The following is a 109,438-nucleotide window of genomic DNA, read 5'->3' as shown; positions in this document are numbered from 1 at the left end:
AATGTATCCGAGCAGCGAACTCTTTCCTGATCCATGCAAACCGCAGATGACGGCAAAAGGTGGGAATGTAACTTTCTGATTCGGGAATGCAGATTCGTCGGAAAATTCGATATCGATCACTTGGTCGACGGGCTGAAATGTCTGCATGGACTTCCAGAGGCGCGCCGCCGAATGAGGAATAGCGGTCAACTTTATACACCATCTTCCCTGTGCTCGGGCTGGATTTTTCCTAGGTGATCGAGGTGTGCGGATTCTAGCCGTTTTCTCTCGTTGGGCATCGTAGTTTCAGGCAAGCGGCTGACTGCTGTGTGCGCGGCACGGGCGTGGCAGGGCTGGAGTGGAGCGGGGCCAGAACGCAGGTCCGGTCGCGCCGTACCGCGCGCGATGAGCGGAGCGGGCCGCCTAACTCTCAACCAGCCTCGGCCTGAAGTCTTGTCCGTGCTGCGAGTCGGCATTGGCCGACGCCACCGTTCAGCGCTGACGGCAACCCTGACGGCAACGACGGCACACAAAGGCCGTTGATCACGACTGTCAGCGATCAGCCGGGAGAAAGGCGGAGCCGTCGCGCAACGGCCTGCCCGATCCTACGGATCAGAAGGTTGCAGGTTCGAATCCTGCCGAGTGCACACAGGTCAAAGACCCCGGATCAATCCGGGGTCTTTGTTGTTTCGAGGGCGTACAGCAACGGTTGATGTCAGAGGCTGATGTCAGCCTGCGTCGCCGCCGTCCATCGCTGCGGACAGCTTGCCGAGCGCGGCGCGCACCTCCTCTTCGCTCGCCTCCGCGTACACCTCCATCGGCATGGCGATCTGCGAGTGCCGCAGTATGCGCTGTGCCACCTTCGGGTGGACCTTGAGGGTGACGAGCAGCGAGTTGCACGTGTGCCGGGTGTTCCGGAGTGGGATCACGCGGAGGCCGGCGCGCGGGCGCGCAGGGGCGAACATGCGGGTGAGGTTCCCGGCTCGATGGGCGTCCCGTACTTCGTCGTGAAGACCAGGCCGCGGGTGTCCTGCCGTTGGTCAGCCACTCGCGCACATCCCGGACGGTCAGCTTGTCGAGGCGCTTCGTGCCCAGGTGTGGGTCGATGCAGAGCCGGACGGATCCCTCGTACGAGACGTAGGAGAGGGGGGCCAGATTCGGCTTCACGGACTCAAGCCAGTAGTTGAGGAACGCCGCGACCGTGCGATGCCGAGTCCGCACCGTGCCCTTGCCGGCCTCGCCGTGAAGCTTGATCCACTTCTCGTGGGTCTCCTCGCGGGTCTTGCCGTACACGTACTTGCCCTTGCGGTCGCAATCAGCGCGGCCGCGCGTTCCACGCGTTCTGGCCGGCTCGCACACAACTGGACCAAGGCAAGCTCGACCAGACATGCCACACCGCCACACAAGCTCTGGTGCCCGCATCGGTAGTGGCTTCAGAGCGTGTGTCAGGTCACCTCAAGGAGTTCTACGACCAGTTGGCCCCACACGTACAGGAGACCGACGAGGGACCCACTGCTCACGATCTCGCGGCGGTCGGTCATGCCGCGGATCTCGCTGAGGGGTATCCACTCGATGCGGCCGGACTCGTTTTTCTCCGTAGGCGCCCCGACGTACGTTGCGCCGTCCGCGCGGAAGACATGGTGCTGCGAGTCGGTGATGCCGTTGGCCGGCTCGGCGTAGATCAGGGGCTTGTTGGGACCAGGCCGCCAGCCGGTCTCTTCCAGCACTTCACGGGCCGCAGCTTCCTCGGGAGACTCGCCCTCCTCGACCAGGCCCATGGGCAACTCCCAGGCCCAGGAGTCCGTGATGAAGCGATGCCGCCACATCATCAGCACCTCTTGCCGGTCGTTGACCACAGCGGCCACGGCCAGGTGCCGCAGGCGAACGACGTGGTACTCCCACCTCCGCCCGTCGGGCTGCTGGACGTCCACCAAGCACAGGTTCAAGTTCGGCTGTTTTCGCGTCACAATGACGAGATATGCAGCTGAGGACTTGCACTCCGGGGAGGGGGTAAGCGCCACGGCCACAGGCACGATTGATCGTTCCGTCGTCCTGCGGTAGCAATGCCGGATGATACGTGGCGACAAGGTCGGACTGCGGGCCCGGCACGAGGCTGATATTCCAGTGCTCCATGCGGTGCTTTACAACGACGTGGCAACCCGGTCACACCAGGATCCTCGGCCCTGGCATCCGATACCGCCGGGGTCTGCCTACTCTCCCTATGTGGTCGCCGAACCGTCGGACGAGGCAGCACCCTTTTCGGTGGTGGAACTCGATTCGCAGGAACTCGTCGGCGCCGCCTCGCTGTGGGGCATCGACGCGCACAACAGGTCGGCGCATCTGGGGATCTCCGTGCTCCCTGACTTCCGCGGCCGTGGGTTCAGCTCGGACATCGTCCGTGTGCTGTGCGAGTACGGGTTCGTGGTACGCGGACTGCAGCGACTTCAGGTGGAGACCATGGCGGACAACGCGCCGATGATCGCGGCAGCGAAGCGGGCCGGGTTCACGATCGAGGGCACGTTGCGGCGCTCGGCCTGGGTATATGGAGCATTCGTCGACCAGGTGATCCTCGGCCTCCTCGCTCATGAGTGGACGCCCTAAGAGTGAAGAGGTTGGGGGCGGCTGTTGGTGTGCTGTCAGAGTTGCTGAGGACGCTGGGCCTGAAGATCATTCACGGCGGCGTAGTCATGGGAGTTTGACGGCAGCTCTGACGGCAACGAGGGTCGGCGGCTAGTGCTTGCGGAGTTCCTCCCGGTAGGCGTTCGCCAGGGTCGTCGCGCGGGTGAACCAGTCCGTCAGGACTGCGATCTCGGCGGGTGAGTAGTCGGCGAAGAGCGCGTTCAGGCGGTCGTAGTGCGGTGCGTAGAGCTCGTAGACCCGGGCGACCGCCGACGGTACGGCGGCCACGCGCACGCGGCGGCGGTCCTCGGGGTCGGCGCGGCGGGTGACGTAGCCGGCCCGTTCCAGGCGGTTGAGGATGCCGGTGACCGCGCCCGTGGTGACGTGGACGCGGGTGGCGAGGTCGCCGGCGGTGAGGAGGTTCTCGCCGGCCTGGATGACGTAGGCGAAGCAGGTCAGGTCGGAGACGTTCAGGCCCAGGCGCTGGGCCATCTCCTGTTGGCCGATCATGCTCGCCGCGATGAGGTCGTCCATCGCCGAGAGGGCTTGGGCGGGGGTCGCGGCGGGGCGAGGAGGGGGTGGCGTGGTGGTCATCGCGGGGGCCCGGGCCCTTTCGTGGTGGGTTCTTGCTGGGTCCTTGTTATCCGCTTTCGGTTTGTCTTACCTTGTAAGAAGTTTAGGTTCGCGACTTCTTAGATCGTGAGGTAAATGGGGTCGGGGCAGCAGCACGAGGGACATCAGTACGACGAAGGGCACACCGTCGCCGGCTGGACGGGTGTCGGGATCGCGGCCGTCGGGACCGGCGTGGCGGGGGTCGGGGTGTGTGCCGTGGCCCCCGTGCTGATCGCCGGTGGGCTCGCTGTCGTGGGCGTGAGCGCGCTGGTCACCTGGGGGCTGCATCTCACCGGGTGGGGCAAGCCGCCGGGGGCGCGGCCCCGGGCGGAGTGGGGGATGCGGGTGCGGGACCCGGGCGCTCGGGGCGGTCATCCGGGGTGTGTCGGGTGCCGGCTCGCCGGGCGCGCGCCCAAGGGCGAGAGGCCGGGCGAGGGCGCGTTGTCAGTGCCGGGGCCTACCGTTGCTGGTGATGGCACAGGCATGGAAGTGCGCGGGGCTGTGGTGGTCGGCGCAGGGGCCCGTCCTGATGTGGGACGGGGGGCGTCGTAGCCCGCTGTCCTGGGGGAAACAGGTGGCCTTCGGGGTCGCGGAGGGGGGTGTACGGCAGTGTGTCGGGGCCCGTGGGCATGCGTGTCCCCGGGGAGTGGTCGTGTCGGGGCGGAGCACGGGCGGCCGGTGCGAGGAGTGCGGGCGGCTGGACCGGGCGCACTCCGTCGCGGCGGACCGGGTCGCCGACGATCCGCGGCCGTACCGGGTGTACCTGGCCTGGTTCGGTCCAGGGCTCGTCAAGGTCGGGATCACGGGCGTGGAGCGGGGGTCGGTGCGGCTGCTGGAGCAGGGGGCGGTCTGCTTCACATGGCTCGGCGCCGGACCGTTGATGGCCGCCCGGCGCACCGAGGAGCTGCTGCGGGCGGCGCTGCGGGTGCCGGACCGGATTCCGTACGCGCAGAAGCGGGCGGTGCGTGCCGCGCTGCCCGACACGGAGGAGGAACGGGCGGGTGAGATACGGGAGGTGTATGAGCAGGCAATGGAACTGGTCGGCTGGCCAGAGTCGTTGGAACCTGCGCCGTGCCAACCCGTGGATCATGTGCGGGCGTTCGGGCTCGCCGGGGCGCCGGCCGCTCTCGGCGAAGTGAGCGAGCTCGTCGCCGGGGGCTCGGTGAGCGGGGAACTGGTGGCGGCCGCCGGGCCCGATCTGCACCTGGCCGCCCCGGGCGGGGTGGTCGTTCTGGACACGCGGTTGTTGCGGGGGTGGGAGCTGGTTCCGGTGGGCAGCGGTGAAGTCACCTTTCCCGTACGCCACTTCGACATCGGCACGGGACACCTTCAGGACGGACTGTTCTGAGGGCGAGCGGAGTGCGGGCGCGCGGAAGTGCGGGCGCGCGGGTTGCGGAAGACCGCGGGGCCGGAGGGCATACCGTCCCGGTGGTGTGAGGGCCGGGTCGGGGTGGGGCGTGGGGTTCCCAGGTGTTGCCTGAGAGGTCCCTGTGCGTTTCTCAGCGAAATCACAGATAAGTGAAAGAGTGCTCTCAGGGGACCCCGACAAGGTGTCCACCATGACCACGACCTCGCCCCAGGGGCGCACCGAACTGCTGAGGCCGGACGGGAGCCCCGTCCGAGTGCTTGTGGTGGACGACGAGATGTCGATCACCGAGCTGCTGTCCATGGCCCTGCGCTATGAGGGATGGCAGATCCGGAGCGCCGGTGACGGCACGGGCGCGCTTCAGACCGCCCGTGAGTTCCGGCCCGACGCCGTCGTCCTGGACATGATGCTGCCGGACATGGACGGGCTGACGGTCCTGGGGCGGCTGCGGCGTGACCTGCCGGACGTTCCGGTGCTGTTCCTCACGGCCAAGGACGCCGTCGAGGACCGTATCGCCGGGCTCACCGCCGGCGGCGACGACTACGTCACCAAGCCGTTCAGCCTGGAAGAGGTCGTGGCCCGGCTGCGGGGGCTCATCCGCCGTTCCGGCGCGGCCGACCGGCGCTCCGAGTCCGTGCTCGTCGTCGGGGACCTCACCCTCGACGAGGACAGCCACGAGGTCTCGCGAGGCGGGGACAACATCCATCTGACCGCCACCGAGTTCGAACTGCTGCGCTACCTGATGCGTAACCCGCGGCGCGTGCTCAGCAAGGCGCAGATACTCGACCGCGTGTGGTCGTACGACTTCGGCGGCCAGGCCAACGTCGTCGAGCTGTACATCTCCTACCTGCGGCGCAAGATAGACGCGGGGCGGGACCCGATGATCCACACCCGGCGTGGCGCCGGATACCTGATCAAGCCCGCTGTGTCATGAGCGGGCGACGACGGCCGCGTGCGCAGAAGAGACGAGCGGGAAAACCGCGCACCCTGCGGACGCGGCTCGTCGTCGTTTCCGTGACCCTGATCGCCGTGATCTGCGCGCTGATCGGAACCGTCACCACCCTGGTGCTGCGGGATCACCTGTACGGCCAGCTCGACGGGCGACTGGGTGAGGTCGCGGCGCGTGCGGCGCCTCGCGGCGGCTTCGCAGGGCCGCCGGACCAGGCGAAGAACGACGCCGTCGTGCCCGGCCGGCAACAGGGCAAGGCGCAGCTGCCCGACCTCGCGCAGCTGGTCAAAGGCCCCCAGTCGGACAGCACCGTCGCGGCCAAGGTCGTGAACGGCGTCATCACCGAGGCCAAGCGGGGTGTGAAGTCCACGAACGACTTCTCGATGGGCAGCAAGTCGCTCACCGAGGCCCAGAAGAAGGTGCTCAACTCCGTCTCCAAGGACGAGAAGACGCACACCGTGGAGCTCCCCGGTCTGGGCGACTACCGCGTCAAGTACGCCAGCAACGACACCTCCAGCTACTACGTGGCCATCCCCACGACGGAGGTCGACAACACCGTCAACACCCTGATCCTCGTCGAGGTCAGCCTCACCGTCGCCGGCCTCATCGCGGCCTCTCTCGCGGGCACCGTGATGGTCGGTGTCGCCACCCGCCCCCTCCGCAAGGTCGCCGCCACCGCCACCCGCGTCTCCGAACTGCCCCTGCACACCGGCGAGGTCAACCTCAGCGAGCGGGTGCCCGAGACCGAGACCGACCCGCACACCGAGGTCGGGCAGGTCGGCGCCGCGCTCAACCGGATGCTGAACCACGTCCACGGCGCGCTGCACGCCCGCCAGGAGAGCGAGATGCGGGTACGGCAGTTCGTCGCGGACGCCAGTCATGAACTCCGTACGCCGCTGGCGTCCATCCGCGGATATGCCGAGCTGACCCGGCGCGGACGGGAGGAGGTCGGGCCCGACACCCGGCACGCCCTCGGGCGGATCGAGTCCGAGGCCGGCCGGATGACCTTCCTCGTCGAGGACCTCCTCCTGCTCGCCCGTCTCGACGCCGGACGGCCGCTGCAGTTCGAGCAGACCGACCTCGTCCCCCTCGTCATCGACACCGTCAGCGACGCCCGCGCCGCCGGACGCGACCACGTCTGGCGGCTCGAACTGCCCGACGAGCCCGCCCTGGTGTCCGCGGACGCGGCCCGGCTGCAGCAGGTCCTCGTCAACGTGCTCGCCAACGCCCGTACGCACACCCCGCCCGGGACGACGGTCACCGCGCGCGTGCAACGGCGCGGGCCGTGGCTGTGCGTGGACGTCCAGGACAACGGTCAGGGCATCCCCGCCGACCTGCTTCCGCATGTCTTCGAACGGTTCGCGCGCGGCGACTCCTCGCGCTCCCGGGCCTCCGGCTCGACCGGTCTCGGCCTCGCCATCGTGCAGGCCGTCGCGACCGCGCACGGCGGCGCCGTCACCGTCGACAGCGTGCCCGGACGGACCGTGTTCACCGTGCACCTGCCGGCACTCGGCCCCGCCGTGCCCCGGCCCGCCCCCGAAACGAACTGGCAACTCGACTCACAGGTCGAGCACAGTGCCACCACATGGGTGCAACAGGACGCCTGACGAGAGTCGACGACATGCGAACCGACTCTTCTCCCGGCACCCTGCCGGCGCGGGAGCACCTCCCGGCCGCCACAGCCGGTACGCCTGTCCTGGACGTAGTGATCCCCGTCTACAACGAGGAGACGGACCTCCAGCCGTGCGTCCGGAGACTGCACGACCACCTGACGCGTACGTTCCCCTACTCCTTCCGCATCACGATCGCGGACAACGCGTCGACCGACACCACTGCCCTGGTGGCGCGGCGGCTGGCGGAACGGCTCCCGGAGGTGAGGAACGTCCGGCTTGAGCAGAAGGGCCGCGGCCGAGCGCTGCGGACCGTCTGGTCGGCGTCGGAGGCCCCGATCCTCGCGTACATGGACGTGGACCTGTCCACCGACCTCAACGCGCTGCTGCCGCTGGTGGCGCCGCTGATCTCCGGCCACTCCGACCTGGCGATCGGCTCCCGGCTCGCCCGTAGTTCCCGGGTGGTGCGCGGGCCGAAGCGGGAGCTCATCAGCCGCGCCTACAACCTGATCCTGCGCGGCTCGCTCCAGGCCCGCTTCTCGGACGCGCAGTGCGGGTTCAAGGCGATCCGGCGTGACGTCGCACAAGTTCTCCTTCCCTTGGTGGAAGACACCGGCTGGTTCTTCGACACTGAGATGCTGGTGCTCGCCGAGCGTGCCGGCCTCCGTATCCACGAGGTGCCGGTCGACTGGGTCGACGACCCGAACTCCACGGTGCACATCGTGAAGACGGCGACCGACGACCTGAAAGGGGTGTGGCGCGTGGGCAAGGCCCTGGCCACCGGTTCGCTGTCCCTCGACCGGCTCACCCGCCCGTTCGGCGACGATCCGCGCGACCGCGACATCCAGGACGTCCCCAAGGGCCTGGCCCGCCAGCTCGTCGGCTTCTGTGTCGTCGGCGGCCTGTCCACCCTCTTCTACCTGCTTCTCTACAGCGGCTTCCGCCAGTTCAGCGGGTCGCAGGTCGCCAACGCGCTCGCCCTGCTGGTGTCCGCGGTCGCCAACACCGCCGCCAACCGGCGCCTGACCTTCGGGGTGCGGGGCGGCGGCGGGGCCGTCAAGCACCAGGCGCAGGGCCTGGTCGTCTTCGGCATCGGACTCGCGCTGACCAGCGGCTCGCTCGCCGCACTGAACGCGGCGACGTCCCACCCCGCGCACTCCACCGAACTGGCGGTCCTCATCGCCGCCAACCTCGCGGCGACGGTGCTGCGCTTCCTGCTCTTCCGCGTGTGGGTCTTCTCCGACCGCCGGGACGGCGACGACCCGGCGGACCAGGCGGGCCCCGCGGACCCGGCGACCACCTCGACGACCCCGACGACCCCGACGACCCCGACCACCCCGACCACCCCGGTCGTCCCGCACGCCCCCTCGCACGCCCCCTCAGCTGCGACGTACCCGACTGCCTCGTCGTACCCGAGCGCGTCCGCGCCCGCGTCCGCGCAGGCCGGCGGCCCCTTCGTGCCGCTGCCGCAGCGCCCGGTCAACCCGCAGCCGGTGCGCCCCCACGAAACCGACCCGGGGGACGCCCGATGACCACCCACCTCGAACAGACGACCGCCTGGGATACGCCGCCGGCCACCGTGCCGGTCACCCCGCGGCACCCGGCCGTCCCGGCCCCCGAGTCGGGTGAGCCGAAGCAGCCCCTGCACCGCAGACTGTGGCGCGGCCGCCCCGAGGACCCCCGCTGGGCCCGCCCGGCCTTCCTCGGCCTGCTGGCCGCCACCCTCCTCCTCTACCTCTACAACCTGAGCGCCTCCGGCTACGCCAACTCGTTCTACTCGGCGGCAGTCCAGGCCGGCAGCCAGAGCTGGAAGGCCTTCTTCTTCGGCTCGCTGGACGCGGGCAACGCCATCACCGTCGACAAGCCCCCGGCCTCGCTGTGGCCGATGGCCCTGTCGGTCCGGATCTTCGGCCTGAACTCGTGGGCGATCCTCGCTCCCGAGGTGCTGATGGGCGTCGGCACGGTCGCCGTCGTCTACGCCTCCGTGCGCCGCCGGTTCAGCCCCGCGGCCGGTCTGATCGCCGGCGCGGTGCTCGCGCTGACCCCGGTCGCCGCGCTGATGTTCCGGTTCAACAACCCGGACGCGATGCTGGCCCTGCTGATGGCCGTGGCCTGCTACTTCGTGGCCCGCGCGCTGGAGGACGGCCGGACGAAGTGGCTGGTGTGGGCCGGTGCCGCGATCGGCTTCGCCTTCCTCGCCAAGACGCTCCAGGCCTTCCTCATCCTCCCGCCGCTCGCGATCGTCTACGCGGTCTGCGCGCCGGTGTCGGTGAAGAAGCGGTGCGGACAGCTGGCCGCGGCCACCGCCGCGCTGGTCGTCTCCGGCGGCTGGTGGGTCGCGATCGTCGAGCTGTGGCCTGCCTCCTCCCGCCCGTACATCGGCGGCTCGCAGAACAACTCCTTCCTGGAGCTGACGTTCGGCTACAACGGTCTCGGCCGTCTCAACGGCGAGGAGACCGGCAGCGTCGGCGGCGGCGGTGGCGGCGGCAACACCGGCCAGTGGGGCGAGACCGGCTGGGACCGGATGTTCAACTCCGAGATCGGCGGCCAGATCTCCTGGCTGCTGCCGGCCGCGCTGATCCTCCTGGTCGGCGGTCTGGTGGCCACCCGGAGGTTCCGCCGCACCTCGGTCACCCGCGGTCTGTTCCTGGTCTGGGGCGGCTCGCTGCTGATCACCATGGTCGTCTTCAGCTATATGGCGGGCATCTTCCACCAGTACTACACGGTGGCCCTCGCCCCCTACCTGGCGGCCGTGATCGGCATGGGCGCGGCTCTGCTGTGGGAGAAGCGGTCCGAGATCTGGGCCTCGATCACCCTCGCGGCCTCGGTCGTCGCGGCGGCTTCCTGGTCGTACGTCCTGCTCAACCGCACCCCCGACTACCTGCCCTGGCTGAAGTGGCTGGTCCTGATCGGCGGCCTGGTCGCCGCGCTCGGCCTGACCTTCGCGAACCGGATCAACCGTCGGCTCGCCCTCGCGGCGGCCTCCGTGGGCCTGGTGGCCGCGCTGGCCGGACCGACGGCGTACACCCTCAGCACGCTGCAGGAAGGCCACACCGGCTCCATCGTGACGGCGGGTCCGGCCGGCGCGAGCATGATGGGCGGTGGCGGTCCGGGCGGCGGCTGGGGCGGCTTCGGCGGCGGCATGGGCGGCGGCCAGAACCAGCAGGGCCGGCAGGGTCAGCAGGGCCGGCAGAAGGGCAACGGCAACACCCCGGGCCAGGGCCAGAACCAGGGCCAGGGCCAGGGCCAGGGCCGGCAGGGCGGTATGCCCGGCGGCCAGACCGGTGACGGCGGCGGAGGCATGCGCGGCGGTGGCGGTGTCGGCGGTCTGCTCAACGGCGCGTCGGTCACCGACGAGGCCAAGAAGCTGCTGGAGACCGACTCCGGCGCCTACACGTGGGCCGCGGCCGCGATCGGCGCCCAGAACGCCGCGAGCTACCAGCTCGCCACGGGCGACGCGGTGATGGCGATCGGCGGCTTCAACGGCACCGACCCGTCCCCGACGCTGGCGCAGTTCAAGCAGTACGTGGCCGACGGCAAGATCCACTACTTCATCGGCAGCGGCTCGGGCGGCGGCCGCATGGGCGCCAGCAGCAGCGGCACGTCCTCGCAGATCAGCTCCTGGGTCGAGGCCAACTTCAAGAAGGTGACGGTCGGTTCGGCCACCTTCTACGACCTGACGCAGAAGGCCGGCAGCTGACCCGCCGCGAGGCGGGTTGAAGGAAGGGCGGTGGCTCGATGCCACCGCCCTTCTTCAATGCCCCTTCAATGCCCCGGGATGCTCACGAGCTGGTGAGAACGACGAGCCTCTGGGTCGCCCGCGTCATCGCGACATAGCGGTCCACCGCCCCTTCGATGCCCTCGCCGAACTCCTCCGGGTCGACGAGGACGACCAGGTCGAACTCGAGCCCCTTGGACAGTTCCGGGGTCAGCGACCGGACCCGGGACGACGTCGGCCGGAAGGACGGATCGCCGATGACGCAGGCGATCCCGTCGTCGTGCGCGGCGAGCCACGCGTCGAGGACCGAATCCAGCTCCGTGACGGATCCATGGACGACGGGGACACCGCCGCTGCGCACGGACGTCGGCACGTTGGCGTCCGGCAGCGCGGCCCGGATGACCGGCTCGGCCTCCGCCATGATCTCCTCCGGCGTCCGGTAGTTGATGCTCAGGGAGGCCAGCTCGATCCGGTCGAAGCCGAGCCGCTCCAGCCGCTCCCGCCACGACTCCGTGAACCCGTGCCGGGCCTGCGCGCGGTCCCCGACGATGGTGAAGCTCCGCGACGGGCACCGCAGCAGCAGCATCTGCCACTCCGCGTCGGTGAGTTCCTGGGCCTCGTCGACGACGACGTGCGCGAACGGCCCGACGAGCAGATCCGGCTCGAGCGTGGGCAGTTCGGTCTCGTCGACCAGGCTGACCTGGGCGTCCTCGCCGCGCAACATCGACACCAGACCCTCGCCGTCGTCACCGTCGGCGCCGGAGTTGGCGGTGGCCTCGATCAGGTTGTCGACGACCTGCGTCATGCGCTCGCGCTGGGCGGCGAGGATCGCCGCGTGCCGACGCTTCTGCCGTGCCGTCTCCGGGTCGCCGAGCCGCTGCCGTGCCGCGTCCAGCAGCGGCAGGTCGGACACCGTCCAGGCCTGGGCGTTCGCGCGCTGGAGCCGCTGGACGTCGTCCCGGTCGAGCCAAGGCGCGCACATCCGCAGGTAGGCGGGCACGGTCCACAGGTCGGAGACGAGGTCGGCCGCTTCGAGCAGCGGCCACGCGCGGTTGAAGGCGGTGAGCAGCTCCCTGTTCTGCAGCAGCGACTTGCGCAGCAGAGCGGGCGGGACGTCCTCGCCGTCGTGCCCGGCTTCGTGCTTGTCCATCAGGATCGTGAGCAGCTCCTCCCGGACCTGCTCGCGTGCTTCGTTGTGCGGAGTGCCCGGTTCCGCCGCTTCGAAGGCCACGGCCCAGTCGCCGGCGGTCAGCTGGACGTCGGACCAGTGGGTCGTGACCGTCATCCCCTCGGCGGGCGGCTCCTCGTAGAACCTGACGGCCTTCTCGATCGCCTTCACCAGCTGCGCGGACGACTTCAGACGGGCTGCCTCCGGGTCGGCCTCGACCGCGGCCGTGGCTCCCTCGGCGACGAGATCCCGCAGGGTGCAGGTCTGCACGCCCTCCTCGCCGAGGCTGGGCAGGACGTCGGCGACGTACCCCAGGTAGGGCCGGCTCGGGCCGACGAACAGCACGCCGCCCCGGCGGTGTCCGAGGCGCGGGTCGGAGTACAGGAGGTAGGCGGAGCGGTGCAGGGCGACGACGGTCTTGCCGGTGCCCGGACCGCCGTCCACGACGAGCGCGCCGCGGGATCCCGCGCGGATGACGGCGTCCTGGTCGGCCTGGATGGTGCCGAGCACGTCGCGCATCCGCTCCGACCGGTTGGTGCCCAGGCTGGCGATGAAGGCGGACTGGTCGTCGAGCGCGGCGTGCCCGGCGAACCCGTCCGAGGTGAAGACCTCGTCCCAGTAGTCGCTGATCCGGCCGCGGGTCCAGCGGTACCGGCGGCGGCTCGCGAGCCCCATCGGGTTGGCGTGGGTGGCCCCGAAGAACGGCTCGGCCGCCGGGGAACGCCAGTCGACGAGCAGCCGGCGGCCCTCGCTGTCGGTGAGGCCGAGCCGTCCGACGTACAGGGGCTCGGCGCTGTCGGCGTCGACCATGTGTCCGAGGCACAGGTCCAGGCCGAAGCGGCGCAGGGCGCGCAGCCGGCCGGTCAGCCGGTGGATCTCCGTGTCCCGGTCCATCGCGTGCCGGCCCATGCCGCCGGGTGCCCGGCGCTCGGCGTCGAGGCGGTCGGACAGCTCGGCGATCGCCTCGTCGAGGCACTGCGCGATGGCCGCGAAGTGCCGCTCGTCGTCGGAGATCAGCGCCGGGTCGGCCTTGGCGGAAAGACGGTCGGGAAGGTCGAACGCGCTGGTGGTCAGGGGGTTCACTTGATCAGCTCCGATAAGAGGTCGCATACGACCATGGCACGCGGGAAGAGGGCGTCCTAACGGGCGTGACCGACCTCACGCGGTCGCGGGCGGCCGGCCCCGGCCGTCCCCGCTGTCCCGGCCGGCCGCGTCGAGCAGCAGCTTCGCGGCCACCGTCGCCCCGTCGACGCGGATCGTGGCGGCCAGGGCGCTCGCGCGTACGCGGGTCTCGGGGTCCAGGGCCGTCTCGAGCGCGGCCGACAGGGACTCGACGGTCGGCGTCGGGTCGAGGTGCGCCGCGCCGATGCCCAGCTCGGCCACCCGCTTCGCCCAGTACGGCTGGTCGGCGACCCGGGGGACCACCAGCTGGGGCGCGCCGGCCCGGGCGGCCGTCGTCGTGGTGCCCGCGCCGCCGTGGTGCACGACGGCGGCCACCCGCGGGAACAGCGCCTGCTGGTTGACCTCGCCGACGACGAAGCAGTCGTCGCCGTCGTCGACCGGGGCCAGGCCCGCCCAGCCGCGGGCGAGGAGCACGCGCCGGCCTCGCGCACGGATCGCTTCGATGGCCACCCGGGCGATGTCCGTCGGGGCGTACGCGGCCATGCTGCCGAAGCCGACGTACACCGGTGGTGCGCCGGCCTCCAGGAACGCCTCCAGCTCCGCGGGGAGCGGACGGTCGTCGGGCAGGATCCACGCCCCGGTCTGCACCACGTCGAGGTCCGTCCTGCCCTGCGACGGCCACAGCGTCGGGTCCGCCGCCAGCCACGGCCGGCGGGTGAGGACATGGTCGCGGACGTTGTCCACCGGCGGCAGGCCGATCGCCGCCCGGTGACTGTTGAGCGCCTCGCCGTACAGCGCGTTCACCCGCTGGGCGTCCTGCTCCCACAGCACCCGGTTGTCGGTCTCGTCCTGCGGGGACGGTGTGCCCGGCCGCCGCCCCGGCGGGAAGTGCCGCGACGGCAGGCCCAAGGTGTGGAAGCACGCGAGGACGTAGGGGATGCCCAGTTTCTCGGCCACGTCCCGTGCGCCGGCCGGCATCAGGCCGGTCGCCAGCAGCGCGTCGCATCCCTCGGCCGCCGCGGTGAGCGTGTCGAACCGGGCGGCGACCAGCTCGGGAGCGAGCCGGAACGCGTCCTCCCGCGTCGGCGGCTTCGGCCCGGCGACCACCGACTTCACCGTCGGGCCGAGCGGCACCAGCGGCACGCCGACCCGCGCCAGCAGCGCGGCGAACTCCTCGTCCGGAGGCGCGCACACCCGCGCCTCCGCGCCGAGCTCCCGCAACGCCACCGCCAGTCCCGCCAGCGGTTCGACGTCCCCACGCGATCCCCATGTCGTCAACAGCACGCGCATTTCGCGACCCCGTTTTCGTAGATTCCGGGTCCGTGGATTCCGGCCCAGGCCGGAGATTCTGCGGCACGACGGGGGCCTTGCCGCAAGCCCCCCGGTGCGCTATAAGTTGAGAGTGGCAAGGAGTGGGAAACCTCCTTGCCTCTGCTTTTTCCCGGAAGGGCCCTGCCATGGCCGAGACCGCCAAGGACGCCGCCCGGCACAGCGTGTGGCTGGAAGGAAAGGCGCGTCGGCGTGGGCGGGGCGGGGGGCAGCCGTCCGGGCTCGACCTGGACCGGATCATCCAGACCACCGTGCGGCTGCTGGACGCCGAGGGGCTGACCGGGTTCTCCATGCGGCGGCTGGCGGCCGACCTCAACGTGACCGCGATGTCCGTGTACTGGTACGTCGACACCAAGGACGACCTCCTCGAACTCGCCCTGGACAGCGTCTACGGCGAGCTGGAGGAACTGCCCGACCCGCAGGACGAGAACGCGGACTGGCGCGAGCAACTGCGCACGCTGGCCACGGTGTACCGCGGGCTGCTGGTCCGCCACTCCTGGCTGTCCCCGCTCGCCGGCCGCTACCTCAACCTCGGCCCGAACTCCCTGCGCTTCTCCCGCACGGTCCAGCAGGTCGTGCTGCGCACCGGCCTGCCCGCGCACGGCATCACCGGCGCGATCTCGGCCGTCTTCCAGTTCGTGTACGGCTACGGCACGATCGAGGGCCACTTCATCGCGCGCGCCGCGGACACCGGTCTGAGCCCGGACGAGTACTTCCGGCACGCCCTGAGCGCGAGCGCCGAGGCTCCGCAGACCGCGGAGATCGTCGAGCAGTTCAAGGGCCTCATGGCGGCCCGCGGCGGCGACACGGTCGAGGAGATGATGGACCGCGACTTCACCTTCGCCCTGGACCTGCTGGTCGCGGGCATCGAGGCGATGGTGAAACGCGGCTGACCAGGCCTCCGGCCCAGGGCAGGCCCTAGTCCTCCTGGACCAGTCGCGCGGGGAAGCCGCCCGTCGCCACCGGTCCCCATCGCTCGGGCGTGACCCGGATGATCGACTTGCCCTGCTTCCGCATGGCCTCGCGATACTCGTCCCAGTCGGGGTGCTCGCCGGCGATGTTGCGGTAGTACTCCACGAGCGGCTCCACGGAGTCCGGCGTGTCGACGACCTCGGCGGTGCCGTCGATCTGGACCCAGGGTCCGTTCCAGTCGTCGCTCAGCACGAGGACGCTGACCCGCTCGTCCCGCTTGGCGTTGCGGGTCTTGGCCCGCTCGGGGTAGGTGGAGACGACGATCCGCCCCGAGTCGTCGACCCCGCAGGTCAGCGGCGAGGCCTGGGCGCTGCCGTCGGCGCGCCGGGTCAGCAGGATCGCGCGGTGCCGGGGGCGGACGAAGTCCAGCAGCTCGTCCAGGGAGACCTTGGTGTTCGTCGCGATGTTCGGTGCCATGGGCCCACCCTAGGCCGCGGGGCCCTCCTTTCGGCTGACCCTGCTGTGCCTGCCTCTGCGCCGGTGGCCACTGGCGGTGGCCACTGTCGGTGACCTCCGGTCCGGCTATTGCTGCGGCAGGGCGTCTCCCTGCACCGCCTGGACGTCGAGTTCGACCTTCAGGGTGGTGCCGATGGCCGCGATGCCCGCCTGGACGACCTGGTTGTAGTCCATGGCGAAGTCCTCGCGCCGCAGGTCCGTGGTCGCCCGGAACGCCGCGCGGGTACCGCCCCACGGGTCCGAGCCCGTGCCGAGGTAGGCCAGGTCCAGGTCCACCGGACGGGACACCCCGCGCATGGTCAGCTCGCCGTGGACGGTCCAGCGGTCCGGGCCGGCCGGGGTCAGACCGGTCGAGCGGTAGGTGAGCTCGGGGTACGTCTCGACGTCCAGGAAGTCCGCCGAGCGCAGATGCGTGTCGCGCATGGCGTTGCCGGTGTCGATGGACGCTGCTCGGATCACCGCCTCCACACGGGACTTGGCGACGTCGTCCGGGGCGATCTCCACGGACGCCGTGAAGTCCGTGAACCGGCCGCGCACGCTGGAGATGCCCAGGTGCTGGGCGACCGCGGCGACGGTCGAGTGCGCCGGGTCGACGGTCCAGGGGCCGGGCGGGGGCAGTTCCGTGCCGCCCTGCCGGGCCAGGGTCACGGTGCCGACCTCCGCCCGCCCGCTCGCCGTCACGATCGCGCTGGACGCCGTGGGCGCGTACCCGACGGCCGTGACGATCACCGTGTACGCCCCCGGGGCGAGCTCGGTCGTGTCCCGTACGGCTCCTTCCGCGTCCGCCTCGGCGCGCAGCACCTGGCCGCCCGTCATGTCGGTCACCGTGACGACCGCGTGCGACACGGCCCACCCGTCCCGCGTGCGGATCTTCGCGGTCAGTCCCATCTCACTTGCTCCTCAACTGCAACCGGCCCGGTGCGTGGGGTGAACCCCCGCACCGGGCCGGAGCCTATAGCGAACCGAACTACTCGCCGGGGTGGGCGAGTTCGATGTCGTGGCCGTCGACGCCGGCGCCCGCGACGGTCAGCGCGGTGGCAACCGGCGGGTAGCCGGTCGCGATGACCGTGTAGTCGCCGCCGTCGAGGTCGGCGAAGGCGTACGCGCCGTCCGCGCCGGTGGTGGCCGTGCCGACCACGTTGCCCGCCGCGTCCACGAGCGTCACCCGCGCGTCGGCCAGCGGACCGTGCGGCGCCCGGACGACGCCCTGGAGCTGGGCGCCCGCGTCGAGGACGACCTCCGCGCGGGTCACGCCCGTCGCGCCGATCTCGACGGGCAGGGCGCGCGGCCGGAACCCGACGGCGTTCACCGCGACGGTCACGGCGCCCGGAACCAGCTCCGTGAAGGAGAACTCGCCCTGCTCGCCGGTGGCCGCGGCGGCCAGCAGATCGCCCCGCACATCGGTGACGATCACCATCGCGTCCTTGACGCCGTCTCCCGAGTCGGCGGCGCGCACGACACCGCTGAGCCCGCTGGTCCCGCTGAGCAGGATGTCGTACGCGACCGGCTCGCCGTTCACGACGACCGTCGAGGCCTGCGGCTGGAAGCCGTCCGCGGAGGCGATCAGGACGTACGAACCCGTACCCGGCGCGTCCAGCGCGTAGGCGCCGTCGGCCTGCGCGACCGACCGGCCGAGCTGACGTCCGCCGAGCGAGATCAGCGTGACGGCGGCCTGCGGCACGGGCGCGCTCTCCGCGCCGCGCACGAAGCCGTGCACCGGGATGCCGCCCGAGTAAGACTGCGCGGCGGGAGCGTCGAGGGTGGCGACGGCGGCGTGCCGCTGCCTGCCCTCGGCGCCGTCGGCCTCGGTGGTGGAGGCGGCGACGGCCCAGCTCGGGACGTTCTCCTCGGCCGTCACGGGGGCCTCGACGGCGGCCGGGGCGTCCGTGGTGGCGACCGCGGCCTGCGTGGTGTCGGCCGGGGCGTCCTCATAAGCGGCCTGCGCCAGCGCGCCCTTGGTCCTCAGCGGGACCTCCTTGATGAACAGGGTGATCAGGAAGGCCAGCAGGGCCAGCGCGGAGGCGATCAGGAAGACGTCCGCGATGCCGTGGCCGTACGCGCTCTCCATGACCGTGCGCAGCGGCGCGGGCAGCTTGTCCATGTCCGGGATGGAGTCGCTGGAGCTCGAACCGGACGCGAGGGAGGCGTACTTGGGACCGAGGCCGGCGATGCCGTCCTTGGCGTAGTCGGTGATGCGGTTGGCCATGACGGCGCCCAGCGCCGAGACGCCCATCGCACCGCCGAGGGACCGGAAGAAGGTCACGGTCGAGCTGGCCGAGCCGAGGTCGCTCGGGTCCACCTGGTTCTGCGTGGACAGCACCAGGTTCTGCATCATCATGCCGACGCCGAGACCCAGCAGCGCCATGAAGATCGCGGTCTTCCAGTAGTCCGTGTCGTAGCGGATCGTGCCCAGCAGTCCGAGGCCGGCCGTGATGAGCACACCGCCGCTGACCAGCCAGGCCTTCCACTTGCCGGTACGGGTGATGAACTGCCCGGAGACGGTGGAGGAGACGAACAGACCGCCGATCATCGGGATCGTCATGACGCCTGACATGGTCGGGGACTTGTCCCGGGCCAGCTGGAAGTACTGCGCGAAGAAGACGGTCCCGGAGAACATCGCCACGCCCACGAACATCGACGCCATCGACGACAGCGTGATGGTGCGGTTGCGGAAGAGGCGCAGCGGGATGATCGGTTCCTTGGCCTTCGACTCGACGAACACGAAGACAAGCCCGAGCAGGACCGACCCCGCGACCATCGCGTACGTCTGCCAGGACAGCCAGTCGTACTTGTCACCGGCGAAGGTGACCCAGACCAGCAGCAGGGAGACCGCGGCGGAGATGAAGAACGCGCCGGCCCAGTCGACCTTGACGTCCCGCTTCACGACCGGCAGGTGCAGGGTCTTCTGCAGCACGATCAGCGCGATGACGGCGAAGGGCACGCCGACGTAGAAGCACCAGCGCCAGCCGAGCCAGCTCGTGTCGGTGATGACACCGCCGAGCAGCGGACCGCCGACGGTGGCGACGGCGAAGGTCGCGCCGAGGTAACCGGAGTAGCGCCCGCGCTCACGCGGGGAGATCATCGCGGCCATCACGATCTGCGCGAGGGCGGAGAGCCCGCCCACGCCGACGCCCTGGACGACACGGCAGGCGATCAGCATGCCGGAGTTCTGCGAGAGCCCGGCCGCGGCCGACCCCAGCACATAGATGACGAGCGCTATCTGGACGAGCGCCTTCTTGTCGTAGAGGTCGGCGAGCTTGCCCCACAGGGGGGTGGTCGCCGTCATCGCCAGCAGGGTGGCGGTCACGACCCAGGTGTAGGCGGACTGGCCGCCGCCGAGGTCGCCGATGATCTCCGGGAGGGCGTTCGAGACGATCGTGGAGGACAGGATCGCGACGAACATGCCGAGCAGCAGCCCGGAGAGCGCCTCCATGATCTGCCGGTGCGTCATCGGAGCGTCCGCGGCGGAGCCGTGGGACCCTCCGCCGTGCTTCGCGTGAGCCCGCACACCGGCTGGTGTGGTCGTTGCCATGGGCTTCCTTCTCTTACGTTGCTTATGCGGGTGTACGGGTGGTCTGCGTCCGTTCGCCCACGGGACCGGGGGTGGAACCGGGGGCTGAAACGGATGAAACGGGAGGGGGTGCGGGGGGAGGGGGCGCGGGCGGGGGCGGCGGCCGGTGCGGGACCGTCCGGCAGTCGCCGAAGCTGGCGCGCAGCCGGGTCAGCAGTGCGATGAGCCGGCCGACCTCGGCGTCGGTCCAGTCGCCCAGCCGCTGCGCCAGCAGCTCGGTGCTCCGACGGGACAGCTCGGCGAGCATCGCGTGCCCCTCGGGGGTGAGGCGCAGGATGCGGGAGCGTTTGTCCGCCGGGTCGGGGCTGCGCTCGATCCAACCGCGGTCGGCGAGATGCGCGGCGTGCCGGCTGGTCACGGACATGTCGACGGCGAGCAGCTCGGAGAGATTGCTCATGCGCATGTCGCCGTGACGGCCCAGCAGCGCCAGTACGGCGGCCGAGCCGGCGGAGCAGTCGTGCGGCAGGATCCGCCCGAGGTCCCGCTTCACGGCCCCGACGGCACTGAGCTGACGCGCCAACTCCTCGTACTGCGCCTGCCCGGCCATCTCACACCTCCTGTTTTTGTTGCTTGGGGCAACCATAGGAGCGGTTGGTTGCTACAGGCAAATAAAACAGGCGTGAGGGCCGCAAAAAGTTGGCAAAGGCAAGTATTGCGAGGGTAAATGTGCAGGTGGGGGCGGGGATGGGGTGAGAGTGAGGGCGGGGCGGGGGCGGGACGGCGGTCGACCGAGTCACCGGGTCGCAGGGGCCTCTTCAGGTCCCGTGTGGCGACCCCCACTTGGGGCGCCCCGCCCGTTTTCGCTAGTGTCTCGGCCCATGGCTAACACCCAGGGCCCCCAGGGCAACCACGACCCCGCCGGCAGCACCCAGATGTTCCGCGCGTTCGTCGACGAGGGCGCCCCCCGGGCCGCCCAGCCGGCGCCCGCACCGACCGGCTCCCGCATCGGCCTGATCGTCGGCGTCATCGCCGCCGTCGTGATCGTCGCCGCGGTCGCCTGGCTGGCGCTGAAGTAGCGTCCGCACGGGGACGCCGGGTGGCGCCACGGCGTCACCGCGCCCCTCGACCTCTCCTCACTCCCACCGCACCGACACGTCCCGCGTCTCGATGTGCATCCCCAGCGGGACCCTCCACGCGTCGACGCAGACCGTCCAGGTCCTCTTCTCGCGCGCTCCTGCGGCGATCGGCGTCGGGAGCGGGGCCGTCGACTCGCGGGTCGCCCAGTCGATGCCGAGCGCGTCGATGACATGGGTTTCGAACGTGACCGTGCCGGAACGCACCGCTGTGCCACCGGAGTTGTGGAGTGTGAGGGTCACGTCCTCGCACCACCGCTGATCCGTGCCCGCGCGGACGGTGTCGCTCACGACGAGCATCGCCGGCCCGGCGGACGCGCTACCGGACGGGGCCGGTGAGGGCGAAGGCGAGGCCGACCCCGGCGTCGTACGCCCACCCGAGCCACCCTCGGCGGACGAGCCGCCCCAAGTGGACGAGCCGCCCCAAGTGGACGAGCCGCCCCCGGCCGGCGAGGCGTCCTGCGGTGAGCCGGGCTCCGGGACTCCGGCCGCCGAAGGGGCCTTCGCCCTCGCCCCAGCCGTGTCCTGCACTCCCGCCCCCGGATCGGGCTGCGCCGTAGGGGATTCGCTCTCCCCGTCCAGCGGCACGAGCCGCACCCCGCCCGTCGGCTTCGCCGATCCTCCCGCACCCGTGCCCGGCGGCGCTGGACCGCCTGCCGCGCCGATCGCCACGTAGTCGCCACCGTGCCCGTCGCTCCCGCACCCGGCCAGCAACCCGGCCGCCCCCACCAGCACGACGGCGAGTGCCGACGCGCCCCATACAGCGCCCCGGCGGCCACCTGCCCACGTCGGACTTCGCACCGCGCCAGTGTCTCTGACACCCCGTCAGGAAGGAAGCCCCAGGAGAAACCCGCCCAGGCGCCAGCCCGGTGGATCACGCGGTGGAGGCGGGCGTGGCACGCGCTCCCGACAGGCGCACCTCGGCCAGGGGGCGCCTTGGTCCGGGTGCGCTGTCGGGTCGGGTGCGCTGTCGGGTCGGGTGCACCGTCGGGTCGGGTGCACCGTCGGGTCGGGGGAGGACCCCCATCCCCCGGCTCACTGGGACCGCCCAGGCCCCGCAGACTTCCCGCGACCTGTTTCGCCGGGCCGGGTCCTCGAAGCTGTCGAGCGGGTCATGCGGTGGAGGCGGGCGTGGCATGCACTCCCGGCTGGGTCACCTCGGTCTGGGGGGCGCGCCTTCGTCCGGGAGGGGGGATCCCGTCCCCCGGCTCACCGGATCTGCCCAGGCGCGGGGGCCTTCCCACGACCTGTTTCGCCGGGCCGGGCCCTCGGAGCTGTCGAGCGGGGTCACGCCGCAGACGCTGGTGTGGCACCCGCTCCCCAGGAGGGGCACCTTGGTCCGGGGGCGTCTCGGTCCGGGGGGCGGGAGGGCCCCCATCCCCAGGCTCACCGGGAACGCCCGGCCCCGCGGCCTTTCCGCGACCTGATCCGCCGGGGGAACCTCAGGCCGGGCCCTCGGAGCTGTCCAGCGGGGCATGCGGTGGACGCGGGGTGTGGCACGCGCTTCCCTGGCAGGGGTCTTCAGCGGTGTTGTCGGCGGTTGCCGACTCCTCCGCTCTCGACTTCGCTGGAGCGGGGAGGGGCGCCGATCGTGTCGATGCCCTTCTCCGCCTTGCGGCTGCCCGCGCCCCCGCCTCGGCTGGGCTTGAGCGGGGGATCCGGGGATCCCCATCGCCCCGTTCACCGGTGCTGATGCGGTGCCGTCCGCTTTCCTGCGACCTGATCGGCCGGGCAGGCCCTGGGGCGTGTTTCGAAAGTCCCGTCTGCTCGGCGGCGCCTGCACGCTCCCCCCAGAGGGGGACCCTCCCGAGTTGTCGGGGATCGCACGCACCAGGCGCCGCCGGGCCTGCCCGTCGGGCAGGCGACGCTACTCGCTACTTTCGAAACACGCCCTAGTCGGAGATCAGGCCGTCGCGCAGCTGGGCCAGGGTGCGGGTGAGCAGGCGCGAGACGTGCATCTGGGAGATGCCGACCTCCTCGCCGATCTGGGACTGGGTCATGTTGGCGAAGAAGCGCAGCATGATGATGCGGCGCTCGCGCGGCGGCAGCTTGGCCAGCAGCGGCTTGAGGGACTCGCGGTACTCCACGCCCTCCAGCGCAGTGTCCTCGTAGCCGAGGCGGTCGGCCAGGGAGCCCTCGCCGCCGTCGTCCTCGGGCGCCGGGGAGTCCAGCGAGGAGGCCGTGTACGCGTTGCCGACCGCCAGGCCGTCGACGACGTCCTCCTCGGACACGCCCAGGACCGCGGCCAGTTCAGCGACCGTCGGGGAGCGGTCCAGCTTCTGGGAGAGCTCGTCGCTGGCCTTGGTGAGGGCCAGGCGCAGCTCCTGGAGGCGGCGCGGCACACGCACCGACCACGACGTGTCGCGGAAGAAGCGCTTGATCTCGCCCACGACCGTCGGCATCGCGAACGTCGGGAACTCGACGCCCCGTTCGCAGTCGAAGCGGTCGATCGCCTTGATCAGGCCGATGGTGCCGACCTGGACGATGTCCTCCATCGGCTCGTTGCGCGAGCGGAAGCGAGCCGCCGCGTAGCGCACGAGGGGGAGGTTGAGCTCGATGAGGGTGTCCCGGACGTACACGCGCTCGGGGCTGTCCTCGGCGAGCGTTGCCAGTCGCAGGAACAGGGAGCGGGACAGGGTGCGGGTGTCGATGGCCCCCGTGGCCGTGGTGAGGGCCGGGGCCTGGGGGGCCTCGGGGGCTGTGACGTCGTCGAGCACGTCGGGCTCGACAGGCACGACGGGCGCGGTCTCGCTCTTCGTGAGCGTGAGCACCTTCGAGCTGCCCTGATCTGCGGACATGCCACCCCCTTTGGGTCGCGGGACGGTCGCGGCGAACATTCCCGCTTGAGGAACGTCAGCCTTCACCTGAATACCGGCGCCGAAGCCCCGGCAAACGCGCTTCCGGCAGAATGTCACATGTCGGCAACACGCTGTAGTGACATGTCGACATGTGAGTAACGAATCGGCCCTGGAAACAGGGGGTGTGACGGTTTTTCAGCGCAGATCTGTCGGGAACAGCCCTGATGAGCGATTCGCTCCCAACGGTGACGTCTCGGTCGCGCTTGCGATCCCCGATCGAGGGACGACTGAAGCCGGGTCCCTGTTCACGCCTCGATGCGGTTCGCCGAGCGCAGCCGCTGGAAGCTACGCGCCAGTAGCCGGGAGACGTGCATCTGGGACACGCCGAGTTCCGCGCTGATCTGGGACTGGGTGAGGTTGCTGTAGTAGCGCAGCAGCAGGATGCGCTGTTCGCGCTCCGGGAGTTGGACCAGGAGGTGGCGGACGAGGTCGCGGTGCTCCACGCCGTCCAGCGCCGGGTCCTCGTAGCCGAGGCGGTCCAGCAGGCCCGGGAGGCCGTCGCCCTCCTGGGCCGCCTCCAGGGAGGTGGCGTGGTACGAGCGGCCCGCCTCGATGCAGGAGAGCACCTCGTCCTCGCCGATGCGCAGCCGTTCGGCGATCTCGGCCGTCGTCGGGGTGCGCCCGAAGGCGGTCGTCAGGTCCTCCGTCGCGCTGTTGACCTGCACCCACAACTCGTGCAGCCGGCGCGGCACGTGGACCGTGCGGACGTTGTCGCGGAAGTACCGCTTGATCTCGCCGACGACCGTCGGCATCGCGAACGTCGGGAACTGCACGCCCCGGTCCGGGTCGAAGCGGTCGATGGCGTTGATGAGCCCGATGGTGCCGACCTGGACGACGTCCTCCATCGGCTCGTTGCGGGAGCGGAAGCGGCCGGCCGCGTAGCGCACGAGCGGCAGATTCGCCTCGATGAGCGCCCCGCGCACCCGATTGTGCTCCGGCGTGCCCGGCTGGAGCTCCTTGAGCTCGGCGAAGAGGACCTGGGTCAGTGCCCGGGTGTCGGCGCCGCGGCGCCGCTCGGGCGTCGCGGCGGCCTCCGTGGCGGCCTCCGGGACGGCGACGGCTTCCAGGGTGGGTGCCGGAGCGGGTGCCGGGGGTGCCTCTTGCTGAGGCGGCGCAGTACTGGCCGACACGGTCAACGCCACCTCTTCGTCAGGTCAACATCGGTCAACTCATCCGTCAAAAGCGGTCATAGCATCACAAGACATGTGCACTGTGTGCAAGCACCCCATAACTCCGTGTTGAGGGAGAAGTTGGGGCTTTGTTGGTGATCCAGGACGCGCAAAAGCCCCCCGCCGTTCGGGCGGAGGGCTTCGTACTGCCGAGTACTGCCGGCGGAGGCGGCTCAGAACTCGTAGTCGGCGACCACCCAGGTGGCGAACTCCCGCCACAGGGCGACGCCCGCCTGATGGTCCGGGTGCTCGATGTACCGCTTCAGGGCGTCCGCGTCCTGGACCGCCGAGTTGATCGCGAAGTCATAGGCGATGGGGCGCTCGCTGATGTTCCAGCCCAGCTCCCAGAAGCGCAGTTCCTCGATCTGCTCGCCCAGCGCCCGGAAGGCCGCCTCGCCGCGCGCGACCCGGGGATCGTCGCGCCGGACGCCCTCGTTGAGCTTGAACAGGACCAGGTGGCGGATCATGGGCACTCCCAGTGCGTATGACGGCCCCGGCTACCGCGCCCCGTCGGCGAGCCAGGTGAAGAAGTCTCCGATGGCCTTGGCGGCGTCCGATATGCCCTCGAAGCCTATCTGGACGTAGTCCGCCGCCTTCGCCGGGTCCGTGATGATCACGTAGAGCACGAAGACCACAAGCACGTAGACGGCGATCTTCTTGGCGTTCACCGCCACCTGGCCTCCCCTGTATGCGCCCACTTGGGCCCCTGTTGCCGGCGGCGAGTGTAACCGCCCGTCCGATTTTCACACTGCTTTTGAGCATGTGCGGCGCGTTCATGAACGGCGGCCCGTTCGTGAACCGTTCGGGGGGCCTCATCCGATGAAGGGTTGAAGGCCGCCGGCGGAGGCGGGCGAAGAGGGTGAGAAGGAGAGACGCATGACGCTGCAACTGCTGTCGGCCGTCCCGATGGTCATCGTGACCGTGCTGTGCGTGGGGGCGTTGCTCGACTGCGTCCGCACCCCCGAGGAGCGCGTTCGTCACGTGCCCAAGCTGCTGTGGCTGCTGTTCATGTTCAGCGCCCCGATCGTCGGCGGCCTCGCCTGGACCTACCTGGGCAAGCGGCCCGAGCCGAGCGGGCGGAGTGCGCCGAGCGAGCAGAGCACGCACATAGCCGACACGACGAAGGGCCCGGTTCATCGAACCGGACCCTTCGTCCACAGCGGTAGCGGAGGGATTTGAACCCTCGGTGACTTGCGCCACACTCGCTTTCGAGGCGAGCTCCTTCGGCCGCTCGGACACGCTACCGAGAGAGACCCTACAACAAGGTGAGCCCCGGTTTGAAATCGGTATTCGGGAGGGGGATCAGCGATCGCGGAAGAAGTCCGTGAGGAGCCCCGCGCACTCCTGCGCGAGGACGCCTTCGACGACCTCCGGGCGGTGATTGAGGCGCCGGTCGCGGACGACGTCCCAGAGGGAGCCGACCGCGCCCGCCTTGTCGTCCCGGGCGCCGTAGACGACCCGGTCCACCCGGGACTGCACGGCCGCGCCCGCGCACATGGTGCACGGTTCGAGCGTCACGACGAGCGTGCACCCGGACAGCCGCCACTCGCCCGCCCGTCGCCCACCACCACCGTCGCCGGGGGCGGTGTGTGCCGCAGCATCCTTCAGGTTCGCGGCCGCCCGCCGGATGGCGAGCACCTCCGCGTGGGCCGTCGGATCGCCGCCCGCCTCGCGTTCGTTGCGGCCGGTGGCGAGGACCGTCGTGCCGTCCGGAGCCAGCACGACGGCGCCGACCGGGACGTCCCCGCCCCGGGCGGCCAGCCGGGCCTCGTCCAGGGCGAGCCGCATCGCGGCCCGCCAGGGATCGCGTACGGGGTCCGGCGGGGCCTGTGGTGCGGTCAGCGGACGGTCTCCAGGACCTCCGAGGCGCCGAGGGCGTCGGCGATCTCGGTGAGCGCGTCCTCGGACAGCGACTTCAGTTCCTTCTCGCCGACGCCGAGGTCGTCGAGGATGGCGGCGTCGCCGACCGGGCCGTGCGGCACGGCCTCGGCGGAGCCGCCGCCCTGGGGGTCGTCGGAGTCCTCGTCCTCGTCCCCGTCCTCACCGTCTTCGGTGCCGTCGAGGTCGAGGGCGTCCAGATCTGTGTCGTTGTCATCCGGATCCCTTCCGAGCAGTTCGTCGGTGAGCAGGATCTCGCCGTACGAGCTGCGGGCGGCGGCAGCGGCGTCGGAGACGAAGATGCGAGGGTCCTCCTCGCCGTCGATGCGGACGACCCCGAACCAGGAGTCCTCCTGCTCGATCAGCACGAGCACCGTGTCCTCGTCGGGAGAGGCTTCCCGGGCCAGGTCGGCCAGATCCGACAGGGTCTCCACATCGTCGAGCTCTGTGTCGCTCGCTTCCCACCCGTCTTCGGTGCGCGCGAGCAGTGCGGCGAAGTACACCGTGACTCTCCCACTGGTCATAGGCGTGCCGGTTGGGGGTCCCCCCGGCGGAGGTTACGGGCGGAGAGAGAGCTCAGGCTCCGAGCCCCACCCACTCGGAATCGTGGCAGAAACAAGGCGTTCAGGGGACGTCTTCGGCTCCCTGTGTCCGGTGGTTTTGATCGCACGTACGTGAGGTCGTCCGTGCGCGACTCACCAGCACACTCGTTGCCGCCACCAGCGGATCGTACGCGGCTTTCCCGCGGGCCCACGCACGCCCACCCCATGGGACACCCATGACGGTGGAGATCTTCCCCGTATGCCCCAAGTCCCGTACGGCAACGGCTGCCGCGCGGCTACCAGCGGAACGTGCGCATGCGCATCGCGTGGCGCAGGCGGGCGGTCTTCGCGCGGCGGGGCTGGACCCGGTCGCGCAGTTCGCGGGCCTCGGCCAGGTCGCGCAGGAACCGGGCGCGGCGCCGGCGGCGCTCGGCGTCGGACTCGGGCGGCTGCGTCTCCGGCGCGTCGCGGTCCGGCGAGTCGGGCAGGTCGGGCACTTCAGGCATCAGCACACCACCCCGGGTACCCCGGTCCGTCTCCATAACTTTCCCTCGCATTCCCTCCGACGGGCGGTTTGATGCCAGCGAACGGCCGAAGCCGGGGGGAGAGGCTCACCGTGTGTGGGGACGCCGGGCGGGTTCGGCCCGGTTACTGTTGTGGACATGCGTCTCCACGTCGTCGACCACCCTCTGGTCGCCCACAAGCTCACCACGCTGCGCGACCAGCGCACGGACTCCGCGACCTTCCGCCGGCTGGCCGACGAACTGGTCACCCTGCTCGCCTACGAGGCCACGCGTGACGTGCGCACCGAGCAGGTCGACATCAAGACGCCGGTCGCCCCGACCACCGGCGTCAAGCTCTCCTACCCGCGCCCGCTCGTGGTGCCGATCCTGCGCGCGGGCCTCGGCATGCTGGACGGCATGGTCCGGCTGTTGCCGACCGCCGAGGTGGGCTTCCTGGGCATGATCCGCAACGAGAAGACGCTGGAGGCGTCCACGTACGCCACGCGCATGCCGGAGGACCTCTCGGGCCGTCAGGTGTACGTCCTGGACCCGATGCTCGCCACCGGCGGCACGCTGGTCGCCGCGATCCGTGAGCTGATCCGGCGCGGCGCCGACGACGTGACGGCCGTGGTGTTGCTCGCCGCCCCGGAGGGCGTGGAGATCATGGAGCGCGAGCTCGCGGGGACTCCGGTCACCGTGGTCACGGCGGCCGTCGACGACCACCTCAACGAGCACGGCTACATCGTCCCGGGCCTCGGAGACGCGGGCGACCGGCTGTACGGCGCGGCGGAGTAACCCTGTCACTGACCGGCTGACCGGCTGACCGGCTGAGGGAGCGGGCAGCCGAGCGGCTGGGCAGGGGGCTGCTAGCAGGCCTTCTTCGTGCCGGCGCCCGCTGTCGGCTGTGGCGCGGACAGGGCTGTGAGGGCCTTGGCCGCGTCCGCCTGGCTGGTGAGCGCCTTGAAGCCGTTGCCGATGATCAGGTCGAGGGTCGGGCCCGTGCGGGCGGCGTCGGTGCGGCGCTCGGCGGTGCTGAGCTGGGTGGCGAGGACCGGCAGCGAGGTGTTCAGGGAGGACGCGGGGCCGAGCAGTATCCCGGTGCCCGCGACCTTCTTGTCGTACTGCTTGCCGGCGTTGCCCACGTCGCCGATCTTGAAGCCGCGCTTCTTCAGCTCGTCCGCGGTGGTCTTGGCGAGGCCGCTGCGGGTGGTGGCGTTGAAGACGTTCACGGTGATCTGCGCGGGCTTGGGCACCGCGCCGACGCCCGAACCAGTACCCGAACCAGTACCCGAGCCCTTGCCTGTGCCCTTGCCCGCCGCGGGGCTCGCCTTGGTGGTGTCGGAGCAGCCGGCGCCGGCCGCCGTGGCCGTCCCTCCGCCGCCCGTGAAGACGTCGATGAGCTGCAGGGTGCCCCAGCCGGCGACGCCGAGCACGGCACCGCAGGCGACGACCACGACGACCAGCCTGCCGCGTCGCCGGTGGGGTCGCATGCGGGGGTACTTGTCCCCCGTGATCCGGTATTTACCGCCCATGCCGGGGGGAGTCAGCATGCTCATGGCCGCAGCGTAGTGCGCCCGGGCGGCCGTGACTAATAAACGATCATCCGACACCGTGCGGCGGCACGGGAAAGCACCCGAACGGGTCAACCCGAGAGTTCAGCGGGGTGCGCGGCGTAGGTCAGTCCAGCTCAAGGACGCGCGCGTGCAGCACCTGTCGCTGCTGGAGCGCCGCCCGCACCGCGCGGTGCAGCCCGTCCTCCAGGTACAGGTCGCCCTGCCACTTCACGACATGCGCGAAGAGGTCGCCGTAGAACGTCGAGTCCTCCGCGAGCAGGGTTTCCAGGTCGAGCTGCTGCTTGGTGGTCACCAGCTGATCGAGGCGGACCGGGCGCGGCGCGACGTCCGCCCACTGCCGGGTGCTTTCCCGGCCGTGGTCGGGGTACGGCCGGCCGTTTCCGATGCGCTTGAAGATCACACGGAAAGCCTACCGGTCCAGACGTTCCGGGCGCAGCCATGGAGACGGAGTGCAACGCTGGAAAAGACGTGATGAACAGGGGTAAAACGGATCGAGGTGTGCCGATACGCGAGTCGACGAGCGCCGGTGACATCGCCGCCGGATACGCCTTCACCGGCCCCGCCCTCGACCTGGGCGCGCTGCCGGGGCGTCACCGGCACCGGGAAGACCAAGACGCTCCAGCTTCACTCAAACACCCAGGGACGTTCCCGGACTCCGCCTACGACCTGGAGGAACTCCTCGCCGGGCTCGGTATGCACAGGCTGTGGACAGAGAATCGGCGTTCGGCGCGGCCCGGCGGGGGCGGTAGGCAGGGCGGAGGCGGCAGGGCGGGCGGTTGCTCGCCGGGTGCCGCCTCCGCCGAGCGGTCAGCGGTCCCGTTTCTCCTGGGGCGGCTGCGGGATCGGTTCCTTCACCTGCGGTTTCGGCGTGTTGCGGACGGCCTCCGCGCGCAGCAGGGCGCGCAGGACCGCGTACGGGTCGGTGGGCATGGCTGTGCTCCTTGCGTCGTACACGTCTTGCGTCGTACACGTCGTGCTGACTGGCCTCGGGACAGGGGACCGGTCAGCAGCGCAGGACCACGGTGCGCAGCGTGTGCAGGGTGTACGACGGCCTCGGCGGCGCGGGGAGCGGCCGGTCGGCCGGGTCACCGGGCGCCGGCGCCGGGAGCGGGGCGGGGCGCAGGGGTGCGGCGGGACGAGGGGCGCAGGGGGCGGGTCGCAGCACCGTGTCGAGGACGTCGTACTCGACGGTCCCGGCGGCCGCGGTCGGCGGCGCGGAGAGCTCCGTGGGCGCGCCCGGCATCAGCAGGGCGAGGAGCACGACGAGCACCCGTAGCCAGGCGTGGCTGCGGGAGTGGCTGCGTACGGTCCTCATGGCAGGTCATCTCCCCGTGACACGCCCGGCGTTCAGCACGCCGGACGTGAGAATCACCCCTTCGGAGGAGGGGGGCGCGGGAAGCAGGGGGGCGTGTTCAGAGGGCGCGCGGGACCTGGCGGGCCCGGCCGCGGATGCTGAGCGCGGTGACGATCTCGACGACGCCGACGACCGCCAGCCAGATGCCGCCGACGAGGGTGAGCACGGCGACCGACTCGAAGGGGGAGTCGATCAGGACGATCCCGCCGACGAACGTGACGATCCCGAGGAAGACCTGCCAGCCGCGCGCCGGCATGGACGTGTCGGAGACGGCGGCCAGGGTCTGGGTGATCCCGCGGATCAGCCAGCCGATGCCGATCCACAGGGCGAGCAGCAGGATCGACTGCATCGGGCCGCGGAAGCAGAACAGGCCCAGCAGAAGGGACAGCGCGCCGCTGATGAAGCCGAGAACGCGCAGCGAGGTGGTCTTGTGCGTGCCGAAGGCGGACACCAGTTGGAAGACGCCGCTGATCACGAGGTAGAGGCCGAAGAGGACGCCGGCCGCGAAGAGCGAGGCGCCCGGCCAGACCAGCACCAGAACGCCCAGGATCAGCGAGGCGATGCCGGTGAGCAGCACGATCTGCCAGGCGGCGCGGGACAGGGCGTGCAGCGGGCCTTCGAAGGGCGGTTCCGGCTCGTGGCCGTGCCGCTGGGTGTGGACCTTGCGGTCGTCGTACTCCCGGCTCCAGGAGGGGCCGGTCGGTGGCTCGGTCATGTCCCCAGCTCAGACCCGGCGGCGACGGCCCGCCACCCGGGCGGGCCACACGACTTACCCCTTGGGGGTCTAGCCCTTCGCCGCCTTCGCCGCCTTCGCCGCCGCCTTCATCTCCTGCTTGTGCGCCCGCACCTTCGCCAGCGACTCCGGGCCGGTGATGTCGGCGACGGACCGGAAGGACTTCGCCTCGCCGTACGCGCCGGCCGCCTCCCGCCAGCCCGTCGGCTGCACGCCGAGCTGCTTGCCGAGCAGGGCCAGGAAGATCTGCGCCTTCTGCCTGCCGAAGCCGGGCAGGTCCTGGAGGCGCTTGAGGAGTTCCGTGCCGGTGGCCACGCCGTCCCAGACGGCGCCGGCGTCGCCGTCGTAGTGCTCGACGAGGTACTGGCAGAGCTGCTGGATGCGCTTGGCCATGGAGCCGGGGTAGCGGTGCACGGCCGGCTTGTCGGAGAGCAGCGCGGCGAAGGCCTCCGGGTCCTGGGCGGCGATGTCGTGGGCGTCGAGGTCGTCGGCGCCGAGCCGGTCGGCGATCGTCCGGGGGCCCTTGAACGCCCACTCCATCGGAACCTGCTGGTCCAGCAGCATCCCGACCAGCGCGGCGAGCGGGGAGCGGCCGAGGAGCTCGTCGGCCTCGGGGTCCTGGGAGAGGTGCAGGGTGACGTCCATGCGTCGATGATCCCGCTTGTGCGCTCGGCTTGCGCGCCGGTGCTCCGGCGTGTGCAGCCGCGTCCTCCGCGTCCCCACGCCTCGCGTACGATTCCGGCAGAGCTAATTAGGCAAGGCTAACCTAAAGCGAAGAGGGGTCCCAGGTGACCGCCGAGATCTACCGCGACGCCTGGGGCGTCCCGCATCTGCGCGCCGCCGACGCCCGCGCGCTCGCCCGTCTCCAGGGGCTGGTCACCGCCCGGGACCGCGCCTGGCAGCTGGAGGTCGAACGGCACCGTGCGCAGGGCACCTCGGCCTCCTTCCTCGGCTCCGAGGCCCTCCCCTGGGACCGATTCGCGCGCCGCGTCCGCCTCGACGACACGGCGAGACGCTGCTTCGACGAGCTGGAGAGACGGGACCGGGAGACGGCGGACTGGGTACGGGCGTACGTCGACGGCGTCAACGAGGGGCTCGTCGGGGAGGAAGCCGACAGTGAGGGAGGCGTCGGCGAGGGCGGCGTCGGCGAGGGGGCGGCGGCGACCGTGGCTCCCGAGTTCGAGCGGGTCGGTCTCGCCGCCGGCCGTTGGAAGCCCTGGACCCCGCTCGCCGTCTGGCTGTCCACCCACATCCTCTTCGCCGGTTTCCCCGCCAAGCTGTGGCGCGAGGAGGCCGCCCGCCGTCTCGGCCCCGACGCCGTCGGCCTGTTCGCCGCCGACGGACCCGGCACCTCCGGCAGCAACGGCTGGCTGCTGAGCGGCTCCCGGACCGTCACCGGGCAGCCGGTCATCGCCGGCGATCCGCACCGTTTCATCGAGGACCCCGGCGTCTACCAGCAGATACGCCTCGCCTGCGACGAGTTCGACGTCGTCGGCCTCGCCGTCCCCGGCGTCCCCGGCATCGCGCACTTCGGCCACACCGGCACGGTCGCCTGGGCCATCACCAACGCCATGGCCGACTACCAGGACCTCTACCGCGAACGGCTGCGCCGCACGGGAGTGGGAGTGGAGGCGCTCGGCCCGGACGGCGCCTGGCGGCGGGTCGCCCGGCACACCGAACTCGTGCGCGTCGCCGGGGAGGAGACCGTCGAGGTCGAGGTCCTGGAGACGGAACGCGGCCCGGTCGTCGCCGGCGGGCCGGAGGGCCTCGACGACGGCACCCCGCTCGCGCTGAGCCTGCGTCACCCGCCCCGCGTCACCTCCGACCTGGGGTTCAGCGCCCTGCTGTCGCTGCTACGGGCCCGCCGGGTCGCCGACGTGGACCGGGCCGTCGACCTCTGGGTCGAGCCGGTCAACGTCGTCCAGGCCGCCGACACCGAAGGCGGAGTGCTGCACCGGGTCGCGGGCCGGGTGCCTCGGCGCGCCGAGGTCAACGGCACCCGGCTGGTGCCCGCCTGGGAACCCGGCCACGAGTGGACCGGCTGGCACGAGATGCCCCGCGCGGGACTCGTCGACGGGGTCGCCGTGATGGCCAACCAGCGAGGGCCGGCAGCCGGGTTGGGCGTCGAGTTCGCGCCCCCGCACCGCGCCGACCGCATCCGGGCGCTGCTGGGCGAGAAGCGCGCCTGGTCCGCGTCCGACATGCCGGCCCTGCACACGGACACGTATCTGGCCTCCGCCGCACCCCTGTTGGACCACCTGGCAGCCCTCGACGACCTGACCGCACCCGCCGCCGAACTCCGCGACCGTCTCCTGCGCTGGAACCGTCGCATGGACGCCGACAGCCGGGAAGCGGCCCGGTTCGCGGCGCTGCGCAGCGCCCTCGTCCGCCGCCTCGCCGCGCACCCGGCCTTCGCCGCCCTGACCACCCCGCCCGCCTACCCGGAGGTCTTCCTCCCCTGGCTGGCCCTCCTGCCGCGCATCGGCTTCGCCCTGGAACACCTCCTGCGCGCCGAGAAGTTGTACGGCGTCGACCGCCCGGCACTGGTTCGGCAGGCCCTGGAGGAGGTCGCCGGGCAGCAGCCGGAGCCGGCCGCCCGCTGGGGCGACACCCACCGCCTCGCCCCCTGGCGGGCGCTCCCCGACCCCTCGGACCAGGCCCCCGCCCTCTCCGGCGACCACGACTGCGTGCTGTGCACCTCGGCCGTGCCCGGCTGGACCGACCTCGCCGCACGCGGCCCGGCCGCCCGTTACGTGTGGGACCTGGCCCGCCGCGAGGACAGCCTGTGGGTCGTCCCGTACGGCGCGTCCGGCCTGCCCGACCACCCCCACCACCACGACCAGCTCCCCCTGTGGCTCAGGGGCGAACTGGCCCCGGTCGTCACGGACTGGGCGCAGCTGACGAAGGAGAGCGACCATGCCTGACCCCCGCCTTCCCCACGCCACGGTGCACGAGCAGATGGCCGACGGCTTCGGCACCGTCCGCCTGCGGCCCCTCGACGCCGAGCGCGACGCGGACGTCGTCCACGGCTGGGTGAGCCAGGAGCGGGCCGTGTTCTGGGGCATGAACGGCCTGACGCGGGACCAGGTCGCCGAGATCTACGCCCACATGGACACACTGGACACCCATCACGCCTTCCTGGCCGAGCTGGACGGCGTCCCGGTCGCCCTCCTCCAGACCTACGAGCCCGCAGAGGACCGGGTCGGCGAGGTCTACGACGTCGAGCCCGGCGACATCGGCGTGCATGTGCTCATCGCGCCGGCGCACGAGCGGGGCGCACGGCCCGGCTGGTCGGCGGCGCTGATGGGGACCTTCGCGTCGTATGTGCTGCTGGGCCTGGACCGGCGGCGGATCGTGGTGGACCCGGACGTGCGCAACGAGAAGGCGATCGCCCGCTTCCTGCGGCAGGGATTCGAGGCCGGACCGCTCGTCACGCTCCCGGAGATCGACCTCCCGGACGTGTACCTGCCCGAGAAGCAGGCCCAACTCGCCTTCCTGCGCCGGGAGACAGCGTTCCCGAAGTGACCGGACGGACGGGTGTCGGCGCGCCCGCCGTGGTGACCCGGGTGAACCGGATGCGGTGTGCATGCGTACGTATCCCCGAGCACGCGAGTCTCGAGTCTCAAGCAGTACGGAGCGGTTGACGTGAGCGAAGGGCGCGATGGCGGACGACGGCACGGCGGTGGCGGCCGAGGCGGCGCCGGTCGGCACGGGGGTGAGTGGCGCCCGCGCGGACGAAGGAGACTTCAGGGGCTGGTGCTGCTCGGCACCGTGCTGGGCCTGCTCCTCCTGGGCGGCGGACCGGCCTCGGCGCACGCGGCGCTCCGGGGCGCCGACCCCGCCGACGGCAGCGTCGTCAAGACGGCCCCCGGCTCCATCACCCTCACCTTCACCGAGGCGGTAGGCCTGCTCGACGACTCCTTCCGCGTCTTCGACCCCGACAACCAGCGGGTGAAGACCGGCAGGACGGGGCACGCCGACGGCCGCGCCGACACCGCGCGCATCACCCTGCCCGGCAAGCTGGGCACCGGCACGTTCACCGTGGCGTGGCGGGTCGTGTCGGCCGACAGCCACCCGATCGCGGGCGCCTTCACCTTCTCCGTGGGCGAACCCTCCGCGATCCCGCCGGCCCTGCCCAGCACCTCTGTGGAGAACCCGGCCACCAGCGGCCTCTTCAACATCGGTCGCTATGTCGCCTACCTGGCCGCCGCCCTGCTCATCGGCACGGCCGCCTTCGTCGCCGTCTGCCGGCCGCCGGACATCCGGCCGCTGCGCAGACTGCTGCTGGCCGGCTGGTGGGCGCTCACCGTGTCGACGGTGTTCCTGCTGCTGCTCCGCGGCCCCTACGAGACGGGGGCCGGCCCCGCGGAGGTGCTCGACCCGTCCGGCCTGACCCGCACGCTGGGCACCCGTCCGGGCCTGGCCCTGGTGGCGCGCCTCGCGCTGCTGGCGGCGGCCGCGGTCCTCCTGCTGCGGCAGCGGGGGCTTCTGAAGGAGCGGAGGGGGGAGCAGCCGTCGCGTCCGGTGCTCCTGACCGGCGCCGCGCTGGCGGTGGGCCTCGCCCTGACCTGGGCCGCCGCCGAACATGCCTCGGCCGGCATCCAGGTCCCGGCGGCGATGACGTCCTCCGTCCTGCACCTGCTGTCCATGGCGGTGTGGCTGGGCGGTCTGACGGCCCTGCTCACCCTGCTCTACCGCGCGTCCGTCCCGGGGCGCGTCGTCAACGGCTTCTCCCGGCTGGCGGGCTGGTCGGTGACGGTCCTGGTGGTGACGGGCGTCTACCAGTCCTGGCGCGGCCTCGGCTCGGTGTCCGCGCTCACGGACACGACGTACGGCCGGGTCCTGCTCGCCAAACTGGCGGTGGTGACGCTGCTGTTGGCGGCGGGTGCGCGCTCACGTCAGACGGTGACCACGGCGACAAGAGGGGCGAGGAGAGCAACGGAGACGACGGAGGCCAGGGAGTCAACGGGGGCGACGGAGGCAACGGAGGCAACGGAGGCAACGGAGGCAACGGAAAGGACGGCGGGGAGCGTGGCGGTCGAGACGGCTGACGAGCAGAAGGAAGCGCGGGTTCCGGAGCCGGTGGGGGGACGGGCGGCCGTATCGGCCGCTGAATCGTCCACCGGACGGGCGGAAGGTCTGGTGCTGCCCGAGAAGCCATCCCCTGACGGGCTTTCCGCTGAGAAGCCTTCCGCCGAGGTGCCTTCAGCCGAGGTGCCGTCCGACGAGGTACCTGCCGTTGAGAAGCCCCCCGCCAAGCGGTCGGCCCTCACCCCCGCCGAGGACGCCCATCGCCGGGCGCTGCGTCGTTCCGTGCTGGCGGAGGTCGCGGTCTCCGTCGTCGTACTCGTCCTCACCACCGTGCTGACGGGCACTCTTCCGGGCCGGGCGGCGGCCGAGGCGGCTACGGCGGAGCAGTCGGCCGGACTCCCGGTGGCCTCGGTGACCAACATCCCCTTCGAGATCGACACCCCCCGCGTCGGCACCGTCAGCGGCAAGGTGCAGGTCACCCTCGACCCGGGCCGGGTCGGCGACAACGGGTTGCAGGCCGTGGTCTACGGCCCCGACGGCGGCTTCGTGAGCGTCCCCGAGCTGCGTCTGTCCTTCAGCTTGCCCGACCAGGACATCGGCCCCATCGACGCCAAGGTCACCGACAAGGGCGGCTACTGGGGCGCCGACGCCGTCAACCTCCCCATCCCCGGCACCTGGGAGATGAAGGCGACGGTGCGGGTGTCGGACATCGACCAGGTGAGCGAGACGAAGCCGGTACGGATCGAACGCTGAGGCACAGCGAACCGATCGGGACCGATCAGGACCGGTCAGTGTGCGGGGCCGGCGGCAGGCGGAGTGGCGTGGCGGGCGGCGAGAGCCCGCTCCTCCTCCTCGAGCCGGCGGGCGCAGCGGGCGTCCGGGTCGTAGGCGACGGCCGTGCTCACGCAGGTGCAGAACACCCGTGCGTCGCGCGTGACGCGGCTGGTGAGCCGGAAGGACGTGCGGCGCAGGTCGCCGACGGTGGTGGTGATGGTGACCGGCTCGGGCTGGAGAAGCAGCGGCTGCGTGTAGTCGAGCTCGTGGCGTGCGTAGACGAACCGGGGGCGGATCTCCTGGCCGGGCAGCCCGGGGCGGACGTAGAACATGTCGATGTGGGCGTCCTGGATCATCTCCAGCAGCCGGGCGTTGTTCACGTGCTGCATGGAGTCCAGGTCGCTCATGCGTACCTGGCGGAGATAGAGGTGCGGTCGACAGTTCGTGGGGCGGATGTCGGACGCCAGGGCCTGGGTCAACATGTGTCAGCAACTCCTAGGAACGGCAGGAGGTCCGGTCTCCCGGGCCGGTGGTCGGTGCCGGGATCACGGGCTGGGGAAGGGCCTGCTCGATCAGGTCGGCCGCGGCCCCCGCCCCTCCCGCCGCCGCCAGCTCTTCGCGCATGGCGGACACTCCCGCGCGGATGTCCCGGTCGGACGACACCCGCAGGACGGCCTCGCGCAGCGCCTCGGGAGTGACGCTCTCGCGCGGCAGATGGACCCCGAGCCGCAGGCGTTCGATCTGCGCGGCGTTGACCCGCTGTTCGGCCATCTGCGGGACCGCCACCAGCGGCACCCCGTGATGCAGGGCCTCCATCGTGCCGCCCATGCCGGCGTGCGTGACGAAAGCGTCCGCCTGGGCCAGCACGGCCAGTTGGGGCACGTGCGGGTGCACCTCGACATTGGCGGGGAGCGGCCCCAGTAGGTCCGGCGGCACTGCGGGCCCGACGGACATGACGACATGCCAGGGCAGCTCCGCGAACGCCCGGACACAGGACCGGTAGAACTCCGGCCGCCGGGTGAACTGCGAGCCCAGCGACACCAGCAGCACCGGCAGTTCCGCCTGGCCCGGCAGGCCCGGCAGGCCCGTCTGACCCGCCTGGCCCGGCAGGTTCGGCCGTGGGGGCTGCCAGGTCCCCTGGTAGGAGCGGTCCCCGAGCGCGGGTCCGACGTAGGCGACGCGCCGGGCCTCGACGGTGTCCGCCCTGCGCTGGAAGGCGCGGGGGAAGAACGCGACGGCGTGTTCCGGCCGCACCAGCTCGTGCACCCGCGCGATGTCGACGCCCTGTTCCGCGAAGGCGCCCACCAGCTCGGCGAAGCCCGGGACCTGGGCGAGGCCGGGCACGCCGAAGAACTCGGGGATGATGCCGTCGTAGGCGAGATGGGTGGGCGACGCCAGGACGGTCGGCACCTCCCAGCGCGCGGCCAGCAGCAGCCCCGCGAAGGCGTACACGTCGCACAGCACCAGGTCCGGACGGTCCCCGTCGTACGCCCGGCGCAGCGTGGGCAGGGACTCCAGCGCCCCCCGGACGACCCGCGCGAACCCCTCGCCCATGTCCTCCGGCGCCTCCGAGTCGTCCACGGGGTCCGGATGGAGCACCGGCTCGGCGCCGGCCGCCTTCACCTGGTGCACGAAGTCGTCGGTGACGGTGTACGTCACGCGGTGACCGCGCCGTACGAGCTCTTCGACGACCCCCAGCGTGGGATTCACGTGCCCGTGCATCGGAACGTTGAACACGGCGATGTGCGCGGGATTCGGACGAGTGCGACGAGTACCAGGCACGACACGCAACTCCTGACCGGCACCGGGCCGGGGCGGGGACTTGAGGACGGCGTCCGAACGGCAGACGCGGAGTCCCGATTAAAGGCGCTCCGACACGGTTCGTGACCGCAAACCTGCGGCAGTGTCACCCCATCAGGGAGCCTTCACGGCCGTGCGTTGACCCCTGGGGGAGCCCTGGGGAAGCCCTGGGGGAGCCCTGGGACGGCCAAGGCACGTGACCGCCGGTCGGATCGGCCGTTGGGAGTACAGGACGCGGGGGGTACAGGACGTCGTCCTCGGCCCATGACAGGAGCAGCCTCATGCCCGGATCGCATCTGCCCTTGATGGAAGAGGGGATGGCCCGCTGGCCGTTCGGCCCGCCCAACGCCGGGATCGCCCTGGACTTCGTGGGCGCCCCGCCCGCGCTGGACGAACTGCGCGCGCTGGTGGAGGAACGCTGGAAGGCACTGCCCAGGCTCACCCAGACCCTGGTCGCCCCGGGCGCGGCCTCCCGCACGGGCCTCGCCCGGTGGACCGGCCGCCACCGCTGGGCGAGCGGGGACGGCCACGATCTGGCCCAGCAGGTCGACTGCGCCGACGCCACCCTGCGGGACGCGGTACGCCAGTGGTTCCACACCCCGTTCCCCGCCGAGCGCCCGCCGTGGAGCCTGCACCTCCTGCGGGGCGCGACGGAGGGGGAGTTCTCCCTCCTCTTCCGGATGCACCACAGCCTGCTCGACGGCCGCTCCCTGACCACCCTCCTGCGCGCCCTCCTCGACGACGGCGAGCCGCTGGACGGCGCCGCCTCCCTCGCGATCCCCGGCCCCCGCAGACGCGTGGTCAGCCCCGGCACGACCGCCGGCGGCCCGCCCGGCCTGCTGTCCACGGGCCGCGCGGTGCCGCTGCCGCACCGGGGTGCGCGGGAGCCCGCGTACACGGTCGTGGCGCTGAGCGCCGAGGTCCTGCGGGCCGCGCGGGAAGCCGTTCGCACGGAAAGAGCCGACTCGGTCCGGCCGGCGACCACCAACGAGGTGTTCCTGGCGACGGTCTCCGGAGTCCTGCGCGCCTGCCTGTCCGCCGGCGCCGCTTGGGACGCCGCCTCCGATGATGGTGACGGCCGTGATGGCGGTGACGGCTACGCGGATTCGGGAGCACGGCAGGTGTGGCTGTCCGTCCCGGTCGACGAACGCCCCGACGACTGCGGGGAGTTCCTGGGCAACGCGTTCGCCAACGTCCGGGTCCCCGCCCCGGTGACCCTGTCCGACCCGGCGGCCCGCCTGTCGGCCTGCACCGGTCTGCTCACCACGGTCACCCGGCCCCGGCGCACCTCCGAGAAGCTGGTCGAGGGCACCCTCGCGGCGCTTCCCGCGGCGACCCTCGCCCTGGCCGGCGGAAAGATCTTCGCGCCCGCGTACGCGCCGGCGGCCTGCTCCTACGTCCATCTGCGCGAGCGTGGCCGGACCCTGGCCGGACGTCCCCTTCGCCGCCTCACCATCGTCCCCATGGTGCCCCCCGCCGACACGGCCACCTTCGCCCTCGGCGGCTGCACCCAGGGCCACACCCTGAGCGTCGCCACCAACTCGGGCAGTCAGGACGCCGTACTCCTGGCAGAGAGGTTCCTCGACGAGTTGAGCCTCCTCGAGGAGGGCTCCCGTCGACCGGACACCGCCCGGAGCAGGCAGTGAGTCGTGCCCGCGGGGTTGCGCCCGCCGCAGGGCGCCCCCGCCCGTGGACCGGGCTCAGGGCCGGACGGCGGACCATCGGTCTGCCCGATCCGCTGATCAAGATTCTCCCGGACTCATGAACAGAGGTTCTTCTCCAGCAGTGCGACGTATGTGTCCATGAAGTGGTGACGCATGCCGTCCGAGGCGGGGGCGAAGGGGTCGGCCGTGGCGCCCTTGACCTGGTCGGCGAGCAGGCCCGGCGCGGGCGGCCCGGGCGAGCCAGTAGGCGTGGATGACGGAGTAGCCGGAGGCCGAGTGGTCGAGGGGTGTGGGGGGAGTCGGAGGCGTGGCGGAAGCGGGGGAAGCGGGGCCGGGGACGGGCGTGGGCCTTTCGACGAGCGACGGGGTTGTGTCGTGGCCGATCGTGGCCGTCCCGTCTGCCTGACCTGCGCTGCGGCGCGGGGCGAACGGTGGGCGTGCGAGTGCGGTCCGGGGGCGCACGGGGGCACCCCTTGGGTGCCTCGCCGGGGCAACCCTTGTGTGGCTTCGCTCGTCTCCTGAGTCGCCTGTGCTTTTCGGACGTATTCCTACACGCGTGTAGGGTTCCGACGTTCGGCGGTGACCACGCCGACGATCCGAGCACGGTGTACGGGGTGACAACGGCCGAGGCGGAGGGCGAGCGCCGGTGAGCGGAACGAGAAGGCGTGGACGTACTCCAGTGGAGGCGACCGGCCGCGGGAACATCCAGGGGAACGGTCCCTCGGGCAGGGGCAGGGGCAGGGGGGCCGGACCGGGCAGGTCCGGCGGGACCCGGCTGACCCGGCGCGGGCGGATCCTCGCGTGGGGGGCCGGTGTGACGGCCGTCGTCGTCCTCGGCATCGGCGGGGTCGGCGCGTGGATCTACAACGACCTCAACAACAACATCAACTCGGCTGCTGTGGACGACAAGTTGGGCGGCAACCGGCCGGTCAACCTGAGTCCTGGCTCCAAGAACATCATGATCGTCGGTTCCGACAGCCGTGACGGCGCGAACGCCAAGTACGGCAAGGATCTGACCACCATGCAGTCGGACACGCTGATGGTGCTGCACATACCGGCCGACCGTAAGTGGGCCTCGGTCGTGTCCTTCCCGCGTGACTCGTATGTGGAGATACCCAGTTGCGAGAAGGGCGACGGCAAGCCGTCCTCCCCGCACCACTTCAAGATCAACGAGGCGTTCGCGATCGGCGGCAGCAACGGCAAGGTCGGCGAGGCCGCCGCCTGCACGATAAAGACCATCGAGTCCAACACCGGTCTGCGCATCGACCACTTCATGTCGGTCGACTTCTCCGGCTTCAAGGGCATGGTCGACGCGCTGGACGGCATCGAGGTCTGCCCGAAGCAGGCCATCCACTCCGAGAAGGCCCGCCTGGACATGGAGGCCGGCTGCCAGACCGTCAAGGGCGAGAAGGCGCTCGGCTACGTCCGCGCCCGCTACGGCGTCGGCGACAACTCCGACATCGGGCGCATCGGACGCCAGCAGGAGTTCATGGACGCCCTGGCGAAGAAGGCCAAGTCGAAGCTCACGAGCCCGAACGCGATGTACGGCTTCCTGCAGTCGATCACCAAGTCCCTCACGACCGACCCCGACATCGCCGGCATCCAGCCGCTGTACGGACTCGCCGACGAGCTCAAGGGCATCCCGAGCGACCGCCTCAGCTTCCTCACCGTGCCCAACTACGGGCGCGTCGCCGACAACCCGGCCGACAAGGCCAACGTCGTGTGGCAGTACCCGCAGGCGGCGGACCTGTTCACCTCCCTGGCCAAGGACAAGGAGGTCACCAAGCCGCAGTTGGAGGCGGCGAAGAAGAACGTGGTGTACGCCTCCAGCGTGCGCGTCCAAGTCCTCAACGGCACGGGCGTCTCGGGGCGCGCCGCCGCCGTCGCGGAGAAGCTGAAGGAAGCCGGCTACACGGTCACCGGCACGGGCAACGCGCCTCAGACGGTGGCCAAGTCGACCCTGACCTACCCGGCCGGGCTCGACGGCAAGGCCGCCGTCATCGCCTCCAGGCTGCCCAACCTGACGCCCACGGCGGACAGTTCGGCCGCCGCAGGGGTCGTCACCCTCGTCGTCGGGCAGGACTTGAAGATCGACGACGTCGCCTGACGATCGAGGCCTGACGATCGAGGCCTGGCGATGTACATGGTCAAACGCACCCGCCGAATGGGGTAAGCTTGATCTTGAGCCGGTCACCGGAAAGAAAAACGGTGAACGACCTCTGCGTTGGTGGTCCAAGGAAAGACGCCCCGCTTCCTGCGGGGAAATGCAGGTGCAAGGCCTGCCCGGCGCTCCATCGAGAACGAGTCCCATCCCGTGTCAGGCGGGGTGGGACTCGTTCGTTTGCGCCTCCGCGCCGGCTTACTGAGCTGCCTCAGGCCGTGAGGGTGGTGGGGGTGGGGAGTCGTAGAGGGCGATGACCGCCATGGAGGTCGCCGCGTCGAGCAGGAGGAAGGGCCGCGGCTGACGTGGGGAGGGGTTCTCCCGTCCGCCGCGGCCCTTCTCTTCGGCCGTCAGGCCATGCTCAGGACGCGTTCGCGCTCGACGGGCCGAAGAACTCGATCTCGGCTATCGACACCTGCTTGCTCCCGGACACCGAGTACGACGACTCGATCGTGAAGCGGACCTTGGTGACCTCGCCGACGCGGAACGCGCGCCGCTGACCGCCCGCGCTCTGGTCCAGGGTGAGCTCCCGGGTCGTGGTCTTGCCGTCCTTCAAGGTGATCGTCGCCTTGATGCGGTGGGGGAGGGCGGAGTCGTCGAGCTGGTCGGGCCGGATCGACGTGCCCGAGGTGATGATCAGGTCCAGCAGTCGCGTCGGCTGGTCGAAGCTCGCCTCGATCCACTCGCCCTCGCCGGACTGCGAGACACCGGGACCCCACCAGGTGTTGTTGAGCTTGTCGAAGGCCAGCTCCGGCTTGTGCCCCGGGTAGGAGCGCGACGCCGCGAACGAGTCCGGGGTGACCGGCGCACGCTTGGCGAAGTGGTCGCGGGTGGCCTGGATCGCGTCCGGGGTGTTCACCCCCGCGATGATCACGAGCGTGAGGACGACCGCGGCCACCAGCCAGCTGACGATGCGGTCGAACGTACGGCGCAGGCGCGGGCGGTCGCCGGCCCAGGGGGTCTCGCCGTTGCGGTTGAACAGGCGACGCCACCAGGGCAGGCGGATCGAGGAGCGGTCCTCGAGGGTCATGGGCATCGCGCAGCGGACGCAGAAATGCCGGTCGGGGTTGTTGGGCGTGGCGCACCAGGGGCACGCGACGCCGTGCTGCTCGCCCTGGACCGGGCCGGGCGCGCGGACCTGCGGCCGGTCCGCGACCGGCCGGCCCGGCAGGACCGGCGCGACGGACGGGGGTGCGGCGGGGCGGGGCTCCGCGTCGGTGACGGGGACGAGGAGGGAACGGGCCCGCGCGGCCATCGTGTCGCCCAGCGCGGGGGCGGGAGTCGGGGTGGGGGTGGGGGTGGTCGGCGCGGTTTCGCCGGGATGCGGAGCCGGGGTCGGGGCGGGGGTCGATGGGGCGGCGGTGCCGTCCTCCGGCGGGATGGCCGGGAGGGGAGTCTCCGTGGTGTCCTCGTCGTCGTCCGAGTCGTGGTCGTCGTCCGCCGGGGCGGTGGCTGTGGCGGCAGCCGTGGGGGTCGTACGGGATACGGCATCGGAACCGGAACCGGCGTCGGCACTGGTACCCGCGGTGGCCTCCGGGCCGGGCGCAGCCGACGGTGGCTGCGGGGCCTCCTCGGGCGCCGACCCGTTGGCCGAGCCGGTGCCGCCCGAGCCCGCTCCTGCCCTCGGACCCGCACCCGTACCTGGACCCGTACCGGCGCTCGCACCGGCTGCCGAGCCCGAGCCCGAGCCCGTGTCGGCCGCCGCTGCCGACCCAGCCGCCGCGCCCGCCCGTGCCGTCGCTCGGTCTGTCCAGCTCAGTACGGCGCCGCAGGCGTCGCAGAAGGACTGGCCGGGCTCGGCGCGCGTGCCGCACTCGGCGCAGTTCTGGGTGGTCATCTCTCCGGGGTCCTTTCAGCGGCGGTCACCTTGACCGTGTACGGCATGTGGGCGGGGCGGGCGGCGGCCACCAGGGTGTCCAGGCGGTGCTCGTCCGCCGGGGAGGGGGCGGGCAGGCGGAGCGTGACGTGGAGGTGGGGGCGGTGGTCGCCCGGGAACGGGCCGAGGGGGCGGGCGCTCCAGGCCGATCCGCCGCTCTCGTCGATCTCCGGTTCCACGCCGAACGCCAGCCGGATGGCCTCCGACAGACCGCGGCGTGTGCCGCGCACCCGGTGCAGATACGCGGCCGCCGCGACCGCTGACCGCAGCCTCGGCTCCGGTTCCGTGCCGTCGGTCTCCGCGCCGACCCAGCCCGTCAGCCAGCGGGTGAAGTCGATCGGGGCGAGGGCCGGGTCGAAGTAGGCGGGCAGGCAGTCCAAGGCGTTGAGGATGGGCGCCATGACCTCGTCGAGGCCCGCGACGAAGCGTTGCGCCAGGTCGTCGTCCGCGAAGACGGCCGGCAGCATCGCGCCGATCGGGACGGACGAGCCCAGCCCGTCGACCGAGCCCCTCACGAGCCGTCTCCGATCACGCGGACTCGATGGTCGTAGGAGAAGACGAGGGCCGGGGCGGCCAGGTCGATGCGGTCGGTGGCCTCGCCGCGCTTGCCCGTCAGGGGGTCGGCGGGGTGGAGGGTGACCTGGTCGACCAGCTCCACTCCGGGGACCCGCTGGAGCACCGCGAAGACCTCGCCCGACTGGACCGGACGGCCGAACGGCCAGCCCTTGCCGTCGGCGCCGCCGGTCAGCGGGTCGAGGTGGCGGTAGAGGGCGTCGTGGGCCTGGCGGCGGACGCGGTCGGTGTCGACGCCACGGAAGGCGTGCACCGTCGCCACCACCGTCACGCCCTGGTAGTACGGCGGGCCGACCGCCAACCGCGTCCCGATCAGGCGGCGTTCGTCGAGGTGCCGGGTGATGCGGTCCAACAGGGAGTCGCCGGGCACGAGTTGCTCGAAGCGGAGGCGGCCGCCGGGGTCCGGTACGGCCTGCGGGACCACCAACACCCGTACGGCGTAGGAGCCGTGCTCGTCGGGCTCGCCCTCCAGGCAGGTGATGCGGGCGGTCTCCGGGGCCGCCCGGCGGGCGAGTTCCTCGTAGTCGCGCAGGGTCACCGCCCGCTCCTGGGCGCGCAGGGTGATCGGGGCGCGCAGCTTCGCCTCCTCGACGGTCTCGCCGTCCACCCCGCCGCGTGCGGCCTCGCGGTTGACGACCTCCGAGACGTACGGGACGGACGTACGCAGGACCTGGACCGCGCCTCGGGCGACGTTGCCGGACCGGCCGCCGCCCGTGCGGTAGCGGCGGGCGCGGATGACCGAGCCCTTGGGGGCGACGGCGCCGTACTGGCGCAGCCTGCCGTCGGGTTCGCGGACGGACGGGCCGAAGGCGATCTCGCCGGTCGCCGCGTCGAGGGTGACATGGCGGTCGTGCGGGCCGGACGCGGCGAAGTGCGGGACCACCTGCCAGTCGGTCCAGCCCTCGTGTTCCGCGGTCTGGAGCAGAAGCGGCGGGTCGTCGCCCACGACCGGGGCGTGGGTGAGGGTCAGGCGCTGGCCCGGCAGGCCCGTCGACTCGCCGAGGGCCTCGTCGTGGACGGTCTCCGCGTGGACGGTGGGGGCGGTGCCGCCGATCGTGAAGACCTCGGCGGAGCGCACGGTCGGCGAGGTGGTGTAGAAGGGCTGGCCGGCCAGGGGCTCGGTGACGCGGCAGCGCAGCCAGCCGGCCTCCTGGCCGCCGGAGCGGGACAGGACATGGCCGCCGGGGATGTGCAGGACCACCTCGCCGGGGCGGTTGAGGCCGCCCGTGCCGTCGCGGTCGACCTCGCACTCCTGCCAGCCGTCCTCCGTCCAGGCCTCCCAGACGAGCGGGGGCTGACGGGGGTCGACGCCGACGCCGTCGACGCGGCTGTCGAGTTCCAGGACCACCGCGCAGTGCGGGACGGCGGCGCTCAGGCCGAACAGCATGCAGTCGCCGGGCTGCGGCGCCTCGGCGAAGCAGAGCAGGTCCTTGCCCTCGGTGAGGTCGGTGGTCCGGTCGGTGACCGGCTCGCCCCGGTGCTGCACCACGAGATGGCGCAACTGGCAGGGTACGACGGTCAGTTCGCGTTCCGTCGCGAAGACGACGGCGTCCTCGCTCTCCGTGCGGACCGTCGCCACCTCCGTGCCGACCGGCAGGAGCACCGGCTCCTCCTGGGGCGCCGACAGCCAGAACGTCACCTCCGTGCGGGCGGCGGACGGCGGGAAGAGGCGGATGCCGACCAGGTCGAGGAAGGCGAGGTGGTTCTTCTCGGGGACGCGGTTCAGGCGGTAGACGATCTGGTCCGCCATGTGGGCGACCGTCTCGACGAGGGTCACGCCCGGGTCGGACACGTTGTGGTCGGTCCACTCCGGCGCACGCTGCTGGATGTAGCGCTTGGCGTCGTCGACGAACTGCTGGAAGCGGCGGTCGTCCAGGTTGGGGGAGGGCAGGGCCATCAGCGGTCGCTTTCGGAAGCCGTACCGGAGCCGGGCAGGTCCGGCTCGTCGTGGGACGGAATGACGTAGAAGGGGAAGACGAGGCTGCGCGGGTTGTTGGTGCCGCGGATCGCGTAGCGGACGTCGATGAAGAGCACGCCCTGCTCGGCGCCCGCGGTGACCTCGACGTCGGTGACCTCGATGCGCGGCTCCCAGCGGTCCAGGCTGGCGTACACCTCGTGCTGGATACGGCCGGCCGTCGCCTCGTTGACCGGGGCGAAGACCAGGTCGTGGATGGCGCAGCCGTACTCCGGGCGCATGGGGCGCTCGCCCGGGGCGGTGGCGAGGATGAGCCGGATCGCCTCCTCGATCTCGCGCTCCCCGCTGACCAGGGCGATGCCCCCGGTGGGGCCGATGCGGAGCGGGAACGCCCAGCCCGATCCGACGAATTGCTCGGCCATCAGACGGCCACCTGCCTTCTCCTCTTCCGGTACCGCTCGGCCGTCCTCACGGGATCGGATACGGCTTGTTGTTGACCATGACGACGCCTTGCAGCAGGAGGGTGGCGGCCCGGATGCCCACGTTGGCGGTGGCGTTGACCTGGATGGTGCCGCCCGCGCTGACGGTCGCGGCGCCGCCCGCCTTGAGGCTGAGCGCGCCCATCGCGTCCACGTTCACCACGCTGGTCAGCGACTTGACGTTGACCATGCCGGTGCCGCGGATGTCGAGCAGCCCGCCGCTCTTGATGGTGAGCTTGCGGCGCGCGCTGAGCGTGAGGTCGGTGCCGGCCTCGATGGACACCGACCGGCTGCCGGTGATGCTGACGGTGCCCTTGCTGTCGACGGTGATCTCGGTCTTCGTCCGGTCCAGGTTGATGACGAGCCGGTCGTCGCCGGACGTCACCCGCACCCCCTGCTTACGGCCGCCGGTCTTCTGGCTGAGCAGGTCGACGCGGTTGCCGTCCCGGTCGGACAGGGTGTGCCGGGCGGCGCGGCGGCGGGCGCCGTCGTGCAGCGGCACGTCCTTCACGGGGGTCGGCTTGTCCTTGCCGTTGTAGAGGCCGCCGATGACGTACGGGTGGTCGAGGGCCCCCCGGTCGAAGGCGACCAGCACCTCGTCGCCGACGTCGAGCGGGAAGATCGACCCGCCGTCCTTGCCGCCCCACTGCACGACCCGCGTCCAGTCGCTGATGTAGGCGTCGTCGAGCCAGGGGAACTGGAGCTTCACCCGGCCCTGCTTGAGGGGGTCCTGGACGTCTGTGACCAGGGCGTTGGTGGTGCCGGGGAGGTTCAGGCCGTTGGAGGCGTTCCCGCCGCCGGAGGACAGCCCGTACAGGGACCGCCACTGCCGTCCGCTGACGGTGACCCAGGCTTCGTAGTGCTTGCCGTCGCCGAAGACGTGCCGTACGGACGTGGCCGTGTACTTGCCCTCGAAGGGGTCGCCGACGTCGGCGAGGGCGACGGGCAGGCCGGGGCGCAGCTTGGGGGTGCCGCGCGCGATGACCTCCAGCTCGGCGAACGAGCCGGTGACGTCGTCGGCGAGGGCCTCGGCGGCGAACTTCACCTCCGACTGCCGGTCGTACGGCGTCTGCGCGTCGACCAGCTTGGCCGCCTTGAACTTGGCGGCGGCCTCGCCGGGCGTCGTGCCGATGCTGATGCCGGGGTTGGTCTTCGCGGGCGCGGTGGCGGTGAGCTTCTTCTTCGTCGTCACGTCCCAGCCGCGTGCCTCGACCGTGCCGACCTGCTCGGCGGCGGTGACGGCGGCACGCAGGCGCAGGATGTCGGTGCCCGCCTCCAGGACGAACGGGCTCTTGTCGCCGGGCGTGGAGGTGGGCGGCGCGCCGGACGCCGGGTCGGGCTTGAGGAACTGGAACTTCCCCTTCGCGTCGACCGACATGACCATCTCGTTCTCGTCGGCGAGCCGGGCGAGGAAGTCCCAGTCGGTGACGTTGGCCTGGCTGATGAACTCGTAGACCGTCTTCGTCGACTGGATCTTCCCGATGGGGACGCCGTCCTGCGCGGCCAGCTTGCGGGCGATGTCGGAGGCGCTCTGGTTGCGGTACGCGGCGACCCGGCGCTGGCGCATCAGACGGTGGCCGAAGTCGTAGCCGCGGATGACGGTGAAGGTGCCGGTGCCGTCGTAGTCGGCCTCCAGACCGCACACCTCGCCGGTGAGGAGCGGGTCCGAGGCGCCCTTGCCGTCGGCGATCGGCGCGAGGACGACGGGCGTGCCGAACTTGACGCCCAGTTTGCCCAGGACCTGACGGTAGGGGTCGCGGAAGGTGAGCCGGAACGCGGCGGGGACGCCGAGCCCCTGGTCCACCCAGCCTTCCACCAGCAGCGGCGCGAAGTCGACGGGCAGCGGACGGCCTCCGAGGGTCACCTGGATGACGCTGGAGAACGCGGACTGGACCACTAGTAGCGCACCTCCTCTACGGCGGGCAGCACGAGCTCGATGCCCGTCGGCAGGCGGGACGGGTCGTCGATGCCGTTGACCTCGGCGATCGACCGCCACGCGGAGGCGTCCCCGTACTCGCGCCAGGCCAGCGACTGGAGCGAGTCCCCGGCGACGACCCGGTGCACGCGTTGCGCGGTCAGCGCGCCGGAGGTCGGGTTCTGGCCCTTCGTCTTGCTGGGGATCTCGTGCAGGTGCACCTGGCAGGTGGCCCGGATGGGGACGCCGGTCGTGCCGAACAGCGAGTACGTGACGTCGATGCTGCTGACGTAGGCGGTGAAGCGGGCCGTGGAGAACGAACCCCACTGGAACACCACCCAGGGCGGCGACGGCTGCTTGGCCGCGATGCTCTTGGTGGTCACCTCGCAGCACTCCAGCAGCGACTCCACCTTCTTCAGGACGGTGTTGCTGCCGGGCTGGTCGGAGGAGTCGAGGAAGATCTCGACGGTCATCTCGCGCGGCTCGGGTCCCATGAACTCCGGTACGGAGCCGTCGCGGACGGCCGCCGTCGGCGTGACCTTCCACTGGGCCCGGCGGCCGAGCTGGAGCTGCGCCGGGTTGAAGTCGAACCCGAAGGACTTGATCAGCCCGCCGGGGGTGGTGCTGGTGCCGACCGGCGGTTCGTGGATCGCGAGAGTGGCACGGACCAGGCTCTTGCCGGCGCCGCCTTTGCTTCCCTTGGCCATGTTCTGTGCCCTTTCCGTCCCGTTCGGCTTCGTCAGGCTTTGTTCGCCTTGTTTTGGCCTTGTTCGGCCTCGTTCGGTCTTGTCCGGATGCGACCTGTTTCGTTCCGGTCCGTTCCGGCCTAGTCCGTGAAGCCGTGGTGGGTGATCTCCAGGACCTCCGTGGCCACGCCCGGACTGTCCGGGCTGAGCGACGGCCCCTGCCAGCTGACCGGCAGCACGTCGATCAGGCCCCACCGGGCGACCTCGGAGCCGTCCGCGCGCAACGCCGCGATCTGCGCGGTCGGCCGGGTCACGCCGGTGGTGACCGAGGAGATCCACTTCGCGACCTTGGTGGTGTCCGGGGTGAGGGGGCGGGTCAGCCGGATCGTGGAGAACGTGACCCGGGAGGGCAGCGCCCAGACGAACCCGTTGTTACCGCCCTCCTGACGGTGCTCGATCTCCACCTGGGACGACAGCCCCTCACACCCGTTGAAGTAACCGAGGCTCTCGCCGTCGATGGTCAGGGTGAAGAAGATCGTGGAGCCCGGGTCGAGATCGGAGGGCATCGGGGCCTGGCCTTTTCTGGGAGCGGTGAGTGGTGGGTGGTGGGATTTGAGTGGTGAGGTCTGAGTGGTGGGGGCTGTGGTCAGCGGCGGGGGTCTCGTAGTCGGCCGATTCGTTCGCGGTCGAGGCGGAGCTCGGTGCGCAGGAGGCGGGTGATGCGGCCGGTCAGACGGTGCGTCAGCTCGTCGAGCTGGAAGTCGGTGAGCGCGCGGGGATCGAAGCCGGGGTACGCCTCCTCGGGCGCGGGACAGGCCGAGTTCCGGTCGGCGCCGGAAGGGGGGCCGAGGGAGGGGCGGGGGGATGCCTGCTTCGAGGGGGTGTTCTTGGTGGTGGCTGTGGTGGTGCGGCGCTGGACTGTGGGGGTGGGGGCGGGTGTGGGTGGTGCGGGGGGCGTCGGGGTGGGCGCGGCCTGGGCGGGCAGGGGGCTGCGCTGGACGCCGGGGGGTGTGGCCGGGCGGGGGGCGACCGGGGGGAGGTACGGGCGGGCTATGGGGTGCGCCACGGGGTGGGTCGTGGTGGTGCCGGGCGTGGTGCGGCGCAGGGGTACGGGGGCCGTGACCGTTCGACGCTGGAGGGGCGACGGGGGCATCGGGGGCGACGGGGGCATCGGGGAGACGGGGGGCGCGGTCGTCGTCTGGGGCAGCGTGGGGCGGACCGTGCGGGTGGGGAACGGGAGTTGGGGGGCGACCGGAGGCGTGGTCGCGGTGGCGGTGGCGGTGGCGGTCGCGGTGGCGGTGGCGGTCGTGGTGGTGCGCTGCACGACGGGGCGTGGGCCTTCGGGGGCCGTCGCCGTCCGGGGGGTGGCGCTCTGGGGCGCGACGGGAATGCCGCTCGGTGCGTCGAGGGGCTTGGCGTCGGAAGGGCGCGTGGGGAGAGGGGCGCCCACTAGGGGGCGGGAGGGCGGAGTGGGGGGCGTGGGAGGTGCGGGAGGTGTGGGTATGGCGGTGCGCTGGATGGGGGCGCCGAGGGGCGGAGGTGTCACCGAGGGTGCGTGGGGGGCTGCCGCGGGGCGCGGTCGGCTCGGGGGGAGGCTCGTGGGGGTGCCGAGGCCCGCCCTACGCGCGGGTGCGGGTGTGGGTGCGGGTGCGTCGGAGGCGGTGCGCTGAACGCTCGGCTTCGACAGGGAAGGGCGCGACTCGGGAGGCGTTGCCGCACGGGGCACGCCGAGGGAGGCGGGCGCGGGCGCGGCACCGACCCTCGCGGACGGGGAAGTGCCGGGAACGTCGGCGCCCTCGCCCCGGGGAACGGCCCGCTGGAGCCCGACGGGTTGCTGGGCGGGCGTGCTGCCTGTCGCCGTGGGCGTCTCGGTCGGGGTCGAGCCTTCGTGCCCGCGCACTGCGCGCTGGATCCCGACGGGCTGGGGAGGTTGTGTGCTGCCGGCTGCGGTCGGGGTGTTGGGCGAGACGGTGCTCTCGTGCTGAGGTACGGCCCGTTGGACGCGCATCGGCTGGGAGGCCGGCGTGCTGATCGGGACGGTGCCGGCCGAGCCGGGTGCGGGCGGCGTACCGCCCTTTGCGGTCGGCGTGTTGGGCGAGATGGTGCTCTCGTGCTGAGGCACCGCCCGCTGGACCCGCACCGGCTGGGAGGCCGGCGTGCTGTCGGCTGCGGTCGGGGTGCTCGTCGAGAGGGCGTCTGCTTGCCCGGGCACGGGCGGCGTAATGCCTGTTGCAGTGGTGGAGTTGGACGAGGCGGTGCTCTGGCGCCGGGGTACCGCTCGCTGGATCCCCACGGGCTGTCCGCCGGAGGCGGGGACAGGAGACGTCGTACCGTCCGTGCTTGCCCGCGCCGTCGCGGGAGCCGCAGCGGCGCTCTGGCCCTGTCGCGGTCCCGGAGCGGGTTCCTTGCCGGTCGCCGCGCCTCCGCCGTCGGTGTCCGTACCCGTACTCCGCCCCGAGGCCTGGCGGGATCCGCCGGCCGCAGACGACGAAGTCGACGCGGGTGCGGGTGCGGGTGCGGGTGCGGGACGGGCAGGCAGGGTACGCCGCTGAACCGGTGCGGACACCGACCTCGTCAACGGAGCGGAGCCCGTCGCCGGGGCAGGACTCGCCGGTGAGACCCGGATGCCCCGCACCGGGAGGACGGCCGCGGCAGCGGAAGGGGCCGGCTCCGCCGATCGCGTCGGCACCACAGGCACCACAGGCACCACAGGCACAGCCGGGGCAACCGGAGCCGCCGGACCCGGGGAAGCCGCCGAGTACGTGGACGCGACGGCGGACTCGAACGGCCGCGGCAACGCAGGCGCGGTGGCCTGGTTCGAAGCGGAAGCCGACGTCGGATCCGGGGCCGAACGCGGGACCGGAGCCGACGCTGGTGCCGAACGCTGGACCGGACCCGACCCTGCTGCCGAACGCTGGACCGGACCCGACGCTGGTGCCGAACGCTGGACCGGACCCGACGCTGGTGCCGAACGCGGGGCTGCTGCCGGGGGCGGTGCCGAAGCGGAACGCGGAGCGGGGGCCGCAGCCCGCGGGGGAGCGGGCGTCGAAGCCGTGGACGGAGCGGGAGTTGGAGCCGCCGCCGATGTCGGAGTCGAAGTCGAAGTCGAACGCAGAACGGGAATTGAAGCCCGTGCGGGAGCGGGCAGCGTCGAAGCCGTGGTCGGCGCGGAAGCCGGGGCTGCCGCCGATGCCGGAGTCGAACGCGGAGTTGGAGCCAGAGCCGACGCGGAAGTGAGCGCCGAAGCCGTAGGCGCAGCCGAGGCCGACCTCGGAGCGGAAGCCGCCGCCGACGTCGGAGTTGGAGCCGAAGTCGAAGTCGAAGTCGAACGCAAGACGGGAGTTGAAGCCGCCCGCGGAGTCGAAGCCGGAGCCGGAGCTGTCCTCGGAGTGACAGCCGGAACCGGAATCGGAACCGAAGCCGATGTCGAGGTCGGAGCCAGCCCCGACCGGGCAGGCAGAACCGCACCCGGTCCTGGAGGCAGCCCCGGCCCGGCTGTCGGGCCTGGGCCCGGGGTCAGACCGGAACCCGGCCCCGGAGTCAGGCCGGGACCCGGCCCCTGGGGCAGGCGCGGACTGGGTGCCGGCCCCGCTCCCGGGGTCAGACCGGGACCCGGCCCCGGGGTCAGACCGGGACCCGGCCCCGGAGTCAGGCGCGGCCTGGCTGTCAGGCCTGGACCCGGAGGCATGCCGGAACCCGGTGCCTGGGGCAGGCGCGGACTGGGTGCCAGCCCCGCTCCCGGAGGCAGGCCGGGGCCCGGTCCCTGGGGCGGGCGCGGACCCGACGTCAGGCCCGCGCCTGGAGCAAGAGCCGTACCCCGTCCCGGAGTCGGACGCGTCCCGGCTGCCGGCCCCGGACCCTGACCCGGCGCCAGGCCGGGACCCCGCCCCGGCGCCAACCCCGCACCCGGAGCCAGTCCTCCACCCGGTCCAAGCCCCGCACCCGGTGCCAACCCCGCCCCCGGTCCAAGCCCCGCCCCCGGCGTCGTAGGTACCGTGCGCTGGAGTCGTGCCGGGCGAGGGGGCGCAGGTGCTCGCTCGGGTTCTGCCGCGGTCTGCGGGGTAGCCGACAGGTTGCTCATCAGGCCGCCCGGGCCCGCGTCCAGCACCGAGTGGGAACGGGTGCCGATGAAGGAGGGGTTCTGCCAGGTGGCCAGCCGACCGCCGAACCCGGCGTCGGCGACACCCGCCGTACCCCCGGCCGCCGTCCGCTGGATGGGCGGAAGCGAGGGCCAGGCGGCGGGCACGACTCGCGGCGCCGCACCGCTCCCACCCGCCGAAGCGGAAGCAGAAGCCGAAGCGGAAGCCGAACCGCCGATCCCCGCCGCCTGCGTACCCGTCTCACCGCCCGCCGAAGACGTACTCGCAGCACCGCCCGCCGAGGACGTCCCCGCGTTTCCGCCGGCGGCAGAGGCGCCACCGCCCCCGGTCCCGCTTCCGCGTCCGCTGCCGCCCCGCAACCGTTGTAGGAACCCCATGCCTCAGCCCTCCGCCCGGCCCCTGGTCACCAGGGACGCGATCTGGTCGGCGTAACGGCGCCGGTCGTGGTGTTCCAGGTCCAGGATGTCGTCCTGGCTCCAGTGGAAGTGGTAGGCGACGTACGCGATCTCCTCGTGCAGCCGGTCGGTCGCGTACGTCACGATTCCCCCAGGCGGCTCCCGCCGAGTTCCACCTCGAAGGGCTCCGAGCAGTGGGGGCACTGCACCGAGGCGCGGGTGTGCCCCTCGGCGTTGACCTGGCGGTAGAAGTCCTGAAGGAACGCCAGGTCGGAGGCGAACATGTTCTCCACCACCCCGTCGTGGACGAGCGGGAGCGTGCCGAGGCGGGTGATGACCCGGCCGAGCAGGACCACCGACAGATACGCGGGATTCTCCTGGACGCGGATGTCCCGCAGCGGGACGAGTTCGTCCCGCGCCGTCGCGAGGCGCATCACGCCGTCGCGGTGGACGGTGCCCGCCTCGTCGACGTAGCCGCGCGGCAGCTCGAAGGGGAACTCCGTCTGCAGTCGCTGCTGCTGCACCGGGGCCGGCATCGGCGCGTGTGTGGGCGCCGCCGGCGGGAGCAGGGCGGCGGCCTCCTGAGGCTGCTCCCCGACGACCGTCTGCGCTCCCGCATCCGCTCCCGCCACCGGCCCCCGTACAGCCGTACGCCGCATTACTCGATGACCAGTTCTTCGAACGTGATCGTCACGGTCTCGGTCAGCGCGGAGGCCTCGCCCGCCTTCACCGAGCTGGTGTCGATCTTGCTGCACCAGGCGTTGCGCATGTTGTACCGCTTGACCGGGTTGTTCTGGTAGTCCATCACCATGATCGTGGCGTTCTTGCGGGCGGTGCCCATGACGCCGTTGATCGACTCGCTGATCCACTGGTTGAACGCCGCGGACTGGGTCATGCCGCGCACGACCGTGCAGGTGCCCGCCTTCTTCACGCCGGGCAGCTTCTTGGTGACCGGCTTGCCCTGCGCGGAGACCTGCTGGTACTCGATGACGTCCTGTTCGAGGCTGAGGCCGCTGACCTCGGCGAGGTACTCGACCATGACGCCGTCGATCTGCAGGCCGAAATTGTGTGAAGTAAGGGCGTCACCCGGCTGGAGACTCATCTTCGGTTCCTTCTAAGGGAGTTGATCGCGGTCTGCGGTCTGCGGTCTGCGGTCCGCGGTCTGAGGTCTGCGGTTTGAACGGTCTGCGGAAGCGGAGGGGCGCGGCGCGCCGCGGCGCGCCCCTCCGCGCGCCTACTCCTCCAGCTCGCCGCTTCCGCTCTGGAACTGGGCCAGCCGGAAGATCACGAACTCGGCCGGTTTGACCGGCGCGATGCCGATCTCGCAGACCACCCGACCGAGGTCGACCGACTCCGGCGGGTTGGACTCCTCGTCGCACTTGACGTAGTACGCCTCCTCCGGGCGGGCGCCGAACAGGGCGCCCGAACGCCACTCGTTCACGAGGAACGCGGAGACGTTGCGGCGGATCCTGGCCCACAGGGCGTGGTCGTTCGGCTCGAACACCACCCACTGGGTGCCGATCAGGATCGACTCCTCCAGGTAGTTGAAGTACCGGCGGACGTTCAGGTAGCGCCAGGCCGGGTCGGAGGACAGGGTGCGGGCGCCCCAGATGCGGATGCCGCGGCCCGGGAACGCCCGGATGCAGTTCACGCCGATCGGGTTGAGGAGGTCCTGCTCGCCGCGCGTGATCTGGATCTCCAGATCCACCGCGCCGCGCACGACCTCGTTGGCGGGAGCCTTGTGGACGCCGCGCTCGGAGTCGTTGCGGGCCCACACGCCGGCCACGTGACCGCTCGGCGGGATCAGCCGGGCCTGGCCGGAGGCCGGGTCGAAGGACTTGATCCACGGGTAGTACAGGGCCGCGTACTTGGAGTCGTAGCCGGCCGTCTCCTGGCGCCAGACCCGGATCTGACGGGCATTCAGGCCCGGCGGCGGGTCGATGATCGCCACGCGGTCGCCCATCAGCTCGCAGTGCGCGATCAGGCCGAGCTGGACGGCCTTGACCTGCTCCAGGTCGATCGCGCCGCGCTGGTAGGCGGCCATCAGGTCGGGCACCGCGACCATCGACACCTCGTCGACGGCCTCCAGGCCGCCGAAGCCGGTGCGGTCGGAGCTGTCGCCCAGGTACTGGGCCGGGCCGGCCGTGCCCGCTTCCTCCGACGGCACGGCGGGCGCGGCGGACGCCGGGGCGGAAGGCAGCGCGACCGTCTGGTTGTCCGGGCGGGCCAGCTGTGCCGCCGGCGCGGCCTCGGTCACCGTGATGAGCTTGGAGCGCTCCTTGACCTGCGTGACGACGTAGGAGCGGTTGCCCTTCTTCGCCGACACGTCGAACGTCTCGACGGCCTTGTCGCCGTCCTTGACGATCAGCTTGAAGCGCTCGGCGGGGCCCTCGCCCTCCGCGTCCGCGACCTCGACGCTCAGGTTGCCGGGCGCCACGGCCGTCACGGCGAACGTGCCGAGCTGCCGGGGCTCGCCGGCCGGCAGCGCGGCGGGGGCGGCGGAACCGGTCACGGCCGCCGGGGACTTGGCGTCCCCGCCCGCGCCCGCCGGGGAACCGCCGACACGGACGACGTAGGCGGCGGAACCGCCGTTGTTGAAGAACCCGTAGACGGAGTGCGCCAAGTAGTAGCCGTCGGTGAAGTCACCGAACGCCGCCACGTACTGGGTCCAGTTGGTCACCAGGGTCGGCTCGTTGAGCGGGCCGGTCGGGGCGAGCCCGACGAAGGCCGCCACCGAGGTGCCCACCCCCTCGATCGGGCGGGAGCCGCTGGCCACCTCCTCGACGTATACGCCGGGCGACAGGTAGGACGGCATGCTGTGCTCTCCTCGGGGTACGCGTCAGGACGTCTTTCACCGTCACGCGCGAAGCGCGTCCGTCGAAACGGCCCCCGGTGCACGGGTCGGGGCACAGCTGTTGCCCTCGGGGGCAGGCGGGGCCCGCGCGAACCCACTGCGCCGCCTCGTCCGCAGCGGTAACCCGGAGATGCCCACCGGCCCCTTCGGGGGTGCCCGCCCGTGCTTCCCGGTCCCTGCCGGAGTGCGCGCCCCGCTCCGCCGGTCCGTCGGGGTCCCGTTGGGCAGTCGGTCGGGTCCGGTCGGGCACGCACCCTGCCCCCCGGCCTCTGACCCCGCCCCCCGGCCTCGCCGTAGCGTCGGTGTGTGAGCCTGTGGACTTCTCTCGAACCCTCCTCCGTCACCGTCGACCCCGGTAGCCGGGCGACCGTGCGGCTGCGCGTGCGCAATACCGGTGACGTGGTGGATGAGTACCGTTTCGAGCCCGTGGGCGCGGTGGCGCCGTGGACGACGGTGGAGCCGCAGACGCTGCGTCTCTACCCGGGGACGACGGGCACGGTGGAGCTGACCTTCGCCCCGCCGCGTACTTCGGATGCGACGGCGGGGCCGAACCCGTATGCGGTGCGTATTACGCCGACGGAGCATCCGGAGGCGGTGACTGTCCCGGAGGGGAATCTGACGGTCACGCCGTTCACGGAGGTGCGGGCGGAGCTCGTCCCGCCGACGGTGAAGGGGCGGTTCCGGGGGCGTCCGCGGTTGGCGATCGACAATCTCGGCAATACGCGGGTGACGGCGTCGGTCGCGGGCGCGGACACGGGTGATCATCTGGGGTACGAGTTCAGTCCGGGGAGTGTGCAGATCGAGCCGGGGCGGGCGGCGTTCGTGGACACGACGCTTCGTCCGCGTCAGATCATCTGGTTCGGGTCGAAGGAGCAGCGGCCGTATGCGTTGAACGTGCAGCGGTCGGGTGCGGTGCCGTTGTCGGTGGACGGTACGTTCGTGCAGCGTGGTTTCCTGCCGCGTTGGCTGGCGACGGCTCTCAGTCTGAGCGTGGCTCTCGCCATCGCGTTCGTGATGATCTGGCTGGCGTACAAGCCGCAGGTCGGCACCAACACCAGGGAGAAGCTCGCGGCCGGGGTCAGCACCCTGGCGCCCAGCCCCTCGGCGGCGCCCAGCGCCCCGGCCCTGGTACCCACCCCGACGGCCCCCGCCGTGGTCGAGGCGCCCGCCACCAGCCAGGCCCCGGCCGACGGCGGGGGCGGGGGCGGAGGCGGTGAGGCGAAGGCTCCCGCGAAGCCCAAGCAGGAGACGGCGGCCGACGCCGTGAACAAGCTCGCGGCGCGCAGCGACGGGCGGCACATCTGCTACCGCGCGTATGTGGCGGACCAGGGCTGGCAGGCCCCGGTATGCGACGGCGCGATCGCCGGTACGACCGGCAAGAAGCTGCCCATCAAGGCCCTCAACATCGCCACGGCGAGGACCGGCGGTGTCACGGGCAACGCCGCCCATGTGGTCGGGGGCTGGCTGACCGGCGACAAGTGGTCGAAGGCCGGCGACGGCGTCAACATGTACATGGGCTCCAGCAAGCCGGCGGTCGCGGCGATGGAGGGCTACACGATCAAGACGTTCGAGGGCTCCGTCTGCCAGAACCCGCACATCAAGGACCGGGGCTGGCTGGGCAACGGCTGCACCAAGGACGGAGACTGGATCTACGGCGGCAGCCCCATGGAGCAGAAGCTCCAGCTGGAGGCGGTCCGCTTCACGGTCTGAGCCGATCGGAAGGCAGGTCGGACGCTCGGAGGCGCTCGGAGACGCTCTGAAACCGTATGTGGGGGCACGACCTGCCGTCCCTTTCGGGCAGCGGTCGTGCCCTGCGGCTTCCTGACGGGTCCTCGCCCCGCGTCGTAGCGTCGCCAGGTGACTCTGTGGACTTCTCTGGAACCGGCCGCGGCGACGGTGGACCCCGGCGGCAGCACGACCGTACGGCTGCGCGTGCGCAATACCGGTGACGTCGTCGACGAGTACCGTTTCGAGCCCGTGGGCGCGGTGGCGCCGTGGACGACGGTGGAGCCGCAGACGTTGCGTCTCTTCCCGGGGACGACGGGCACGGTGGAGCTGACCTTCGCCCCGCCGCGCACCCCCGACGCGAAAGCGGGGCCGAACCCGTATGCGGTGCGTATTACGCCGACGGAGCATCCGGAGGCGGTGACCGTGCCGGAGGGGAATCTGACGGTCACGCCGTTCACGGAGGTGCGGGCGGAGTTGGTGCCGCCGACGGTGAAGGGGCGGTTCCGGGGGCGTCCGCGGTTGGCGATCGACAATCTCGGCAATACGCGGGTGACGGCGTCGGTCGCGGGCGCGGACACGGGTGATCATCTGGGGTACGAGTTCAGTCCGGGGAGTGTGCAGATCGAGCCGGGGCGGGCGGCGTTCGTGGACACGACGCTTCGTCCGCGTCAGATCATCTGGTTCGGGTCGAAGGAGCAGCGGCCGTATGCGTTGAACGTGCAGCGGTCGGGTGCGGTGCCGTTGTCGGTGGACGGTACGTTCGTGCAGCGTGGTTTCCTGCCGCGTTGGCTGGCGACGGCTCTCAGTCTGAGCGTGGCGCTGGCGATCGCGTTCGTGATGATCTGGCTGGCGTACAAGCCGCAGGTCGGCACCAACACCAGGGAGAAACTCGCGGAGGCCGGCGCGACCGCGCTGCCCAGCCCGTCCGTCTCCGCGCCGTCCGCGCCCAAGGCGGACGCCTCCGCCGATCCGCTGCCCGAGCAGCAGCCGCCGGCCGCCCCGCCGAAGAAGGACGACAGCGGCTCCGGGGCCGGCGGTTCCGGCGGCTCCTCGGGGTCGGGCGGCGGCGGCAAGAAGGACACCGGCGGTTCGGGCGGCTCCGGCAAGACGACACCGGTGCCCGGCGCCATCATCATCGGCCAGGCCTCGAACCGGTGCATCGACGTCACCGACGCACAGAACGGCAAGGGCAAGGACGGCACCCCGCTCCAGCTGTGGGACTGCGCCGGCTCGGCCAACCAGAAGTGGATCTTCGGCAAGGACGGCACCGTACGCGCGCTCGGCCTGTGCATGGACGTCGCCTGGGGCTCGCGGGACGACGGCGCGGTCATCCAGCTGGCCAACTGCAGCGGCAACCCCGCCCAGCAGTTCATCCTGAGCAAGGACCTCGACCTGGTCAACCCGCAGGCCAACAAGTGCGTGGACGCCAAGGACAACGGCACCGGCAACGGCACGAAGCTTCAGCTGTGGACCTGCTCGGGCACCCCGAACCAGAAGTGGCGCGCCCAGTGAGGGCGACGGCCTGACCCGGGCCGACTCCCGTCCCCTATACGGCAGTTACCAGTTGGCCTCGCCCGGGACCAGGCGGCCTGCCTTGCGGTATTCGCGGCGGGCGCCCTCCAGGAGGTCGGGGTCGGCGACCGGCTCGTCGCGGGCGGCGGCGAGGTAGGCGGCGGTGACGACCGCGCTGCGGATGGAGCCGCCGGCGAGTTCGAAGTCCTTGGCCAGTGGCTCGAGGTCGATGTCGTCGGCGCAGGGGACGTGGACCAGCCCGTGCCGCCACAGCGCGAGGCGCTGACCGGCGTCGGGGAACGGGAAGTCGACCACCAGGTCGAGCCGCCGGGTGAACGCCTCGTCGATGTTGGCGCGCAGGTTGGTGGTGAGCAGCGCGATGCCGTCGAAGGACTCCAGCCGCTGGAGCAGGTAGGCGCTCTCCATGTTGGCGTACTTGTCGTGCGCGTCCTTCACCTCCGACCGCTTTCCGAAGACCGCGTCCGCCTCGTCGAAGAGCAGCACGGCGTCGGTGCGGTCGGCCTCGGTGAAGATGCGCTCCAGGTTCTTCTCAGTCTCGCCGACGTACTTGTCGACGACGGAGGACAGCTGGACGACGTAGAGGTCGAGGCCGAGTTCGGCGGCTACGACCTCGGCGGAGAGCGTCTTGCCGGTGCCTGACTCGCCCGCGAACAGCCCGAGCACCCCTCGGCCGCGCCCGCCGCCGGCGCTGAGCCGCCAGTCGCCGAGGACGCGGTCGCGGTGCCGGGCGCGCAGGGCGAGTTCGTGCAGTTGGGTCAGCGGCCGCTCGGGCAGGACCAGGTCTTCCCAGCCGACGTCGGGCCGGATCCGTCGCGCATGTCGTTCCAGGCCGGAGGCCGACTGCTGGCGGGCGGCCAGGCGAACATGGTCGGCGGTGAGCGGCCGGCCCTCGAAGGCGGCCAGGGCGGCGGCGGCGCGCGCGGCCCGCGCCACCCGCTCGCCGCCGAGGCGGTAGGGGGCGACGGTGGCGGCGAGGTCGAAGCCGGGGGTGGGGGCGGTTGCGGCCAGGGCTGTTGCCCAGGTGGCCGTCCCTCCTGCTCGGCGGCGGGGGGCCTCCAGGACGAGGGGGTCGTGGGTGGACCAGTGCGGGTCGTAGGGGCGCGGGTCCGTGAGGAGGACGGTGACGTCCGAGGCGTCGGCCAACGCGCCGATCAGCGCCGCCGGGTGGTCCGGCAGGCCCGACAGGACGACCGCCCGGCCGCCGAGGCGCGCCTCGCGCAGCAGGCCGGGGAGGCGGTCGTCGGACCCGGTGAAGCGGAGGGCGTCGACGGCTGCGGCGTGCAGGGCCGAGGTGATCGCGGCGAGGCCGTCGCCCTCGCGGTGTTCGCGCAGGTAGGCGATGAGCGGGCCGCCCTCCCGCAGTCGGCGGGTCAGCCGGTGGACGAAGTCCTCGTCGTCGGCGGACAGGGGCAGCGGCGGGGGAAGCGGGTGCAGGCTGCCGTGCAGGGCGGCGTCCGGGGTGTCGTCGCCGAGGAGGTGGGCGAGCACCCGGTCCGGGACGCGCAACGAGCGGGACAGGAAGGGCCGTTCGGGTTCTTCGACGTCCAGCAGCCCGTACGCGCGCAGGGGGGCCGAGGAGTGGAAGCGGGCGCGGGCGGTGGCCCGGTGCGCGGGCGCTCCGCACAGTTCGAGGGCGAGGCCGACCGTGGCGCGCCGTCTGCTCACGTCGTCGTTGAGGTAGCCGTAGAGCGGCTCGAAGGCACGGTCCAGATCGGGCGCGAGCGCGATGAGGAGGATCGCGGCGTCGAGGTCGGTGAGACGGAGACGGGCGGCGAGGGCGGTGAGCGGGTCGGCGGGGGCCGGGGTGGCGGCGGGCGGGACGGCTGCGGTGAGGTCGTCGCCGGGGACGGCCGTCCCGCCGGCGAGCAGCTGACGCACGGCCTCCTCGGAGAGGTACAGCCCACGGAGCGGATCGGTGGCGGTGGGATCGCCGGCGGCCCGCCGGTCGACCAGTACGGCGACCCGCTCGCGCAGCACGAAGAGGCGGGAGAGCAGCCCCCCGTCCTCACCCTCCGGGACGGGGGCGGCGACCACGACCACGTCCTGCTGTTCTCCGGCGTACGCCCCGTTCGCGGCCGGCTCGCTCACCGCTGGCCAGGGCGTCGGGTCACGGCCTCGCGGGCGGCGCGGGCCGCTGCCACCTGGTGGGGGCGGTGGGCGCGTTCGCCGGACTCCGGAGGGTCGCCGTCCATGCCGCGCAGGCGGACCGCCGCGCCCTCGGTGACCGGCGGACCGGCGTCGTACTCGGGGTACGCGGGGAAGGGCGCCGTCACCACCAGGTCCAGGGACGGCTTGAGCTCGCCGCCCAGCGCGGACCAGATCTCGGCGAGGGACCGGGACTCGCTCTGGACGCTGGCCACCGTCACCGGCACCGCCATCCCCAACGCGCCCAGCGAGCCGGGAAGTTCGTCGGCGGTGAGCAGCTCGCGCGGGAGCAGAGTCGCCAACACAGCCGACAGCAACCTGTGTTCGTCCTGCGGGGTCCGCGTCCACGCGGTGATGAGGTACGACAGGCGGAACCAGCGCGGCGGTTGACGGCGTTTCACGACGATGTCCCGTTCGTCGCGCACCGCCATCTGGCCGCGCTGGCGCCGGGACACGTCCTCACGGATGTCGTACAAGTAGGTGTTGATCACAGGGGCGTTGCGTCGCGCGGCCCAGTCGCGGGTCGGGGCCTCGAAGGAGACGTCGATGCCGGAGCCCGCGAGCGCGCCGCCCTCGAGCAGGCCTTTGAGGACGTCGTCCACCTCGTGGATCACCGTCGTGCCTCGTGGATCACCGTCGTGCTCCTCAATTGCCGTACAGCGGCGACCTGTCAGCGGCAGCCCCTTGCCCATCGTGCCGTTTCCGGGCGCGTTTGGGCAGGCGCTGCGGGGTCGGCGGCCGGGCACGGCACGCTGCCCGCGTGTCCGCCTTCGATTGCCCGTTCGGTCAGATGTAGCCTTCCCGCAGGGCATATGCCACCGCGTGCGCCCGGTTGCGCAGATGCAGCCGCGTCGTGAGTCCGTGCATGACGTTCTTGACGGTTCGTTCGGAGTAGGACAGCTTGCTGGCGATCTCTCCGGTGTCCAGGCCCTCGGCGACCAGCCGCAGGACGTCCACCTCCCGTGGCGCGAGCCCCAGGGAGGGGGCGCCGGGTCGGCCCGCCGCACCGCGGTGCATCGTGCCCACCTGGCTGATGAGTCTGCCCAGCAGGTCGGCGGGCAGGTCGCCGTCGCCCCGGTGGGCGGCCAGCACCGCCTGCACCAGCCGGTGCGCGGTGGCCTCACGACGCCAGACGATGGCCCCGACCCCGCACTCGATGACGTCCAGCAGCTCGGTCTCGCGGATCGTGCCCACGACGAGCACCGCCCGCGCCCCCTCGCTGCGCACGACCCGCCGCAGCCGGGCCAGCGCCGCCTCGTCGAGGGTGTCCTCGATCAGCAGCACCACCGTGCCGGCGACGGCCGGGAGCTCTTCGCGGACCTCGACCTCAGGGCGGACGCGTAACTGGCTGACGGCGCCCTCGCGGGAGAGGGGATCCGGCGCCTGGACGGCCACGGGAACCCGCCGCCGGGCAGCGCTGGCGGCGCCGGTCTCTGGTGTCCGGGGTGAGCTGAGCAACCGTATCCCCCAAGTTCACGGGCCCGTCGTCCGGCGGGGACCGGTGACGGGTGGGTCGGGCCCAGACTTCTGCGCCTCCTGCGGCGCGCGCAATCGTGGAGCACCACGAGGCGGACCACGAGAGCAAGCCGTCCACGACCACGGTTCGACAGTATCTCCGCAGGTCAGGCGCGGTTCCTTCGCCGCCGTCCGACCCGTCGTGAGCCTCGCCACAACGATCGCGTGGACCTTTACCCCACCGAACCGCCTCTACACGTACACGCCCGACGATTTCGAACACTTTGCCGAGCACGCTTCTCACGGCGTTTCTGACGACGTTTCTGACGGCGTTTCTGACGACGTCCCCGACAGCAGGAGGCACCGATGACCGGACCCTTGCGGGAACGCGACGACGCGCACGCACTGCTCGCGGCGGAGGCGAAGAACGCCCGCGCCGGCGGCGGCCGTCTCGTCCTGCTGCGCGGGGCCACCGGCACCGGCCGCTCCGCCCTCCTGGAGGCCGCCGCCACGCACGCGACCCACCTCGGCCTGCGCGTCCTGCGCGCCCGCTGCTCCCCCGAGGACACCGCGCTGCCGTTCTCCTCCGTCCTGCATCTCCTCGGCCCCGTACCGGAGTTCGCGGATGTCGCGCCCGGCATCGACGACCGGGCCAGCGCGGCCCGGCTCTGGCGGCTGCTGCGTTCGTACGCCGACGAGGCGCCGCTCATGGTGGCCATCGACGACGTCCACCTCGCCGACGAGGCCTCGCGCCGCTGGTTCGTGGAGGCGGCCCGCCGGATCGACCGATTACCGGTACTGCTGGTGGTCACCGAGCGCAGCCAGTACGACATCGACGCACAGCCCGCCGGCCTCACCCACGCCCTGTCCCCGTCCCTCGTCCGCACCCACACCCTCGCCCCCCTCACCGACGACGCCTCGGCCGACCTGGTCCGCGCCGCCTTCCCGGCCGCCTCCGACCGGTGGATCGCGGACTGTGTGCGCGCCGGCGCAGGCAATCCGCTGTTCCTGCACGCCCTCCTCGACGACCTCGACGGCGCCCCGCCCCCGACGGCCGTCCCGCTGACGTGCGCCGCGCTGTACCCGGGTTCGTACCCGGCGGCCGTCTCCTGGTGGCTGGACAACGCGGGCCCGACCACGGCGGAGACGGCCCGCACGCTGGCAGCCCTGGAACAGGCGGAGGAGGCGCAGAAGCCGGAGGTGCAGAAGGACCAGCCGCCGAGGACGGAGGTGCAGAAGGACCAGCCGCCGAGGACGGAGTCCCTGGCGGCGTTCTCCTTCCTCCTCGCCGACGCTTCCGGCGCCGACCACGCCCGGGTGTCCGGTTGGCTGACGGCGATGACGCGGCTCGGAGTGCTGCGCCCGGACACGGCCGGCCGCCCCCGCTACGCGCACCCCCTCCTGCGGGACGCCGTCCTCGGCGGCTGGTCCGCCGCCCGCCGTCAGGACGCGCACCGGGCCGTCGCGCAGGCGATGCTGCGCCGGGGCGACCATGTCGACGCCGTGGCCCGGCAGTTGCTGGGCAGCGCGCCGGCCGGTCTGCCGTGGGCGCTGCGCGTGCTGCGCGAGGCCGGCACGGTCGCCGCGCGCGAGGGCCGCCCCGACGACGCCGTCCGCTATCTGCGCCGGGCCCTGCGCGAACCCCTCCCCGACGACCTCCGTCAACGCCTGCTCACCGAACTCGGCTCGCTGGAGTACGTCTGCGCCGACGCCCCGGCGGGCATCCCGCGGCTGACGGAGGCGCTGGACCTGCCCGCCGACCCCCGCGACCAGGTCCGTACGGCGATCGCCCTGGGCACCGCCCTCGCGGGCCGCGGGGAGGTCCGTACGGCCGTGGAGGCGTTACGGCGTCTGGAGTCCCGGCTGGCGGCCGGCCACGCCGACCTGGCCCGGACCCTTCAGACGGCGTCCACGCTCCTGTCCGACCAGGACCAGACGGTCCGCGCGGAGGCCTACCGCTGGCTCGCCGACACCGTCGAACGCTCCCCGGAGCTCGCCGGCGCCTCCGGCCGGGCGCTCCTCGTGCGGTACGCGGCGACGGCCGGGGAGATCGCGGCGCGGGAGGCGATGCGACGCCTGCGCACCCTCCTGACGGAACCCGCCGACCCCCTCACCGAACCGTTCCTGCTGGGCACGGCCGCGGCGGTCGCCCAGTGGGCCGACGAGCTCGACGAGGCGGAACGCCTGGTGGAACGAGGTTTGGCCGGCCAGCACCCGTCCCTGCTGCACCCGATGGAACAGGCCCTGCTGGACACCAGAGCGGACATCGCGGCGGCGCGAGGCGCCTACGGCGCGCTGCTCGCCGCGCATCCCGCGGCTCCCGTCCGCCGGCACACCGGCGGCGGCCCCGCCAACGCCGACGCGCACACGGTGCTGGCCCTGGTGGAGACGGGCCGTACGCAGGACGCCCGCCGTCTCGTGGATGCCTTCGACCTCCGTGCCACTCCCGACTCCTGGGAGCTGAACCGCTTCCTGTACGCGCGGGGCGTGCTGCGGTTCACCGAGGGGGATGTCGCGGGCGCCCTCCACGACTTCCTGGAGTGCGGCCGCAGACAGTCCGCCCGCACCGTCCTCAGCCCGGTCGTCACGCCGTGGCGGACGGCGGCCGCGGAGTGCCGGCTGGCGCTCGGCAACCCACAGGAGGCCCTGGCCCTGGCCACGGAGGAACTCCGGCTGGCCCGGGTGTGGGACACCCCGCGCACGGTGGGACGGGCGTTGCGCGTCCTGAGCCGTGCGACCCGTGGCAGGCGGGGCCTGGAACTGGGCGAGGAGGCGGTGGCGGTCCTGCGCGGCTCACCGGCCGAAGCGGAACTGGTCGCCTCCCTGCTCGCCCAGGGGCATCAGCTGATCGCCGCCGGCGAACGCACGCGGGGCCGCGACCACCTCCGCGAGGGCGCGGAGCGAGCCGAACGCCTCGGCAGCGCACGACTGTTGCGGTACGCCGACGACGCGTTGCGCACCGCGGGCGCGCGACGCACCACCCCCGCGCACACCGGCTCCGCGGCGCTCACCGGCAGTGAGCGCCGCATCGCGGAACTCGCGGCGGAGGGCCGCACGAACACGGAGATAGCCGCACTTCTGCACGTGGCCCGCCGCACGGTCGAAACCCATCTGACGAGCACATACAAGAAACTCGGAATTCGAAGGAGGGGAGAACTGCGGGGCGCGCTGAAGGACTGACGACGCGCTGACGGAGTGACGACGCGCTGAAGGACTGCCGCATGGACGCACGTCCCGGGCGGCGGATCGCCGAGTTGCACCCCCTTGCGGTGGGCGTGATCCTGACGATGTCCCGGCCGGTGGGAGGTGACGACGTGCCCACGGTCTTCGGACCGGAGGAGGGGACGAAACCCTCGGACCTACGATGAGGAGGCATGACAGTCGACCTCTTCGCGGGCATCCCCGTCAACGAGTTCTCAGCGGCCCTCGCCTGGTACGAGCGGCTGTTCGGCAACCCGCCGGTGTTCTTCCCGAACGACAGGGAAGCCGTCTGGGAGCTGGCGGAGCACCGGTACGTCTACATCGAGCAGCGCACCGGCCACCACGCCGGCCACGCCCTGCACACGCTCTTCGTCGACGACCTCGACGCCCGCATCGCGGCCATCACGGCCCGCGGCCTGACCCCCACCCGCCGCGAGACCTACGCCAACGGCGTCCGAAAGATCACCTACCACGACCCGGACGGCAACGAGATCGGCTTCGGCGGAGCTCCTACGGCAGGGAGCGGGTGAGCCACACCAGTTCGCCACGGTCGTCCGTCGTCATGTGGTCGCGCTGGAAACCGAGCCTGTCGAGGACGCGGAACGACGGCGCGTTCCAGGGACGCACCGACGACCAGAGCCGCCGGGACCACGATGGGCGCCTACCGCTCGAACCGCCATGTCAGCCGTGCCCCCGACACCCGCACCACCCGCACCGGGATGTCGACCGTCGTCCCGTCGTTCCGCTCGCCCGTGCAGGTGAGCCGGGCGTCCGGGACGGCCTTCAGGCCGGTCGGGCAGGTGACGTCGACGTCCATGCCGACCCAGGGGAGCGGGTGGTAGAGGTTCTGGACGCGGCCGGCCACGATGTTCGGGGCGAGGGCCTTGTGGCCGTCGACCAGGACGGTGTCGTGGGCGTCGAGCGTGGTCGTCGACTCCTCGCGGACGATGAGCTGCGTGGCCAGACCGCCCAGGACGAGTACGGCGGCCGCCCCGCCCACGAGCCCGACGAGGAACTTGCTGTCCGGCATGCGGCGAACGTATCAGCCGCCGCGAGCGGGCCGCCTCGACCATTCGGCCGATACCGTCGCCCCCACCTGCGCCTACCGTGAGCTGCATGAGATCCGCCTGGCTACGGGGTGTCGCACGAGGCGCCGCCGTCGGCGCGCTGCTCGCCGCGTCCGCTCTCGATCTGGTGATCGCGCACACCGCGGGCTACGGCCCGTGGTGGGCCGCGGCCGTCCTCGCCGTCGGCCTTGCCGCCGTGCTGTGGCCGGCCGCGCGGCGCCCCGCATGGCTCACCCCGCAGCTGCGCACCGCGGTCCCCGCGCTGATGTCCGTCCTGTACACGGCCTCGTCGGCCGTCCTCGACCGCGACGCCGACTTCGGTCCCGGTGAGGTCGTCGTCCTGCTCTGCCTGCTCTTCGTCGCGGTACGGCACTGTCCGCCCCGATGGGTCCTCGTCTGCTCGGTGCTGGACGCGGGCGCGCTGCTCGTGGCACCGGCCCGGTACTTCCGGCCGCCGTGGGCGTGGGACGAGGCGGGGCTCCTCTACCTCGCCGTCGCACTGGTGTTCGTGCTGCTCGTCGGCGGGCTCGCCGCGTATCTGCGGTCGCTGGACTACCGCCGTACCGTCGCCGTGGACGAGACCCGCCGCGAGGAGCGCCTCGCCATCGCCGCCGACCTGCACGACTTCGTCGCCCACCACGTCACCGGGATCCTCGTGCAGACGCAGATGGCCCGCATGATGGCGGCCGCCGGACCCGCCCTCCCCTCGGCTGTTCCGTCGCACGGCGACGCCGGCCTCGACCCCGTCCTCGCCGGCATCGAACGCGCGGCCACCGAGGCACTCGCCTCCATGCGGCGCACGGTCGGCGTCCTGCGGGACACGGCGGACGCCGACCGGCGGCCCGTCGGTGACCTCGCCGCCGTCGCCGACCTCGTCGAGGGCTTCGCCGGACCGGGCCAGCAGGTCGGCCTCCACCGCGACCCCGCCCTCCCCGACGACCTCCCCCACGAGGTGCAGGCCGCCGCCTTCCGCGTCGTCCAGGAGGCCCTGACCAACGTCCGCCGCCACGCGGCCGACGCCACCACGGTCACCGTCCGGCTCCGCCCGCGTCCCGACGGGGATGGCCTGGAGGTGACCGTCTCGGACGACGGCCGTGGCGGCTCCGCACTCCCCGCCGAGGCCCACGGCGGCGGCTTCGGCCTCGTCGGCCTGCGCGAACGGGTCACGGCCCTGGGCGGCGAGCTGCACACCGGCCCGATGACGGACGATCACGGCTGGGTGGTGCGGGCGCTCTTCCCGGCCCGCTGAGCCCTGTGAAGGCGAGTGATGCCCTGTGACAGGCCTGTGGCCGGAGGAGTGGCTTCCGTCACAGCCGGGGGGTCCAGCACCTGGTGGGGTGAGCGGATGCGCTCCGCCCTCTCCGCTCTGCGGAGCTGTCTGCCCCCGCTTCTGGTGCACCTGCTGATCGGCCTCCCCACGGCCGTCGTCGTGCTGTGCGCGCGCTGGTACCTCGCCCACGGCCACTGCGACTACGGCGACCTCGACCGCCGCGACCTGGACAACTGCACGTACGACCAGATCGAGAACGGCGGGTTCGTGCTGACCGCCCTCATCGTCCTTACCGCGTTCGTCGGTCTGCTGCTCGTCCTCTTCGACGGCCTCCGCCCCCTGAAGACGGGCCGCTCGCTCCGCCCACGGCTGCTGACCCTCCCCGCGGTCCTGCTGCCGTACGCCGTGTACGCCGTGTACGCGGCGAGCAGCGGGTGACGGGCGACACCAACGGCAGGTCGGACGTTTTCATCCGTCGCTTCTCCTGATCGACCCGACCGCCACGCGCTCCCGCTGCGCTGCCGGTACGGCCGCGGCCTTGTGGGTCTCGCGCATGATCAGCAGGCCGTTGACCACCATCAGTGTCGCGGTCAGGCAGTGGACGCCGAGCGCGGTGGCCACGGAGCCGTGGTGGGCCAGCACCGTGGCCATGTCGCCGTACGCGGCGAGGGCCTCCACCAGCAGCACCCACCCCAGCGCTCGGCGGTGGCCCGTCACCAGCAGGACGCCCAGGACCAGGGCCAGGACGACGTCGCGGATTCCCTTGATGATCAGGAAGCCGCCGCCGTCGCCGGACGGCCAGCTCGGCAGGCCGAAGCTCGGCGCCGTCGTCTCCGGGCTCAGGATGAACTCCAGCCCGAACCAGAGGATGAAGAGGACGAAGGCGGTGACCAGGACGGTGTTGATCTTCTTCAGCGACAAGGTTCTTCTCCTTGCGAGTCTTCATGAGCCGGGTAAGCCGGGTAAGCCGGGTGGGCTTGTGCGCCACCGGCGCGGTGTCGGCCCGCGGGCTCAGACGAGGGCGGCGACCAGCAGGGCGAAGGCGGCGATGATGACGGCGACGCGGACGTAGTGGAAGCGGCCCCAGCGGTTCAGCTGCTGCTGCCAGTCGGCGGGCCGGTTGTCAGGCGTCCACGTCTTGTTCCGGTTGTTGATCGGCACGAGCAGCAGGATCGACATGACCACGCTGACGATCAGCAGCGCGCCTGCGGTGACGACGAGGCCGGTGCCGTGGTGGTGCCACCCGGCGACGGCCCAGACCGCGACGAGGACGAGCGAGCCGATGTACCAGACCGGCATCACGGCGCCGAGCATCCGGCCCCCGTGGGCGTGACCGAGTTGGCCGCTGTCCTCCGGGAGGGCGTTGAGGATCGGGTTCATGACGAAGGCGACGGCGAACTCCACCCCCACCATCAAGCCGACGACAACGGTGGTGACGACCTCGAGTGCGTTGAGCATGACGACCCCCTGTATCTAGCGCTGCTAGCTGATGAGGCAACGCTAGTACTGCTGCCGCTCTCTTGTCTAGCAGTGCTAGGATCGAATCATGTCGGTACAGGAACGCAAGCAGCGGGAACGGGCGGAGCGCGAGCGCCTCATCGTGGCGACAGCCCGTGAACTCGCCGAGCAGCAGGGCTGGGACGCGGTCACCACCCGCCGGCTCGCCGAGCGCATCGAATACAGCCAGCCCGTCCTCTACAGCCACTTCCGCGGCAAACGCGAGATCATCGGCGCCGTCGCCCTCCAGGGCGCCACCGAGCTGGCCACGGCGGTGCGGGCCGCGACCGCCGCCGTGGACGGCCCGCGCGCGCGGGTCGCCGCCCTCGCCCGCGCCTACCTCGACTTCGCCGCACGCAACCCGGCGGTCTACGACGCCATCTTCCAGCTCGACGGCGGTCTGCCGTACGCACAGGAGGACACCCCGGCACCTCTCAAGGACGCCTTCGCCGCACTGCTGGAGAGCCTCGGCGAGGTCGCCGGGGACGGCGTCGACCCGGGGCTGTTCACCGAGCTGTTCTGGGCGTCCCTGCACGGGGTGGCGACCCTGACCCGTGCGGGACGGCTGCCGCCGGAGCACACCGAGTCGAGGGTGGAGCTGCTGGTGGACCGCCTCGCCGTGGTCTGACACCCCATCCCGGCGGGAACGCACCGCCGGTCCTCCGGACACGACGACACCCGTGAAAGGCCCCGCCGGTTACTTCCTGGCTGAAGGCCGAGCACGGTCTGGGACACGGCCACGCCCACGCGCTGGTGGCCCACGCGCCGGTGGAGGACACCAGCGGGTGAGCCACCCCGGCGCGGGCCACTGCCGCGTGGGCTTCAGCGGCAGCAGGCCTTACCGGCAGTGGGCCTTACCGGCAGCGGGCCTCAGCGGCCGTTCGCGCCGGGACGGTTTCCGTTTCCGGTTCCGTTTCCGGCGCTGTTTCCGCCGCCGTTCCCGTTGCCCTTGGCGGGTGCGCGGCGACGACCCTGGGAGGCCGGACGCCCGCCCTGCGACGCGGGTCGGCCCCCCTGGGCGGCGGCACGTCCGCCCTGGGCGGCGGGACGGCCGCGTCGGGCGCGCGAGGCGGAAGCCGTGCGCTCGGGGCGCTTCTCCGCGGTGGGCGGCGGGGTGAGGACGACGGGCACGCCCGAGGGCGCCTGCGCGCCGGTGATACGGCTCAGTTCGGTCCCACCCGAGCGGACCCGCGTGGTCTGCGGGGTGATGCCGGCGTCGGCCATCAGTCGCGTCATCTCCCGCCGCTGGTGGGGCAGGACCAGCGTGACGACGGTGCCGGACTCGCCGGCGCGGGCCGTACGGCCGCCGCGGTGCAGGTAGTCCTTGTGGTCGCCGGGCGGGTCGACGTTGACGACGAGGTCGAGGTTGTCGACGTGGATGCCACGGGCCGCGACGTTGGTCGCCACCAGCACCGTGACATGCCCGTCCTTGAACTGGGCGAGCGTGCGCGTGCGCTGGTTCTGCGACTTGCCGCCGTGCAGTGACGCCGCGCGCACCCCGACCGCCAGCAGCTTCTTGGCCAGCCGGTCCGCCGCGTGCTTGGTGTCCAGGAACATGATCACGCGTCCGTCGCGGGCGGCGATCTCCGTCGTCGTGGCGTGCTTGTCCTCGTCCTCGACGTGCAGCACGTGGTGCTCCATCGTCGTCACCGCGCCCGCGGACGGGTCGACGGAGTGGACGACCGGGTCGTGCAGGTAGTTCCGCACCAGCCGGTCGACGTTACGGTCCAGCGTCGCCGAGAACAGCATCCGCTGGCCGTCCGGGCGCACCTGGTCGAGCAGCTGCGTCACCTGCGGCATGAAGCCCATGTCGGCCATCTGGTCGGCCTCGTCGAGGACGGTGATGGCGACCCGGTCCAGCCGGCAGTCGTCCCGGTCGATGAGGTCCTTGAGCCGGCCGGGCGTGGCCACGACCACCTCCGCGCCGCCGCGCAGCGCGCTCGCCTGCCGGCCGATCGACAGACCGCCGACCACCGTGGCGAGCCGCAGCCGCAGCGCACGGGCGTAGGGGGTGAGGGCGTCGGTGACCTGCTGGGCCAGTTCCCGGGTGGGGACGAGGACCAGGGCCAGCGGCTGCCGGGGCTCGGCCCGCTGCCCGTCGATCCGGGCGAGCATGGCGAGGCCGAACGCGAGGGTCTTGCCGGAACCCGTCCGGCCGCGGCCCAGGACGTCCCGGCCGGCCAGCGAGTTCGGCAGCGTCGCCGCTTGGATCGGGAACGGCGTGGTGACGCCTTCGGCGCCGAGGGCGGTCAACAGCCGCTCGGGCATGTCGAGTTCCGTGAACGCCTCGACCGGCGGCAGCCCCGGCGTGAGGGTCACGGGCACAGCGAACTCACCGCCGGACGCGGCGGGACGACTCGTACGTCCGTTGCGGCCGGCGGGCTTGGCCGAACGGGAGGGAGCGGCGCCGCCCCGGCGGGAGCGGACGGAGCTGTTGCGGTTCATTCGGAACCTTCCTCGATGCGGCACGTATCGAGGAATTCCTCCCGACATGAGGATTCACAAGAATGAGCCGAAAAAATACATACAAATGCGCGGTGGAGCTCAAATGCGCGGTAGAACGCCATGAGCCGGGGCTCGCACTACAAGAGTGCGAGCCCCGGCCACGTGATACGCGTAGGTCGCGTCAGCGTCAGGCGGGAACGATGTTCTCGGCCTGCGGGCCCTTCTGGCCCTGCGTGACGTCGAAGGTAACCTTCTGGCCTTCCTGAAGCTCGCGGAAGCCCTGGGTGGCGATGTTCGAGTAGTGGGCGAAGACGTCGGGGCCGCCACCCTCCTGCTCGATGAAGCCGAAGCCCTTTTCCGCGTTGAACCACTTCACGGTGCCAGATGCCATATTGAATCTCCCTTGGGGCAGTGCCCGGTGTCCGCACCTTGCGGAACCGGCGTCGCAGGATCAGAGATAAGCCCCGGAAACAAAAAGAGTGCCCGTCGACGGAAGGTCGAAGAGCACTCACAAGTCTCTGGTAACCGAAACTGCCACTTTTATCACGGTAGCACAGGTCGGAGCGAAAGGCCCGCGAAGCGCTCCGCCACTTCCCCGGAGCCGGGCCGCCGGGCCCGCTGCCCGGAGGGGAAGGTCCCTGGGGAGGGGTAGGTCCAGGGGAGGGCGTCGAACGTCTGTTGTATAACCGGATCATGATTTATCACGTCGTACCGCTCGACGAGTGGAACGCCGGCGCCGACCGGCCCTACGCGCCCGCCTCCCTCGCCGAGGACGGCTTCGTGCACTGCTCGCCCGACGAGGAGACCACGCTCACCGTCGTCAACGCGTTCTACCGAGACGGCCCCCGGCCGCTGCTGGCGCTGGTCCTCGACGAGGAGCGGCTCACCGCGAGGTGCGAGTGGGAGGCGGCCGCCCCCGCTCCGCCGCCCGGAGTCGCCGAGAGCACCCTGTTCCCGCACGTGTTCGGCCCGGTCAACCGCGACGCCGTGACCCGCGTCCTGGAGGTCCGCTGGGACGAGGCCGGCCGGGCGACGGGGCTGACGGACACCGTCACCTGAGGACGATCGCGGTGCGTGAGAACAGCCGAGAGAACGGCCGAGCCCTCACGCACCGCCACCCCGGCCGGTCACCGGTCACCGGTCAGAGGTCGAACTCGTGCGGCGGCAGCTCGAGCGTGAAGCACGCCTCGCGCACGACGGCCTGCTCGGTCTTGTCGAAGTCGCCGTCGGCGCCGCCGATGACGATGCCGATCTGGATGACGGCACGGGCCTCGGCCGGCTTCTTCTTCGCCTTGGCGATCTCCTGCAGCACGCTGACCTTGCCGAAGGCGAAGTCGGTCGTCAGCTTGTTGAGGTTCTCGTCGAAGCGCCGCTGCAGGTCCATGGCGTCGAAGTTCTGCAACACCTCGTTGGTGGCGATGAGTTGAGCCACCCGCTGCCGCTCGGCGGGGTCGATGGTGCCGTCGGCGGCGGCGACCAGGGCGCACATCGCCATGCTCGCGTCGCGGAAGGCGCCGCTCTTGAGGTCGTTCTTCTTCGCCATGAGCTGGGTCTGCATCGTCGACGCGGACTCCTTGACGCGGTCCCACAGGGCCATGAGAACTCCAGAGGTCGGTTCGGGTCGTCTACAGCACCGTAGAAACTAACAGCCGTCCCGATAAGTTCCGTTGAACAAAGCCTGTTGCGCCGATGTCCGTCCCGGACACGTACGGACAGAGCGACTCGCCCCTCGGGAACGCCGGATCAGAGGCAGATCAGGCCCAGCACGCAGATGTTCGACGGTGAGGTCGCGGCGGGGGCGGGGTTCGTCGATCCGGTGGACGTCGATCCCGTGGACGTCGATCCCGTCGACGTCGACGACCCCGTGCCGCCGGTCGTGGCGGGCGCGGGTGACTGCTGCGCGGTCGTGCCCGCCGTGCCCGTCGTGCCGGTCGTGTTCGTGGTGCCTGCCGTGTCGGTGGACGTGGTCGTGGTGGTGACCGTTCCGCCGTAGGACGAGGTTCCGGTTCGCTGGTGGGGGACCGATGCCGCCCTCGGGGGCGTCGCGGGGGGCGTGGGGGTGGAGGCCAGGGAGTCCGGGCGGGTGTTCGCCCGGGACTGGGCCTGTGACGGGAGGGTGGAGGACGGAGTCGACCGGTGGGTGGTGGAGCGGGTCACCGTCGGGCGGGTGTGGTCCGACGTGGGCTGCTCGTCGTTCGACGTGGTCGGGAGCTCCGGTGCGGTGGCCGCCTGGGTCTGGTCGCCGGTCCCCCGGTCCAGCGAGGCGACGGTCAGCCCGCCTCCGACGAGTGCGACGGCCGTCGCGACCACGGCCCGGCGCTGGTTCTTCTTCCAGCGGGCCAACTGCCGCCGTCGCGCGGCCCGTCCCTGCGGCGCGGGCAGCGGCACGGGCGGCGTCACGCTCTCCGGGCCGGGCGAGGCGGGTGAGGCCGCTGAGTCCGGTGAGCGGGGTGAGGCCAGTGGGGCGGGCGCGGGGGAGGGGGTGGCGATGATCTGGGGCGCGATGTCCGGGGCGTAGGCGCCGCATCCCGGGCACACCAGGGCGCCGTTGAGATGCCGACGACACGTGGAGCAGTAGTCCATCTGTGTTCTTCCTACGCGGGGATCCGTCGGTACACAGGGATCCGATGGCCGCACACGTTAACGAGTCGTTCGAAGGACTGTGTGCAGCCTGTGTGATGCTCCTGCACGGATCCCTTGAGGGGATGGCGTACGCGTCGGCGCGCCCAGCGGTGGACGCGCGCGGTCCGCGGCCGTCGGCGCCGTCTCGCACCCCCCTCCGCGTCCACCTATGTGAACAGAAAACAAATACGCGACTCTTGACGTGCTCAGGCCACGCCCCTAACTTCCGGGAGAAAGCGCTTTCCAGTTCGGCCGACCGCACTCGTCCCGTTCCTGGAGATGAACCCATGCAGCTGAGATCCGTCATGGCCTGCGTCAGCCTGGTGGCAGGCACGCTCGTCGCGCTCGCCGGCACCGCGCCCGCGCAGGCAGCCACCACCACCCGCTACGAGGCCGAGGCCTCCCCCGCGGTCTGCACCGGCACCATCGACTCCGACTGGACCGGCTACTCCGGCAGCGGATTCTGCAACGGCACCAACTCGACCGGCGGATACGCCCAGTTCACCGTGAACGCGGCCACCGCCGGCACGGCGACGCTGAGCGTCCGCTTCGCCAACGGCGGCGCCGCCGCCCGCCCCGCCTCGCTCGTCGTCAACGGGACGACGGTGCAGACGCCGTCCTTCGAGGCCACCGGCGCCTGGACGACGTGGGCCACCAAGACGCTCACCGTGTCCCTCAACGCGGGCAGCAACACCGTCCGCCTCAACCCCACCACCGCGGACGGCCTGCCCAACGTCGACTACGCCGAGGCGACGACGGCCGACAGCACCACGCCCCCGGCCGGCGGGGCCCTCTACGTCTCGCCGACCGGCACCGACGGCGCGGCCGGCACCCAGTCCGCGCCGACCACCCTCACCTCGGCGATCAGCCGCGTCGGCGCGGGCGGAACGATCTACCTGCGCGGCGGGACGTACGCCTACTCGTCGACGGTCACCATCCCGGCGACCAGCAGCGGCACGGCGAGCGCCCTGACCACGCTGTCCGCCTACCCGGGCGAGACGCCGGTGCTCAACTTCTCGGCGCAGACCGAGAGTTCGTCCAACCGCGGGCTCCAGCTCTTCGGCTCGTACTGGCATGTCTACGGCCTCGTCGTCGAACGCGCCGGCGACAACGGGATCTACGTCGGCGGCAGCCACAACGTCGTCGAGCGGACGATCACCCGCTTCAACCGTGACACCGGGCTCCAGCTCGGCCGGATCGCCTCCAGCACCCCCGCCGCCCAGTGGCCGTCCGACAACCTCATCCTCTCCGCCGAGTCGCACGACAACGCCGACTCCGACGGCGAGGACGCCGACGGCTTCGCCGCGAAGCTCACCACCGGCACCGGGAACGTCTTCCGCTACGACGTCTCCCACAACAACATCGACGACGGCTGGGACCTCTTCACCAAGACGGACACCGGTGCGATCGGCCCGGTGACCATCGAGGACTCGCTGTCCTACAACAACGGCACGCTCAGCGACGGCACCGTGAACTCCAACGGCGACCGCAACGGCTACAAGCTCGGCGGCGACGACATCGCCGTCAACCACGTCGTGCGACGCAGCATCGCCTACCACAACGGCAAGCACGGGTTCACGTACAACAGCAACCCGGGCTCCATGACCGTCTCCAACAACCTGAGCATCGACAACACCCAGCGCAACTACTCCTGGGACGCCGGGACTTCGGTGTTCCGCAGCAACACCTCGTGCCGGTTCGGCGTGAGCGGCTCCAACGACAAGACCATCGGCGACGCCGACAGCACCAACCAGTTCTGGACCGGCGCCAACGGCTCCCGCTGCGCCTCGTACTCGGGCGCCCTGGGCTGGTCCTTCGCCTCGAACGGGAAGCTCGTGGTGACGTTGGGGGGCAAGCAGGTGACGCTGTAAAGGACAGGGGACGCACGTGAGGGCCCGGGTCGGGCAGTCGACCCGGGCTCTTCCTCGTCACTCGGCGGGATAGAACTGCGCGTACCAGCGCCGGAGTTCTCTGATGCCCTTCTCGTGCGGGAGCAGGACGGGCCGCGGCTGGTGGATCTTGTGGTCCCAGATCCTGACCTCCTCGCGCACCTCGCCGAGGGCCTCCGCGCGGAAGACGAGCTTGAGCGCGGGCGTCAGGAAGGGGGCCCGTGCCGGTTTGCGGAGGTAGTACAGCATCCGCAACTCGCTGGTCCGGTCGTCGACGGGGGTGGAGAGGGCGACGGCGGTCACGGAGAGCGCCGGGCCGTGGGTGCGGACCACCATGACGCCCGGGCCGTACATGAAGGCGTCGAAGGTGTTGTCGATGTCCCACCCGAGCACGCGCCGCCGGATCCGGCCGCGGACCTCGGCGAACGGACCGTCGACCTTCCAGTCCTGGACGGGGGGTTCGCTCTGGCCGTGGATGTGGTGGAAGTGGGACTCGTCGACGATGTTCTCCCGCATCTCCTGGATGTGGATGCGGGCCCGGCAGGTGTCGTCGACGGGGGCGGCGAACTCCTTGGACGTGGTCTCCGGGATGTCGGGAACCTCCCAGGAGGGCTCGTCGGAGCCGGCGTGGACGAAGACGAGTCCGCTGTGCTCGCGGACCGGGAAGCCGCCGAGGCCCACCTTGGGGGTCCGGACCGCGAAGGGGGCGTGCACGCACTGCCCGTCGGCCCCGAACCGCCACCCGTGGAACGGGCACTCCACCGTCCCGTCCACGACCTTCCCGCCGACGCCCAGATGCGCGCCGTAGTGCGGACAGTGCGCGTCCCGCACGGCCGCCCGCCCGTCGGCCCCGCGGAAGGCGATGAGCGCCCGCCCGAAGTAGTGCAGGCTGACGACCCGCCCGGGCCGCAACTCGCGACTACGGAGCACGGCGTACCACCCGCACGGGACGGACGGCATCGGATACGCATCGGCTCGCGGATCCCGCCCGGGAGGCGAGCCCGCGAGGTCATGGCCGCGCCCATTGTCATGGCTCCGTCGTAAAGGCATGCGCCGATGCTAGTAGGGGCGGTGCGTGCGTGTCCCTCGTCCGGGTGATGGCATCCTGGGGAGTTTCGAAGTAGTTTCAAAGTCATGAGCAGTGAGAGCGCCGCCGTGAACTTCTCCGAGCTGGTCAACAAGAACAAGCAGACGCTTGCCCGGCTCAAGGAATCGTCGCGGCTGTTGCTGCACCGCAGAGACGGCGAGGACCTGGTCCTCACCACCGCTGCGCGGGCCGAGCAGGACCAGACCGTGGTGTCGGCCGCCACCCGGATGCTGGCCGCGATGGCACGGCGGGAGCCCGGCAGCACGGAGCTGCTCCTCGACATACTGCCGGACGCCTTCCCGTGGGTCCGTTTCCTGCCCGAGCCCGATCTGCACGCCTTCGCCGTCGAACTGGTCGACACCATGCGCGCCGCCGACTCGCTCGGCAACAGCGCGTCCGTCGCCCAGTTGCTCATCGCCTGGCAGCACACCGCCGAGGTCCACTCCGATCCCGAACTGCTGGCCGCACTGACCCGGGACCACAGCGAGGACTACGGCCCGGTGCCGGACCCCCGGGACCTCGCATGACCCCGAGCCGCGGCGACCGCGCCGCACCTCCGGCACCGGACGGCCACTGGGAAGTCCGCTTCGCCGACGCAGCCTCGGCCAAGGGCTGGGAAAGCCTCGCCCAACAGGCGCGCGAGAACACCTACCGTGCCTGGATCACTATGCGTACCGCCCCAGGCCGACCATCGAGACGCCTCGGCACCACCGCCTCAAGGGCTGTCTGGCTCATGGCATCCACCGCGGGCAGACCTGCGAGCAGTGGCAGATCGAGGTGACCGGCGGCGGCCGCATCTGGTACCTCCTGGACGTCGTCCGGGAGACGTGCTGGATCACCTTCGCAGGCGCCGGACACCCGCGAGCCACAGACCGACGCTGAGCGGGAGAGACACCGACGTGCCGTTGCCGCACTCCACGGGCGTGCTGTTGGTGTGCCGCTGCCGTTGTGCCTGCCACCGGCAGCAGCGGCTCGGGGACCGTAGTGAGGGCCCCGACAGCCACTGAGCCGGCCCCGCTACAGCCGCCCGCGCCCGCGCGGCTTTCCGAGGGCGGGGGCTCTGCATTCCGACTGCTGGAGGTACAGCTGTGGCCGTGCCGCATGACATCGCCGCCGAGACCGAACTGTGGGACGCCTACGCCGAATCCGCCTTCAAGGACGACGCCGAGCCCACGTTCTGCTGGACCCAGTACGCCGGACACGGGCCCGGACCGGAACTGTTGGGCAGCCCGCGCCGGGTTCTGGAGATCGGCTGCGGGACCGGCCGCGCCCTCGCTTGGCTGGCACAGCGGGGAATCGAGGCCCACGGCGTGGACCTCTCCCCGGTGATGGTGCAGAAGGCCGCTGGACGGTGGGCCGGCAGCGGGGCGACGTTCGAGTGCGGCGAGATCCTGGAGTGGCTGGCCGCACGCGACGGCACCGGCGCCTACGGCAGCTTCGACGCCGTCTACTCGGTTTTCGGCGCGGCCTGGTTCACGGACCCCGGGCGGCTCTTCCCTCTGGTGCGCGAGTGCCTCAGTCCTGGCGGGGTGTTCGTGTTCTCGCAGCCGCCTGCGATTCCCGGCGCGTACGGCCCTCAGGGCATGTACAAGGGCGGGTTCGCGGGGAAGGCCCTGTTCGCCTACCGGTACAGCTATCGCCCCGCCGTCTGGGAGCGGCTGCTCACCCGTGCTGGGTTCGCGGTCGCCGAGGCGGGCGTTGTCGATGCGCCCAGGGCCGGACATATCGGCACGCTGGTCGTCCGTGCCGAGGCGTAGGGGCGTAGGGCTGTAGGGGCTTGTGGTGGGCTGGTGGTCAGTTTGGTGTGGGGGTGGTCGGGGCGGTCAGTTCGGCGGTGAAGAGGTCTGCCGGGTCGAAGCCCATGTGGGTGAAGTGGCCGGCGAGTTCGAGGGACAGGACGCCGTGCAGGCGGGTCCAGAGGGTCAGGGCGCGGTGGAGGGTGGCGGGCGGGGCGGGGTGGCCGTCAGCCCATTGGCGGCCGAGGCCTTCCAGGCGCGCGGCGAACGGGGACTCCGGGGCGTCGGACGGGGCGTCGCCGCAGGCGTCGAGCAGGGACCTCATGAGCTCGGACGCGATCACGGTGATGTCGTCCGGCGCGTGGTAGCCGGGGACGGGCGTGCCGTAGATGAGGAAGTAGCGGTGGGGGTCGGCCAGGGCCCAGGCGCGCAGGGCGTGCGCCAGGCCTGACACGCCCGCGCCGGAGTCCGCGGCCGCGCGGAAGGTGTCGGCGAGGCTGCGGTACGCGTCCCTGATGAGCTCGGTGATCAGCTCGTCGCGGCCGGCGAAGTAGCGGTACAGCGCGGGGCCGCTCATGCCCATCTGCTTGGCGATCGCGTTGAGGGACAGCGCGGACGCCCCCGCCGTGGCGATCTGCTCCCAGGCGTGCTGCTTGATCTCCGCACGCACCTGGGCGCGGTAGCGCTCGCGCGGGGTCTTCGTGTCGTCGTCGCCTGCTCCTGGCCCGGTCACGCTCGTCATGGTTAGAGGCTATCACTGGAGTTATTGACAGTTGCGCTCCCTTCTATTTATAACTTCTAACGAACGGGAAAGCCCGTAACTCAGAGATGGGGAAGTGGTCATGGTCATGAACGCCGAGGGACTGGTCGAGGTCGTCCTGCCGGGCAAGGTCGAGCCGGAAGGGCTGCGGATCAGGCACGGAGCAGTCCCCGCGCCGGGCCCCGGACAGGTGCTGATCCGGATGGAGGCGACCGGGGTCTCCTTCGCCGAGCAGCAGATGCGCCGCGGCCGGTACTACGACCAGCCGCCGTTCCCCTTCGTGCCCGGCTACGACCTGGTCGGCACCGTGCAGGCGACCGGCGAGGGCGTCGAGCCGGGCCTGACCGGCGCCCGGGTGGCCGCGCTGGTCAAGGTCGGCGGCTGGGCCAGCCATGTGCTCGTCGACGCCGCCGACGCCGTGCCGGTGCCCGACGGGATCGACCCGGCGGAGGCGGAGACCCTGGTCCTCAACGGCATCACCGCCTGGCAGATGCTGCACCGCAAGGCGCGGATCCGAGCCGGGCAGACCATCGTCGTGCACGGCGCGAACGGCGGCGTCGGCTCGGTCCTGGTCCAACTGGCGCTGGCCGCCGGCGTGCGGGTGATCGGCACGGCGTCCACCCGCCACCACGACGCCCTACGGCACCAGGGAGTCACCCCCGTCGACTACCGCACCGCCGACCTGGCCGCACACATCCGAGCACTCGCCCCCGCCGGTGTGGACGCCGTCTTCGACCATGTCGGCGGCCGGAGCATCGTCGACTCCTGGCAGCTCCTCGCCCCCGGCGGCACGCTCGTCTCGTACGGCACCGCCTCCACGCGGGACGACGAGGGCTCCAAGAAGTGGCCCGTGCTGAAGATGCTCGGCCGGCTGTGGCTGTGGAACGCGCTGCCCAACCGCCGCCGCGCGTACTTCTTCAACGTCTGGGCAGGTCGCGCTCTGGCCCCGAACCGCTTCCGGGCCCGTCTGCGCACCGACCTCACCGAACTCTTCGCGGCCCTCCAGCGCGGCGAGGTCACTCCCCGGATCGCCGCCCGCCTCCCGCTCACCGACGTCGCCGACGCCGTGCGCCTGGCCGAGTCCGGCACGGTCACGGGCAAGGTCGTCCTCAACCCTTGAAGTGCTCTCCCTCGTGAGCGAGGGAGATTCCTGCCTACCTTGCGGTGGCGGGCTTGACGCCACGGGGACGCCTGACGACTGCCCTCCCGGCAGCCGGGATGAGCGCCTGGCCCATCCGGTACAGATGCAAGACGTTGCGGGCCGCGTTGCCGGACCATCCGCAGTCGGGGTTCTTGCACACGAACGTGGCCTGGTCCTGTCGGCTGCCCGGCGTGGTGACGCCTCCGCCCGCATCCGCTACCGGTCCGACGTGTTGAATCCTCCCCTCCCTGAAGGGAGGGGATTCCTGGCTCAGGCTGCCTCCTGGAGCAGCGCTCCAGGAGGTCTTCCGCCATCGGCACCAGCCGGGTTGAGACCAGCCCGGACGAGCATCATGCGTGCGGAGTTCTTGTCCCGTGGGGACACCGCTCCGCACGCGGCGCAGGTGTAGGTGCGCTCACCCAGCGGCAGTGCGTGCTTGGCTCTCGCATCGCAGTGCGCGCAGTCCATCGTGGTGTGCGCGGGGTGGACAAGGCGGATGTCCCGCCCATGCTTGCGGCCCATCTCCAACAGGGCCGCTTTGGTGGCGCCGATGGCGGCGTCAGCGGCCTTGCGGGCCATGGTGGTCTTGGCGAGGAACTTCGGGCGGAAGTCCTCGACCGCGATGGCGTCGTGATCGCGGACCACCTTCTTGGCCCACTTGCGAGCGGTGTCCGCACGCTGCCTCGCGACCTCCTTGTGCACCTTCGCCCGCAGTTTCTTCGCTTCGCGATAGCCCTTCGATCCGGGCTGTCCCCTCTTCGGCTTACGCCGGGCCATCATCCGGTCGTACCGGGTCAGCTTCGCCTCAGCCTTCCTGCCGTACTCGGCGTGCGGCAGGTCGTGCGCGTCGGATGTGGTGGTCGCGGTCTCCTTCACGCCCCAATCGACGCCGAGCGCGTGTCCGGTCTCGGGCAGGAGCTGGACCTGGGCGGGCACGACGAAGGAGCAGTACCAGTGTCCCAGGCTGTCCTGGTAGACACGTACCGAGGACGGCTCAGCCGGCAGCTCCCGCGACCACACCACCCTCACCACGATGCCCCCGGCCAGGTGCAGACGGCCCTCCTCCAACCGGAACCCACGCCGGGTGTAGTTGAGGGACGGCAGTGCCTCGCGCTTGGTCTTCCACTTCGGCATCCCGGCCCGGCGCGCCATGGGCAGGCGCTCTTTGATATCCCTGTGCGCCTTGGCACGGGAGCGGCCGAAGTCGCGGATGACCTGCTGTTGGACAACCGACGAGCCCTCACGCAGCCACGGCGTCGTCTTCCGGGCCTCGGTCAGCATCCTGTCGAGCTGCGCCGGCCCGCACGTGGCCCGCCCGCCGCTCGCCCGGTCGTGCAGATGCACGGCCCTGGACTTCGCGACGCATTCGTTCCACACCCAGCGGCACCGGTCCCACTCCGCCGCCAGGCCAGAGCAAGCGGTGGACGACACGCGCAGCCGGTACGTGTACCGGGCATGCCCGCCCTCCACAGCCACCCCCACGCGTGCCATCTCGCCCCCTCACAGCCCGGCCAGGACACTGTGCCGTCCCGAACCCTGCGAAGGACCATACGTACGACCGCCGCACACACGTCCCTCGATCCGCAGCCACCACCCCGACCAGCGATCACCGGCACACACGTTCGCATCACCTCGGCGACACCGACAGCGGTACGGGCGCTCCGCGCCCTGAACCGGATGCGGCGACGCTCCGCGTCGCAACATCCGGATGCGATTCCTCCCCGGCGTGAACGCCGGAGCCTCCTCGCAAGAACCAGGTGAAGGGGGGCGTGCGCGTCCACACCGAGGAGACCTGGACCGGCGCCCAGATCGAGGCGGACGTCCCCACCGCGAGCGCGGCCCTCGGCGCGGGCCTCGAAGCCTGGCTCCACGACCTGAAGACCACCGCCGAACGCGCCCACGGCTGACACGGCTGACACGGCCGACACGGTCGTCAGCGGCAAGCTCGACGATCGTCGGGGCCGTCAGCCGAAGCGGCCTGCCACGTAGTCCGCGGTCCGCGGGTCGTGCGGGGCGCCGAAGACGTCGGCCGTGGGGCCCGCCTCGACGATGCCTCCGGGGGTGCCCTGTTCGGCGAGGAAGAAGGCGCACTGCTGGGAGACGCGGGCGGCCTGCTGCATGTTGTGGGTGACGATCACGACCGTCACCTGCCCGGCCAGCTCCTGGACGGTCTCCTCGACGCGGCGCGTCGAGGTGGGGTCGAGAGCCGAGCAGGGTTCGTCCATCAGCAGCACCCGGGGGCGGACGGCCAGCGCCCGCGCGATGCACAGGCGCTGCTGCTGGCCGCCGGACAGGGCGCCGCCGGGCCGGCGGAGGCGGTCCTTGACCTCGTTCCACAGGCCGGCCCGGGACAGGGACTCCTCCACCAGGGCGTCCTTCTCGTGCCGGTTCGCGCGCGCTCCCGTCAGGCGCAGTCCCGCGACGACGTTGTCGTAGATCGACATGGCGGGGAACGGGTTCGGCTTCTGGAAGACCATGCCGATACGGCGGCGGGCGTCCGTCAGCCGCCACGACGGGTCGTAGACGTCCTCGCCGTCGAAGAGCACCTCGCCGCCGAAGCGGGCGGCCGGGATCAGCTCGTGCATGCGGTTCAGGGTGCGCAGGAACGTCGACTTGCCGCAGCCCGAGGGGCCGATGAGGGCGGTGACCTCACCCGCGGGCATCGTCAGCGAGACCCGGCTGAGCACCTGATGGGCGCCGAACCAGGCGGAGACGGCCCGGGCTTCGAGGGTGGCGGGGGCGGCGGCGGAGGTCACGGGCGTCAGGACGACCGTGTCGGTCAGGGGCTCGGCTACTTCGGTCACGTCAGACACCTCACGGAAGGTCACAGCAGGTTGGGCAGGAGTTCGGTGGTGCGGGTGGCGACCTGGAGGCCCAGGACGGCGACGACCGGGGCGAACACGATCCAGGTCTGGTGACGGCCCCACCGGTGCCAGGCCCAGACGGCGGCCACGGAGGCGAGGAGGAGCGCCTGCAGCCACATCACCAGCGGCCACGGGACTCCGGCGGGGCGGGCCAGGGGCTCCTCGGAGTCGGGGAGCGTGCCGGAGCGGATGACCGCGGCCGGGGTCTGGAAGGGCGCGGAGACCAGATCGGCGTCCACGCGCAGGACACCGGCCGGCATGAAACGCGGGCCGGTCGCGGTCACCAGGACCAGTCGGCCCCGGCCGGCGGTCGGCGGTGCGGGCGCCGGGTCACCGGCCCGTCGCAGGTCGAGGACCTGGTACGTGGCCCTGCCCTGGCCGGTGGTGACGGTGAACCGGTCGCCCTCCGTGAGGGAGGCGAGTCGGCCGAAGGGACCGCCGTAGGCGGCGGCGCGGCCCATCAGCACGCTGGTGCCGGCCTGGCCGGGCAGCGGGGTGTCCCGGCGGTGACCGGGGCCGTCGGTGAGGACGGTCGAGTCCGTGCCTTCGAGCACCACCTGGCTCATCCCCAGCCTGGGGACGGCGACGAGCGCGACGGGCGTGCCCGGCGCGAGCAGCCGGCCCTGCTGGTCGGTCTGGGCCACCGGGGCGGTGCCGAGGGCGAGTTGGCCGCGCAGCTCGTCGAACGCCGCGTGTTGCGCGGAGTGTTCCTGCGCGCCGCTGACCAGCAGCAGTTGCGCGGTGATGCCGAGCAGCAGGGCGGCGAGGGCGAGCAGGCCGCCGCGTGCGAGGTGGCGGACGGCGGTGACGCTGCGGACGCGGGGGAGCGTCAGGGATACGGCGACCGTCACGGCGGCCCGCCTCCTTCACAGACGTGGGTGGGGATGGGGATGGGGACGGGGGTGGGGGTGGGGATGGGCGCCGGTCGGCCGGGGAGACTCCCTCGATGGCTCGACGGGTCTCCCCGGCCGCCGGGATCAGACGGACGGGATCAGACGGACTTGATCGTGAAGTTCGCGCCGTTCCTGGCGCTCACCGTCGTGGAGCCCAGGTAGGAGGCGTGCAGCGTGTGGCGGCCCTTGGCCAGCTTCGGCAGGGTGACGGTCACCTTGCCGGCGCTCAGGGTGCCGGTGGCGATCAGCCGGGTGCCGTTGTAGATCCGCACGATGCCGGTGGGCGTGGTGCCGGGCGCGGCGACCTTGACGGTGACCCTGGCGCGGGCCGTGTGACTCACGGAAGCGGGCGCGGTGGTCGCGACGGACGGCGTGGCCTTGGTGATCTTCAGGACGGCCGTGGTCGAGGAGGCGTTCAGCTTGGCGCTGCCGCCGTAGAGAACCGTCAGGGTGTGCGTGGCGACCTTGAGGTGGTTCGACAGGCCGAGGGTGACCTTGCCGGCGGCGTCCAGGGTGCCGGTGCCCAGCAGGGTGGCGCCCTCCTTCACGGTGACCTTGCCGGCGGGGAGCACCGCGTGCGAGCCGGTGACGGTGACGGCGACCTTCGGGATCTTCCCGTACGGGGTCGCCGCGGCCGTCGCCCTGGTGGTGCTGAGGTATCCGACCTTGCCGGTCCAGGCGGCCGGGGCGCCGGCGCCGTTGAGGTTGTTGCCGGTGACGGTGGCGGTGTAGGCGCCGACGGCCAGACCGGAGAAGGTGTACGAGGTGGTGGTCGCCGGGACGTCCTTGGTCGCGACGACGGCGCCGTCCGCACCGGTCAGCGTGACCTGGTAGTCGGTGAGGGGGAGGGCGGTCGCGGCCGGGGCGGTCCAGGACAGCTTCAGGCTCGCGTCGCCGAGGGCTGCCTTCAGGGTGGGCGCGGCCGGCCGGGAGAGGTCGACGCCCGACTCCTCGAGGCCGCCCTGCCTGGCGTGCCTGGCCAGGTTGACCGAGCCGTTGTAGGACTCGTTCAGGAAGCCGAAGCCGGCGATGACCTGCTCGGCGTCGTCGGAGGCCAGGGCGGCGGTGTGGCTGCCGCTGGTGACGAAGACGTCGTACAGGTCCTTGTCGAAGAAGATGCTCGCCGGGTCGACCGCCCGGGTCGGGACGACGTTGTAGACGTCGCGGCCGAACGTGGAGTTCTCGTAGTAGTGCGGGACCGGTGCGAGGGCGCCGTCGACCGTGGTGACCGGGCTGGTGGCGCCGTTGACGTCGCCGGGCAGCTGCACGCCCGCCAGGTGGCCGCCGTCGCCGGCCGCCTTCTTGCTGTAGTCGGGGGCGACGCCGTTGTTCTGGGCGATCCAGCTGCCCACGGAGAACGGTACGAGGTCGCCGTCCTCGGTGAGGGCCGCGTTGCCCTGGTTCTCCTGGACGACCGGGATGTCCTTGTTGATCGTGCTGTTGTCGAGCCCGATCGCGGCGAGGAAGAACTTGCGGGTGCCGGAGTCGGTCTGCGGGATCCTCGGGTGCACGGGCACGCCGTTCACCGTCGGGTTGGCGGTGGAGTAGATGTCGTGCAGCTGGGCCACCGTCAGGCTGTCCAGGCCCGAACCCCGCACGGCCACGCCGAGCGCGTCCCGGGCGAACGGGATGTAGGTGAGCGCGGTGCCGGAGGTGGACGGGCCGCTGGAGGAGCGGGCGAAGTCGACCTGGCCCTTGACGGCGACACCGTTGCCGTCGGGGAACTTGTCGCCGGTCAGCGACTCGCTCAGGGCGAGTCGGCCCTTGCCGGAGCCGTTCGGGCGAAGAAAGGCCGGGCCGCCGGGACGGGTGGTGATGCTGGACGTGGTGGAGCCGCTGCCGGGCTCGATCGCGTCGTAGGAGGCGATGCCCGCGCCGGACGCCGACTTGACGGCCGTGGCGGCGTAGCTCTTGGCGTTGACGGTGTCGCCGGCCAGGGCGTTGAGCACGTCCTGGGTGGTGTCGGAACCCACGCCGACCAGCTTGCGGAAGGTCCCGGCGGGGGTGGGGTCGGCGTGGGCGGGGCTCGCGAGAGCCACGCCGCCGGCCACCACTGCGGCGGCGACGAGTGCGGCCGTGGAGCGCGTTGTGCGCATCGGAAGTCTCCTGAGAGCTTGGGAAGGTACGAGGAGAAGCGGTCTGGCAGGGTGGTACGGGCCGTCCGCCCCGACTGATCCGCGGGGCGGGCGGCCGCTCGTGGGGAGTGCCGCCCGAGGGGGCGGCGCTCAGGGCCGCAGCGGTTTCCGCAGCCGCCCGGGCAGGGTGAACCGCGGCACGACGGTGATCGTGCGGCCGCCCGGGAGCGGCACCCGCAGGGGCAGCCGTGGCCGGCTGCCGCCCGCGAGGGGCGCGCCCACCCCGGCCACGGCCCCGAGGGCGGCGCCCACCGGGACGGCGTACCGCAGGGCGTTCGCGGGGTCCGCCGGGGTCGTGCCCGCCGCGGTGGTCCGTACGGCGTCGCCTCCGCCGTACGACGCCGGGGCGGCCGGTGCGGCACTGGCGCCCCCGGCCCCGGCCGCCGTGCCCGCGGTGCCGGTGCCGGCCGAGCCTCCGGCCGAGGTGTTCACGCCGGTCGAACCGCCGGAGGCGCCGCCCGTGGTCGATCCGCCGCCGGGGGCGCCGCCCCGGTAGCTCGCCAGGGCGTGTGCGACGGTGGTCGTGGCGGCGCGCAGCCGCTGCGGCAGCGGGGCGTAACCGGCGGGCAGGCGGCCCGGGTCGGCGCCGCCGGTCTGGCCGGCGCCGGCCGCGTACTCGAGCAGGGCCGCGTAGTCCTTGCGGGCGGCCGCGTCCAGGCCGGCGGGGCGGACAGCCGCGTAGACCAGCTGGGCGAGCGGGTAGGCGCCCTTCGCCTTAGCCCCGGCGGGGCTGATCTCGGCGACGCCCTTGCCGGCGGCGGTCGCCGCGGCGGCCGTCAGGGAGGCCGTCAGGGAGGCGGCGCCCGGTGCGACGAACGTGCCGGCGGCGTTGCGCAGGCGGGCGGTCTGGAGGCCGTAGCGGGCGGCCGAGGCCGCGTCGGTGACGGTGATGACGAACCGGGAGCCGACTGTCTGCGGGCCGGGGCTCTTGAAGGCGGGCGGGCTGGCCAGCGCGTCCCAGGTCGATTTCCACAGGCCGTCGGCGCGGCGGGTGTGCAGCGCGCCGGACTGCATGTCGTCCACGTACGGATGGAAGTCGATCATGCATTGCCGGGCGGTGGCGCCGGTGCCCGGCGGGATCGTGCACCAGGGGTCGCTCTTGGGGTAGTCGTCCGTGCGGGACGGGTCGAAGGCGGCGCCGGTCGGGTTCACGTCCGCGTTCGTGGCGTAGTACGGGTTGACCCGCATGCCCCAGTCGTCGGAGACACCGGCGAGGAACTGGCGGGCGTCCGTGTCGGACAGGATCCACCGCCACAGCGCGCGGGCGGTGTCGCTGTGCCCGAGGGCGGTGATCAGGTCGGTGTCGGTGGCCGGGGTCTCGGCGACGGACAGATCGGCGAACTGCGGGTTGAGGGCGATGAACTCGGGGTCGCTCGCCAGCCCCGCCGGGTTGTCCTTCACCCACCCGTAGCCCTTGGCGGCCTTTCCGCCGAGCTCGGAACCCCAGGTGGAGTTGGCGTACGACTCGGTGAGCAGCTTGGCCACCAGGCGCTGGTTCAGGTCGATCGACTCGACCTTCGTGCCGGCGAGTCTCGTCACCGCGTCCGGTGCGCCGGCCTTGGGTCTGCGTTCGACGGTGAAGCCGATGACGGCTCCGGAGAGCGCCACGGGCGCGTAGGCCGTCGTACCGGGAGGCGCCGTGGTGCCCTCGTCGGCGCCCAGCGCCCGGGTGGTGAAGGCCAGCCCGGAGGCGCCGTCGCCGGACAGCCGGGCGCGGGTGTCGGGCTCGCCGAGCTCGGTGTAGCCGTAGACCCGGCCGGCCGGGCACAGCGCCGTCTGCCAGCTGGTCATCGCGCTCGCGACCAGCTCGCTGCCCGTGGTGGGGCGTTCCTTCGCGCCGAGCGCGCAGTTGGCGCCGACCGGGTTGAAGCGCAGCGGGATCGCGACGCGGTTCTTCCAGTTGGTGGCGGAGACCGGGGAGCCCGCGTTGACCTGGCTGTGGTCGGCGTACGGCCTGCCGTCGAGGTCGAGGTGGCCCTGCGGGACGATCACCAGCCAGCAACCGCGCGGCGTTGTCCGGCCGTTGGTTCTGACGGGGGTGCCGCAGCCCAGGTGTGGGGCCTCGTTGGCGGTCTGCACCTCGAAGAACTCCTGGCCGGTGCCGTCGGCGCCGGTGCGGGCGAAGTCGACCTCATTGGTGGTGTTGCGGTTGAAGTAGGGGTTGTTCTGGGTGTTGGAGGTGACGGTGGCGCCGCTGACCGGCTTGAAGGGGACCTCGCCGGGCGCGTTGGGGTTGGTCGCGCCGTAGCGGTCGTCCTGGCCGTAGCTGGCGGGGTCGGCGCTGTAGAAGACCTTGCGGGTGTCGTCGAAGTCGTTGCCGGGCCAGCTGCCCCGGTCGGTGGTCGGGGAGGCGCCGTACTGGCACTGGGTGCGCGGCGGGCCGGGGTCGGCGGGGACCGTGCCGTCGTCGTCGCCCCAGCACTGCATGATCTGCACGAAGTCGGTGTCGAACAGCGTGCCGGCGAAGGTGGTCGGGGCGCCGCCGGTCCAGGAGACGGTGACGGCCTGGCTGGTGAGGTGCGTGGTCTGGTCGACCGTGAACTTCATGTCCTTGAACTCGCCGCGCCCGGACACGGTCACCGCGGACCCGGTGGGGGCGGCGGCCGCGGGCGGCGCGGCCTGGGCGAGCGCGAGACCGGCGAGGGCTCCCGCGGCCGCCCCGCAGACCAGCCGGAGCAGCAGACGTCGTACGCGGTTCATCGCACGCCCCCCTCGGAGGAGCGGCCGATCAGCCGGGACACGACCGACGGCAGCAGGATCAGCGCGAGGACCAGGAACGCGGCCAGCACCATCAGCGTCTGAGTGCCGGTCCAGCCGGAGTGCCCGGCGACGGCGACCGGCTGGGCGAGGGCGATCGTGCCGTCGGCGGCGGCCGCGGCGGCGCCCGTGCCGCCGCCGGCCCCTCCGGCGGCCGGGGCCAGGGTCTGACCGGTGTCGGGGTCGACGGAGGGGGTGGTGGCGGCCGCCCCGGTCCCGTCGGCGGAGCTGCCGGCCGTGCCGGACCTGCCGCCCCCGGCGGCCGCGGTGCCGCCCGGACTTCCGTCGGACGACGTCGACCTGGCGCCGCCGCTGCCGCTGGTGCAGGGCGCGGCGCCCTTCTTGTCGCAGGCCTTCGGGTAGGGGGCGGTCTCGGCGAGCTTGTTGCGGCCGTCGGAGGTGAAGGTCGGGTTGTTGCAGGTGTTGATGTTGATGTTCTGCGCCCGCACGCCCGGGATCCGGCGGATCTGTTCGAAGCCCGCCCGCACCAGGTTGATCGGCAGCGGCGAGTAGCCGAGGTCGGGCGCCCGCTGTTGGCCCTGGCACATGAAGTAGTAGGAGAACGCGCCGAGCGTCTTGCCCTTGGCCTCGGTGAACGTGCCCTGCACCGTCAGCGGCAGGATCATGTACGAGTAGCTGGACAGCGGGTAGTTGCGCGGGTCGCTGTCGTTGTAGACGCCCGACAGTTGCTGGGTGAGGTAGTCCGCCGAGCTCTTGTCGGTGTTGATCTTCGCCTTGAGCAGGGAGACCGCGACGTTCTTCGGGGTGGGCTCGGTGTAGTAGCCGGCGTGGTTGAGGACCTTGGCGACCGGATAGTGCGCGTTGATGGCGTACGAGTAGTTGACGTAGCCGATCGAGCCCTCGCCGTAGTTCTGCGCGATGTAACCCGCCACGCCCAGGTCGCCGGACTGGGCGATCATGCCGGTGACCGTCGGGTAGTACGAGGTCTGCCCGCACGCCCCCGAGCGGCCGACGCGCCCGCAGTACGCCTGCCACAGCGCGGCGTGCTGGGCGGCCATCCACATCGTGAACTGGGCGGTGGAGCCCGACCCGTCGGAGCGGACGACCGGCACGATCGTGCGGTGCGGGAGCTGAAGCCCCGGGTTGTCGGCCTTGATGACGGGGTTGTCCCAGGTCTTCACGACTCCGGTGAAGATCTTGGTGACGACGTCTCCGGAGAGGCGCAGGTTGGTGACCCGCCTGCCGTTGACCGTCAGGTGGTACATGAACACGGTGCCGCCGGCCACGATCGGCATGTAGGCGTACGACCCGGCGGCCGGCCGCTCGGCGGCGCTGCCGTCGGTCGGATGCGTCTGGAACGGGATGTCGGACACCGCGAAGTCGACGGTTCCGCTGAGGAACTGCCGCCGCCCGTCGGACGATCCCTGGCCGGCGTACGAGATCCGCATCCCGTACTGGTTGACCGCCCGGCGCCATTCGTCGACGGCGTTCTCGGCCCAGGTGGAGCCGGCGCCGGCGATGGGGGTGTAGGAATCCGCGGACGCGCCCTGCGGGACGCCGACGACTGTGAGGGTGGTGAGCAGTGCGGCCAGGATGCCCAGCCGTCGTAGGGCGTTGATCATCGGTGACGATCTCCGTTGTCGGGTGCGGGTGGTTGGGGGCTGGTCGCGCCGTTCCCCGCGCCCCTGAGTCGGGTGGTCTCGGCGTATCTCGTGACGTCCCGTCGGGAAGCCCGGGCCGCCCTGCGCGCCTGGCGTCTGCTCTCGTGGCCCGGGCCTCTGCCGCCGATGACCCGGGCGATCGCGAAGAGGACCAGGACCAGGGCCATCAGGACCGCCGCCGCGCCGAAGCCGCGGGCGATCATCGTGGGCTCGGGCGACTTGACGAAGTTGAAGACGGCCAGGGGGAGCGAGACCATCGGGCCGCTCGTCGGGTCGGCGTTCAGCGCCGCCGTGAAGCCCGCCGTCAGCAGTACCGGTGACGTCTCGCCGATGCCGCGTGCCGTGCCGAGGATGACGGCGGTCGCGAGGCCCGAGCGGGCCGTCGGCAGGACCACGTGCCACACCGTCCGCCAGCGCGGCGCGCCCAACGCCTCCGCGGCCTCCGTCAGCGTGCCGGGTACCAGGCGCAGGACGACGTCCGCCGCCCGGATCACGATCGGCAGCATCATCACGCTGATCGCGAAGCCGGCCGCCAGCCCCGACTTCTGCATGCCGAGGCCGAGGATCCAGGTGGCGTACACCATGAGCCCCGCCACGACCGACGGCAGCGCCGTCATCGCCTCGACGATGGTCCGCACGAAGCGGGAGAAGCGGCCGGGGAGCTGGTTCAGATACACCGCGCAGGCCAGGCCCAGCGGCACGGTGATCGTGAGCGCGATGGCGATCATGATCAGCGTGCCGAGCATCGCGTGGGCGATGCCGCCGTTGCTCAACGGGTCCAGCGGGCCCGCCGCCTGCATGTCCTGGGTGAAGAAGTTGCCGTGCGGCAGCGCCTCCCGGCCCCGCCACGCCGTGAAGCCGACGACCATGACGAGCCCGGTGAACAGCAGTCCGGCCGCGGTCCACAGGACGACCGTCATCACCCGGTCGCGTACCGCCTGGCGGTCCTCCTCCAGACCGGTCAGCACCGCGTAGACCGCGAGGAAGGCGGCGTACGCGGTGACGGCGAAGCCCAGCCCGCCGGAGAACGGCGCGATCTGTCCGAACAGCAGTACCGCGACGCACAGTCCGGAGGCGGCGGCCCCGCCGAGGCGCAGCACACCGTTGCGGGTGAGCCCGCCGACCCGGCGCGGCTCGTCGGGAAGGGGGGCGTCTGCCGCCTGCGGGGCGGGCGCGATCACGTCCACGACCGTCATCTCATGCCTCGCTCTGCGCGCCGGACCGCGAACGGGCCACGACGGTGGAGGCGGTGAAGTTGACCGCCAGGGTGAGCAGGAACAGCGCCAGGCCGGCCGCCATCAGCGCCGACATGCCGAAGTCGGAGGCGTCGCCGTAGTGCAGGGCGATCAGGGAGGACACCGAGTTCGAGCCGGTTTGCAGGAGGTGCGGCTGGATGGTGAACACCGGCGAGATGATCAGGTAGACGGCGATCGTCTCGCCGAGCGCCCGCCCGAGCCCGAGCATCGTTCCGCCGATGATCCCGCCCTTGCCGTAGGGCAGGACGACCGTGCGGATCATCCCCCACCGGGTCGCGCCCAGCGCGAACGCGCCCTCCCGTTCGCCGGCCGGGGCCTGCGCGAACACCTCCCGCATCACGGAGCACTGGATCGGCGCGACCATCAGCGCGACGACGATCCCGGCGACGAAGGTGGACGCGGTGTAGACGCTGTCGGAGGCGAGGGGCTCACCGGGTGCGGTGCCGTCGACCGTGAACAGCGGGATCCAGCCGAACCAGGTGGACAGCCAGCGCGACAGTCCGATCACATGCTGCTGGAGGAAGAACAGGCCCCAGAGTCCGTAGACCACGGACGGGACGGCCGCCATCAGGTCGACCATCGTGACCAGGGTGCGGCGCAGCCCGCGCGGGGCCACGTCGGAGATGAACAGCGCGGTCGCGACGGCCAGCGGCACGGAGAGCGTCACCGCGACGGCGGCGATCAGCAGGGTGCCGGTGAGTACGGCCGCGATGCCGAAGTTGTGGACGTCCGGCTGCCATGCGGCGGTGGTGAGGAACCTCCACCCTCTGGCGTGCAGCGCCTGACCGGCCCTCAGCAGCAGGAACAGCCCGACGGCCGCCATGACGCCAAGGACGACGACTCCCGTGGCCGTCAGCTGATACCGGAAGATCCGGTCACCGAGCCCGGGAGCCGCGTACAGCCTCCGAGGAACGGGTCTTTCGGGCTCCGGTTCGCCGGAAGCCTCCAGTACGGACACCACTGCGCCCCCAAAGGAAACGTTTCTCCCCTACGCGGCTCAGTGATTGAGCCACGCGGGGAGATTCAATGGCTGATTCCTGTCGCTGTGGGCCGTCGGGTATGGACCGGATGTGAATGGCTCATGTCATTTGTGTGGGGTCGTTGTGGAGCGGGGCGCCCGTGGTGCGCAGGTGGGCGTCGAGCAGGGCGAAGGTGGCTTCCGGCTGTTCGATGTGCGGGAGGTGGCCGGCTTCGGGGACGATCTGGAGCCGGCCGTCGGCGAACGCTTCGGCGTAGGCCGCGCCGTACGCCGGTGTGACGATGCGGTCGCTCGCGCCCCACAGCAGCAGCGTGGGGACGGTGACATGACGCAGGCGGCGCAGCAGTTTCGGGTCGTGCATGTAGGGGTCGCCCGCGAGGACCCGGAGCGTGGCGGTGTTGTCCCGCATGGCGGCGAGGCGCTCGGGCGGGAGGAGGGCCGGGTCCTGGTAGTAGCGGTCCGAGTCGTGCCAGGCGTACTCGGCGACACCGCGGGCGTCCAGGGTGAAGAAGTCCCGGATCGGCTCGTCGGGCACGTGCACGCCGACGGCGTCGATCAGGACGAGGTCGGTGATGACGCCCGCCGTGTCGCGCACGGCCATCTCCGCGGCCGTCCAGCCGCCGAACGAGGAGCCGACCACGAGGACGTCGCGCAGGCCGAGGGCGTGCAGGTGGCGGAGGTAGGCCAGGGCGAGGTCGTCGGCGCCGGTCAGCCAGTCGGGGCGGTGGGTGCCGTTCCAGCCGGGGTGGGTGGGGGTGAGGGTGTGGGCGGTCCGCGCCAGATGGGCGGCGAGGCCGGCGACCGTGGCCGGTCCTCCGCCGCCGTGCAGGACGAGGACGGGGCGGCCGGTGCCGGCCGTGGCGAAGGTGAGGTCGGCAGGGGTGTCGCCAGAGGTGTCGATAGGCATGTGCCGAGCATAACTAAGGATGTTTATATAAGCTAGCTTAGTCGTGCATTAGACTGCACTCATGCCCGATGAACTGCAGCTCCTGGGACGCGCCGTCAAGCAGGCGCAGTATCGACAGCACCGCGCCCTGGACAGCCGGCTCACCACCGTCGGCGCCACGCTCGCCCAGTGGGACGCCCTCCGGGCGATCAGCGAGTCACCCGGGGCCACGGGCCGCGCGCTGGCGGCGGCCACCTTCCAGAGCGAGCAGGCCTTCGGCACGCTCGCCGGGCGCATGACGGCGCTGGGCCTGATCGAGCGCCGCCCCGGCGGCGGCCGGCGCATCGAGCACCACCTCACCCCGTCCGGCGAACAGGTCCTGGCGGCCGGCCACCGGATCGCCGACGAGGTCCTCGCCGCCTGCTTCGCCCCCCTGGACGAGACCGACCGCACGACGCTGCTGAACCTGCTGCGCCGCGTGACGGCGGACCAGGACGCGGACGCAGACGCGAGTCCGTGACCCGGCCGGCCGATCAGCCTCAGGCCCGCTCACGGCTCCGCCGCTTCGGGGCCAGTGACCGGAACGCCTTCCGTGCCGCGGTTGCCGCCGGGCCCGCCAGGAAGGCGGCTTCCACGGCCACGCTCAGGCGGACCCCGCGGCCGGACGAGGAGTTGACGTCCATCCCGAGGGCGTTCGCGGCCATGATGCCGAGCGGGTAGGAGGCGAGGCACAGGGCGACGGCCAGCCAGATCGGGGGCGTGGGGCGCTCGCCGCTCCAGACGAACCGGACGGCGATCGCAAGGACGAGGAGCGGGACGACGAGGTAGGTCAGCTGCATGCCACCAGCCTCGCCCCGGCGGACGGCGGGCGCGTCGGGCGGCGGTACGAGTCCCGGCGCCGTGACGCTCTATCGGAAGGTAGAGACGGGTGGGCGCGGGGTGCGTCCGGCGGACGACGTGCGGCTGCGGGCGCCCGCCTATGCTCCTGTCCTCGTGGAGAGCGTACGGAACTGGCTGCTGCCGCTGGCCGTCATGGCCGGGCAACTGCTCGTCTGGCCCGGCGCGGTGGAGTGGGACGGCCATCAGGTCGTCGTCGCCGACGTGACGGTGGCCGTGGCGGCGGGGACGGCCGTCACCGGCGCGCTGGCCCTGCGGCGGCGGGCGCCGCTGATCGCGCTCGCCGGGGTCGTCGTCGTGGCCGAACTCGGCCGGCTCGTCGTGCCCGCCGACGCGGTCGTGGTGTACGCCCTCGTGGGCGAGGCCGTCGCCGTGTACTCGGTCGCGGCCCGCACCACCCTGCCGGTGACGCTACGGGCCGTCGGCGTCCTGGTCGGGTTCGAGGTCCTGGTGAGCCTCGCGGCGGACGGGGTGGGGCTCGCGCACCGAGCCGACCAGGTCCTGACCGCCGCCGTCTGCCTGGTCGGCGCCGGACTCGGCCGGGGGCGTGCCCGATGGCTGGCCTCGCGGGCGCAGGCGGCCCGTCGGCTGGAGCGGGCGCGGGCCGAGCGGCGGGAGGCGGCGACGGCCGAACGGCGCAGACTCGCCCGGGAGTTGCACGATGTCAGCGCCCACCACCTCACCTCGGTCGTCGTCACCGCGAACGCGGCCGGACACCTCGCCGGCAGTCGACCCGAACTCGCCGCCGAGGCCCTGGAGTTCGCCGCCCGCACCGGCCGCGAGACCCTGGACACCCTGCATCGGCTGGTCGACACCCTGCGCACCGCCGAGGAGGACGACGACGACGGCGGTCACGTTCTGCTCGGGGAGCGGCTCGGGGAACTGGCGGCCGGCTTCGTGCGGCTGGGCCAGCCCGTCGAGGTCGCGGTGGACGTCGAGGCCGGGGCCGAGGTCGGGCAGGCGGTGGCCGACGCCGTGTTCGGCATCGCCCGGGAGGCGCTCACCAACGCGCTGCGGTACGCCCCGGGAGCGCCCGTCCGCGTGGAGGTGCGGGACCCGCACGACGGACGGCTGACCCTGACCATCGTCAACGAAGCGCATTCTGCTGCGAGTTCGGGGGTCCCGGGGAGTCCGGACATCGGGCGTGGGCTCGGGTCCGGGCGGGGGACGGCCGGGATGAAGGAGCGCGCCGCGGCCGTCGGCGGCACGATGACGGCAGGGCCGCGGCCCGGTCCGGCCGGCGGCTGGTCGGTACGGGCCGAGCTTCCCGCCCACCCGGCGCACTCCGGCGGCACGCGAGTCTTCGGCCTCGTGGGCGTCGACTGGCGGTTCGCTGAACATGCCGCGCTGCTCGCGGTGCTCGCCGTCCCGGCGGCGCTGCTGTTCGGCGAGTCCCGCGACGCGGGGGCCCGGCTGTCGCTGGGCGCGCTGCTGCTCGTCCAGGTGCTGCCGCTGCTGTGGCGGCGGCGGATGCCCTGGGCGGCGCTGGCCGTGGTGGGCGCGGGCGTCTGGGGGTGGCCGTGGCTGCCCGGCGCCGCGGATCCGGTCTGGGTCCTGGTCGCGGGTGGCTGCGCACTGCTGGCCGGGGTGTACGCCGTGGGCGCCAACGGCGGTACGGCGTGGGCGAGTTGGGTCTCGGTGCCGTCGGCCGCCGGGTCGCTGGGCGGTGCGGCCGTGGCGGCTGCGGCACGGGACGGGATCCTCGACGGCCGCCCCGCCGGGCCCCTGGCGATCGGCGTCGGCGTGTTTGCCCTGGCGCTGCTCCTGCTGCCGCCGCTGGGCGCCGCCTGGCTGGCGGGCTTCGCCGTACGGTCCCGGCGCACGACGGTCACCGGGCGCGAGGACTCCGAGCTGGGGCAGGCCGTCCACGACGCGGTCGCCGCCGCGCACGCCGAACGGCAGCGCGTCGCCGCCGGGTTGCGTTCCGCGGTCCTGGACCGGGCCGCCGACGTGGTCCGGGTCGCCGAGGAGGGGCGTCTCGAAGAGGTGGCCCCGGCGGCCCGGGAGGCGCTGGCGGCGATGCGCGAACTCCTCGGCAGCCTCCGCGACGGCACCCCGGCGGGGGACCCCCGCGAGGACGCGATCGGCGCAGGCCAGGAGGGTCATCCCGTCGGCCGCCGTTAGGGTGGCTTACTGTGCGCCCCGACTCCCCCCACGGTCCCCATGGCACCGAAGTCACCGAAGCCGTCGAAGAGCTCGAAGACGTCGAAGGTTTCGGCGGCTCCGAAGGCGCCGATGCTCCTGTTCGCGTGCTCGTCGTCGACGATCAGCCGGTCGTCCGTGCCGGGTTCGCGGCCATCGTCGACGCCGAGCCGGATCTGACGGTCGTCGGGGAGGCCGGTGACGGCGCGTCGGCGGTGGTGCTCGCGGGACGGCTCGCCCCGGACGTCGTCCTGATGGACATCCGCATGCCCGACATGGACGGCCTCACCGCGACGGGTCTCCTGACGCGGTCCGAGCGACCGCCCCGGGTGCTGGTGCTGACCACGTTCGACCTCGACTCGTACGTCTACGAGGCCCTGCGCGCCGGCGCCTCCGGCTTCCTGCTGAAAGACGCCCTGCCCGCCGAACTCCTCACCGGCATCCGGGTCGTCGCCGCGGGCGAGGCGATGCTGGCCCCAGCGGTCACCCGCCGTCTGATCGACGTGTTCGCCGGTGACGCCCCCGCCCCGCCGGCCGCCACCGCCGATCTGCTCGACGCCCTGACCCCGCGCGAGCGCGAGGTCCTCTCGCTCGTCGCCGCCGGACTCGCCAACGCCGAGATCGCCGACCGCCTCGGTGTCGCCACAGGCACCGTCAAGACCCACGTCAACGCCCTGCTGACCAAGCTCGGCGTCCGTGACCGCGTCCAGGCCACGATCCTCGCGTACGACACCGGCCTGGCCCGACCGAAGCCGCTGCACTGACCTCGACGTACGGTATGGGCATGGGAGCGAGGGAGACGTCACTGGCGGACCGTGTGCGCGACGCCGACGCGAACGCCGACGGCGGCGGGATGTGCCCGCAGCGTCTGGTCATGGAGCACGTCACCAGCCGCTGGGGCACCCTGGTCCTGATCGCGCTGCTGGAGCGCTCGTACCGCTTCGGCGAACTGCGCCGGGAGATCGGCAGGGTCAGCGAGAAGATGCTGACGCAGACCCTGCAGACCCTTGAGCGCGACGGGCTGGTCCACCGGGACGCCAAGCCGGTCATCCCGCCCCGCGTGGACTACTCCCTCACCGACCTCGGCCGTGAGGCGGCCGACCAGGTCCGCAGCGTCGCGCTGTGGGCGGAGCGGCGGATGACGGCGATCCAGCGGGCCCGCGAGGAGTACGACTCCGCGAAGTCGTGACCCCTACCGGGTCCACGCCCGGCCGGGACTCATGCCCCCGACCGGGACTCATGCCCGGCCGGAGCTCACGCGCTCTGGGGGCCGGGGCTGCCGAGGAGTTCCGAGGCGGTCTGGAGCGGCGTGAGCGCGTACTGCGGCACCGCTTCGGGGTGGTCGTGGCAGGTGAAGCCGAGGCGGGTCATGGCCCGGACGACCTCGCCGCCGGTGAAGTCGCGGCGGTCCTGCCGGGTGATGACCTCGCCCACCTGCTTCACGGGGTAGCGGCGGCGGCCGATGGTCACGGACTCGCCGGTGATCGGCTCGGGCGGGATGCCCTTCATCGAGTCCAGCACCCCGTCCCTGGTCAGATCGAACGGGTAACGGGCGATGACACAGCGCATGATGCCTCCCAGGGAGGAGAAGGGGACGGGGGAGCGGGCGGCCCGGGGGAAAGGGCGAGCGGAGAAGGGAACGGGCGGGGTCAGGCCGCCGGGTCGGCGGCGGGGCGCTGGCGCGGTGCCGACCTGCGTCGGCCCGTGCCCGCCTCCGCCGAGGTCCGGCCGCCCTGGCCGCCGCGGCCACGGCTGCCCCGGGACGAGTAGGACGCCCCCGCGCGCCGCGGACGCTTCTCGGCGGGCGGCGCGGTGATGACGACCGGGATGCCGGACGGGGCCTGGGCGCCGGTGATACGGCTCAGTTCCGCCTCGCCCGAACGGATCGGGGTGATCTGCGGGGAGATGCCGGCCGTGGCCATCAGCCGGCTCATGCCGCGCCGCTGGCCGGGGGTCACCAGGGTGACCACGCTGCCGGACTCGCCGGCGCGGGCGGTACGGCCGCCGCGGTGCAGGTAGTCCTTGTGGTCGCTGGGCGGGTCGACGTTGACGACGAGGTCGAGGTTGTCGACGTGGATGCCGCGGGCCGCGACGTTGGTCGCCACCAGCACCGTCACATGGCCGGTCTTGAACTGGGCGAGGGTCCGGGTGCGCTGCGGCTGGGACTTGCCGCCGTGCAGGGCCGCGGCGCGCACGCCGCTGTTGAGCAGGTGCTCGGTCAGCCGGTCCACCGCGTGCTTGGTGTCCAGGAACATCAGCACCCGGCCGTCGCGTGCCGCGATCTCGGTGGTCGTGCGGTGCTTGTCGGTGTCGTGGACGTGGAGCACATGGTGCTCCATCGTGGTGACCGCGCCCGCGGACGGGTCGACGGAGTGCACGACCGGGTCGCTGAGGTAGCGGCGGACGAGCAGGTCGACGTTGCGGTCGAGGGTCGCGGAGAACAGCATCCGCTGGCCGTCGGTGCGCACCTGGTCGAGCAGTTCGGTGACCTGGGGCATGAAGCCCATGTCGGCCATCTGGTCGGCCTCGTCGAGGACGGTGATGGCGACGTCGCTCAGCCGGCAGTCGCCGCGGTCGATGAGGTCCTTCAGACGGCCGGGCGTGGCGACGACGACCTCGGCGCCGCTGCGCAGGGCGCCGGCCTGCCGGCCGAGCGACATGCCGCCGACGACGGTCGCCAGTCGCAGCCGCAGGGAGCGGGCGTACGGGGTGAGCGCGTCGGTGACCTGCTGGGCGAGCTCGCGGGTCGGGACGAGGATGAGGGCGAGCGGCTGGCGGGGCTCGGCGCGCCGTCCCTCGGTGCGGGCCAGGACGGCGAGGCCGAAGGCGAGGGTCTTGCCCGAACCGGTGCGGCCACGGCCGAGGACGTCACGGCCGGCCAGGGAGTTCGGCAGGGTCGCCGCCTGGATGGGGAACGGCACGCTCACGCCCTCGTGGCCCAGCGCGGCCAGCAGCGGCGCGGGCAGTCCGAGGTCGGCGAACGCCTCGACGGCGGGCAGTGCGGGGGTGATGGTCTTCGGCGGCGCGAATTCACCCTGGAGTGCGGCCGGGCGGCGTCCGTGACCGGAGGGGCGGCGCGAGGCGCTGCCTCCGTAACGGCTGCCCGTCGAACTCGCGAAACGGTCGTATGTGCGGTTATTTCGTGCACGATTCATGCAGAACCTTCCTTGTTGCGGGCGCGTGACAAGGAATTCCCGCAGCTGGAAGAACGGCGCAGAGAATCGCGAGAACGAGCCGGAAACGGAGTATCGACAGTGGTGACTGCGATGAGAGGGAGAGAAAACGAAGCGAGCTGGGGCCCGCACCCCAAGGTGCGGGCCCCAGCTGCGAAGTACGCGTCTGCGCCGATGATCAGGCGTTGACGATGTTCTCGGCCGTCGGGCCCTTCTGGCCCTGCGCGATGTCGAACGACACCTTCTGGCCTTCCTGGAGCTCGCGGAAGCCCTGGGCGGCGATGTTCGAGTAGTGGGCGAAGACGTCGGGGCCGCCGCCGTCCTGCTCGATGAAGCCGAAGCCCTTTTCCGCGTTGAACCACTTCACGGTACCGGTAGCCATGTGTATCTCCTTCGGGTCGGTGCTCACCCGTCGGAAAACCTCTAGGCAACCACAACTGCAACTGCGTCGACAGTAGCACGCCGTGATCGGGCGGCCCGGAAAAATAATTCTGCGTGATCTCCCGTTCCGGGAATATTCAGCGCGGGCGTCGTCGATTTCGTGCTTCTTGCCAGTTCGCGAGAACTGATCAGCCGGGCTCTGTTGCGAGTGTCACTCCCAGGTCTCCGGCTGTCGGCCCGGCGGAATAAGGTTGAAAGTGGGTAGATGCACACATACCTGTGCCTCGGTGAGGTGGAGAGCTCGACGAGAGCGAGATGAGCGGTCATGCAGGAGACGGGCCCTGTCCGGGACGTCGTCGACGAGGCGCTCACCGCGCGCGTCACCGTCGACGAGCACGGCGCCGTCACCGGGTGGAACGACGGTGCCGAAGCCCTGCTCGGATACCGGGCGGGCGACGTTCTGGGCCGCCCGGCCGGCGTCCTGCTCGCCGAGGCGCCCGCCGCACCGGAGCTGCCGCCGTTCGCTCAGCTGCCGAGGTGGCACGGGGAGCTCGTCCTCAGGCACCGGGACGGGCGGCGCGTACGGGCCCGGGTGCTGGCCCACCACAGGATGCCTCAGTCCCCGGAGTCCGGCGGCGGGGAGTGGCTGGTGCTCTCGCCGCTGACCGGGCGCGAACCGGAGCCGGCCGACGAGGACCTGGTGAGCTGGAGCTTCACCCAGTCCCCGTCCTGTGCGCTGGCGCTGTACGACACCGGGCTGCGGCTGCGGTGCGCCAACGCCGAGATGGAACAGTCCACCGCCCTCACGGAGGGGGACATGCGCGGGCTGCGCGTGCCGGAGATCGTGGACATGGAGGCGGGCGAGCTGGCCGAGCAGGACATGATCCAGGCGCTGGCGACCGGCCGGCCGCAGTACCGCGAGAACTATCTGCGGACCGCCGGTGAGCTCCGGGAGCACGCCTGGTCGGTCGTCGTGGCGCCGTTGAGGGACGCGGGCGGCCGGACCCGAGGGGTCTGTCTCACCGCGCACGACATCACCGAGCAGTTCTGGGCCCGTAAGCGCCTCCAACTGATCGCCGAGGCGGGCAGGCGCATCGGCACCACCCTCGACGTGACACGGACGGCCCAGGAGCTGGCGGACGTCGCGGTCCCCGACCTCGCCGACTTCGTCAGCGTCGACCTGCTGGCCTCCCTCGACTGCGATGCCGGCGGTGCCGACGGCGACGGCGCGGGTGAGGCGGGGTACGCGGACACCGGGGCGGGCGGCTCCCTCGTGCTGCGCCGCGTCGCCCACCAGTCCGTGCTGCCGGGGATTCCCGAGGCGGCTGTCGCCCCGGGCGGGACGGACGAGTACCCGGAGGGGTCCCCGCCGGCCGAGAGCGTGCGCTCGGGGCGGTCCCTGCTGTACCGGATGACCGATCCCGAGGTCGTCGCCTGGGCCGACCGGCATCCGCTGCGGGCCGCCCGGATCCACGACTTCGGCTTCCACTCGGTGATGACCGTGCCGCTGACCGCGCGCGGATCCATCCTGGGCGTCGTCGTCCTCGTCCGGCACCGGCACCCCGAAGTGTTCCAGCGGGACGACCTCGTGCTGGCCGAGGAACTGGCCGCCCGGGCGGCCGTCTGCATCGAGAACGCCCGGCGGTACACGCGGGAGCGGGGCACGGCCGTCACCCTCCAGCGCAGCCTGCTGCCGCAGCGGCTGCCCGAGCAGGTCGCGGTGGAGGTCGCCTCCCGCTACCTGCCCGCCGGCGCCCGGGCCGGGGTGGGCGGGGACTGGTTCGACGTGATCCCGCTGTCCGGGGCGCGGGTGGCGCTGGTCGTGGGCGACGTCGTGGGCCATGGCATCCACGCCGCCGCGACCATGGGACGGCTGCGTACGGCCGTCCGCACCCTCGCCGACATCGATCTGCCGCCCGACGAACTGCTCACCCACCTCGACGACCTGGTCGCCCGCCTGGGCGGCGACGGCTATGGCTCCGAATGGGCGGCCGAGACCACGGGCGGCGGGAACGGCATACCGCTTTCCTCGGGCGGCGTCGGCGCGACCTGCCTGTACGCCGTGTACGACCCCGTCTCGCGCCGCTGCACGCTGGCCCGGGCCGGGCACCCGCTGCCCGTCGTGGTGAGCCCGGACGGCACCGTCGAACTGCTCGACCTGCCGAGCGGGCCCCCGCTCGGCCTGGGCGGACTCCCCTTCGAGGCGGCCGAGATCGACCTGCCGGAGGACAGCCTGCTCGTCCTGTACACCGACGGCCTGATCGCCTCGCGGGACACGGACGTCGACGACGCCGTCTCCCGGCTGTGCCAGGCGCTCACCCGCCCCGCGGCCTCCCTCGACGTGCTGTGCGACACGGTTCTCGGCGCCACGCTCGCGCACCGGCCCACCGACGACGTGGCCCTGCTCGTCGCCCGCACCCGGGCGCTGGACTCCACCCGGGTCGCGGTCTGGGACGTCGACCCCGATCCCGTCGCCGTCGCCGAGGTCCGCAAGAACGCCGTCGGACAGCTGGACACCTGGGGTCTGACCGACGCCGCCTTCGTCACCGAGCTGATCGTCAGCGAGCTGGTCACCAACGCCATCCGGCACGCCGAGCCGCCCGTCCAGCTCCGTCTCATCCACGACAGAAGCCTCATCTGCGAGGTCTCGGACGCCAGCAGCACCACACCCCACATGCGCCGCGCCCGCACCTACGACGAGGGCGGCCGGGGCCTGCTGCTGGTCGCCCAGCTCACCCAGCGCTGGGGAACCCGGCCCACCGCCAGGGGCAAGACGATCTGGGCGGAACAGGACGTGCCCTCCGGAGCACCGTGACGGCTGCGACGGCCGGGAGGGCTGTGCTCACGGCCGGCGCAGGCCCGCGATCAGGAGTCCGACCAGTCGGCGTGCGTCGTACTGGGGGTTCTCCGCGCCGATGCAGAGGTTGCCGACGCCGCGCATGAGCTGGACGGCGGGGACGGCGGGGATGTCGGAGCGGATCTCGCCGGCGGCGGTCGCGGCGTCCAGCAACTCGGCGCACACGGGGACGAGGCGGTCGAGGAAATAGGCGTGCAGGGTCTCGAAGCCGGCCTGGTCGGACTGGAGCACGGCGGCGAGCCCGTGCTTGGTGACGAGGAAGTCGACGAACAGGTCGATCCAGCGTGCCAGCGCGGCGTGCGGGGTCGGGCCCTCCGCCAGCAGGGCCGGACCGGCCTCGGCGCACGCCTGAACCTGGTGCCGGTAGACGGCGATGATGAGGTCCGCCCGGGTGGGGAAGTGCCGGTAGATGGTGGCCGTCCCGACGCCGGCCTCGGCCGCGATGTCGCGCACCGGCGCCTCCACGCCCGACGCGACGAACACCGTGGCGGCCGCGTCGAGCAGGCTCTCCTCGTTGCGCCGGGCGTCCGCCCGCTTGGGCCGGGCCCCCTGCCCCGTTCCCGTGCCGCCGCCGTTCATCCGTGTCACTCCCTCCGCCGCCGAGCGGGACAACCTTAGCCGCCTTGCTAACCGGGACAGTGTTCCGTATCGTCAAACGGGACGACGTTCCGTTTATCGAGTACGCCAGGAGAGACAGCCATGCAGTACCGCACCTTGGGCCGCACCGGAGTGCAGGTCAGCGCCCTCGCGCTCGGCGCGATGAACTTCGGCGCGATCGGGCGCACCGGCCAGGACGAGGCCACCGCGCTCGTCGACGCCGCCCTCGACGCCGGCATCAACCTCATCGACACCGCCGACATGTACAGCGGCGGCGAGTCGGAGGAGCTGGTCGGCAAGGCCATCGCCGGCCGTCGCGACGACATCGTGCTGGCCACGAAGGCCGGCCTGCCGATGAGCGACGAGCGCAACCACCGCGGCAGCTCGCGCCGCTGGCTGGTCACCGAGCTGGACAACAGCCTGCGCCGCCTCGGCGTCGACCACGTCGACCTCTACCAGATCCACCGCTGGGACCCGAGCACCGCCGACGAGGAGACCCTCTCGGCCCTGACCGACCTCCAACGCGCCGGAAAGATCCGCTACTTCGGCTCCTCCACCTTCCCCGCCCACCGCATCGTGCAGGCCCAGTGGGCCGCCCGCGAGCACCGCCTCGGCCGTTACGTCACCGAACAGCCCAGCTACTCGATCCTCCAGCGGGGCATCGAAACCCATGTGTTGCCCGTGACCGAGGAGTACGGGCTCGGCGTGCTGGTGTGGAGCCCGCTCGCCTCGGGCTGGCTGTCCGGCGCGATCCGCGCGGACCGGCCCGTCACCACCAGCCGCTCGGCGTTCATGCCGGACCGCTTCGACACCGCACTCCCTGCCAACCGGGCCCGGCTGGACGCCGTGGAGCAGCTGGCCGAGGTCGCCGACGAGGCCGGCCTGACGATGATCCAGCTCGCCCTCGGCTTCGTCACCGCGCACCCCGCGGTGACCAGCGCGCTCATCGGCCCCCGCACCCTGGAGCACCTGCACGCGCAGCTCGCCGCCGCCGACACGGTGCTCTCCGCCGACGTCCTCGACGCGATCGACGCGATCGTCGCCCCCGGCACCGACCTGGCCGCACACGAGAAGTACGACACCCCGCCCGCCCTGCTCGAGGCGGCCCTGCGCCGCCGCTGACCGGGACGTCGCACGGGTGGGCCGCCGACGAGCTCAGCTCCCGGCAGGGCGTCCCCGCCCCCTCACTGGCGTGCGTCGCGGATGCTGGCCCTGGCCGCCGCGATGAAACCTCGCAAGGCGTCCCAGAAGGCGTGGTAGGTCGTGTCGTAGTCGGGGCTGTACACGGCCGAGGCTTTCGCCATGGCTTCGACGGCGAGGTAGACGTCCTTGGAGGCTGCCTCCAGCCGGGCGGCCGCCAGGGAGACCTCGTCCGGGCCCTCCAGGTTCGCCGTGTGGATGGCCAGGGTCATCTCCGCGTGGAGCCGAAGATGCTGACGGAGGACCTCGCGCAGCGCTGCCGTGCGCGCTGCCGGGTCCGTCAGTTCCACCGCGGGCAGGACGCCCAGGAACGAGTCGCCGACGAGGTGCGACTTGTGGACGACCTGGACGTAGGCGGACCGGCGCGACGCCCGTACGTTCTCCGCCTGCTGTGCGGCGCGAGCCGTCTCGGCCTGGATCTTCGCGGCCCGTGTGCTGCCCCGGTTGCCCACCCAGCTCGCCAGGATCGCGGTGGCCCCGGTGAGTGCGGCGACGAGGAATCCCAAGTCCGGCATGGGGGGATGGTGCCCCCTGCGATCGATGGAACCCCTCGGTCCGGGGAGCACCCTCGGTCCGGGAGCACCGTCGGTCCGGGGAGCCGAGCCCCCTCAGTCCGGCCCGCGCGTCTGCGCCGCGCGGCGGGCCAGGGCGTCGAAGACCACCGCCGTGTACAGCACCCCGCCCGTGATCATGAACTGGACCGGCGGGTCCACGCCCAGCAGTGCCATGCCCGAGCCGATGGACTGGATGATCAGCACCCCCAGCAGCGCGGACCAGGTCGAGCCGCGGCCGCCGAACAGGCTGGTGCCGCCGATGACGGCGGCGGCGATGGAGTTGATCAGCAGCATGCCGGAGCCCGGGACCTGGCTCGCCGAGGTGAGCCGCGACGCGACGAACAGGCCGCCGACCGCCGCCAGCGTCCCGGACACCATGAACACCCAGATCCGTACGCGCGTCACATCGACGCCCGCCCGCCTGGCCGCCTCCTCGCCGCCGCCCAGCGCGAGGACCTGCCGGCCGTAGGGCGTGCGGCGCAGGAAGAGGTCCGAGACGACGAGGACGCCGAGGAAGATCAGCAGCGCCAGGGGCAGGCCCTCGAACCGGTCCAGCACATGGACCGCGGCGAACGCGGTCACCGCCAGGAGGGCCGTCCGCGGCCAGATCTCGCCCACCGGCCGGTACGGCATCCCGGCGGCGCCGCGACGCCTGCGCTCCCGGTAGGAGACGAGGAGGTAGGCGGCCGTGGCGAGCGCCGCCAGGCCGTAGGTGACCGCGGGCGCGCCGAAGTACCGGCTGGTCAGCGTGGCGACCAGGCCGTTCTCGCTGAAGTTGATGGAGGTCTCCGTCCCCAGCAGGATCAGCATCAGGCCGTTCCAGGCCAGCAGGCCGGCCAGCGTGACGACGAACGCGGGCACGCCGATCCTGGCGAAGGAGAACCCGTGCACGGCGCCCGCGGCCGTACCGCAGAGCACCGCGATGATCACGGCGAGCCATTCCGGCATCCCGAGGTTCACGTTCAGCGAGGCGAACACGGCGCCGCCCAGGCCGGCGAGCGAGCCCACCGACAGGTCGATCTCGCCGATCAGCAGCACGAAGACGATGCCGACGGCGATCATGCCCGTCCCGACGATGTCCACGCTGAGGACGGACAGGTTGCGCGGCGAGAGGAAGTTGTCGTTGAGGCCCTGGAAGACGATCCAGGTCACGGCGAGGGCGAGCAGGGCCGGGACCGGGCCGAGCGCCCCTTCGGGCAGCCTGCGGCGCACCGCACCGGCGTACGCCCCGAGCCGTCCGGCGTCCCACCGGCGTCCGCCGGCGCGCGCCCCCGTCCGCCTCCCCCTCATG

At 71.9% G+C, this 109,438-nt stretch carries 103 protein-coding genes, 1 tRNA gene and 5 pseudogenes (2 of these 109 only partly in view); 40 read left to right on the top strand and 69 right to left on the bottom strand.

The window, feature by feature from the left end; genetic code table 11:
- Window positions 1-189, bottom strand: the beginning of a protein-coding gene (locus ACZ5SK_RS09010) for an AAA family ATPase (RefSeq protein ID WP_334578595.1). 1,293 nt of this gene lie to the left of the window's left edge; 189 of the gene's 1,482 nt are visible here — the first part of the coding sequence; it begins with the start codon at window positions 187-189; its stop codon lies beyond the left edge, outside the window.
- A 518-nt stretch (window positions 190-707) separates the two neighbouring features.
- A pseudogene (locus tag ACZ5SK_RS09005) lies at window positions 708-1,368 on the bottom strand (tyrosine-type recombinase/integrase).
- Here ACZ5SK_RS09005 and ACZ5SK_RS09000 point away from each other — a divergent pair.
- Window positions 1,293-1,475: pseudogene (locus ACZ5SK_RS09000) on the top strand (hypothetical protein); the annotation flags it as partial. The pseudogenes ACZ5SK_RS09005 and ACZ5SK_RS09000 sit on opposite strands and share 76 nt — an antisense overlap.
- Here ACZ5SK_RS09000 and ACZ5SK_RS08995 read toward each other — a convergent pair.
- Window positions 1,425-1,949, bottom strand: a complete 525-nt coding sequence (locus ACZ5SK_RS08995) for an NUDIX hydrolase (RefSeq protein ID WP_334581256.1) — start codon at window positions 1,947-1,949, stop codon at window positions 1,425-1,427. The pseudogene ACZ5SK_RS09000 and the gene ACZ5SK_RS08995 overlap by 51 nt on opposite strands.
- 100 nt (window positions 1,950-2,049) lie before the next feature.
- Here ACZ5SK_RS08995 and ACZ5SK_RS08990 point away from each other — a divergent pair, with 100 nt between their 5' ends.
- Window positions 2,050-2,580, top strand: coding sequence for a GNAT family N-acetyltransferase (locus ACZ5SK_RS08990; RefSeq protein ID WP_334578594.1), 531 nt, complete (start codon window positions 2,050-2,052; stop codon window positions 2,578-2,580).
- Window positions 2,581-2,709: 129 nt separating this feature from the next.
- Here ACZ5SK_RS08990 and ACZ5SK_RS08985 read toward each other — a convergent pair whose 3' ends face one another.
- The gene (locus ACZ5SK_RS08985; RefSeq protein ID WP_361707673.1) at window positions 2,710-3,192 is read right to left on the bottom strand and encodes a MarR family winged helix-turn-helix transcriptional regulator; all 483 of its coding nucleotides are present in this window, start codon (window positions 3,190-3,192) and stop codon (window positions 2,710-2,712) included.
- A 114-nt stretch (window positions 3,193-3,306) separates the two neighbouring features.
- Between ACZ5SK_RS08985 and ACZ5SK_RS08980 the strand changes: the two genes are divergently transcribed.
- The 6 genes from ACZ5SK_RS08980 to ACZ5SK_RS08955 all read left to right on the top strand — a co-directional run bounded on the left by ACZ5SK_RS08980 (window position 3,307) and on the right by ACZ5SK_RS08955 (window position 10,835).
- A complete protein-coding gene (locus tag ACZ5SK_RS08980; protein ID WP_468158422.1) occupies window positions 3,307-3,762 on the top strand; it encodes an HGxxPAAW family protein in 456 nt (151 codons plus the stop codon).
- Window positions 3,683-4,558 (top strand): DUF2797 domain-containing protein, encoded by an 876-nt coding sequence (locus tag ACZ5SK_RS08975; RefSeq protein WP_468158421.1) that lies wholly within the window; start codon window positions 3,683-3,685, stop codon window positions 4,556-4,558. The genes ACZ5SK_RS08980 and ACZ5SK_RS08975 overlap by 80 nt, the downstream gene beginning before the upstream one ends.
- 211 nt (window positions 4,559-4,769) lie before the next feature.
- On the top strand, window positions 4,770-5,510 hold the full coding sequence (locus ACZ5SK_RS08970) for a response regulator transcription factor (RefSeq protein WP_334578590.1): 741 nt from the start codon (window positions 4,770-4,772) through the stop codon (window positions 5,508-5,510).
- Window positions 5,507-7,132 carry a sensor histidine kinase gene (locus ACZ5SK_RS08965; protein ID WP_457495169.1) on the top strand — a complete coding sequence of 542 codons (1,626 nt, stop codon included), beginning with the start codon at window positions 5,507-5,509 and terminating at the stop codon, window positions 7,130-7,132. Before ACZ5SK_RS08970 ends, ACZ5SK_RS08965 begins: the two co-directional genes overlap by 4 nt.
- 14 nt (window positions 7,133-7,146) lie before the next feature.
- A complete protein-coding gene (locus ACZ5SK_RS08960; protein ID WP_334578588.1) occupies window positions 7,147-8,667 on the top strand; it encodes a bifunctional glycosyltransferase family 2/GtrA family protein in 1,521 nt (506 codons plus the stop codon).
- Entirely contained in the window at window positions 8,664-10,835 is a 2,172-nt protein-coding gene (locus ACZ5SK_RS08955; protein WP_457495170.1) for an ArnT family glycosyltransferase, read from the top strand. Before ACZ5SK_RS08960 ends, ACZ5SK_RS08955 begins: the two co-directional genes overlap by 4 nt.
- An 82-nt stretch (window positions 10,836-10,917) precedes the next feature.
- Here ACZ5SK_RS08955 and helR read toward each other — a convergent pair whose 3' ends face one another.
- Together helR and ACZ5SK_RS08945 are read right to left on the bottom strand one after the other, a co-directional pair.
- Entirely contained in the window at window positions 10,918-13,104 is a 2,187-nt protein-coding gene (gene helR, locus ACZ5SK_RS08950; protein ID WP_334578586.1) for an RNA polymerase recycling motor ATPase HelR, read from the bottom strand.
- A 75-nt stretch (window positions 13,105-13,179) separates the two neighbouring features.
- Window positions 13,180-14,433: a glycosyltransferase gene (locus ACZ5SK_RS08945; protein WP_457495171.1), complete on the bottom strand. Its 1,254-nt coding sequence runs from the start codon at window positions 14,431-14,433 to the stop codon at window positions 13,180-13,182.
- 167 nt (window positions 14,434-14,600) lie between these two features.
- On the opposite strand from ACZ5SK_RS08945, the gene ACZ5SK_RS08940 reads away from it, so the two are divergent.
- Window positions 14,601-15,365 (top strand): TetR/AcrR family transcriptional regulator, encoded by a 765-nt coding sequence (locus ACZ5SK_RS08940; RefSeq protein ID WP_457495172.1) that lies wholly within the window; start codon window positions 14,601-14,603, stop codon window positions 15,363-15,365.
- A gap of 25 nt (window positions 15,366-15,390) precedes the next feature.
- Here the strand turns inward: ACZ5SK_RS08940 and ACZ5SK_RS08935 are convergent, their stop codons facing one another.
- The 4 genes from ACZ5SK_RS08935 to ACZ5SK_RS08920 form a co-directional block, all read right to left on the bottom strand.
- On the bottom strand, window positions 15,391-15,861 hold the full coding sequence (locus ACZ5SK_RS08935; RefSeq protein WP_334578583.1) for a PPOX class F420-dependent oxidoreductase: 471 nt from the start codon (window positions 15,859-15,861) through the stop codon (window positions 15,391-15,393).
- A 105-nt stretch (window positions 15,862-15,966) separates the two neighbouring features.
- Window positions 15,967-16,788, bottom strand: a complete 822-nt coding sequence (locus ACZ5SK_RS08930; protein WP_457495173.1) for a YceI family protein — start codon at window positions 16,786-16,788, stop codon at window positions 15,967-15,969.
- Between the two features lie 79 nt (window positions 16,789-16,867).
- On the bottom strand, window positions 16,868-19,351 hold the full coding sequence (locus ACZ5SK_RS08925; RefSeq protein WP_468418628.1) for an MFS transporter: 2,484 nt from the start codon (window positions 19,349-19,351) through the stop codon (window positions 16,868-16,870).
- Between the two features lie 103 nt (window positions 19,352-19,454).
- Entirely contained in the window at window positions 19,455-20,018 is a 564-nt protein-coding gene (locus ACZ5SK_RS08920) for a MarR family winged helix-turn-helix transcriptional regulator (protein ID WP_334578580.1), read from the bottom strand.
- A 271-nt stretch (window positions 20,019-20,289) separates the two neighbouring features.
- On the opposite strand from ACZ5SK_RS08920, the gene ACZ5SK_RS08915 reads away from it, so the two are divergent.
- Entirely contained in the window at window positions 20,290-20,487 is a 198-nt protein-coding gene (locus ACZ5SK_RS08915) for a hypothetical protein (protein ID WP_079661282.1), read from the top strand.
- Window positions 20,488-20,544: 57 nt separating this feature from the next.
- On the opposite strand, the gene ACZ5SK_RS08910 is transcribed toward ACZ5SK_RS08915, so the two are convergent.
- Window positions 20,545-20,787 carry a hypothetical protein gene (locus ACZ5SK_RS08910; protein ID WP_334578579.1) on the bottom strand — a complete coding sequence of 81 codons (243 nt, stop codon included), beginning with the start codon at window positions 20,785-20,787 and terminating at the stop codon, window positions 20,545-20,547.
- 22 nt (window positions 20,788-20,809) lie between these two features.
- Between ACZ5SK_RS08910 and ACZ5SK_RS08905 the strand changes: the two genes are divergently transcribed.
- The gene (locus ACZ5SK_RS08905; protein WP_468575634.1) at window positions 20,810-21,220 is read left to right on the top strand and encodes a hypothetical protein; all 411 of its coding nucleotides are present in this window, start codon (window positions 20,810-20,812) and stop codon (window positions 21,218-21,220) included.
- A 1,216-nt stretch (window positions 21,221-22,436) separates the two neighbouring features.
- Here the strand turns inward: ACZ5SK_RS08905 and ACZ5SK_RS08900 are convergent.
- From ACZ5SK_RS08900 to ACZ5SK_RS08885, 4 genes are all read right to left on the bottom strand, one after another.
- On the bottom strand, window positions 22,437-23,342 hold the full coding sequence (locus tag ACZ5SK_RS08900; RefSeq protein WP_334578577.1) for an RNA polymerase sigma factor SigF: 906 nt from the start codon (window positions 23,340-23,342) through the stop codon (window positions 22,437-22,439).
- Between the two features lie 305 nt (window positions 23,343-23,647).
- Window positions 23,648-24,538, bottom strand: a complete 891-nt coding sequence (locus ACZ5SK_RS08895; RefSeq protein WP_443041259.1) for an RNA polymerase sigma factor SigF — start codon at window positions 24,536-24,538, stop codon at window positions 23,648-23,650.
- A gap of 206 nt (window positions 24,539-24,744) precedes the next feature.
- Window positions 24,745-25,038, bottom strand: a complete 294-nt coding sequence (locus ACZ5SK_RS08890; RefSeq protein WP_079661285.1) for a Dabb family protein — start codon at window positions 25,036-25,038, stop codon at window positions 24,745-24,747.
- A 30-nt stretch (window positions 25,039-25,068) separates the two neighbouring features.
- Window positions 25,069-25,245 (bottom strand): hypothetical protein, encoded by a 177-nt coding sequence (locus tag ACZ5SK_RS08885; RefSeq protein WP_099936500.1) that lies wholly within the window; start codon window positions 25,243-25,245, stop codon window positions 25,069-25,071.
- Window positions 25,246-25,447: 202 nt separating this feature from the next.
- Between ACZ5SK_RS08885 and ACZ5SK_RS08880 the strand changes: the two genes are divergently transcribed.
- The gene (locus ACZ5SK_RS08880; RefSeq protein ID WP_334578575.1) at window positions 25,448-25,750 is read left to right on the top strand and encodes a PLD nuclease N-terminal domain-containing protein; all 303 of its coding nucleotides are present in this window, start codon (window positions 25,448-25,450) and stop codon (window positions 25,748-25,750) included.
- Here ACZ5SK_RS08880 and ACZ5SK_RS08875 read toward each other — a convergent pair.
- The 4 genes from ACZ5SK_RS08875 to ACZ5SK_RS08860 form a co-directional block, all read right to left on the bottom strand.
- Window positions 25,732-25,816, bottom strand: a tRNA-Ser gene (locus ACZ5SK_RS08875). The two genes, ACZ5SK_RS08880 and ACZ5SK_RS08875, sit on opposite strands and share 19 nt — an antisense overlap.
- Window positions 25,817-25,873: 57 nt before the next feature.
- Window positions 25,874-26,359, bottom strand: coding sequence for a nucleoside deaminase (locus tag ACZ5SK_RS08870; RefSeq protein WP_334578574.1), 486 nt, complete (start codon window positions 26,357-26,359; stop codon window positions 25,874-25,876).
- Between the two features lie 50 nt (window positions 26,360-26,409).
- Window positions 26,410-26,952, bottom strand: a complete 543-nt coding sequence (locus ACZ5SK_RS08865; protein ID WP_334581255.1) for a tRNA adenosine deaminase-associated protein — start codon at window positions 26,950-26,952, stop codon at window positions 26,410-26,412.
- A gap of 335 nt (window positions 26,953-27,287) precedes the next feature.
- Window positions 27,288-27,497: a hypothetical protein gene (locus ACZ5SK_RS08860; protein ID WP_334578573.1), complete on the bottom strand. Its 210-nt coding sequence runs from the start codon at window positions 27,495-27,497 to the stop codon at window positions 27,288-27,290.
- Window positions 27,498-27,653: 156 nt separating this feature from the next.
- On the opposite strand from ACZ5SK_RS08860, the gene upp reads away from it, so the two are divergent.
- Window positions 27,654-28,289, top strand: coding sequence for a uracil phosphoribosyltransferase (gene upp / locus ACZ5SK_RS08855; RefSeq protein WP_079661289.1), 636 nt, complete (start codon window positions 27,654-27,656; stop codon window positions 28,287-28,289).
- 71 nt (window positions 28,290-28,360) lie between these two features.
- Here the strand turns inward: upp and ACZ5SK_RS08850 are convergent, their stop codons facing one another.
- From ACZ5SK_RS08850 to ACZ5SK_RS08825, 6 genes are all read right to left on the bottom strand, one after another.
- Window positions 28,361-29,026 carry a LytR C-terminal domain-containing protein gene (locus ACZ5SK_RS08850; protein ID WP_334581254.1) on the bottom strand — a complete coding sequence of 222 codons (666 nt, stop codon included), beginning with the start codon at window positions 29,024-29,026 and terminating at the stop codon, window positions 28,361-28,363.
- A 145-nt stretch (window positions 29,027-29,171) separates the two neighbouring features.
- A complete protein-coding gene (locus tag ACZ5SK_RS08845) occupies window positions 29,172-29,468 on the bottom strand; it encodes a type II toxin-antitoxin system VapB family antitoxin (RefSeq protein WP_004943146.1) in 297 nt (98 codons plus the stop codon).
- 407 nt (window positions 29,469-29,875) lie between these two features.
- Window positions 29,876-29,998, bottom strand: a complete 123-nt coding sequence (locus ACZ5SK_RS08840; protein ID WP_319344013.1) for a hypothetical protein — start codon at window positions 29,996-29,998, stop codon at window positions 29,876-29,878.
- Between the two features lie 73 nt (window positions 29,999-30,071).
- Window positions 30,072-30,383 (bottom strand): hypothetical protein, encoded by a 312-nt coding sequence (locus ACZ5SK_RS08835; protein WP_334578572.1) that lies wholly within the window; start codon window positions 30,381-30,383, stop codon window positions 30,072-30,074.
- Window positions 30,384-30,480: 97 nt separating this feature from the next.
- On the bottom strand, window positions 30,481-31,137 hold the full coding sequence (locus tag ACZ5SK_RS08830; RefSeq protein WP_319673830.1) for an HdeD family acid-resistance protein: 657 nt from the start codon (window positions 31,135-31,137) through the stop codon (window positions 30,481-30,483).
- A 69-nt stretch (window positions 31,138-31,206) separates the two neighbouring features.
- A complete protein-coding gene (locus ACZ5SK_RS08825) occupies window positions 31,207-31,800 on the bottom strand; it encodes an HhH-GPD-type base excision DNA repair protein (protein ID WP_361707640.1) in 594 nt (197 codons plus the stop codon).
- A gap of 143 nt (window positions 31,801-31,943) precedes the next feature.
- Here ACZ5SK_RS08825 and ACZ5SK_RS08820 point away from each other — a divergent pair, with 143 nt between their 5' ends.
- The 3 genes from ACZ5SK_RS08820 (at window position 31,944) to ACZ5SK_RS08810 (ending at window position 36,939) form a co-directional block, all read left to right on the top strand.
- Window positions 31,944-34,079: a penicillin acylase family protein gene (locus ACZ5SK_RS08820; protein ID WP_468575629.1), complete on the top strand. Its 2,136-nt coding sequence runs from the start codon at window positions 31,944-31,946 to the stop codon at window positions 34,077-34,079.
- Complete coding sequence (locus ACZ5SK_RS08815) at window positions 34,072-34,680, top strand: GNAT family N-acetyltransferase (RefSeq protein WP_468158418.1); 609 nt, start codon at window positions 34,072-34,074, stop codon at window positions 34,678-34,680. Before ACZ5SK_RS08820 ends, ACZ5SK_RS08815 begins: the two co-directional genes overlap by 8 nt.
- A gap of 231 nt (window positions 34,681-34,911) precedes the next feature.
- A complete protein-coding gene (locus tag ACZ5SK_RS08810) occupies window positions 34,912-36,939 on the top strand; it encodes a copper resistance CopC/CopD family protein (protein WP_468575627.1) in 2,028 nt (675 codons plus the stop codon).
- A 35-nt stretch (window positions 36,940-36,974) separates the two neighbouring features.
- On the opposite strand, the gene ACZ5SK_RS08805 is transcribed toward ACZ5SK_RS08810, so the two are convergent.
- On the bottom strand, window positions 36,975-37,442 hold the full coding sequence (locus ACZ5SK_RS08805; protein WP_334578567.1) for an acyl-CoA thioesterase: 468 nt from the start codon (window positions 37,440-37,442) through the stop codon (window positions 36,975-36,977).
- A gap of 13 nt (window positions 37,443-37,455) precedes the next feature.
- Entirely contained in the window at window positions 37,456-38,682 is a 1,227-nt protein-coding gene (locus ACZ5SK_RS08800; RefSeq protein ID WP_457495205.1) for a macrolide family glycosyltransferase, read from the bottom strand.
- Window positions 38,683-39,041: 359 nt separating this feature from the next.
- On the opposite strand from ACZ5SK_RS08800, the gene ACZ5SK_RS08795 reads away from it, so the two are divergent.
- Window positions 39,042-40,406 carry a wax ester/triacylglycerol synthase domain-containing protein gene (locus ACZ5SK_RS08795; RefSeq protein WP_361707629.1) on the top strand — a complete coding sequence of 455 codons (1,365 nt, stop codon included), beginning with the start codon at window positions 39,042-39,044 and terminating at the stop codon, window positions 40,404-40,406.
- Window positions 40,407-41,238: 832 nt separating this feature from the next.
- A complete protein-coding gene (locus ACZ5SK_RS08790) occupies window positions 41,239-42,531 on the top strand; it encodes an LCP family protein (protein WP_334578564.1) in 1,293 nt (430 codons plus the stop codon).
- Between the two features lie 415 nt (window positions 42,532-42,946).
- On the opposite strand, the gene ACZ5SK_RS08785 is transcribed toward ACZ5SK_RS08790, so the two are convergent.
- The 8 genes from ACZ5SK_RS08785 to ACZ5SK_RS08750 all read right to left on the bottom strand — a co-directional run bounded on the left by ACZ5SK_RS08785 (window position 42,947) and on the right by ACZ5SK_RS08750 (window position 51,353).
- Window positions 42,947-44,422 carry an NADase-type glycan-binding domain-containing protein gene (locus tag ACZ5SK_RS08785; RefSeq protein ID WP_468575624.1) on the bottom strand — a complete coding sequence of 492 codons (1,476 nt, stop codon included), beginning with the start codon at window positions 44,420-44,422 and terminating at the stop codon, window positions 42,947-42,949.
- Entirely contained in the window at window positions 44,419-44,976 is a 558-nt protein-coding gene (locus tag ACZ5SK_RS08780; protein WP_468575622.1) for a phage tail protein, read from the bottom strand. The genes ACZ5SK_RS08785 and ACZ5SK_RS08780 overlap by 4 nt, the downstream gene beginning before the upstream one ends.
- Window positions 44,973-46,931: a putative baseplate assembly protein gene (locus tag ACZ5SK_RS08775; protein ID WP_334578561.1), complete on the bottom strand. Its 1,959-nt coding sequence runs from the start codon at window positions 46,929-46,931 to the stop codon at window positions 44,973-44,975. The genes ACZ5SK_RS08780 and ACZ5SK_RS08775 overlap by 4 nt, the downstream gene beginning before the upstream one ends.
- Entirely contained in the window at window positions 46,931-47,371 is a 441-nt protein-coding gene (locus tag ACZ5SK_RS08770; protein ID WP_319677128.1) for a GPW/gp25 family protein, read from the bottom strand. Before ACZ5SK_RS08770 ends, ACZ5SK_RS08775 begins: the two co-directional genes overlap by 1 nt.
- Window positions 47,372-47,417: 46 nt before the next feature.
- Entirely contained in the window at window positions 47,418-49,325 is a 1,908-nt protein-coding gene (locus ACZ5SK_RS08765; RefSeq protein WP_334578560.1) for a VgrG-related protein, read from the bottom strand.
- On the bottom strand, window positions 49,325-50,050 hold the full coding sequence (locus ACZ5SK_RS08760) for a CIS tube protein (RefSeq protein WP_334578559.1): 726 nt from the start codon (window positions 50,048-50,050) through the stop codon (window positions 49,325-49,327). Before ACZ5SK_RS08760 ends, ACZ5SK_RS08765 begins: the two co-directional genes overlap by 1 nt.
- Before the next feature lie 119 nt (window positions 50,051-50,169).
- Window positions 50,170-50,595, bottom strand: coding sequence for a phage tail protein (locus ACZ5SK_RS08755; RefSeq protein WP_327316555.1), 426 nt, complete (start codon window positions 50,593-50,595; stop codon window positions 50,170-50,172).
- A gap of 80 nt (window positions 50,596-50,675) precedes the next feature.
- Window positions 50,676-51,353, bottom strand: coding sequence for an extensin (locus ACZ5SK_RS08750; RefSeq protein WP_334578558.1), 678 nt, complete (start codon window positions 51,351-51,353; stop codon window positions 50,676-50,678).
- 1,550 nt (window positions 51,354-52,903) lie between these two features.
- Here ACZ5SK_RS08750 and ACZ5SK_RS08745 point away from each other — a divergent pair.
- Window positions 52,904-53,266 (top strand): hypothetical protein, encoded by a 363-nt coding sequence (locus ACZ5SK_RS08745; protein ID WP_468575620.1) that lies wholly within the window; start codon window positions 52,904-52,906, stop codon window positions 53,264-53,266.
- 1,243 nt (window positions 53,267-54,509) lie between these two features.
- Here ACZ5SK_RS08745 and ACZ5SK_RS08740 read toward each other — a convergent pair.
- The 4 genes from ACZ5SK_RS08740 to ACZ5SK_RS08725 all read right to left on the bottom strand — a co-directional run bounded on the left by ACZ5SK_RS08740 (window position 54,510) and on the right by ACZ5SK_RS08725 (window position 57,339).
- Entirely contained in the window at window positions 54,510-54,668 is a 159-nt protein-coding gene (locus ACZ5SK_RS08740) for a DUF6760 family protein (RefSeq protein WP_099936383.1), read from the bottom strand.
- Window positions 54,665-55,183, bottom strand: a complete 519-nt coding sequence (locus ACZ5SK_RS08735; RefSeq protein WP_468575618.1) for a hypothetical protein — start codon at window positions 55,181-55,183, stop codon at window positions 54,665-54,667. The genes ACZ5SK_RS08740 and ACZ5SK_RS08735 overlap by 4 nt, the downstream gene beginning before the upstream one ends.
- The gene (locus ACZ5SK_RS08730; protein ID WP_334578555.1) at window positions 55,183-55,626 is read right to left on the bottom strand and encodes a phage tail protein; all 444 of its coding nucleotides are present in this window, start codon (window positions 55,624-55,626) and stop codon (window positions 55,183-55,185) included. The genes ACZ5SK_RS08735 and ACZ5SK_RS08730 overlap by 1 nt, the downstream gene beginning before the upstream one ends.
- A 132-nt stretch (window positions 55,627-55,758) precedes the next feature.
- Window positions 55,759-57,339, bottom strand: coding sequence for a phage tail sheath subtilisin-like domain-containing protein (locus tag ACZ5SK_RS08725; RefSeq protein WP_334578554.1), 1,581 nt, complete (start codon window positions 57,337-57,339; stop codon window positions 55,759-55,761).
- Window positions 57,340-57,684: 345 nt separating this feature from the next.
- On the opposite strand from ACZ5SK_RS08725, the gene ACZ5SK_RS08720 reads away from it, so the two are divergent.
- Together ACZ5SK_RS08720 and ACZ5SK_RS08715 are read left to right on the top strand one after the other, a co-directional pair.
- The gene (locus tag ACZ5SK_RS08720; RefSeq protein ID WP_468575617.1) at window positions 57,685-59,088 is read left to right on the top strand and encodes a hydrolase; all 1,404 of its coding nucleotides are present in this window, start codon (window positions 57,685-57,687) and stop codon (window positions 59,086-59,088) included.
- 147 nt (window positions 59,089-59,235) lie between these two features.
- Entirely contained in the window at window positions 59,236-60,618 is a 1,383-nt protein-coding gene (locus ACZ5SK_RS08715; protein ID WP_334578552.1) for a ricin-type beta-trefoil lectin domain protein, read from the top strand.
- A gap of 45 nt (window positions 60,619-60,663) precedes the next feature.
- Here the strand turns inward: ACZ5SK_RS08715 and ACZ5SK_RS08710 are convergent, their stop codons facing one another.
- The 3 genes from ACZ5SK_RS08710 to ACZ5SK_RS08700 all read right to left on the bottom strand — a co-directional run bounded on the left by ACZ5SK_RS08710 (window position 60,664) and on the right by ACZ5SK_RS08700 (window position 64,242).
- Window positions 60,664-62,679, bottom strand: a complete 2,016-nt coding sequence (locus tag ACZ5SK_RS08710; RefSeq protein WP_468575787.1) for an ATP-binding protein — start codon at window positions 62,677-62,679, stop codon at window positions 60,664-60,666.
- Between the two features lie 44 nt (window positions 62,680-62,723).
- Window positions 62,724-63,398 carry a Pvc16 family protein gene (locus ACZ5SK_RS08705; RefSeq protein WP_334578542.1) on the bottom strand — a complete coding sequence of 225 codons (675 nt, stop codon included), beginning with the start codon at window positions 63,396-63,398 and terminating at the stop codon, window positions 62,724-62,726.
- A 172-nt stretch (window positions 63,399-63,570) separates the two neighbouring features.
- Window positions 63,571-64,242: a helix-turn-helix transcriptional regulator gene (locus ACZ5SK_RS08700; protein WP_334578541.1), complete on the bottom strand. Its 672-nt coding sequence runs from the start codon at window positions 64,240-64,242 to the stop codon at window positions 63,571-63,573.
- 363 nt (window positions 64,243-64,605) lie between these two features.
- Here ACZ5SK_RS08700 and ACZ5SK_RS08695 point away from each other — a divergent pair, with 363 nt between their 5' ends.
- The 3 genes from ACZ5SK_RS08695 to ACZ5SK_RS08685 are packed head-to-tail and all read left to right on the top strand — an operon-like array spanning window position 64,606 to window position 67,970.
- Window positions 64,606-67,419 (top strand): AAA family ATPase, encoded by a 2,814-nt coding sequence (locus ACZ5SK_RS08695; RefSeq protein WP_468575616.1) that lies wholly within the window; start codon window positions 64,606-64,608, stop codon window positions 67,417-67,419.
- Between the two features lie 41 nt (window positions 67,420-67,460).
- A complete protein-coding gene (locus ACZ5SK_RS08690; RefSeq protein ID WP_334578539.1) occupies window positions 67,461-67,607 on the top strand; it encodes a hypothetical protein in 147 nt (48 codons plus the stop codon).
- A gap of 6 nt (window positions 67,608-67,613) precedes the next feature.
- A complete protein-coding gene (locus ACZ5SK_RS08685; protein ID WP_334578538.1) occupies window positions 67,614-67,970 on the top strand; it encodes a VOC family protein in 357 nt (118 codons plus the stop codon).
- A gap of 131 nt (window positions 67,971-68,101) precedes the next feature.
- Here the strand turns inward: ACZ5SK_RS08685 and ACZ5SK_RS08680 are convergent, their stop codons facing one another.
- On the bottom strand, window positions 68,102-68,470 hold the full coding sequence (locus tag ACZ5SK_RS08680) for a DUF4333 domain-containing protein (RefSeq protein ID WP_334578537.1): 369 nt from the start codon (window positions 68,468-68,470) through the stop codon (window positions 68,102-68,104).
- An 86-nt stretch (window positions 68,471-68,556) separates the two neighbouring features.
- On the opposite strand from ACZ5SK_RS08680, the gene ACZ5SK_RS08675 reads away from it, so the two are divergent.
- Window positions 68,557-69,756, top strand: a complete 1,200-nt coding sequence (locus ACZ5SK_RS08675; protein WP_361707590.1) for a sensor histidine kinase — start codon at window positions 68,557-68,559, stop codon at window positions 69,754-69,756.
- A 96-nt stretch (window positions 69,757-69,852) separates the two neighbouring features.
- Window positions 69,853-70,215 (top strand): hypothetical protein, encoded by a 363-nt coding sequence (locus ACZ5SK_RS08670; RefSeq protein WP_334578535.1) that lies wholly within the window; start codon window positions 69,853-69,855, stop codon window positions 70,213-70,215.
- A 30-nt stretch (window positions 70,216-70,245) separates the two neighbouring features.
- On the opposite strand, the gene ACZ5SK_RS08665 is transcribed toward ACZ5SK_RS08670, so the two are convergent.
- Both ACZ5SK_RS08665 and ACZ5SK_RS08660 read right to left on the bottom strand, forming a co-directional pair.
- Window positions 70,246-70,698, bottom strand: a complete 453-nt coding sequence (locus tag ACZ5SK_RS08665; protein WP_457495182.1) for a DUF4267 domain-containing protein — start codon at window positions 70,696-70,698, stop codon at window positions 70,246-70,248.
- Window positions 70,699-70,788: 90 nt separating this feature from the next.
- Entirely contained in the window at window positions 70,789-71,235 is a 447-nt protein-coding gene (locus ACZ5SK_RS08660) for a DUF1772 domain-containing protein (RefSeq protein ID WP_334578533.1), read from the bottom strand.
- A gap of 88 nt (window positions 71,236-71,323) precedes the next feature.
- Between ACZ5SK_RS08660 and ACZ5SK_RS08655 the strand changes: the two genes are divergently transcribed.
- Together ACZ5SK_RS08655 and ACZ5SK_RS08650 are read left to right on the top strand one after the other, a co-directional pair.
- Complete coding sequence (locus ACZ5SK_RS08655) at window positions 71,324-71,902, top strand: TetR/AcrR family transcriptional regulator (RefSeq protein ID WP_468575614.1); 579 nt, start codon at window positions 71,324-71,326, stop codon at window positions 71,900-71,902.
- Between the two features lie 74 nt (window positions 71,903-71,976).
- Window positions 71,977-72,063 (top strand): annotated as a pseudogene (locus ACZ5SK_RS08650) (DUF4287 domain-containing protein); the annotation flags it as partial.
- A gap of 81 nt (window positions 72,064-72,144) precedes the next feature.
- Here the strand turns inward: ACZ5SK_RS08650 and ACZ5SK_RS08645 are convergent.
- Together ACZ5SK_RS08645 and ACZ5SK_RS08640 are read right to left on the bottom strand one after the other, a co-directional pair.
- Entirely contained in the window at window positions 72,145-73,719 is a 1,575-nt protein-coding gene (locus tag ACZ5SK_RS08645; RefSeq protein ID WP_334578531.1) for a DEAD/DEAH box helicase, read from the bottom strand.
- A 187-nt stretch (window positions 73,720-73,906) separates the two neighbouring features.
- The gene (locus tag ACZ5SK_RS08640) at window positions 73,907-74,110 is read right to left on the bottom strand and encodes a cold-shock protein (protein WP_031482971.1); all 204 of its coding nucleotides are present in this window, start codon (window positions 74,108-74,110) and stop codon (window positions 73,907-73,909) included.
- A 302-nt stretch (window positions 74,111-74,412) separates the two neighbouring features.
- Here ACZ5SK_RS08640 and ACZ5SK_RS08635 point away from each other — a divergent pair, with 302 nt between their 5' ends.
- Window positions 74,413-74,778 carry a DUF952 domain-containing protein gene (locus tag ACZ5SK_RS08635; RefSeq protein WP_334578530.1) on the top strand — a complete coding sequence of 122 codons (366 nt, stop codon included), beginning with the start codon at window positions 74,413-74,415 and terminating at the stop codon, window positions 74,776-74,778.
- 82 nt (window positions 74,779-74,860) lie between these two features.
- On the opposite strand, the gene ACZ5SK_RS08630 is transcribed toward ACZ5SK_RS08635, so the two are convergent.
- Window positions 74,861-75,316 carry a tellurite resistance TerB family protein gene (locus ACZ5SK_RS08630; protein ID WP_334578529.1) on the bottom strand — a complete coding sequence of 152 codons (456 nt, stop codon included), beginning with the start codon at window positions 75,314-75,316 and terminating at the stop codon, window positions 74,861-74,863.
- Window positions 75,317-75,462: 146 nt separating this feature from the next.
- The gene (locus ACZ5SK_RS08625; protein WP_457495185.1) at window positions 75,463-76,302 is read right to left on the bottom strand and encodes an SCO2400 family protein; all 840 of its coding nucleotides are present in this window, start codon (window positions 76,300-76,302) and stop codon (window positions 75,463-75,465) included.
- A gap of 326 nt (window positions 76,303-76,628) precedes the next feature.
- On the opposite strand from ACZ5SK_RS08625, the gene ACZ5SK_RS08620 reads away from it, so the two are divergent.
- Entirely contained in the window at window positions 76,629-78,212 is a 1,584-nt protein-coding gene (locus ACZ5SK_RS08620) for a carbohydrate-binding protein (RefSeq protein ID WP_468575612.1), read from the top strand.
- Window positions 78,213-78,269: 57 nt separating this feature from the next.
- Here ACZ5SK_RS08620 and ACZ5SK_RS08615 read toward each other — a convergent pair whose 3' ends face one another.
- Entirely contained in the window at window positions 78,270-79,160 is an 891-nt protein-coding gene (locus tag ACZ5SK_RS08615) for a Rieske 2Fe-2S domain-containing protein (protein WP_334578526.1), read from the bottom strand.
- 204 nt (window positions 79,161-79,364) lie between these two features.
- Here ACZ5SK_RS08615 and ACZ5SK_RS08610 point away from each other — a divergent pair, with 204 nt between their 5' ends.
- Window positions 79,365-79,844, top strand: a complete 480-nt coding sequence (locus tag ACZ5SK_RS08610; RefSeq protein WP_319676132.1) for a hypothetical protein — start codon at window positions 79,365-79,367, stop codon at window positions 79,842-79,844.
- Window positions 79,845-80,405: 561 nt separating this feature from the next.
- Window positions 80,406-81,074, top strand: coding sequence for a class I SAM-dependent methyltransferase (locus ACZ5SK_RS08605; RefSeq protein WP_334578525.1), 669 nt, complete (start codon window positions 80,406-80,408; stop codon window positions 81,072-81,074).
- 37 nt (window positions 81,075-81,111) lie between these two features.
- On the opposite strand, the gene ACZ5SK_RS08600 is transcribed toward ACZ5SK_RS08605, so the two are convergent.
- Window positions 81,112-81,795, bottom strand: coding sequence for a TetR/AcrR family transcriptional regulator (locus tag ACZ5SK_RS08600; protein ID WP_334578524.1), 684 nt, complete (start codon window positions 81,793-81,795; stop codon window positions 81,112-81,114).
- 106 nt (window positions 81,796-81,901) lie between these two features.
- Here ACZ5SK_RS08600 and ACZ5SK_RS08595 point away from each other — a divergent pair, with 106 nt between their 5' ends.
- The gene (locus tag ACZ5SK_RS08595) at window positions 81,902-82,933 is read left to right on the top strand and encodes a medium chain dehydrogenase/reductase family protein (RefSeq protein WP_468418630.1); all 1,032 of its coding nucleotides are present in this window, start codon (window positions 81,902-81,904) and stop codon (window positions 82,931-82,933) included.
- Window positions 82,934-82,967: 34 nt separating this feature from the next.
- On the opposite strand, the pseudogene ACZ5SK_RS08590 reads toward ACZ5SK_RS08595, so the two are convergent.
- Together ACZ5SK_RS08590 and ACZ5SK_RS08585 are read right to left on the bottom strand one after the other, a co-directional pair.
- Window positions 82,968-83,156: pseudogene (locus ACZ5SK_RS08590) on the bottom strand (RNA-guided endonuclease TnpB family protein); the annotation flags it as partial.
- Between the two features lie 68 nt (window positions 83,157-83,224).
- Window positions 83,225-84,445: an RNA-guided endonuclease InsQ/TnpB family protein gene (locus tag ACZ5SK_RS08585; protein WP_334578523.1), complete on the bottom strand. Its 1,221-nt coding sequence runs from the start codon at window positions 84,443-84,445 to the stop codon at window positions 83,225-83,227.
- A 263-nt stretch (window positions 84,446-84,708) separates the two neighbouring features.
- On the opposite strand from ACZ5SK_RS08585, the pseudogene ACZ5SK_RS08580 reads away from it, so the two are divergent.
- Window positions 84,709-84,861: pseudogene (locus ACZ5SK_RS08580) on the top strand (SRPBCC family protein); the annotation flags it as partial.
- Between the two features lie 57 nt (window positions 84,862-84,918).
- On the opposite strand, the gene pstB reads toward ACZ5SK_RS08580, so the two are convergent.
- From pstB to ACZ5SK_RS08540, 8 genes are all read right to left on the bottom strand, one after another.
- Window positions 84,919-85,710 carry a phosphate ABC transporter ATP-binding protein PstB gene (gene pstB, locus ACZ5SK_RS08575; protein WP_443041339.1) on the bottom strand — a complete coding sequence of 264 codons (792 nt, stop codon included), beginning with the start codon at window positions 85,708-85,710 and terminating at the stop codon, window positions 84,919-84,921.
- A gap of 68 nt (window positions 85,711-85,778) precedes the next feature.
- Window positions 85,779-86,669 carry a sortase gene (locus ACZ5SK_RS08570; RefSeq protein ID WP_334578521.1) on the bottom strand — a complete coding sequence of 297 codons (891 nt, stop codon included), beginning with the start codon at window positions 86,667-86,669 and terminating at the stop codon, window positions 85,779-85,781.
- Between the two features lie 140 nt (window positions 86,670-86,809).
- The gene (locus tag ACZ5SK_RS08565; RefSeq protein ID WP_334578520.1) at window positions 86,810-88,807 is read right to left on the bottom strand and encodes an Ig-like domain repeat protein; all 1,998 of its coding nucleotides are present in this window, start codon (window positions 88,805-88,807) and stop codon (window positions 86,810-86,812) included.
- Window positions 88,808-88,936: 129 nt separating this feature from the next.
- The gene (locus ACZ5SK_RS08560) at window positions 88,937-91,546 is read right to left on the bottom strand and encodes a hypothetical protein (RefSeq protein WP_468575609.1); all 2,610 of its coding nucleotides are present in this window, start codon (window positions 91,544-91,546) and stop codon (window positions 88,937-88,939) included.
- A complete protein-coding gene (locus tag ACZ5SK_RS08555; protein WP_334578518.1) occupies window positions 91,543-93,186 on the bottom strand; it encodes a substrate-binding domain-containing protein in 1,644 nt (547 codons plus the stop codon). The genes ACZ5SK_RS08560 and ACZ5SK_RS08555 overlap by 4 nt, the downstream gene beginning before the upstream one ends.
- The gene (pstA, locus tag ACZ5SK_RS08550; protein WP_334578517.1) at window positions 93,183-94,421 is read right to left on the bottom strand and encodes a phosphate ABC transporter permease PstA; all 1,239 of its coding nucleotides are present in this window, start codon (window positions 94,419-94,421) and stop codon (window positions 93,183-93,185) included. Before pstA ends, ACZ5SK_RS08555 begins: the two co-directional genes overlap by 4 nt.
- A 1-nt stretch (window position 94,422) precedes the next feature.
- Window positions 94,423-95,439: a phosphate ABC transporter permease subunit PstC gene (gene pstC, locus ACZ5SK_RS08545; protein ID WP_334578516.1), complete on the bottom strand. Its 1,017-nt coding sequence runs from the start codon at window positions 95,437-95,439 to the stop codon at window positions 94,423-94,425.
- Between the two features lie 121 nt (window positions 95,440-95,560).
- Complete coding sequence (locus ACZ5SK_RS08540) at window positions 95,561-96,367, bottom strand: alpha/beta fold hydrolase (protein WP_334578515.1); 807 nt, start codon at window positions 96,365-96,367, stop codon at window positions 95,561-95,563.
- A gap of 61 nt (window positions 96,368-96,428) precedes the next feature.
- Here ACZ5SK_RS08540 and ACZ5SK_RS08535 point away from each other — a divergent pair, with 61 nt between their 5' ends.
- Entirely contained in the window at window positions 96,429-96,866 is a 438-nt protein-coding gene (locus ACZ5SK_RS08535; RefSeq protein WP_334578514.1) for a MarR family winged helix-turn-helix transcriptional regulator, read from the top strand.
- A 19-nt stretch (window positions 96,867-96,885) separates the two neighbouring features.
- Here ACZ5SK_RS08535 and ACZ5SK_RS08530 read toward each other — a convergent pair whose 3' ends face one another.
- Window positions 96,886-97,185 carry a hypothetical protein gene (locus ACZ5SK_RS08530; protein ID WP_334578513.1) on the bottom strand — a complete coding sequence of 100 codons (300 nt, stop codon included), beginning with the start codon at window positions 97,183-97,185 and terminating at the stop codon, window positions 96,886-96,888.
- Window positions 97,186-97,246: 61 nt separating this feature from the next.
- Between ACZ5SK_RS08530 and ACZ5SK_RS08525 the strand changes: the two genes are divergently transcribed.
- The 3 genes from ACZ5SK_RS08525 to ACZ5SK_RS08515 all read left to right on the top strand — a co-directional run bounded on the left by ACZ5SK_RS08525 (window position 97,247) and on the right by ACZ5SK_RS08515 (window position 100,574).
- Entirely contained in the window at window positions 97,247-99,367 is a 2,121-nt protein-coding gene (locus ACZ5SK_RS08525) for a sensor histidine kinase (RefSeq protein WP_468575605.1), read from the top strand.
- 125 nt (window positions 99,368-99,492) lie between these two features.
- On the top strand, window positions 99,493-100,149 hold the full coding sequence (locus ACZ5SK_RS08520; protein WP_319338181.1) for a response regulator transcription factor: 657 nt from the start codon (window positions 99,493-99,495) through the stop codon (window positions 100,147-100,149).
- 20 nt (window positions 100,150-100,169) lie between these two features.
- Window positions 100,170-100,574 (top strand): winged helix-turn-helix transcriptional regulator, encoded by a 405-nt coding sequence (locus tag ACZ5SK_RS08515; RefSeq protein WP_443041257.1) that lies wholly within the window; start codon window positions 100,170-100,172, stop codon window positions 100,572-100,574.
- 65 nt (window positions 100,575-100,639) lie between these two features.
- On the opposite strand, the gene ACZ5SK_RS08510 is transcribed toward ACZ5SK_RS08515, so the two are convergent.
- The 3 genes from ACZ5SK_RS08510 to ACZ5SK_RS08500 form a co-directional block, all read right to left on the bottom strand.
- The gene (locus ACZ5SK_RS08510; protein ID WP_079661013.1) at window positions 100,640-100,954 is read right to left on the bottom strand and encodes an SCO5918 family protein; all 315 of its coding nucleotides are present in this window, start codon (window positions 100,952-100,954) and stop codon (window positions 100,640-100,642) included.
- Window positions 100,955-101,034: 80 nt separating this feature from the next.
- Window positions 101,035-102,540, bottom strand: a complete 1,506-nt coding sequence (locus tag ACZ5SK_RS08505; protein WP_334578511.1) for a DEAD/DEAH box helicase — start codon at window positions 102,538-102,540, stop codon at window positions 101,035-101,037.
- 196 nt (window positions 102,541-102,736) lie between these two features.
- Window positions 102,737-102,940, bottom strand: a complete 204-nt coding sequence (locus ACZ5SK_RS08500; protein WP_079661011.1) for a cold-shock protein — start codon at window positions 102,938-102,940, stop codon at window positions 102,737-102,739.
- Between the two features lie 324 nt (window positions 102,941-103,264).
- Between ACZ5SK_RS08500 and ACZ5SK_RS08495 the strand changes: the two genes are divergently transcribed.
- A complete protein-coding gene (locus ACZ5SK_RS08495; protein ID WP_334578510.1) occupies window positions 103,265-105,754 on the top strand; it encodes a SpoIIE family protein phosphatase in 2,490 nt (829 codons plus the stop codon).
- A gap of 27 nt (window positions 105,755-105,781) precedes the next feature.
- On the opposite strand, the gene ACZ5SK_RS08490 is transcribed toward ACZ5SK_RS08495, so the two are convergent.
- Window positions 105,782-106,375 (bottom strand): TetR/AcrR family transcriptional regulator, encoded by a 594-nt coding sequence (locus ACZ5SK_RS08490; RefSeq protein ID WP_334578509.1) that lies wholly within the window; start codon window positions 106,373-106,375, stop codon window positions 105,782-105,784.
- A gap of 120 nt (window positions 106,376-106,495) precedes the next feature.
- Here ACZ5SK_RS08490 and ACZ5SK_RS08485 point away from each other — a divergent pair, with 120 nt between their 5' ends.
- A complete protein-coding gene (locus ACZ5SK_RS08485; RefSeq protein WP_334578508.1) occupies window positions 106,496-107,515 on the top strand; it encodes an aldo/keto reductase in 1,020 nt (339 codons plus the stop codon).
- A 62-nt stretch (window positions 107,516-107,577) separates the two neighbouring features.
- Here ACZ5SK_RS08485 and ACZ5SK_RS08480 read toward each other — a convergent pair whose 3' ends face one another.
- The 3 genes from ACZ5SK_RS08480 to ACZ5SK_RS08470 all read right to left on the bottom strand — a co-directional run.
- Entirely contained in the window at window positions 107,578-108,108 is a 531-nt protein-coding gene (locus tag ACZ5SK_RS08480) for a hypothetical protein (protein ID WP_334578507.1), read from the bottom strand.
- Window positions 108,109-108,201: 93 nt separating this feature from the next.
- On the bottom strand, window positions 108,202-109,437 hold the full coding sequence (locus tag ACZ5SK_RS08475; protein WP_334578506.1) for a sugar ABC transporter permease: 1,236 nt from the start codon (window positions 109,435-109,437) through the stop codon (window positions 108,202-108,204).
- A protein-coding gene (locus tag ACZ5SK_RS08470; RefSeq protein WP_334578505.1) for an ATP-binding cassette domain-containing protein crosses the window boundary here: on the bottom strand, window positions 109,434-109,438 show its final stretch. Its footprint extends 775 nt past the window's final position; only the last 5 of its 780 coding nucleotides appear in the window; the start codon falls outside the window, past its right edge; its stop codon occupies window positions 109,434-109,436. The genes ACZ5SK_RS08475 and ACZ5SK_RS08470 overlap by 4 nt, the downstream gene beginning before the upstream one ends.

This window comes from Streptomyces sp. NPDC031474 (genome assembly GCF_055581185.1).
Note: the sequence above shows the minus strand (reverse complement) of the source record. Positions and strands in the feature narration are given on the sequence as shown.

Bases quoted from the DNA above. Each gene is read 5' to 3' on its own strand.
- ACZ5SK_RS08990 (WP_334578594.1), top strand. From the start codon at position 2,050: ATGATACGTGGCGACAAGGTCGGACTGCGGGCCCGGCACGAGGCTGAT.
- ACZ5SK_RS08985 (WP_361707673.1), bottom strand. From the start codon at position 3,192: ATGACCACCACGCCACCCCCTCCTCGCCCCGCCGCGACCCCCGCCCAA.
- ACZ5SK_RS08980 (WP_468158422.1), top strand. From the start codon at position 3,307: ATGGGGTCGGGGCAGCAGCACGAGGGACATCAGTACGACGAAGGGCAC.
- ACZ5SK_RS08975 (WP_468158421.1), top strand. From the start codon at position 3,683: ATGGCACAGGCATGGAAGTGCGCGGGGCTGTGGTGGTCGGCGCAGGGG.
- ACZ5SK_RS08970 (WP_334578590.1), top strand. From the start codon at position 4,770: ATGACCACGACCTCGCCCCAGGGGCGCACCGAACTGCTGAGGCCGGAC.
- ACZ5SK_RS08965 (WP_457495169.1), top strand. From the start codon at position 5,507: ATGAGCGGGCGACGACGGCCGCGTGCGCAGAAGAGACGAGCGGGAAAA.
- ACZ5SK_RS08960 (WP_334578588.1), top strand. From the start codon at position 7,147: ATGCGAACCGACTCTTCTCCCGGCACCCTGCCGGCGCGGGAGCACCTC.
- ACZ5SK_RS08955 (WP_457495170.1), top strand. From the start codon at position 8,664: ATGACCACCCACCTCGAACAGACGACCGCCTGGGATACGCCGCCGGCC.
- ACZ5SK_RS08945 (WP_457495171.1), bottom strand. From the start codon at position 14,433: ATGCGCGTGCTGTTGACGACATGGGGATCGCGTGGGGACGTCGAACCG.
- ACZ5SK_RS08940 (WP_457495172.1), top strand. From the start codon at position 14,601: ATGGCCGAGACCGCCAAGGACGCCGCCCGGCACAGCGTGTGGCTGGAA.
- ACZ5SK_RS08935 (WP_334578583.1), bottom strand. From the start codon at position 15,861: ATGGCACCGAACATCGCGACGAACACCAAGGTCTCCCTGGACGAGCTG.
- ACZ5SK_RS08930 (WP_457495173.1), bottom strand. From the start codon at position 16,788: ATGGGACTGACCGCGAAGATCCGCACGCGGGACGGGTGGGCCGTGTCG.
- ACZ5SK_RS08925 (WP_468418628.1), bottom strand. From the start codon at position 19,351: ATGACGCACCGGCAGATCATGGAGGCGCTCTCCGGGCTGCTGCTCGGC.
- ACZ5SK_RS08920 (WP_334578580.1), bottom strand. From the start codon at position 20,018: ATGGCCGGGCAGGCGCAGTACGAGGAGTTGGCGCGTCAGCTCAGTGCC.
- ACZ5SK_RS08915 (WP_079661282.1), top strand. From the start codon at position 20,290: ATGGCTAACACCCAGGGCCCCCAGGGCAACCACGACCCCGCCGGCAGC.
- ACZ5SK_RS08900 (WP_334578577.1), bottom strand. From the start codon at position 23,342: ATGTCCGCAGATCAGGGCAGCTCGAAGGTGCTCACGCTCACGAAGAGC.
- ACZ5SK_RS08890 (WP_079661285.1), bottom strand. From the start codon at position 25,038: ATGATCCGCCACCTGGTCCTGTTCAAGCTCAACGAGGGCGTCCGGCGC.
- ACZ5SK_RS08880 (WP_334578575.1), top strand. From the start codon at position 25,448: ATGACGCTGCAACTGCTGTCGGCCGTCCCGATGGTCATCGTGACCGTG.
- ACZ5SK_RS08870 (WP_334578574.1), bottom strand. From the start codon at position 26,359: ATGCGGCTCGCCCTGGACGAGGCCCGGCTGGCCGCCCGGGGCGGGGAC.
- ACZ5SK_RS08860 (WP_334578573.1), bottom strand. From the start codon at position 27,497: ATGCCTGAAGTGCCCGACCTGCCCGACTCGCCGGACCGCGACGCGCCG.
- upp (WP_079661289.1), top strand. From the start codon at position 27,654: ATGCGTCTCCACGTCGTCGACCACCCTCTGGTCGCCCACAAGCTCACC.
- ACZ5SK_RS08850 (WP_334581254.1), bottom strand. From the start codon at position 29,026: ATGGGCGGTAAATACCGGATCACGGGGGACAAGTACCCCCGCATGCGA.
- ACZ5SK_RS08840 (WP_319344013.1), bottom strand. From the start codon at position 29,998: ATGCCCACCGACCCGTACGCGGTCCTGCGCGCCCTGCTGCGCGCGGAG.
- ACZ5SK_RS08835 (WP_334578572.1), bottom strand. From the start codon at position 30,383: ATGAGGACCGTACGCAGCCACTCCCGCAGCCACGCCTGGCTACGGGTG.
- ACZ5SK_RS08830 (WP_319673830.1), bottom strand. From the start codon at position 31,137: ATGACCGAGCCACCGACCGGCCCCTCCTGGAGCCGGGAGTACGACGAC.
- ACZ5SK_RS08825 (WP_361707640.1), bottom strand. From the start codon at position 31,800: ATGGACGTCACCCTGCACCTCTCCCAGGACCCCGAGGCCGACGAGCTC.
- ACZ5SK_RS08815 (WP_468158418.1), top strand. From the start codon at position 34,072: ATGCCTGACCCCCGCCTTCCCCACGCCACGGTGCACGAGCAGATGGCC.
- ACZ5SK_RS08805 (WP_334578567.1), bottom strand. From the start codon at position 37,442: ATGTTGACCCAGGCCCTGGCGTCCGACATCCGCCCCACGAACTGTCGA.
- ACZ5SK_RS08800 (WP_457495205.1), bottom strand. From the start codon at position 38,682: ATGCACGGGCACGTGAATCCCACGCTGGGGGTCGTCGAAGAGCTCGTA.
- ACZ5SK_RS08795 (WP_361707629.1), top strand. From the start codon at position 39,042: ATGCCCGGATCGCATCTGCCCTTGATGGAAGAGGGGATGGCCCGCTGG.
- ACZ5SK_RS08785 (WP_468575624.1), bottom strand. From the start codon at position 44,422: ATGACCACCCAGAACTGCGCCGAGTGCGGCACGCGCGCCGAGCCCGGC.
- ACZ5SK_RS08775 (WP_334578561.1), bottom strand. From the start codon at position 46,931: ATGGCCCTGCCCTCCCCCAACCTGGACGACCGCCGCTTCCAGCAGTTC.
- ACZ5SK_RS08770 (WP_319677128.1), bottom strand. From the start codon at position 47,371: ATGGCCGAGCAATTCGTCGGATCGGGCTGGGCGTTCCCGCTCCGCATC.
- ACZ5SK_RS08760 (WP_334578559.1), bottom strand. From the start codon at position 50,050: ATGGCCAAGGGAAGCAAAGGCGGCGCCGGCAAGAGCCTGGTCCGTGCC.
- ACZ5SK_RS08755 (WP_327316555.1), bottom strand. From the start codon at position 50,595: ATGCCCTCCGATCTCGACCCGGGCTCCACGATCTTCTTCACCCTGACC.
- ACZ5SK_RS08735 (WP_468575618.1), bottom strand. From the start codon at position 55,183: ATGCGGCGTACGGCTGTACGGGGGCCGGTGGCGGGAGCGGATGCGGGA.
- ACZ5SK_RS08730 (WP_334578555.1), bottom strand. From the start codon at position 55,626: ATGAGTCTCCAGCCGGGTGACGCCCTTACTTCACACAATTTCGGCCTG.
- ACZ5SK_RS08725 (WP_334578554.1), bottom strand. From the start codon at position 57,339: ATGCCGTCCTACCTGTCGCCCGGCGTATACGTCGAGGAGGTGGCCAGC.
- ACZ5SK_RS08695 (WP_468575616.1), top strand. From the start codon at position 64,606: ATGACCGGACCCTTGCGGGAACGCGACGACGCGCACGCACTGCTCGCG.
- ACZ5SK_RS08690 (WP_334578539.1), top strand. From the start codon at position 67,461: ATGGACGCACGTCCCGGGCGGCGGATCGCCGAGTTGCACCCCCTTGCG.
- ACZ5SK_RS08685 (WP_334578538.1), top strand. From the start codon at position 67,614: ATGACAGTCGACCTCTTCGCGGGCATCCCCGTCAACGAGTTCTCAGCG.
- ACZ5SK_RS08680 (WP_334578537.1), bottom strand. From the start codon at position 68,470: ATGCCGGACAGCAAGTTCCTCGTCGGGCTCGTGGGCGGGGCGGCCGCC.
- ACZ5SK_RS08675 (WP_361707590.1), top strand. From the start codon at position 68,557: ATGAGATCCGCCTGGCTACGGGGTGTCGCACGAGGCGCCGCCGTCGGC.
- ACZ5SK_RS08670 (WP_334578535.1), top strand. From the start codon at position 69,853: ATGCGCTCCGCCCTCTCCGCTCTGCGGAGCTGTCTGCCCCCGCTTCTG.
- ACZ5SK_RS08660 (WP_334578533.1), bottom strand. From the start codon at position 71,235: ATGCTCAACGCACTCGAGGTCGTCACCACCGTTGTCGTCGGCTTGATG.
- ACZ5SK_RS08655 (WP_468575614.1), top strand. From the start codon at position 71,324: ATGTCGGTACAGGAACGCAAGCAGCGGGAACGGGCGGAGCGCGAGCGC.
- ACZ5SK_RS08645 (WP_334578531.1), bottom strand. From the start codon at position 73,719: ATGAACCGCAACAGCTCCGTCCGCTCCCGCCGGGGCGGCGCCGCTCCC.
- ACZ5SK_RS08640 (WP_031482971.1), bottom strand. From the start codon at position 74,110: ATGGCATCTGGCACCGTGAAGTGGTTCAACGCGGAAAAGGGCTTCGGC.
- ACZ5SK_RS08635 (WP_334578530.1), top strand. From the start codon at position 74,413: ATGATTTATCACGTCGTACCGCTCGACGAGTGGAACGCCGGCGCCGAC.
- ACZ5SK_RS08630 (WP_334578529.1), bottom strand. From the start codon at position 75,316: ATGGCCCTGTGGGACCGCGTCAAGGAGTCCGCGTCGACGATGCAGACC.
- ACZ5SK_RS08625 (WP_457495185.1), bottom strand. From the start codon at position 76,302: ATGGACTACTGCTCCACGTGTCGTCGGCATCTCAACGGCGCCCTGGTG.
- ACZ5SK_RS08620 (WP_468575612.1), top strand. From the start codon at position 76,629: ATGCAGCTGAGATCCGTCATGGCCTGCGTCAGCCTGGTGGCAGGCACG.
- ACZ5SK_RS08610 (WP_319676132.1), top strand. From the start codon at position 79,365: ATGAGCAGTGAGAGCGCCGCCGTGAACTTCTCCGAGCTGGTCAACAAG.
- ACZ5SK_RS08600 (WP_334578524.1), bottom strand. From the start codon at position 81,795: ATGACGAGCGTGACCGGGCCAGGAGCAGGCGACGACGACACGAAGACC.
- ACZ5SK_RS08595 (WP_468418630.1), top strand. From the start codon at position 81,902: ATGAACGCCGAGGGACTGGTCGAGGTCGTCCTGCCGGGCAAGGTCGAG.
- ACZ5SK_RS08585 (WP_334578523.1), bottom strand. From the start codon at position 84,445: ATGGCACGCGTGGGGGTGGCTGTGGAGGGCGGGCATGCCCGGTACACG.
- ACZ5SK_RS08565 (WP_334578520.1), bottom strand. From the start codon at position 88,807: ATGCGCACAACGCGCTCCACGGCCGCACTCGTCGCCGCCGCAGTGGTG.
- ACZ5SK_RS08560 (WP_468575609.1), bottom strand. From the start codon at position 91,546: ATGAACCGCGTACGACGTCTGCTGCTCCGGCTGGTCTGCGGGGCGGCC.
- ACZ5SK_RS08555 (WP_334578518.1), bottom strand. From the start codon at position 93,186: ATGATCAACGCCCTACGACGGCTGGGCATCCTGGCCGCACTGCTCACC.
- pstA (WP_334578517.1), bottom strand. From the start codon at position 94,421: ATGACGGTCGTGGACGTGATCGCGCCCGCCCCGCAGGCGGCAGACGCC.
- ACZ5SK_RS08540 (WP_334578515.1), bottom strand. From the start codon at position 96,367: ATGCCTATCGACACCTCTGGCGACACCCCTGCCGACCTCACCTTCGCC.
- ACZ5SK_RS08535 (WP_334578514.1), top strand. From the start codon at position 96,429: ATGCCCGATGAACTGCAGCTCCTGGGACGCGCCGTCAAGCAGGCGCAG.
- ACZ5SK_RS08530 (WP_334578513.1), bottom strand. From the start codon at position 97,185: ATGCAGCTGACCTACCTCGTCGTCCCGCTCCTCGTCCTTGCGATCGCC.
- ACZ5SK_RS08515 (WP_443041257.1), top strand. From the start codon at position 100,170: ATGGGAGCGAGGGAGACGTCACTGGCGGACCGTGTGCGCGACGCCGAC.
- ACZ5SK_RS08510 (WP_079661013.1), bottom strand. From the start codon at position 100,954: ATGCGCTGTGTCATCGCCCGTTACCCGTTCGATCTGACCAGGGACGGG.
- ACZ5SK_RS08505 (WP_334578511.1), bottom strand. From the start codon at position 102,540: ATGAATCGTGCACGAAATAACCGCACATACGACCGTTTCGCGAGTTCG.
- ACZ5SK_RS08500 (WP_079661011.1), bottom strand. From the start codon at position 102,940: ATGGCTACCGGTACCGTGAAGTGGTTCAACGCGGAAAAGGGCTTCGGC.
- ACZ5SK_RS08495 (WP_334578510.1), top strand. From the start codon at position 103,265: ATGCAGGAGACGGGCCCTGTCCGGGACGTCGTCGACGAGGCGCTCACC.
- ACZ5SK_RS08490 (WP_334578509.1), bottom strand. From the start codon at position 106,375: ATGAACGGCGGCGGCACGGGAACGGGGCAGGGGGCCCGGCCCAAGCGG.
- ACZ5SK_RS08485 (WP_334578508.1), top strand. From the start codon at position 106,496: ATGCAGTACCGCACCTTGGGCCGCACCGGAGTGCAGGTCAGCGCCCTC.
- ACZ5SK_RS08480 (WP_334578507.1), bottom strand. From the start codon at position 108,108: ATGCCGGACTTGGGATTCCTCGTCGCCGCACTCACCGGGGCCACCGCG.
- ACZ5SK_RS08475 (WP_334578506.1), bottom strand. From the start codon at position 109,437: ATGAGGGGGAGGCGGACGGGGGCGCGCGCCGGCGGACGCCGGTGGGAC.